This window comes from Leucobacter fengyongliangi, from assembly GCF_052386045.1.
Genome location: NZ_CM126356.1, coordinates 2,405,502 through 2,520,844 on the forward strand (window position 1 = coordinate 2,405,502; position 115,343 = coordinate 2,520,844).

The 115,343-nt window shown below is 62.3% G+C and carries 88 protein-coding genes and 1 pseudogene (1 of these 89 only partly in view); 41 read left to right on the forward strand and 48 right to left on the reverse strand.

Annotated elements, in window-relative coordinates; translation table 11 throughout:
* A protein-coding gene (locus tag ACTNFK_RS11435) for an IS30 family transposase (RefSeq protein WP_435936932.1) crosses the window boundary here: on the forward strand, positions 1-376 show its final stretch. Its footprint begins 851 nt before the window's first position; 376 of the gene's 1,227 nt are visible here — the last part of the coding sequence; its start codon lies beyond the left edge, outside the window; its stop codon occupies positions 374-376.
* A gap of 190 nt (positions 377-566) precedes the next feature.
* On the opposite strand, the gene ACTNFK_RS11440 is transcribed toward ACTNFK_RS11435, so the two are convergent.
* Positions 567-1,151: a putative endonuclease domain-containing protein gene (locus tag ACTNFK_RS11440; protein WP_435937759.1), complete on the reverse strand. Its 585-nt coding sequence runs from the start codon at positions 1,149-1,151 to the stop codon at positions 567-569.
* Positions 1,152-1,743: 592 nt separating this feature from the next.
* On the opposite strand from ACTNFK_RS11440, the gene ACTNFK_RS11445 reads away from it, so the two are divergent.
* From ACTNFK_RS11445 to ACTNFK_RS11455, 3 genes are all read left to right on the forward strand, one after another.
* Positions 1,744-2,970, forward strand: coding sequence for an IS30 family transposase (locus ACTNFK_RS11445; protein ID WP_435936932.1), 1,227 nt, complete (start codon positions 1,744-1,746; stop codon positions 2,968-2,970).
* Positions 2,971-3,143: 173 nt separating this feature from the next.
* A complete protein-coding gene (locus ACTNFK_RS11450; RefSeq protein ID WP_435937693.1) occupies positions 3,144-3,896 on the forward strand; it encodes an IclR family transcriptional regulator in 753 nt (250 codons plus the stop codon).
* Between the two features lie 118 nt (positions 3,897-4,014).
* Positions 4,015-5,199 (forward strand): 4-hydroxybenzoate 3-monooxygenase, encoded by a 1,185-nt coding sequence (locus tag ACTNFK_RS11455; protein WP_435937692.1) that lies wholly within the window; start codon positions 4,015-4,017, stop codon positions 5,197-5,199.
* Between the two features lie 87 nt (positions 5,200-5,286).
* Here the strand turns inward: ACTNFK_RS11455 and ACTNFK_RS11460 are convergent, their stop codons facing one another.
* Genes ACTNFK_RS11460 through ACTNFK_RS11470 form a run of 3 tightly spaced genes read right to left on the reverse strand, consistent with a single transcriptional unit; the run spans position 5,287 to position 7,831 of the window.
* On the reverse strand, positions 5,287-6,462 hold the full coding sequence (locus ACTNFK_RS11460; protein WP_435937691.1) for an acetyl-CoA C-acyltransferase: 1,176 nt from the start codon (positions 6,460-6,462) through the stop codon (positions 5,287-5,289).
* The gene (locus ACTNFK_RS11465) at positions 6,462-7,106 is read right to left on the reverse strand and encodes a CoA transferase subunit B (RefSeq protein WP_435937690.1); all 645 of its coding nucleotides are present in this window, start codon (positions 7,104-7,106) and stop codon (positions 6,462-6,464) included. The genes ACTNFK_RS11460 and ACTNFK_RS11465 overlap by 1 nt, the downstream gene beginning before the upstream one ends.
* Positions 7,107-7,108: 2 nt before the next feature.
* Complete coding sequence (locus tag ACTNFK_RS11470; RefSeq protein WP_435937688.1) at positions 7,109-7,831, reverse strand: CoA transferase subunit A; 723 nt, start codon at positions 7,829-7,831, stop codon at positions 7,109-7,111.
* 143 nt (positions 7,832-7,974) lie between these two features.
* On the opposite strand from ACTNFK_RS11470, the gene ACTNFK_RS11475 reads away from it, so the two are divergent.
* Together ACTNFK_RS11475 and ACTNFK_RS11480 are read left to right on the forward strand one after the other, a co-directional pair.
* Positions 7,975-8,841 (forward strand): IclR family transcriptional regulator, encoded by an 867-nt coding sequence (locus tag ACTNFK_RS11475; RefSeq protein WP_435937686.1) that lies wholly within the window; start codon positions 7,975-7,977, stop codon positions 8,839-8,841.
* A gap of 10 nt (positions 8,842-8,851) precedes the next feature.
* The gene (locus ACTNFK_RS11480; protein ID WP_435937684.1) at positions 8,852-10,204 is read left to right on the forward strand and encodes a D-alanyl-D-alanine carboxypeptidase family protein; all 1,353 of its coding nucleotides are present in this window, start codon (positions 8,852-8,854) and stop codon (positions 10,202-10,204) included.
* Between the two features lie 24 nt (positions 10,205-10,228).
* Here the strand turns inward: ACTNFK_RS11480 and ACTNFK_RS11485 are convergent, their stop codons facing one another.
* A complete protein-coding gene (locus tag ACTNFK_RS11485; protein ID WP_435937683.1) occupies positions 10,229-11,548 on the reverse strand; it encodes a M20/M25/M40 family metallo-hydrolase in 1,320 nt (439 codons plus the stop codon).
* A gap of 159 nt (positions 11,549-11,707) precedes the next feature.
* On the opposite strand from ACTNFK_RS11485, the gene ACTNFK_RS11490 reads away from it, so the two are divergent.
* Positions 11,708-12,337: a TetR/AcrR family transcriptional regulator gene (locus ACTNFK_RS11490; protein ID WP_433646396.1), complete on the forward strand. Its 630-nt coding sequence runs from the start codon at positions 11,708-11,710 to the stop codon at positions 12,335-12,337.
* Between the two features lie 78 nt (positions 12,338-12,415).
* Here ACTNFK_RS11490 and ACTNFK_RS11495 read toward each other — a convergent pair whose 3' ends face one another.
* The 3 genes from ACTNFK_RS11495 to ACTNFK_RS11505 form a co-directional block, all read right to left on the reverse strand.
* On the reverse strand, positions 12,416-14,134 hold the full coding sequence (locus ACTNFK_RS11495; RefSeq protein WP_435937682.1) for a long-chain-fatty-acid--CoA ligase: 1,719 nt from the start codon (positions 14,132-14,134) through the stop codon (positions 12,416-12,418).
* Between the two features lie 79 nt (positions 14,135-14,213).
* The gene (locus ACTNFK_RS11500; protein ID WP_433646398.1) at positions 14,214-14,399 is read right to left on the reverse strand and encodes a CsbD family protein; all 186 of its coding nucleotides are present in this window, start codon (positions 14,397-14,399) and stop codon (positions 14,214-14,216) included.
* Positions 14,400-14,626: 227 nt separating this feature from the next.
* Positions 14,627-15,577 (reverse strand): LysR family transcriptional regulator, encoded by a 951-nt coding sequence (locus ACTNFK_RS11505; protein ID WP_433646399.1) that lies wholly within the window; start codon positions 15,575-15,577, stop codon positions 14,627-14,629.
* A 123-nt stretch (positions 15,578-15,700) separates the two neighbouring features.
* On the opposite strand from ACTNFK_RS11505, the gene ACTNFK_RS11510 reads away from it, so the two are divergent.
* Both ACTNFK_RS11510 and ACTNFK_RS11515 read left to right on the forward strand, forming a co-directional pair.
* Entirely contained in the window at positions 15,701-16,693 is a 993-nt protein-coding gene (locus tag ACTNFK_RS11510; protein ID WP_433646400.1) for a putative oxygenase MesX, read from the forward strand.
* A gap of 20 nt (positions 16,694-16,713) precedes the next feature.
* Positions 16,714-17,751: a methionine synthase gene (locus ACTNFK_RS11515; protein ID WP_435937680.1), complete on the forward strand. Its 1,038-nt coding sequence runs from the start codon at positions 16,714-16,716 to the stop codon at positions 17,749-17,751.
* Positions 17,752-17,827: 76 nt separating this feature from the next.
* Here ACTNFK_RS11515 and ACTNFK_RS11520 read toward each other — a convergent pair whose 3' ends face one another.
* Positions 17,828-19,069 carry a Fic family protein gene (locus ACTNFK_RS11520; RefSeq protein WP_435937678.1) on the reverse strand — a complete coding sequence of 414 codons (1,242 nt, stop codon included), beginning with the start codon at positions 19,067-19,069 and terminating at the stop codon, positions 17,828-17,830.
* 197 nt (positions 19,070-19,266) lie between these two features.
* Here ACTNFK_RS11520 and ACTNFK_RS11525 point away from each other — a divergent pair, with 197 nt between their 5' ends.
* The 4 genes from ACTNFK_RS11525 (at position 19,267) to ACTNFK_RS11540 (ending at position 26,710) form a co-directional block, all read left to right on the forward strand.
* Positions 19,267-20,364, forward strand: coding sequence for an IS1249 family transposase (locus ACTNFK_RS11525; RefSeq protein ID WP_445117164.1), 1,098 nt, complete (start codon positions 19,267-19,269; stop codon positions 20,362-20,364).
* Positions 20,365-20,604: 240 nt separating this feature from the next.
* Complete coding sequence (locus ACTNFK_RS11530) at positions 20,605-21,915, forward strand: ISL3 family transposase (RefSeq protein WP_435936741.1); 1,311 nt, start codon at positions 20,605-20,607, stop codon at positions 21,913-21,915.
* 683 nt (positions 21,916-22,598) lie between these two features.
* On the forward strand, positions 22,599-24,785 hold the full coding sequence (locus tag ACTNFK_RS11535) for an ATP-dependent nuclease (RefSeq protein WP_435936529.1): 2,187 nt from the start codon (positions 22,599-22,601) through the stop codon (positions 24,783-24,785).
* Positions 24,782-26,710: a UvrD-helicase domain-containing protein gene (locus tag ACTNFK_RS11540; RefSeq protein WP_435936530.1), complete on the forward strand. Its 1,929-nt coding sequence runs from the start codon at positions 24,782-24,784 to the stop codon at positions 26,708-26,710. The genes ACTNFK_RS11535 and ACTNFK_RS11540 overlap by 4 nt, the downstream gene beginning before the upstream one ends.
* A gap of 63 nt (positions 26,711-26,773) precedes the next feature.
* Here ACTNFK_RS11540 and mobF read toward each other — a convergent pair whose 3' ends face one another.
* Positions 26,774-30,331 carry a MobF family relaxase gene (gene mobF / locus ACTNFK_RS11545; RefSeq protein WP_435936531.1) on the reverse strand — a complete coding sequence of 1,186 codons (3,558 nt, stop codon included), beginning with the start codon at positions 30,329-30,331 and terminating at the stop codon, positions 26,774-26,776.
* 294 nt (positions 30,332-30,625) lie between these two features.
* On the opposite strand from mobF, the gene ACTNFK_RS11550 reads away from it, so the two are divergent.
* From ACTNFK_RS11550 to ACTNFK_RS11575, 6 genes are read left to right on the forward strand one after another with little or no spacing between them, the layout of a single operon-like run.
* The gene (locus tag ACTNFK_RS11550; protein ID WP_435936532.1) at positions 30,626-34,654 is read left to right on the forward strand and encodes a protein kinase domain-containing protein; all 4,029 of its coding nucleotides are present in this window, start codon (positions 30,626-30,628) and stop codon (positions 34,652-34,654) included.
* Positions 34,651-38,232, forward strand: coding sequence for a BREX-2 system adenine-specific DNA-methyltransferase PglX (pglX, locus tag ACTNFK_RS11555; RefSeq protein WP_435936533.1), 3,582 nt, complete (start codon positions 34,651-34,653; stop codon positions 38,230-38,232). Before ACTNFK_RS11550 ends, pglX begins: the two co-directional genes overlap by 4 nt.
* Positions 38,229-41,861: a DUF6079 family protein gene (locus ACTNFK_RS11560; protein WP_435936534.1), complete on the forward strand. Its 3,633-nt coding sequence runs from the start codon at positions 38,229-38,231 to the stop codon at positions 41,859-41,861. The genes pglX and ACTNFK_RS11560 overlap by 4 nt, the downstream gene beginning before the upstream one ends.
* Positions 41,858-44,545, forward strand: a complete 2,688-nt coding sequence (pglZ, locus tag ACTNFK_RS11565; RefSeq protein ID WP_435936535.1) for a BREX-2 system phosphatase PglZ — start codon at positions 41,858-41,860, stop codon at positions 44,543-44,545. The genes ACTNFK_RS11560 and pglZ overlap by 4 nt, the downstream gene beginning before the upstream one ends.
* A 2-nt stretch (positions 44,546-44,547) precedes the next feature.
* Positions 44,548-45,855 carry a BREX system ATP-binding protein BrxD gene (brxD, locus tag ACTNFK_RS11570; protein WP_435936536.1) on the forward strand — a complete coding sequence of 436 codons (1,308 nt, stop codon included), beginning with the start codon at positions 44,548-44,550 and terminating at the stop codon, positions 45,853-45,855.
* Positions 45,848-47,941 (forward strand): DEAD/DEAH box helicase, encoded by a 2,094-nt coding sequence (locus ACTNFK_RS11575; protein WP_435936537.1) that lies wholly within the window; start codon positions 45,848-45,850, stop codon positions 47,939-47,941. Before brxD ends, ACTNFK_RS11575 begins: the two co-directional genes overlap by 8 nt.
* Positions 47,942-47,959: 18 nt before the next feature.
* On the opposite strand, the gene ACTNFK_RS11580 is transcribed toward ACTNFK_RS11575, so the two are convergent.
* The 4 genes from ACTNFK_RS11580 to ACTNFK_RS11595 form a co-directional block, all read right to left on the reverse strand.
* Positions 47,960-49,018 (reverse strand): alpha/beta hydrolase family protein, encoded by a 1,059-nt coding sequence (locus ACTNFK_RS11580; RefSeq protein ID WP_435936538.1) that lies wholly within the window; start codon positions 49,016-49,018, stop codon positions 47,960-47,962.
* Between the two features lie 77 nt (positions 49,019-49,095).
* Complete coding sequence (locus ACTNFK_RS11585; RefSeq protein ID WP_435936539.1) at positions 49,096-50,103, reverse strand: hypothetical protein; 1,008 nt, start codon at positions 50,101-50,103, stop codon at positions 49,096-49,098.
* A gap of 5 nt (positions 50,104-50,108) precedes the next feature.
* Complete coding sequence (locus ACTNFK_RS11590; RefSeq protein ID WP_435936540.1) at positions 50,109-50,585, reverse strand: hypothetical protein; 477 nt, start codon at positions 50,583-50,585, stop codon at positions 50,109-50,111.
* A gap of 68 nt (positions 50,586-50,653) precedes the next feature.
* Positions 50,654-51,079, reverse strand: a complete 426-nt coding sequence (locus tag ACTNFK_RS11595) for a hypothetical protein (RefSeq protein WP_435936541.1) — start codon at positions 51,077-51,079, stop codon at positions 50,654-50,656.
* A gap of 326 nt (positions 51,080-51,405) precedes the next feature.
* Between ACTNFK_RS11595 and ACTNFK_RS11600 the strand changes: the two genes are divergently transcribed.
* From ACTNFK_RS11600 to ACTNFK_RS11650, 11 genes and pseudogenes are all read left to right on the forward strand, one after another.
* A complete protein-coding gene (locus ACTNFK_RS11600) occupies positions 51,406-52,497 on the forward strand; it encodes an ArdC-like ssDNA-binding domain-containing protein (RefSeq protein WP_435936542.1) in 1,092 nt (363 codons plus the stop codon).
* A complete protein-coding gene (locus ACTNFK_RS11605) occupies positions 52,494-53,417 on the forward strand; it encodes a bifunctional DNA primase/polymerase (protein ID WP_435936543.1) in 924 nt (307 codons plus the stop codon). Before ACTNFK_RS11600 ends, ACTNFK_RS11605 begins: the two co-directional genes overlap by 4 nt.
* Positions 53,414-54,037: a DUF2637 domain-containing protein gene (locus tag ACTNFK_RS11610; RefSeq protein WP_435936544.1), complete on the forward strand. Its 624-nt coding sequence runs from the start codon at positions 53,414-53,416 to the stop codon at positions 54,035-54,037. The genes ACTNFK_RS11605 and ACTNFK_RS11610 overlap by 4 nt, the downstream gene beginning before the upstream one ends.
* A gap of 461 nt (positions 54,038-54,498) precedes the next feature.
* Positions 54,499-55,356 (forward strand): hypothetical protein, encoded by an 858-nt coding sequence (locus tag ACTNFK_RS11615; protein WP_435936545.1) that lies wholly within the window; start codon positions 54,499-54,501, stop codon positions 55,354-55,356.
* The gene (locus tag ACTNFK_RS11620) at positions 55,353-56,369 is read left to right on the forward strand and encodes a ParB N-terminal domain-containing protein (RefSeq protein WP_435936546.1); all 1,017 of its coding nucleotides are present in this window, start codon (positions 55,353-55,355) and stop codon (positions 56,367-56,369) included. The genes ACTNFK_RS11615 and ACTNFK_RS11620 overlap by 4 nt, the downstream gene beginning before the upstream one ends.
* Positions 56,370-56,399: 30 nt before the next feature.
* Positions 56,400-57,083 (forward strand): hypothetical protein, encoded by a 684-nt coding sequence (locus ACTNFK_RS11625; protein WP_435936547.1) that lies wholly within the window; start codon positions 56,400-56,402, stop codon positions 57,081-57,083.
* Between the two features lie 12 nt (positions 57,084-57,095).
* Positions 57,096-58,289: pseudogene (locus tag ACTNFK_RS11630) on the forward strand (M23 family metallopeptidase); the annotation flags it as partial.
* 2 nt (positions 58,290-58,291) lie between these two features.
* On the forward strand, positions 58,292-58,558 hold the full coding sequence (locus ACTNFK_RS11635) for a DUF6112 family protein (protein ID WP_435936548.1): 267 nt from the start codon (positions 58,292-58,294) through the stop codon (positions 58,556-58,558).
* 138 nt (positions 58,559-58,696) lie between these two features.
* Positions 58,697-58,969, forward strand: a complete 273-nt coding sequence (locus ACTNFK_RS11640; protein ID WP_245190222.1) for a DUF6112 family protein — start codon at positions 58,697-58,699, stop codon at positions 58,967-58,969.
* A 33-nt stretch (positions 58,970-59,002) separates the two neighbouring features.
* Positions 59,003-60,355, forward strand: coding sequence for a conjugal transfer protein TrbL (locus ACTNFK_RS11645; protein WP_435936549.1), 1,353 nt, complete (start codon positions 59,003-59,005; stop codon positions 60,353-60,355).
* Positions 60,356-60,361: 6 nt separating this feature from the next.
* Positions 60,362-61,828 carry an SCO6880 family protein gene (locus ACTNFK_RS11650; protein WP_435936550.1) on the forward strand — a complete coding sequence of 489 codons (1,467 nt, stop codon included), beginning with the start codon at positions 60,362-60,364 and terminating at the stop codon, positions 61,826-61,828.
* Between the two features lie 48 nt (positions 61,829-61,876).
* On the opposite strand, the gene ACTNFK_RS11655 is transcribed toward ACTNFK_RS11650, so the two are convergent.
* The 4 genes from ACTNFK_RS11655 to ACTNFK_RS11670 form a co-directional block, all read right to left on the reverse strand.
* Positions 61,877-62,743: a hypothetical protein gene (locus tag ACTNFK_RS11655; RefSeq protein WP_445117165.1), complete on the reverse strand. Its 867-nt coding sequence runs from the start codon at positions 62,741-62,743 to the stop codon at positions 61,877-61,879.
* Between the two features lie 106 nt (positions 62,744-62,849).
* The gene (locus tag ACTNFK_RS11660) at positions 62,850-65,153 is read right to left on the reverse strand and encodes a DUF262 domain-containing protein (RefSeq protein WP_059059386.1); all 2,304 of its coding nucleotides are present in this window, start codon (positions 65,151-65,153) and stop codon (positions 62,850-62,852) included.
* Positions 65,150-66,874 carry a DUF262 domain-containing protein gene (locus ACTNFK_RS11665; protein WP_059059387.1) on the reverse strand — a complete coding sequence of 575 codons (1,725 nt, stop codon included), beginning with the start codon at positions 66,872-66,874 and terminating at the stop codon, positions 65,150-65,152. The genes ACTNFK_RS11660 and ACTNFK_RS11665 overlap by 4 nt, the downstream gene beginning before the upstream one ends.
* 77 nt (positions 66,875-66,951) lie before the next feature.
* Positions 66,952-67,860 (reverse strand): class I SAM-dependent methyltransferase, encoded by a 909-nt coding sequence (locus tag ACTNFK_RS11670; protein WP_435936552.1) that lies wholly within the window; start codon positions 67,858-67,860, stop codon positions 66,952-66,954.
* A 191-nt stretch (positions 67,861-68,051) separates the two neighbouring features.
* Here ACTNFK_RS11670 and ACTNFK_RS11675 point away from each other — a divergent pair, with 191 nt between their 5' ends.
* Together ACTNFK_RS11675 and ACTNFK_RS11680 are read left to right on the forward strand one after the other, a co-directional pair.
* On the forward strand, positions 68,052-68,834 hold the full coding sequence (locus ACTNFK_RS11675; protein ID WP_435936553.1) for a hypothetical protein: 783 nt from the start codon (positions 68,052-68,054) through the stop codon (positions 68,832-68,834).
* Positions 68,831-70,321 (forward strand): putative type IV secretion/conjugal transfer ATPase, encoded by a 1,491-nt coding sequence (locus tag ACTNFK_RS11680; RefSeq protein WP_435936554.1) that lies wholly within the window; start codon positions 68,831-68,833, stop codon positions 70,319-70,321. Before ACTNFK_RS11675 ends, ACTNFK_RS11680 begins: the two co-directional genes overlap by 4 nt.
* 102 nt (positions 70,322-70,423) lie before the next feature.
* Here ACTNFK_RS11680 and ACTNFK_RS11685 read toward each other — a convergent pair whose 3' ends face one another.
* Genes ACTNFK_RS11685 through cmtR form a run of 4 tightly spaced genes read right to left on the reverse strand, consistent with a single transcriptional unit; the run spans position 70,424 to position 74,114 of the window.
* Positions 70,424-71,407, reverse strand: a complete 984-nt coding sequence (locus tag ACTNFK_RS11685) for an arsenic resistance protein (protein ID WP_435936644.1) — start codon at positions 71,405-71,407, stop codon at positions 70,424-70,426.
* A 24-nt stretch (positions 71,408-71,431) separates the two neighbouring features.
* Positions 71,432-71,740 (reverse strand): hypothetical protein, encoded by a 309-nt coding sequence (locus tag ACTNFK_RS11690; protein ID WP_158052240.1) that lies wholly within the window; start codon positions 71,738-71,740, stop codon positions 71,432-71,434.
* The gene (locus ACTNFK_RS11695) at positions 71,737-73,731 is read right to left on the reverse strand and encodes a heavy metal translocating P-type ATPase (protein ID WP_435936555.1); all 1,995 of its coding nucleotides are present in this window, start codon (positions 73,729-73,731) and stop codon (positions 71,737-71,739) included. Before ACTNFK_RS11695 ends, ACTNFK_RS11690 begins: the two co-directional genes overlap by 4 nt.
* Positions 73,728-74,114 (reverse strand): Cd(II)/Pb(II)-sensing metalloregulatory transcriptional regulator CmtR, encoded by a 387-nt coding sequence (gene cmtR / locus ACTNFK_RS11700; protein WP_435936556.1) that lies wholly within the window; start codon positions 74,112-74,114, stop codon positions 73,728-73,730. The genes ACTNFK_RS11695 and cmtR overlap by 4 nt, the downstream gene beginning before the upstream one ends.
* 173 nt (positions 74,115-74,287) lie before the next feature.
* Between cmtR and ACTNFK_RS11705 the strand changes: the two genes are divergently transcribed.
* From ACTNFK_RS11705 to ACTNFK_RS11720, 4 genes are all read left to right on the forward strand, one after another.
* The gene (locus ACTNFK_RS11705) at positions 74,288-74,824 is read left to right on the forward strand and encodes a hypothetical protein (protein WP_435936557.1); all 537 of its coding nucleotides are present in this window, start codon (positions 74,288-74,290) and stop codon (positions 74,822-74,824) included.
* Positions 74,821-76,599 (forward strand): type IV secretory system conjugative DNA transfer family protein, encoded by a 1,779-nt coding sequence (locus ACTNFK_RS11710; RefSeq protein ID WP_435936558.1) that lies wholly within the window; start codon positions 74,821-74,823, stop codon positions 76,597-76,599. The genes ACTNFK_RS11705 and ACTNFK_RS11710 overlap by 4 nt, the downstream gene beginning before the upstream one ends.
* An 81-nt stretch (positions 76,600-76,680) precedes the next feature.
* Positions 76,681-77,139: a single-stranded DNA-binding protein gene (locus tag ACTNFK_RS11715; RefSeq protein WP_435936559.1), complete on the forward strand. Its 459-nt coding sequence runs from the start codon at positions 76,681-76,683 to the stop codon at positions 77,137-77,139.
* Positions 77,140-77,160: 21 nt separating this feature from the next.
* Positions 77,161-77,727 carry a hypothetical protein gene (locus tag ACTNFK_RS11720; RefSeq protein WP_435906760.1) on the forward strand — a complete coding sequence of 189 codons (567 nt, stop codon included), beginning with the start codon at positions 77,161-77,163 and terminating at the stop codon, positions 77,725-77,727.
* 6 nt (positions 77,728-77,733) lie between these two features.
* Here the strand turns inward: ACTNFK_RS11720 and ACTNFK_RS11725 are convergent, their stop codons facing one another.
* Positions 77,734-78,099 carry a sulfate permease gene (locus tag ACTNFK_RS11725; protein ID WP_435906761.1) on the reverse strand — a complete coding sequence of 122 codons (366 nt, stop codon included), beginning with the start codon at positions 78,097-78,099 and terminating at the stop codon, positions 77,734-77,736.
* Positions 78,100-78,290: 191 nt separating this feature from the next.
* Between ACTNFK_RS11725 and dprA the strand changes: the two genes are divergently transcribed.
* Positions 78,291-79,274 carry a DNA-processing protein DprA gene (dprA, locus tag ACTNFK_RS11730; RefSeq protein ID WP_435936560.1) on the forward strand — a complete coding sequence of 328 codons (984 nt, stop codon included), beginning with the start codon at positions 78,291-78,293 and terminating at the stop codon, positions 79,272-79,274.
* Positions 79,275-79,277: 3 nt separating this feature from the next.
* On the opposite strand, the gene ACTNFK_RS11735 is transcribed toward dprA, so the two are convergent.
* From ACTNFK_RS11735 to glpK, 22 genes are all read right to left on the reverse strand, one after another.
* The gene (locus tag ACTNFK_RS11735) at positions 79,278-79,484 is read right to left on the reverse strand and encodes a helix-turn-helix domain-containing protein (protein ID WP_435906763.1); all 207 of its coding nucleotides are present in this window, start codon (positions 79,482-79,484) and stop codon (positions 79,278-79,280) included.
* A 58-nt stretch (positions 79,485-79,542) separates the two neighbouring features.
* Entirely contained in the window at positions 79,543-80,823 is a 1,281-nt protein-coding gene (locus ACTNFK_RS11740; protein WP_435936561.1) for a tyrosine-type recombinase/integrase, read from the reverse strand.
* Between the two features lie 363 nt (positions 80,824-81,186).
* Positions 81,187-82,164: a class 1b ribonucleoside-diphosphate reductase subunit beta gene (nrdF, locus tag ACTNFK_RS11745; RefSeq protein WP_435936562.1), complete on the reverse strand. Its 978-nt coding sequence runs from the start codon at positions 82,162-82,164 to the stop codon at positions 81,187-81,189.
* On the reverse strand, positions 82,161-82,985 hold the full coding sequence (locus tag ACTNFK_RS11750) for an NUMOD3 domain-containing DNA-binding protein (RefSeq protein ID WP_435936563.1): 825 nt from the start codon (positions 82,983-82,985) through the stop codon (positions 82,161-82,163). Before ACTNFK_RS11750 ends, nrdF begins: the two co-directional genes overlap by 4 nt.
* 4 nt (positions 82,986-82,989) lie before the next feature.
* A complete protein-coding gene (gene nrdE, locus ACTNFK_RS11755) occupies positions 82,990-85,095 on the reverse strand; it encodes a class 1b ribonucleoside-diphosphate reductase subunit alpha (protein ID WP_435936645.1) in 2,106 nt (701 codons plus the stop codon).
* Between the two features lie 35 nt (positions 85,096-85,130).
* Positions 85,131-85,532, reverse strand: a complete 402-nt coding sequence (gene nrdI / locus ACTNFK_RS11760) for a class Ib ribonucleoside-diphosphate reductase assembly flavoprotein NrdI (RefSeq protein WP_435936564.1) — start codon at positions 85,530-85,532, stop codon at positions 85,131-85,133.
* A 74-nt stretch (positions 85,533-85,606) separates the two neighbouring features.
* The gene (nrdH, locus tag ACTNFK_RS11765; RefSeq protein ID WP_433647373.1) at positions 85,607-85,843 is read right to left on the reverse strand and encodes a glutaredoxin-like protein NrdH; all 237 of its coding nucleotides are present in this window, start codon (positions 85,841-85,843) and stop codon (positions 85,607-85,609) included.
* Between the two features lie 317 nt (positions 85,844-86,160).
* Entirely contained in the window at positions 86,161-86,949 is a 789-nt protein-coding gene (locus ACTNFK_RS11770; protein WP_435936565.1) for a lytic transglycosylase domain-containing protein, read from the reverse strand.
* Positions 86,950-87,900: a phosphate ABC transporter ATP-binding protein gene (locus ACTNFK_RS11775; RefSeq protein WP_435936566.1), complete on the reverse strand. Its 951-nt coding sequence runs from the start codon at positions 87,898-87,900 to the stop codon at positions 86,950-86,952.
* A gap of 23 nt (positions 87,901-87,923) precedes the next feature.
* The gene (locus tag ACTNFK_RS11780) at positions 87,924-88,886 is read right to left on the reverse strand and encodes a sortase (RefSeq protein ID WP_435936567.1); all 963 of its coding nucleotides are present in this window, start codon (positions 88,884-88,886) and stop codon (positions 87,924-87,926) included.
* Positions 88,883-89,695: a hypothetical protein gene (locus ACTNFK_RS11785; RefSeq protein ID WP_435936568.1), complete on the reverse strand. Its 813-nt coding sequence runs from the start codon at positions 89,693-89,695 to the stop codon at positions 88,883-88,885. Before ACTNFK_RS11785 ends, ACTNFK_RS11780 begins: the two co-directional genes overlap by 4 nt.
* The gene (locus ACTNFK_RS11790; protein ID WP_435936569.1) at positions 89,692-90,858 is read right to left on the reverse strand and encodes a COG1361 family protein; all 1,167 of its coding nucleotides are present in this window, start codon (positions 90,856-90,858) and stop codon (positions 89,692-89,694) included. Before ACTNFK_RS11790 ends, ACTNFK_RS11785 begins: the two co-directional genes overlap by 4 nt.
* 191 nt (positions 90,859-91,049) lie before the next feature.
* On the reverse strand, positions 91,050-92,423 hold the full coding sequence (locus ACTNFK_RS11795; RefSeq protein ID WP_435936570.1) for a hypothetical protein: 1,374 nt from the start codon (positions 92,421-92,423) through the stop codon (positions 91,050-91,052).
* Positions 92,424-92,458: 35 nt separating this feature from the next.
* Positions 92,459-93,574, reverse strand: coding sequence for a substrate-binding domain-containing protein (locus tag ACTNFK_RS11800; RefSeq protein ID WP_435936571.1), 1,116 nt, complete (start codon positions 93,572-93,574; stop codon positions 92,459-92,461).
* A gap of 115 nt (positions 93,575-93,689) precedes the next feature.
* Positions 93,690-96,314, reverse strand: coding sequence for a hypothetical protein (locus ACTNFK_RS11805; RefSeq protein WP_435936572.1), 2,625 nt, complete (start codon positions 96,312-96,314; stop codon positions 93,690-93,692).
* Positions 96,314-97,945, reverse strand: coding sequence for a phosphate ABC transporter substrate-binding protein PstS (gene pstS / locus ACTNFK_RS11810; protein WP_435936573.1), 1,632 nt, complete (start codon positions 97,943-97,945; stop codon positions 96,314-96,316). Before pstS ends, ACTNFK_RS11805 begins: the two co-directional genes overlap by 1 nt.
* On the reverse strand, positions 97,946-99,280 hold the full coding sequence (pstA, locus tag ACTNFK_RS11815; protein ID WP_435936574.1) for a phosphate ABC transporter permease PstA: 1,335 nt from the start codon (positions 99,278-99,280) through the stop codon (positions 97,946-97,948). It abuts the gene before it with no gap.
* Entirely contained in the window at positions 99,280-100,356 is a 1,077-nt protein-coding gene (gene pstC / locus ACTNFK_RS11820; RefSeq protein ID WP_435936646.1) for a phosphate ABC transporter permease subunit PstC, read from the reverse strand. Before pstC ends, pstA begins: the two co-directional genes overlap by 1 nt.
* Positions 100,357-100,531: 175 nt before the next feature.
* A complete protein-coding gene (locus ACTNFK_RS11825) occupies positions 100,532-102,574 on the reverse strand; it encodes a serine/threonine-protein kinase (protein WP_435936575.1) in 2,043 nt (680 codons plus the stop codon).
* 261 nt (positions 102,575-102,835) lie between these two features.
* Positions 102,836-103,294, reverse strand: coding sequence for a 23S rRNA (pseudouridine(1915)-N(3))-methyltransferase RlmH (locus tag ACTNFK_RS11830; RefSeq protein WP_435936576.1), 459 nt, complete (start codon positions 103,292-103,294; stop codon positions 102,836-102,838).
* A gap of 138 nt (positions 103,295-103,432) precedes the next feature.
* Positions 103,433-104,647, reverse strand: a complete 1,215-nt coding sequence (locus ACTNFK_RS11835) for a pyridoxal phosphate-dependent aminotransferase (RefSeq protein WP_435936577.1) — start codon at positions 104,645-104,647, stop codon at positions 103,433-103,435.
* 56 nt (positions 104,648-104,703) lie between these two features.
* Entirely contained in the window at positions 104,704-106,254 is a 1,551-nt protein-coding gene (glpK, locus tag ACTNFK_RS11840; RefSeq protein ID WP_435936578.1) for a glycerol kinase GlpK, read from the reverse strand.
* A 174-nt stretch (positions 106,255-106,428) separates the two neighbouring features.
* On the opposite strand from glpK, the gene ACTNFK_RS11845 reads away from it, so the two are divergent.
* From ACTNFK_RS11845 to ACTNFK_RS11860, 4 genes are all read left to right on the forward strand, one after another.
* A complete protein-coding gene (locus ACTNFK_RS11845; protein ID WP_435936579.1) occupies positions 106,429-107,286 on the forward strand; it encodes an exodeoxyribonuclease III in 858 nt (285 codons plus the stop codon).
* A gap of 76 nt (positions 107,287-107,362) precedes the next feature.
* Entirely contained in the window at positions 107,363-108,373 is a 1,011-nt protein-coding gene (gene trpS, locus ACTNFK_RS11850; RefSeq protein WP_435936580.1) for a tryptophan--tRNA ligase, read from the forward strand.
* A 114-nt stretch (positions 108,374-108,487) separates the two neighbouring features.
* Complete coding sequence (locus ACTNFK_RS11855) at positions 108,488-110,665, forward strand: bifunctional lysylphosphatidylglycerol flippase/synthetase MprF (RefSeq protein WP_435936581.1); 2,178 nt, start codon at positions 108,488-108,490, stop codon at positions 110,663-110,665.
* Positions 110,662-111,396: a DUF1345 domain-containing protein gene (locus ACTNFK_RS11860; protein ID WP_435936582.1), complete on the forward strand. Its 735-nt coding sequence runs from the start codon at positions 110,662-110,664 to the stop codon at positions 111,394-111,396. Before ACTNFK_RS11855 ends, ACTNFK_RS11860 begins: the two co-directional genes overlap by 4 nt.
* A 75-nt stretch (positions 111,397-111,471) precedes the next feature.
* On the opposite strand, the gene ACTNFK_RS11865 is transcribed toward ACTNFK_RS11860, so the two are convergent.
* Genes ACTNFK_RS11865 through ACTNFK_RS11875 form a run of 3 tightly spaced genes read right to left on the reverse strand, consistent with a single transcriptional unit; the run spans position 111,472 to position 115,217 of the window.
* Positions 111,472-112,491, reverse strand: coding sequence for an ABC transporter permease (locus ACTNFK_RS11865; protein ID WP_435936583.1), 1,020 nt, complete (start codon positions 112,489-112,491; stop codon positions 111,472-111,474).
* On the reverse strand, positions 112,488-114,089 hold the full coding sequence (locus ACTNFK_RS11870; protein WP_435936584.1) for a sugar ABC transporter ATP-binding protein: 1,602 nt from the start codon (positions 114,087-114,089) through the stop codon (positions 112,488-112,490). Before ACTNFK_RS11870 ends, ACTNFK_RS11865 begins: the two co-directional genes overlap by 4 nt.
* Positions 114,090-115,217 carry a sugar ABC transporter substrate-binding protein gene (locus ACTNFK_RS11875; RefSeq protein ID WP_435936585.1) on the reverse strand — a complete coding sequence of 376 codons (1,128 nt, stop codon included), beginning with the start codon at positions 115,215-115,217 and terminating at the stop codon, positions 114,090-114,092.
* Positions 115,218-115,343 lie beyond the last annotated feature (126 nt).

Here is a 115,343-nt window from a genome sequence, read left to right on the forward strand (position 1 = left end):
CCCGGGAAAGCGGGATTCAACGACCGTGATTGATGTTCTGCAGGATCTGGTCAAGGGTCTCCCCGCGAGTATGCGCAAGACCCTCACCTGGGACCAGGGCAGTGAAATGGCGCAGCACGCCGAGTTCACGATCGCGACTGATTGCCCAGTGTTTTTCTGTGACCCCCACTCGCCCTGGCAGCGCGGCTCGAACGAAAACCTGAATGGTTTGATACGTGATTTTTATCCCAAGGGCAGCAACTTCAACCACGTCAGTGATGTCGACATTGAGGAGATGCAACAGCTTTTGAATGATCGGCCACGGAAAACACTCGGGTACTACACGCCGCGTGAGAAACTCGAACCACTCATCACCGGTGTTGCGCTAGCAAGCTGAAACCGCCGCTCCGATTCCGACATTTACTGCCCATTGATGTGGCTTTTCGCACCCCTGTGAATCGGCCGCATCGTGGACCGTGTCGATTCGGGCTGCCGCGTGCAGGCTTCGCCCGCACTTGCCATGAGGGCAAAGTGGGCACGAATGCCAGCTGGTCACCACGGTGGCCAAGCTAGAGACCATCTCCCGCTTACCGCGGGGTTGCTTGATGGGTGCTTTTCCGGCGGTCCTCCCACCCTCGTTCACGCAGCGCCGCGGCCACGCGCTCTACAAGTGCGCGAGGCTGGCGGGCGAGGGTTCGGGTGACCTGGAGCACGATCCACCCCTCAGCCCTCAGTCGTTCGATGCGCTCAACATCCTCGGCGTACGACCCCGCGTGTAGCTCGCCCTGGTACTCGACCGCAACCTTGAAGTCAGTGAAGGCGAGGTCCAGGCACGCGAGGAAACGACCCGACTCGTCGAAAACGTCACGATTCAACTCAGGCTCCGGCAGCCCGGCGAGAACCAGGGTGAGCCGGGTAGCCGTTTCACGAGGCGACCAGGAGTCTTCTCGAATGAGGGTGAGAGCCTGCCTGAGTCGCACCATGCCCTCCCACCTGCCGAGCGCGAGGACTTGTTGTATTTCAGCAACAGTCGTGGGCGCAGGAACCCCCGCGTTCGGGCGCCCGTAGCCAGCACGGTTCACGCGGACGAGATAATCCCCAACGGCCACGAGATCAAAGAGCGACAGCTCACCCAACATCGCCCATGTCGCGGCCGCGGAGGAGAGCAACATCCCGTTTCGCTCCTCTACTCGACAGCGACTCGATTCGAACCTGTGGCCATGCACACCCGCGATCCGGGGTGCTCGCCGCGGCGCCAGCACACTCAGGTGCAAATCCAGGCCCCGAGACCACGGCATCGGAGCGCCCCACATGAGTGCGGCACTTCGGTGGCTGACGAAATGAGCCGCGGATTGGCCGTGCGCCAGCGCCTCAATCAGGTCGAGCTCCCGCCGGTGCGCACGCTGATACTGGTTCAGGTGAGCGTCTTCTGTGCGTTGGCGGATCCGCACTCCTCTAAACGGAGAGTAAAGATCGTTGCCACGCAGCCTCCCGGGGCTGACATTGCGTTCGCGCGCTGCAGAAACGGTGAACGCGCTTCCGAGGTCGCTCGGAAGTGGTGAAGGGGTTCGCATGTGGCCATCGTGGCAAGAGCTTGGATCCTGCGCTTTCGTTTTCCACAGTCGGATGCCCGCATCTAGCTCCCCCCTTGGTTATCCACAGGCTCGCCCACGCAAACTCGCGTTCAGTGGGCAGTAGATGCTCGAATGGCGCGGCGGTTTCAGGGGGTTAGCGCAACACTCCAACCATTTGGAGGTTACGCACATGAATATCTTGTCCTGGGATGAACGGGAGCGCGTGTTAGTCGCGCTCACCCGTGGCATGTCCGCTTTGGAAGTGAGCCGCGCGATGGGTGTCGCGCGTACGACGCTGAGTCGTTGGGCCATACTCGCTGGCATGACTTTCACTCTGGGACACCATGGCGGTGTCGCGGCCGTTGACATGGACCGTGTGGTCACTGTGCACTCCGGTCGTGCGTATCGTCGACTCACGCTCGCTGACCGGTCCTACATTCAGGCAGCGAGGTCGTTGCCTGAGCCGCTCTCGATGCGTCGCATCGCGAGCGAACTGGGAGTGTCCGCATCGACGGTGTCGCGTGAACTCTCACAGCATGGTGTGGAGTACGCGACACAGCGAAGATATGTTGCCGAAGTCGCCCACTATCGGGCGCTCACCGCAAGGCCTCGCACACGGCCGGGGAGACTCGCAGACCCCTGGTTGCGTGTGGCGGTCATGGCAGGGTTGAACGCGAAGCATTCACCGCAGCAAGTCGCTGAACGGTTACGGTTGAAATACCCCAACCATCCGGAGAGACACGTGTCCCACGAGACGATCTATCAAGCGCTGTATGTGCAGGGCAAAGGCGCACTCCGGCACGAGCTCACCGTTGAGAAGGCATTGCGTTCGGGTCGGACCGGCCGTATCCCGCAATCGAAACTGCCGCGGCGTAGCAGCCGTCCCTGGCTGGAGGGGGCGAGACTTACCGATCGTCCCGCGGAAGCCGCTGATCGTGCGGTTCCCGGGCATTGGGAGGGCGACCTGGTGGTCGGTCCAGACAACTCGGGGCTCGTGACGCTCGTGGAACGCCGCACCAGGTATGCGCTCATCGGGCGTCTCCCGGGAAAGCGGGATTCAACGACCGTGATTGATGTTCTGCAGGATCTGGTCAAGGGTCTCCCCGCGAGTATGCGCAAGACCCTCACCTGGGACCAGGGCAGTGAAATGGCGCAGCACGCCGAGTTCACGATCGCGACTGATTGCCCAGTGTTTTTCTGTGACCCCCACTCGCCCTGGCAGCGCGGCTCGAACGAAAACCTGAATGGTTTGATACGTGATTTTTATCCCAAGGGCAGCAACTTCAACCACGTCAGTGATGTCGACATTGAGGAGATGCAACAGCTTTTGAATGATCGGCCACGGAAAACACTCGGGTACTACACGCCGCGTGAGAAACTCGAACCACTCATCACCGGTGTTGCGCTAGCAAGCTGAAACCGCCCGCGGCATTCCGACATCTACTGCCCACCTTTTGGTTGAGCGTGGTATGTGGCGGGGTGGGGCGATGCAGCGGGGCTGCCGCGAAGCTGGGGAGAGCAGGGCGGGCGAGGTTGTCTGAGCAGTGGGGGTCGGAACGCGCTCCGCGCGGCGCGTGGCAAGCTAGGCGCATGGCGAATTCTGCGAGCGGGGAGTCGATGATCGAGCGCGTCGTGCGCGTGCTCGACACCTTCGGCGCCGATCGGACCGTCCAGACCGCGAGTGAGATCGGGCGGCGGGCGGGGCTCCCGAGCGCCACCGCGCACCGGCTGGTTGACGAGCTAGTGCGGGCCGGGATGCTCGAGCGGGACGAGGAGCACCGCGTGCGACTCGGCCTGCGCCTGTGGGAGTTGGCGCTGCGCGGATCCACTGCCCTGAGACTCAGGCAAGCCGCGCTGCCCCACATGGAAGCGGTGCAGGCGGAGCTGCGCGAGCACACCCAGCTCGCGGTGCTCGAGCGCGACGAGGCGCTCTTTCTCGAGCGGCTCTCGCACCCCGACGCGGTCTCGAACATCACCCGGGTGGCGGGGCGGCTCCCGCTGCACGCCTCGTCTTCGGGGCTGGTGCTGCTCGCGCACGCCGACCCGACCCTGCGCGAGCGCGTGCTCGCGGGGCCGCTTGTCGCGGTCGGGCCGGGCACCATCACCGACCCGGGCACGCTGCGGCGAGCGCTGACCGAGATCCGGCGCACCGGCGTGGTCGTGGCGCGCGGCTCGATCGAGGCGGTGTCGACAGGTGTCGCGGTGCCGATCCGGGACGCTGGCGAGGTCGTCGCGGCGCTCTCGGTGGTGCTTCCACGCGAGGTGGATCCGCAGCCCGCCTTGACCCAATTGCAGGGGGCGGCGCGCGCGATCGAGGCGGAGCTGCGCCACACCAGGCCCTAGCGGACTCCCATTCAATGGGAATTCAGCGGCAGTGGATCCGGATCCGCCGCACACTGGTGAGCACCACCGCGTGCGAGCCGCACGAACGACTGACTGATCCACTGTCAAAGGAGACCCAATGACCACCACCCGCACCCGCGTTGCCATCGTCGGCGCAGGCCCCGCTGGCCTGTTGCTGTCGCACCTGCTCGAGCAGGCCGGCATCGACTCGGTCGTACTCGACACCCGGACCCGCGACGAGATCGAGCAGACGATTCGTGCGGGAATTCTCGAGCAGGGCACGGTCGACATCCTCGCCGAGGTCGGCACCACCAGCCGCGTGCACACCGCCGGGCATCGGCACGACGGCATCGAGCTTCACTTCGCCGACGAAACGCACCGCATCGATTTCCCGAGCCTGACCGGCCGGAGCGTCTGGCTCTACCCGCAGCACGAGGTGCTCATCGACCTGATCGCCGCGCGTCTCGAGGCAGGGCAGGATCTGCGCTTCAGCACCACGGTCGACAGCGTCGAGGGTGTCGACACCGCGAGCCCCAGCCTCAAGGGCACCGACGCCGAGGGCCAGCCGTTTACGATCGAGGCCGAGTTCATCGTCGGCGCCGATGGTTCGCGCAGCGTCGTGCGCCCGGCGGTCACCGGATCGAGGACGAGTGGCTATTTCCGCGAGTACCCCTTCGCGTGGTTCGGGATCCTGTGCGAGGCGCCGCCGAGCTCGGAGGAACTCATCTACAGCAACTCGGCGAATGGCTTCGCGCTGATTAGCCAGCGCAGCGACACCGTGCAGCGCATGTACTTCCAGTGCGACCCCGAGGCAGATACGGCAGCCCTCAGCGAGGAACAGATCTGGGACGAGCTCCAGTCGCGCGTGCCGGGCACCGAGCTCAAGCGTGGCCCGATCTTCCAGCGCGACGTACTGCGCTTCCGCAGCTTCGTGGTGAAGGAGCTGCGGCACGGGCGCGCGGCGCTCGTCGGCGATGCGGCCCACACGGTGCCGCCGACCGGCGCGAAGGGCATGAACCTCGCCGTCGCCGACGTGATCCTGCTCAACCAGGCGCTGCAGGCGCTCTTGCTGCGGAACGACGAACGCCCCCTCGACAGGTACGCGGAGACCGCGCAGAAGCGCATCTGGAAGGCGCAGCACTTCTCCTGGTGGATGACGAGCATGCTGCACCTCTCGCCCGAGTCGACCGAGTTTGACCAGATGCGTCAGCTCGGTGAGCTGCGCTCGGTGGTCGAGAGCGAGGCGGGTCGCACGTACCTCGCCGAGGCGTACACCGGCTGGCCGTTCCAGACTGAGCTGTAGCGTCGGTCACGCGACCTCATCCACACCGAGTGGACGTCGGTGCAGGGTTCACGATCGTCGAAACCTGCACCGTCGTCCACCTTGTGTTTAGAGCGCCCTGAGGACCACCGCGCTGCCCTGGCCGCCGCCGCCGCAGATGCCGACTGCACCGAGCGACCCTGAGCCGAGCGACGCGAGCTGACGCGCGAGCGTGCCCACGATGCGCGCGCCCGATGCGCCGATCGGGTGGCCGAGCGCAATCGCCCCACCGTGCGGGTTCACAATCGCGGGATCGAGCCCCAGCTCAGATGCCGACTGCACGCCGACCGCAGCGAAGGCCTCGTTAATCTCAACCGCGGCAAGGTCGGAGACCGAGGCCCCACCGGGCACGCGAGCGAGAGCAGCCGTGATTGCGCGCGCCGGCTGCGAGTGCAGGTGGCAGTCAGGCCCCGCGACGAACGCGGTGGCCTCGACCCGGGCGATCGGCGAAAGGCCAAGCCGTTCTGCCGCGGCCTCGCTCACGATCACGAGCGCAGCCGCACCGTCAGTGATCTGAGACGCGTTGCCCGCGGTAATCGTGCCGTCTTTCGAGAACGCCGGGCGAAGGCCAGCGAGCGACTCGGCGGTCGTCTCGGGGCGGATCCCGTCGTCGGCCGACACCACCGTGTCGCCGCGGCGCGAGACCACCGTGAACGGCTCGATCTCACCCGCAAAGAATTCGGCTGACGCCGCGGCACGCTGGTGCGACTCGGCAGAGAACGCGTCCTGCTGCTCGCGCGTCAGGCCGAGCGGTGCGTTACCGGCCTCGGTGAGTGAACCCATCGCGGTGCGTTCGAACGCGTCGGTCAGGCCGTCGTGATCCACTGTGTCGATCAACTGGGCGGTGCCGTACTTGGTACCCGCGCGCATCGGGATCACGTGGGGCGCCAGCGACATCGACTCCTGCCCCACCGCGACCACCACGTCGGCTTCGCCCGCGTTGATGAGGCGCACCGCCTGCGCGACCGCCTCGGTGCCCGACAGGCACACCGCGTTGAGGGTGATCGCGGGCACGTTCATTGGAATTCCTGCGCCGACCGCCGTCTGCCGCGCCGGGTTCTGCCCCGCGCCGCCCTGCAGCACCTGGCCTGCGACCACCTGGTCAACCTGCTCGGGGGCGACCCCCGCACGAGAGAGCGCCGCGCGAACGGCGTGGGCACCCAGCACGGTGGCGGGCTGCGCCGCGAACTGTCCGGTAAATTTCACGAACGGGGTGCGTGCGTATCCGGCAATCAGTGCGGTCATCAGTGGATCTCCTCAAGTTCAACGGTGAAATCAGCTCCGGTGAGAGAGCGTATCTCACCTTCATCATGCCCGGGTGCGAGCCTACGCAACACCAACGCCCCATTGACCACGTCGAAGACGGCCCGGTCGGAGATGATTCGATCCACCACGCCCGCCCCCGTCAACGGCAGCGTGCACTCGGCAACGATCTTCGGGCTGCCATCCTTCGACACGTGGTCGGTAATCACGATCACGCGCGGGGTGCCGGCGACGAGATCCATGGCCCCGCCCATGCCCTTGACGAGCTTGCCCGGGATCGTCCAGTTCGCGAGGTCACCGTTCGCCGCGACCTCCATCGCACCGAGAATCGCGGTTTGCACGTGACCGCCACGGATCATGCCGAACGATGTGGCCGAGTCGAAGATCGAGGCGCCGGGCAGGAGCGTCACCGTTTGCTTGCCCGCGTTGATCAGGTCGGCATCCTCCTCGCCCTCGAAGGGGAAAGGTCCCATGCCAAGGATGCCGTTTTCGCTCTGCAGCTTCACGCTGATACCCGCCGGCAGGTGGTTCGCGACCAGGGTCGGAATGCCGATGCCGAGGTTCACGTACTGACCGTCGGTCAACTCGGATGCCGCAATCGCGGCCATTTCGTCTCGCGTCCACATGGTTACGCCACCTCTCCGGCTGCGGCGGCGCGCGGCCGCACGGTGACCTGTTCAATGTCTTTGGTCGGATCCTCGACGCGCACGACGCGCTGCACGAAGACACCGGGGGTGTCGATCCGCTCGGGGTCGAGGTACTCTTCGCTGAGATGCTCGACCTCAGCGATCGTCACGCGACCCGACATCGCGGCGAGCGGGTTAAAGTTTCGCGCCGTGAGCCGGTACCGCAAGTTGCCCTCGGAGTCGCCAGTGTGGGCCCGCACGAGCGCGAGATCCGCCACGATGCCGCGCTCGAGAATCGCGCGCTTCCCGTCGAACTCGGCCTCGGACTTCCCCTCAGCAATCGGGGTGCCGACGCCCGTCGGCGTGTAGAACGCGGGAATGCCGGCGCCCCCTGCGCGCATGCGCTCGGCGAGTGTGCCCTGCGGCACGAACTCAACCTCAAGCGTGCCGTCGAGATATTGCTCGGCAAAAAGCTTGTTCTCGCCCACGTACGAGGAGAGCACCTTCCGCACCTGCCGGTTCTCGAGCAGCAGCCCAAGCCCCTTGCCGTCGACGCCCATGTTGTTCGAGACGATCGTCAGGTCGCGCTTCCCGGTGTCGCGCAGTGCGCGAATGAGGTTCACCGGGATCCCACTGAGGCCGAAGCCACCGACCGCGATAGTCATCCCGTCTTCGACGAGGCCGTCGAGCGCCTCCGCCGCGCTCTGTGCGATTTTTGACACCATTGTCGCTCAGCTCCGTTCATCATGTGATCAAGTGGATCAACTACCTCGAGAGTAAGAAACCTAATGAGATAGGTCAATCTCGCACAACATGTCACGGATCAAGTGCTCGCATGGTGACCCCACCGTGATGTATCGTTCACAATATGGACGAATTACTTGCGAGCGACTATCGACGCAACGCTGTCGGACAGGACGCAGGTCGACGGAACACAGGTGGACGGAAAAGCGGCGAACGAAACACTGAAGGCTCGGTGGCCGGCGCGCAGGTCGTGGGCCGCATCGCCGAGGTACTGCGCGCCGTGAGCCAGGGCATGCCGCAGGGCAGAGGAACGAGTGAGATCGCGCGATCCACTGCCCTCACCAGGCCGACGGCGCACCGTCTATTGAGCTCGCTCGCCGAGCAGGGATTCATTGACCGTGACCAGCGCACCGGACGCTGGTTGCTCGGGCCCGAAATCTACCTCTTGGGGGCGGTCGCGGCCGAACGCTACGACATCTCAGAGATCGCGCGCGAGCACGTCGCGGCGCTCGCCGAGGCCACCGGGGAGAGCGCGTTTCTTTCGGCTCGGCGCGGCAACGAGACTGTGTGTCTGCTGCGCGAAGACGGTGCCTTCCCCATCCGCTCATTCGTGCTCTACGAGGGCAAGCGCTTTCCACTCGGGGTGGCCTCCGCCGGCCTCGCGATCCTTGCGTTCCTCCCCGAAGAGACCGTCGAAAGCTACCTCGAGCGCGCCCATCTCGAAAAGGAGTTTGGCCCGCAGCACAGGGCGGAACGGCTTCGGGCTGCCATCGCCGAGACCCGCCACACCGGGTACGCGGTGAACCCCGGCCTCGTGGTCGAGGGTAGTTGGGGTATGGGTGCCGCGGTGTTTGGGCCGACGGGGCAGCCGACGTACGCGCTCAGTCTCACGGGCATCGAACCCCGATTCTCAGCGGATCGGCGCCCCGCACTTGGGCGCCTCCTCCTCGAGCACGCGCACCGGCTGACGCAGCGGCTCGCCCGCGGGTAGGCTCGACAGGGTGACAGACACCCCCCTGCCTCATTTGCTCCATCAGCGGGCGCAACAGGATCTGCAGGCTCTGAAGGCCGCCGCACGGGCGCGCATGCTGCGTAGACGCCGCCGCACGGTCGTCTCGGGCCTTCTCATCTTGGTGCTCGGCGCCGCAAGCTACACCGTCGCCGTCACCACCATCGAACTCCCGGCGCTCAAGGGCACCCTCAGCGTCGCGGAAGAGGCAGAGTACAAGGCCGACGCGTCCGCGCTCGAGGCCGGCATCAACGCCCAGGCACTTCCCTCAGCGGCCGGCTGGGCCCACGACGATGACGTGTGGGCGAACACCGCCGAGCCACAGCCGATCGCGAGCATCACCAAGTTGGTCACCGCGCTGGTGGGTCAAGTGGTGAGCCCGCTCGAGCCCGGGTCTGACGGCTTCACCCACGCGTGGACCCCCGCCGATCGGCAGCGACAGTCCGAACTTATTGCGCTCGACGGCATTGCCTTCCCGGTGCCCGAGGGCAGCGAATACACCCAGCGGCAAATGCTCGAGCTCATGCTCCTGCCCTCGGCAAACGACTTCGCCCAGGCCTATGCCTATGCCATTTTCGGAGACAACGAGGGGTTTGTCGCCGCGGTGAACGGCTGGAAGGCCACCCACGGTCTCGATTCACTCACCATCGTGGAGCCGAGTGGCATGGACGCGGGCAACCAGGCCTCCCCCGCAGATCTCGTGCGCATCGCCCGGCTGGCACTCGCCGACCCTACGCTGTCCGAGATCGTGCGGATGCAGAGCACCGAGATCCCCGGCATCGGCATCGTGGAGAGCACGAATCCCCTGCTCGGCACTGACCCGGGCGTGATCGGGCTGAAGACCGGCCGCCTCTTCGCCAGCGGGTTCAATCTGCTCGCCGCCCAGGCGAGCGAAACGAGCGGCCGCGCACTGGTGAAGATTTCGGTATCGCTCGGGCGTTCCACCGCATCCGACCGCGTCGCCTCAAGCAGAGAGATACTCGCGCTGCTCGAGGGTCAACCGCAGCCCGTCGAGATCCTTGCCGAGGGCGAGGAGGCGGGTTCGCTCGTCACCTGGACCGGCGACACCGTGTCGCTCGTGTCGAACGAGGCCTCCGCCGCCGTGCTCGTGCCCGGCGAGAGCGCAAGCCGCGCGATCACGCTCGCCACGCTCTCGGCACCCTCGGAAGGCATCGCGCCGGCTGGCACGGTCGCTGGCGAGTGGATCACCACCACCCCCACAGGCGAGCAGCGCGTATCCGTGGTCACCGCAGCTGCCATCGCGGAGCCGGATCTGTGGTGGCGCCTCACCCACCCGGCGATCGTGTTCGGCTGGGCCGATCCACAAGCAAACTCGGAAGCCTGAGAGCCAGGCCTACGCACCAGACGGTCAGGTGCCGAAAGCGGAACCGACGCGCGCGGCGACGACCCGACGCAGCGCTTCAAGCGTGAGCCGCACCGACTCGACATCGATGCGCTCATCATGCGAGTGGATCATCTCGCGGTACCGCTCGTAGCTCCAGTCGGCAGAGAGCAACCCGAAGCCATACGCGGGCACGCCGATGCCCCGAAACAGCCGCGCATCCGACCCGCCCGCGGCCATGATCGGCACGACGGGAGTGCCAGAAGTCTCCTCCACAGCACGCGAGACCGCGGCAAACAGCGGGTTGTCGATCGGTGATTCTGAGGCGGGCCACCCGCGCAGGTGCTGGATCTCAACGCCCTCGGCATCGCCCCCGAGCATGTCGAGCAGTAGCTCGTCGACCGCCTCGTCGGTGGTGCCGGGCAGCGTGCGGATGTCGAGATCGATCGTCGCCTCGCCCGGGATCACGTTGTGCGCCTGCCCCGCGCGCAGCACCGTCGGCGAGATAGTGACACGGGAGATCGCGTGCGCGTAGCCCGCGATGCCCCCGAGCTCGCCCAGTGCCGTGTCGAGCCGCACCGGGTCGCGCATTCGCTCGGCGAGCAGTGGATCCGCGATGCGTGCCGCTACGAACGCGTCCCACAGCGGACCCAGCTCGACCGCGGGCTCCACCAGGGCAAGTCGCTGCAACACGATGCCAGCATTGACCGCCGCGCTCTCCGCGCCGAACGGGATCGAGGCGTGACCGGGGCGCCCGCGCACCACCAGTCGACGACCGGCCGAACCCTTCTCTGCGACATCGATGGCGACGTGGCCACCCATGCGCATGCCGCCGGTTTCCGAGAGCGCCTCCGTGACCCGGATCGCCTCGGGGTGTTCCCGGAGCAACCACTTGAGGCCGTACTCGCCGCCAGCTTCTTCGTCGGCAACCGCGAGCAGCACCAGGTCGCCACGAGGCGGGTTGGGCGCGAGCGCCACCTCCCGCACCGCGCACGCGAAGACCGCGGTGAGGTACAGCATGTCGACCGCGCCGCGGCCCCACACCTCGCCGTCAACCAGGTCTCCCCCGAACGGATCGCGGGTCCACCTTTCCGCATCGACCGGCACCACATCGAGGTGCCCGAGCAGGCCGAGCGAGGGTGCCGCAGGGTCGGTGCCGGGCACTCGCGCGATCAGCGAGGCGCGACCTGGGGCCGCCTCGAACACCTGTATCTCGACCGGTGCGTCGGCAAAGAATCTCTGCAGCACCCGCACCGCGCGAATCTCCCCGCCCGAGGCTGGATCGCCGGTGTTCACGCAGGCCTCGCGGATCAGCGCGCGGAGCAGTCCGACCGCGTCTTCAGACACCCGCACCCACCTCCGGAAGCTTCGCGAGTAGGCGGCCTGACGGGCCGCCCATTGATACCTCAAGACTACCCGTTCACTATCAGGACACCTTCTGACTCCTCGTCTAAACTTGGATCAGGTTCTCGAGGGGCGGAGCCAGACGCACTACAGGGAGCAATCATGCCGAACACAGATTCACAGCCCCAGTTGGGGCTCCGGATACGCAAGAAGCGTGCCACGGAAAACGCGATCGAAGTCTCCGCGGTGTCGCTCGCGCTCGAACACGGTATCGAACACGTCACCGTCGAGATGATTTGCGAGCAGGCCGACATTTCGCGCAGCACGTTCTTCAACTACTTCGCCGGTCGCGACTACGCGATCGTCGGCCGGGCCGTCGAGCCACTACAGGGCGAGGAGGCTGCCGCTGTGCTCGCCTCCGCAGCCGGCGACCTGGTGCGCGGAGCGATCCGCCTGATCTTCGCGTCGATCGGGCACCAGCACGTGAACTCCGAGGTCGCACGCAAACGCGCGCAGTTGAGCGCCGAACAGCCAGCCGCGCTGCAGCTCGCATCGGGCATCCTCGTCGAGGGGTCGGTGAAGCTGATTCCGGTGATCGCCGGGTGGCTCGCTGAACATCCCGAGCACGCGAAGCTGGCCGACCCGGTACAGGAGGCGACGTTTGCCGTGGGGCTCGCGCACGCCGCGTTGGGGGCACTCATTTCGGCGATGGCTCAGCAAGACGGTGACATTGCTGCTGGCGACGCGCACGTCGACGATGTACTCGATCAGATGCGGTCAGTGCTCGGCTAACTGGTGGATCTCTTGAACCCCCGCGCACGCGAGGGTTCAAGAGGCGAGCCGCGGCAGTGTCCCGACCGGCCCAGCGCTCTATTCCTCGTCGGCGAGCGCGCGCACCGCGCGCCGATCCGCAACCAGCGCATCGCGCACGCGCCGGCGCAGTACCTTGCCGATGAGTGACTTGGGGAGTTCCTCCCACACCAGGTACGTCGAGGGGCGCTTGTACTCGGCGAGGTGCTCGCGCGCGAACTCGCGGGCGGCCTCCTCGTCGAACGTGGCGCCTGGCTCGAGAATCACCGCGGCCGTCACCACCTCAGCCCCGCCGCCGCGCGGCACACCCACCACCGCGCACTCGGCGACGCCGGGCAGTCGGTTGATGACGCCCTCGACCTCGCTCGGCGCGACGTTGAAGCCTCCGGTGATGATGAGCTCCTTCTTGCGGTCGACGACCGTCACGAAGCCCTCGTCGTCCTGCATGACGAGGTCGCCGGTGCGCAACCAGCCGCCCTCCAGCAGGGTCGCGGCGGTCTCCTCCGGACGGTTCCAGTACCCCTGAAACACCTGCGGGCCTCGAATGAGCAGTTCGCCGACCTCGCCCAGGGCGACCTCGCGCGTGGGTTCGTTCTGATCCACCACCCGAATGTCGGTGGAGGGGAACGGGAGCCCGATCGCGCCGATCTTCCGATGGTCGGTGAACGGGTTTGCCAGGGCCACCGGGCTCGTCTCGGTCAGGCCGTAGCCCTCGTTGAGCATGCTGCCGGCGAGATCTTCCCAACGCTTCACGATGGCGGGGGTCAGCGTCATCGCGCCCGAGATCGCGTAGACCACGCCGCTCAGATCGAGCTTGCCGTCGCGCGCCACGCGTGCGAGGCGGTCGAACATCGGCGGCACGGCTGGCACGAAGGTGGGTGGGAACCGTTTGGCGGCTTGCGCGACGAGCTCCGGGTCAAAGGTCGGGAACAGCACGGCGCGCGATCCCGTCTCGACCGAGTAGATCACCGAGAGCAGCAGCCCGAAGGAATGGAACATCGGCAGCAGGCCGTAGATGCTGCCCTCGCCGCGAGTGAAATCGGGCATCCACGCGGCACCCTGGCGCGCGTTTGACCACAGGTTTGCGTGGGTGATCATGGCACCCTTGGGGGTGCCCGTGGTACCCGAGGTGTACTGCAGGCAGGCGAGATCGTCTTTCGCGGGGCGGGGGTGGCTGCCCGCTAGTGCGGCGCTGCGCTCGAGCTTCGCAAAGGAGACCGTGCCGGTCGTCTTTCCCGTGAGCTTTTCGCGTGACTCGCGAGCCTTCTGCACCGGCAGTCTCAGTGCGAGACGGGTCGTGAACGGCATCGCTCGCGTCACGTCGACGGCGATCACAGAGTGGATCCCGAGATCTTTCGGCAGCGCCTGGATCGTGGGGGCCATCTTGTCCCAGGCGATCACCACCTGGGCTCCGTGGTCGCGGAACTGCACCTCGAGCTCGTCGCGGGTGTAGAGCGGGTTGTGCTCGACCACGGCCGCGCCGAGGCGCAGCACCGCGTAGAAGGCGATGACGTGCTGAGGCGCGTTGGGCATGACGAGGGCGACGCGGTCGCCGGCCTTGACGCCGAGGCTCTTGAGTCCGTTCGCGACGCGGGCGACGCGCTCCCCGAGCTCGCGGTAGGTGAGCGTCGCGCCGAAGAAGCTGATGGCGTCGCGACCCGACCACCGGGTGACACTCTCATCGAGCAGGTCAACGAGCGACCCGGTCACCGGTTCAATATCGATGGGTGTCCCGAGTGCGTAGAACCTGTTCCAGGCGCGGGTTTCGTTCGGATGCATGCCTCAAGGATAGTTCTCCCACACGCACGAACCCTCGCCCCACACATGGGTGGGGCGAGGGTTCGTGCGCCACAAAGACCTACTTGTTAAACATGTCCTTCGCTGCGTCCTTCACGTTTTCTCCGGCGTTCCTGAGATCGCCCTTGGCCTGATCCATCTTGCCCTCGGCGACCAACTTGTCGTTGTCGGTGGCCTTGCCGAAGGCCTCCTTGGCCTGACCCTTGGCCTTGTCCATACCTGCGGAAATCTTGTCGTCTGCACCCATTGGGAGCCTCCTTCGTTCTCGGTAATGTGTGGACGCTCTCCACTCTGCCAGCCACCCCGAGCCACGCACAGGGGGTTGCATTCTCAGCCTCTTTGATGGACCCTCCCGGGCAGCGCCGCCTTACGGGCATGGCGACTCGGCGGGTGTTGCTGTTGGTGGCAGGCTAGAACCTGGAGGCTTTCTCACGACCGTGCCGTGCTGAGGTCACGCGCGAGGCGTCGCTTCACTCACGCACCCTCATCGATCAGTTCGACGCCGAAGTCCGCAACGACGGCTCGCACGAGACCGAGATATCGCTGCGCCTGATCGCTGAGCGGGTTCGCGGCATGGCGGATCCACCCGATCTCAATGCGCTCGTCAACTTCGAGCGGGATGGCGACGATCTCGGGGTCGAGGTCATCGCTCACTATGCCCGTCGAAATCGTGTACCCATCGAGCCCGATCATCAGGTTGAAGATGGTCGCGCGATCGGAGACCCGGATCTCGCGCTTGCTCGACAGGGTTGAGAGGATTTCCTCGGCGAAGTAGAAGGAGTTGTTCGCGCCCTGGTCGAAGGTGAGCCGCGGCATGTCATCGAGATCGGCGAGGGTCACACGGTCGCGGGATGCGAGCGGGTTTCTTCGGGAGATGAAGATGTGCGGCTCGGCACGGAAGAGCGGATGGAAGACCAGCCCGGAGTCACGGAAGAGTTTGTCGAGAACCTTGCGGTTGAAGTCGTTGCGGTACAGGATGCCGAGCTCACTGCGAAGCGTGCGGACGTCTTCGATGATGTCTGCGGTGCGCGTCTCGCGGAGCGAGAACTCGTACTCATCCACGTCACTGCGCTTCACCATGCGCACGAAAGCATCGACCGCGAACGAATAGTGCTGTGTCGACACCCCGAGCAGTCGACGCGACGGCGCCCGCCCCAAGTAGCGCTGCTCGAGGAGCGCCGATTGCTCGACCACTTGCCGCGCATAGCCGAGGAACTCGACTCCGTCGTTCGTGAGCGATACCCCGCGGGCGGATCGCAGCAGCAGAACGCGCCCCACCCGCGCCTCGAGCTCTTTCATCGCCGCGGAGATCGTGGGCTGCGCCACGTAGAGCAGGTCCGCGGCCGCAGAGATCGAGCCTTCCGCCGCAACCTCGATGAAGTAGTGCAGTTGTTGCAGCGTGATGCCGGTCGACTCTCGGGCCATAGGCCCAGCCTATCTTCTTTCATAGTTTTCGCGAGTTAACCGATGGCTCACGATTGCCTTCACGATGGAGTTACCACTTCACGAAGACCGATCCCGGTCTCCCAGCTACAGGATCGACGAACCATGGCGAACGAGTTCACGTTCAGCATCACCACTACCCGCTTCGACGAGAACTACTCGCCCTCCGAGGCTTCCCGGGTCACGACGAACTTCGCGAACCTGGCTCGCGGCGAGCGCCGCCAGCAGAACCTCCGCAGCGCACTGACGATGATCGACCGACGATTCAACGACCTCGCGCGCTGGGACAACCCCGGTGGAGACCGGTACACCCTCGAGCTCGACATCGTCTCGGCCGCGCTGAATTTCAAAACGGCGGGTCAGGAGCACACGTTCCCGCTCCTCGAGGTGCTGGAGATCCACATCGTCGACCAGAAGTCAGGAAAGCGCCACCAGGGGATTGTGGGGAACAACTTCTCCTCCTACGTGCGCGACCACGACTTCAGCGTGCGCCTGCCCGGGGCGAACGGTGCCGGAACCGACGTCACCATCCCCGATGACTTCGGCGATCTCCACGGCAAGCTCTTCCAGCACTTCCTCGATTCCGACGCGTACCAAGCACGCTTCTCCCTGCCCCCGGTCATCTGCATCAGCGTCTCCACGAGTAAGTCGTACCGGCGCACCGCCAACGTCCACCCGGTCCTCGGCATCGAGTACGAGCAGCCTGAGCCCTCACTCACCGACGCGTATTTTGGAAGGATGGGTCTGCAGGTGCGGTACTTCATGCCGCGGGATAGCGTCGCACCTCTCGCGTTCTATTTCCGCGGTGATCTCCTGAACGACTACTCCAACCTGCAGTTGATCGGCACGATCAGCACGATGGAGACCTTCCAGAAGATCTACCGACCGGAGATCTACAACGCCAACTCCGCCGCAGAAGCCGTGTACAGCCCGACGCTGGACCAACAGAACTTCTCGCGCACGCAGGTCGACTACGACCGAGTGGAGCGCAGCGAGTTCGCCCGCAAACAGGGCGCATTCACCGACGAGCACTTCATCACGCCGCACGGCGATCTCCTCGAAGCCTGGGCGGCAGAGCGCCCCACCCCTGTCGCATGACCAACGGAGAACGATCAATCATGAACACCCTGCTCCCCACCTCGACTGTCGGTAGCCTCCCGAAACCAACGTGGCTCGCGCAGCCGGAAGTCTTGTGGTCACCGTGGTCACTCGAGGGTGATGCCCTCGTCGAGGGCAAACAGGATGCGCTGCGGATCGCGGCCCACGTGCAGCACCGCGGCGGCATTGACATCGTCAGTGATGGCGAGCAAAGCCGCCAGCACTTCGTCACGACTTTCATCGAGCACCTCAGCGGTGTCGATTTTGAGCGCCGCGAGACCGTGCGGATCCGCAATCGGTACGACGCGAGCGTGCCGACGGTGGTCGGCGACGTGAGTCGGGAGCGGCCGGTGTTCGTCGAGGACGCGAGGTTCCTGCGCCAGCAGACCGATCGACCGATCAAGTGGGCCCTCCCCGGCCCCATGACGATGATCGACACCCTCTACGACGCCCACTACAAGAGCCGCGAGAAGCTCGCTTGGGAGTTCGCCACGATTCTGAACCAGGAGGCGCGAGAGCTTGAGGCGGCCGGTGTCGACATCATCCAGTTCGACGAGCCCGCATTCAACGTCTTCTTCGACGAGGTGAAGGATTGGGGCGTCGCAGCGCTCGAACGTGCGACGGAAGGCCTGCGCGCCGAGACCGCGGTGCACATCTGCTACGGCTACGGCATCAAGGCGAACACCGACTGGAAGGAGAGCCTCGGCGCCGAGTGGCGGCAGTACGAGGAGACGTTCCCGCTGCTGCAGCGATCCACTATCGACATCATCTCGCTGGAACGCCACAATTCCCGGGTTCCGGTCGACCTCATCGAGCTCCTTCGCGGGAAGAAGGTCATGCTGGGCGCCATCGATGTGGCCAGCCACGAGGTCGAGACGGCAGAAGCCGTTGCTGACACCCTCCGCGACGCGCTCCGGTTCGTCGACGCCGACAAGCTCATCCCGAGCACGAACTGCGGCATGGCACCGCTGCCGCGGCGGGTCGCCCTCGACAAGCTTGGCGCCCTAAGCGCGGGAGCGAACCTCGTGCGCAACGAGCTCGCTGGAGCGACGGCCTAGCGTCTGGCGACGAGCTCGTCGAGTAGGGCCCCGTAGAGTGAAGCAACGATAAGAGATGGCCGCACCCGAAGGACGCCTACTTCGCCGACATGCGACGAATGCGGGCGGCGTAGTCATCCAGCACACCCAGGATGCCGCGGTGCTGCCACACTCGGGCACGAGACTTCCCGGTCATCTCGACAAGCACACCACGCTCCGCCAGCACGTCGAGGGCACGAAGCGCTGCCATCTCCCCCAGTCCAAGCTCCCGCACGACGTACTTCGTGTTTACCGCGGGCTGGCTTACCAGTGCTGGAAGAATCCGCCATGCAGCTGCATCGGAGCGGATGCCCGTCAGCTTTGCGCGAGACTCCTCGAGCTGTGATGCAAGGTCATCCACAAGACCACTCCCAGTCACGGCTGCCACGCGGCTTGCGCGGGCAAACTCATGAATGATCTGCGCGGCGTCTCCCTCGCGGAAGCTCGCAAGTGCGGCAAAGTAGCGGTCGACATCGACAAGCAGCCCGGCCGAGATCGGCACAGCAGTTGATCTCACCAGACCCTTGTTTCGGAGGATTGATTGAGCGAGCGCCCGGCCCGTGCGACCGTTGCCGTCGGGGAACGGGTGGATCGTCTCGAACTGCGCGTGTGCCACCGCCACCTGCACGAGCACCGGAAGGTCTTCCCTTCGCACGAACCGCACCAGGTCCAACATCGCAGTCGGAATACGGTCATGGTGCGGCGCAACAAAGTCCGCGGTTCGTGGGCCCGCCTCCCCGTGCCCGATCCACACTTGTTCATCTCGAAAGCGACCGGCAAACACGGGATCGAAGCCACGTTGATGTAGCATCAGCGCTTTGTGCATCGCGAGGATTGATTCCTCAGTAACTTCCCCCGCCAGGCTCAGTGCTGCTTCCATCGCGTGCACGTTGCCCACCACTGCGCGCGCGTTCGCCTCATCACCCTCGTCGATCTCGGCAAGGGCGAGTTGCTTCGCCGACGTCGTCAGTTGTTCGATCTGAGAACTCGAGGCCGCTTCCGTGCGGAGCAGAATCGCAGCCATTGGGCCAAGTGCGGGGTTGTCGCTTGCGAGCGTGCGCTGCGCGTGAAGATCAAACTCGACCAGCCGGCGGGTCGCATCTTCAACATCAGCCAACGCTTCGGCTGGAAGCCTGGGTGCCCACCCTACAATCGACGCGGTGACAGCAGCCTCGTACGTTCCGGTCTGACGTGTCACTTCCGCGCGAGAATACATTCCGGGCGCACGCGGGATCCAGTCGAATGTCTCAAACGAGATCGGCTCGATCGGGATCAGATTGTCAGCGGAATCTGTTGACACAACTCCACATTACCAACACTTATACAACTAAGTGTTGGTAATGTGCTGAGTTCGGGCTTATAGGACAATACGTGTGGATGGAAACTCGATCTAGCCGCGTGATCATGCGGTAAATCAGGAGTCGTTAGGCTCCGGCACCCTTAACCGTGCCGAAAACATCCAACGCGACCCACTGTCTGATATGCGCGACCCCGCTCGTGAAGAACGGGAAATCAGCGGCCGGTACTCAACGCTGGCGCTGCCCCAACTGCGGGGCCTCGAGCACCCGCAAACGCGCAGACGTTACCCGCAAACACCAGCTCGACACCTTCCTGTCTTGGTTGCTCAGTAAACGTGCGCAGACAGATCTCGGCGGCCCGTCGGCGGCACGCGCGTTCCGCCGGAATACGGCCTGGTGCTGGGACATCACCCCGTCCCTGCCAGCAGTGACCGAACCACCACGGGTGGTGCTCCTCGACGGCACCTACCTGGGGTCCTGGTGCCTGCTCGTCGCGATCTCAGAAGACCTCACACCGCTCGCTTGGCAATGGTGCGCCCGCGAATCCGAAGCGGCCTGGGCGGCGCTACTTAGGCAGATCCCCGCGCCCTTCGTGGTGGTGTGTGATGGCGGGTCCGGCCTCCACGCAGCACTCCGTAACGAGTGGCCAGACACCCTCGTCCAGCGCTGCATCTTCCACGTCTGGATGAACCTCAGAACCCACCTCACGTTGCAGCCACGTACCACGGCAGGCCAGTCCCTGCTTGAAATCGGGAAGCAGTTGCGCCGAATCACGACCACAGATGAGGCGACCGCATGGTTGCAACAGTTGAATGACTGGTTCCTCGTGTACGAAGCCATCATCAAGGAACGCACATATGCGAAACGCCGTGCCGACGGGTCGTGGGAATCATCCACCGGGAAACGGTGGTGGTACACCCACGAGCGGCTTCGCCGCGGCTACCACAGCATGCAACGCTTCGCCCGCGCAGGGCACCTCTTCACCTACCTCGAGGTCGGCTGCCAGAAGACGACCTCACGGCTCGAGGGCGGTATCAACTCGATCATTAAGGAGGCATTGCGGTTGCACCGTGGGATGAGCGAAACACATCAGCAGCGGGCCGCGGAATGGATCCTCATCGACCGGGCCGGGCTCCTCCACACCGCGCATACCTTCCCCGCTCACAACCCAGCCAACACATCAGCGAAACGACGCCCCCTGTTCAGCGAACCAGACCCTGGACCTGCGCTTTACGACACCGGCCTCGCAGCAGAGGAAGGATTATGGCTACGCGAAGGGTGGGCCGGAAGGGGGTGACACGCCCAACGCCATCCACACGTTTTGTCCTATAACCCTGAGTTCGCCACATCTACCCGAGCCCCCGCGCCTTCAGCGCTGAGCGCCTTTCACCTTCGAATCGAAGTTGTAAAGAAAACTGGGATTTGCGGCTCTTCGCATTTAAGAGTGTAGAAGTGCTCCGCGGTGTGGTGCCGTGGAGATGGGTCGAGGTCTCCCGATGATGGAAGTTCTGACGCTCCCCATCCGAAAGACCTCGACATGCACCACGCTACCTTCCAACCTGCCGATCTCACGACTTTCTGCCGACTTGATGAGCTCGGCCTGACCGCGGTCGGGCAAAGATTCGAGCCCGGCAGGGTCGTGCTGGACTGCCGCGTCATCGAGCCCGACCCGTGGTGTCGGCGGTGTGGCGCTGAGGGCGTGCTGCGCGATACCGTGACGCGGACCTTGGCGCATACCCCGTTCGGGCATCGTGCCACGACGCTCCAGATCCGGGTGCGCCGATACCGGTGTGATTGGTGCCGGAAGGTATGGCGTGAAGACACCAGCATGGTCGCGCCGGAACGGGCGAAAATCACCCGGGCAGGGCTGCGCTTCGCGCTCGAAGCGGTCGTGATCGATCACCTCACCGTGTCGCGCACGGCCGCGAATCTCGGGGTGTCTTGGCACACCGCGAACACCGCGATCCTGGCCGAGGGTCACCGGGCGCTGATCAGCGACCCGGCCCGGTTTGACAGGGTCACGGTGATCGGTGTTGATGAGCATGTGTGGCGGCACACCCGCTACGGAGACAAATACGTCACCGTGCTCATCGATCTCACCCCGGTACGTGAGAAACGCGGCCCGGCCAGGCTCCTCGACATGGTGCCGGGTCGCTCGAAGCAGGTGTTCAGTCGCTGGCTGAGTGAGCGCACACAAGCTTGGCGTGACGGGATCGAGGTCGTCGCGATGGACGGGTTCACCGGGTTCAAGACCGCATCGAAAGAGCACCTCCCTGATGCCGTCGAGGTGATGGACCCGTTCCATGTTGTCCAGCTCGCCGGTGACATGCTCGACCGCACCAGGCAGCGGGTGCAACAGGAAACCCTTGGGCATCGGGGCCGCGCGAAAGACCCGCTCTACGGGGTGCGGCGGGTCCTCAGAACCGGGGAGGCGTTCCTCACCGTAAAGCAGCAAGCGAGGCTTGATGCGGTGTTCGCTGACCCCCGTCATGGGGATGTGTGGCGGGCATGGCGCGTGTACCAGCAAGTCGTCGCCGCGTACCGGGAGAAGCTCGCAGGTCTCGGCCGGAAGCGGTTACGGGAAATCATCGACACGGTGAAACAGACCACGCCGGCCAGGTTCACCGAGCTCCGGAAACTCGCGTACACGCTCGACCGGCGAAGGGTGGACATCCTCGCGTATTTCGATCACCCGAGGACATCGAACGGACCAACCGAAGCGATCAACGGCAGGCTCGAGCACCTCCGCGGGTCCGCGCTGGGGTTTAGGAACCTCACGAACTACATCGCCCGGTCGCTCCTTGAGGCTGGCGGGTTCAGACCGTATCTACACTCACAAATGCGATGAGCCGGATTTGCTTTCTTCTTCGGGTGGGTTTGTCAAGTTTGAGGCCAGGCTCAGCGACTGTCACCCTTATATAGGCCGGAAAAAGAAGGCCCGAACCAGCGAGATTTCGCGGATCCGGGCCTCTGGCCTGGCTTGTCAGCCGGGGCACTCAATAAGCGTCTAGAAGTCCCAATACTCGTCACCACCCGCGTAATTCCGCGGATTCTCGGCAATTGTGGAGTTGTCGTGCCCCCAGCGTGCCACTACGAAAAGGGCCTCGTGTCCAGCGCCGTACTGCGGCGGGTGGGACTCTTTCAATGGTAGTCGCGCAGGACTCGAACCTCAACGAATGCTCCTGAGCAGCCAATATCGAATTCGTGTGGCACCCAACACGGCAGTTATAAGATCAACTTATTTATCTCCAGATAGCCAGAAGAACCCAATTTATTGACGCTCTGGAGCGCATCAGTGCACACAGCAATTCAAACCGCCGTTTGTGTTGCATGGTTTGCGTAATTCTGGTGACCTGTGAAATTGCGAAAGCTGGAATACTACGACTCGTCCGAGATATGCGCGTCACACGTCGCCCGCTCGGATTGATCATAATTCGCACCTGGTCTGAGACAATCGAACCAAGCCAACGACGGCACACCATCGGGCACTCTGCACGAAACGGGAGCGTTGCAGAACAATAAGGGGCCTCCGTGCATCTGAAGACCGTGCGAATCAGCAACTTCCGCCGCCTGAAAAGCGTGTCGATCGACTTGGAGACCAACACGACCATCTTCGTTGGCGCGAACAACAGCGGCAAGACTTCCGCCGCCAGCATACTTCGCCTCCTGGTGAAGGGCCGCGCCAAGGACCTCACCATCTTTGATTTTAGTGCGAGTTGTTTGGAAGATCTGCGGAAGATCGAAGAATCCGATCCTGGCCAGGAATCAGCACTTCCCGAAATCACCCTCGATCTATGGTTCGACGTGACGGGGAACGAACTCCACCGAGTTGTAGATCTCTTACCCAGTCTCGACTGGAATGAGCAGCCCGTCGGGATTCGCTTGAAGTATCGACCTCGCAACGAAGCGGAGCTTCTCTCCCGATATCGGGATGCGAAATCAGCGGCAGGGCTGAAAGCGGACAAAATATATCATCCATGGCCCAGCGGCCTCCAGGAGTACCTCGAGAAGAAACTCCGCTCTGAATACGAACTGGCCTACTTCGTTCTTGAACACGAAGCCATTGAAAGCGAGCAGCCCGAGTATTCACCGGTCGCTCATCCCTTGCCGAACTCGAAGGGTGAGGCGGCCGCATCTCTTGACAGGTTGCTGACGCTTGACTATCTCGATGCCCAACGGTTCCTCTCCGACTCTGAGACCAATTCACGGACGAAGGACCTCTCTAGGAGTCTCAGCCAGTTCTACCAACGCAACCTCGACAAGTTCGAGACGGAAACCAGCGTTCTTCAGGCTCTGCATATTTCAGAGACAAGCTTCAACCACCACCTCGCGCAGGTGTTCGAATCCACCCTCAGCAGCCTGAACGCGCTGGGCTATCCAGGCATCGAAGATCCCGAGCTCGTCATCAGATCAAGCTTCACGGCCGACCAGATCATGGCTCAAGACACGTCCATCCAATATTCGCTCCCCCGCGCGGAAGGAGATCTAATTGGGATCCACCTCCCGGAGAAATACAACGGACTTGGTTTCAAGAATTTGATCTACATGGTCATCACGATGCTGGACTTCCACCAGCAATGGGTCGCGCAGGACGAGAGAACACCAGTTCACTTGGTGATCGTTGAGGAACCTGAAGCACACCTTCACGCACAACTCCAACAAGTCTTCATTAGCAAGATGCAAGAGATCATCGCCGATGACAGCGGCCTCACCACCCAACTTATAGTGACCACGCACTCGGCTCACGTCATCAACGAAAGCCGCTTCACCCCAATCAGGTACTTCCGACGGGTCCAATCTTCCACTGGTAGACACGAGTCTCAGGTTCGTGACGTTGCAAAGCTAAACACTATAGAGAAGGACACGAAGAACTTCCTCGAGCGGTATATGAAGCTCACACATTGTGATCTATTCTTCGCGGACGCGGTGATTCTCGTGGAAGGCAATGTGGAGCGCCTGCTGCTGCCTTCGATCATCGAAAAGAGCCAACGTTCATTGACGTCTAACTACCTCACAATTCTCGAGGTCGGCGGCGCGTTTGCCCACAAGTTCGATCCGCTGCTCGCTCTGCTCGGCATTCCTACTCTGGTGATCACCGACTTGGACAGTGTTATCCCCTCAGCTGCGCCAGAAGGGTCTGACTCCGACCTTGCGCAGGAGGGTATCGGGGACGATGGGCAGTCTGGGTCAACATCCGGTGTGTCGTGCCCTGCGGACACTCCCTTGGCAGTGACTTCCAATGCGACGCTTCGCAATTGGCATCCCCAAAAAACCAAGGTCAAAGATCTCTTGGCGCTTAGCGACACTGCGAAGGAATTTTCGCTCGGCGCCGACAACCCGACGCTCCTGCGTGTGGCTTACCAAACCTCCAGCGACGTCACCAAAGACGGGAGTACCTCCACGGTGACCGGGCGCACGTTCGAGGAGACGTTCGCGTACGAGAACCTGGAATGGGTGCTGAGCGACAAACAACGTTCGCGGTCGCTCCTGTCTGCACGGTTCGATCACACGACAGCCACGTTGGACGATATCGTTGCGAGGATCCACAACCGGGTGAAGAGTTCCAGCTTCAGGAAGACCGAATTTGCCTTGGCCCTCATGCTTTCCTCAGAGGAATGGCAGTCCCCCAGCTACATCGTCGAAGGACTCGTATGGCTTGACGCCAAGATTAACCCTTCGTTCACGACGCCCGCGGCAGGACCGGTCGTCGTGTCATGACTCGCCGAATCGACAGCCCAGATACGGACGCAGATATCAAGCTCCGCGACGTTCTCGCGCGCCCCACCGCAACTTGCTTCGTTATGAACGCCGGGGCCGGGTCGGGGAAAACCACCTCACTCGTCAAAGCGCTCGCCCACCTTCGTGACACGAACGGTGAGAACCTCAGGAAGAACGGACAACAAGTCGCCTGCATCACCTACACCGAGGTGGCTGCAGGCGAGATCCACGGCGAGATCGAAGAGGATCCACTCTTCCACGTGTCAACGATCCACAGCTTCCTTTGGACGGTGATCAAACCGTTCAAGCGAGATGTATCGACTTGGGTAACTCAGCGCATCGAAGAAAAGATCGCTGGCTTGCAGGAGCACAATGCCAAACCCCGTACCCAAGCAAAAACGATCGCGAAGAACACTCTCGAAATCGAACGGCTAGAAACGAACAAGGCTGCCATGACTACGGTAACTGCCTTCACTTATGGGGTTGGCAGTCGGTATGACAAGGGAATCCTCGGTCACGACGATGTCATCAAGATGGTTCCGCAACTCATTCTCGAAAAACCCCTCCTCCGGAAGCTGATCGCGAAGCGGTACCCGTTCATCTTCGTGGACGAAAGCCAAGACACTTTCCCACAGGTAGTTGCAGCGCTGAAGGAGCTATCGAACGATCTGTCATGCGAACTCTGCATTGGTTTCTTCGGCGACCCGATGCAGCAGATCTATGCGACGGGTGCTGGCGATATTACTCTGGAGCCCGGATGGGAACAGATCGACAAACCCGAAAACTTCCGCTGTCCCGCTGCTGTGCTCTCTGTCATCAACAACATCCGACGCGAAGTCCCCGGGGCACTGCTCCAAGAGGGCGGTCGACGGCTGCGAAAAGGCGACTCAGACGAGTACGTTCAAGGTGAAGCGCATCTGTTCGTACTCCCGATCGATGAGGAGCGTGACAGCCATCTGGCTCGAGTCCGCGAGTGGCTCGCAACGAACACCCATGATCCGGAGTGGAGTGAGGATCACAGTTCTTCCGATGTGCGAATCCTTGTCATTGAGCACCGCCTGGCCGCCCGACGACTCGGCTTCGAGAACCTCTTCTCCTCGCATCACGACAAGAGCACGGACATTCTCAAGACAGGCATCGCCGAAGGCACTGCCTGGACAACTCATCCCTTCGTTACCTACCTCACTCCGCTCGCCCAATCAGTGTGGACGAGACAGAAGTTCCCGCAGATTCAACTCGTCCGTGCCAACAGCCCTCTCATCCTCGGTATGAGTACAAGCCAGAACCCCAGTTCCGCACTCAAGTCGCTCTCAGCGGCCGCTGAGTCGGTTGCGGAGATGCTGCAACCAGACAGCAGCGCAACCGTGCGCACCGTCCTCCAGCATGCAACCGCAACCGGCCTACTCTTGCTCGACGAGAGGTTTAAGGAGTATGAGTCGCTCATCACTAATGCCTCTGGCATCAGTGATCTGCCCGACCAGACCAACAGCAACAGACAGGAAAGCGGTGCCATCGCCCGGTACTTGGATGTTCCGGCAAGGGAGCTTGTCCCCTACCAGAGCTATTTGAACGAACATTCGGTCTACGCGACTCATCAAGGCGTAAAGGGTGCCGAGTTCGGCCGTGTGATTGTGCTTTTGGAAGATGACGCCGCCGCCGGGAACATGTTCTCATACAATAAACTTCTCGGCCTCCAGGACCTTTCCGACAAGGATCGTGAGAACATCGCCGCCGGACTCGAGAGCACCATCGACCGCACTCGCCGCCTGCTCTATGTTGGCTGCTCACGCGCAGAGCGCGCTCTTGCCGTCGTGATCTTCGCCCGAGATGTCTCAACAAGCGCAAGACAGCTCAGGGAGCTGAACATCTTCGATTCCGACTGTGTCCACGACGCGACGGACCTCCATCGGACACATACAGCCTGAGTCGGTGCGACACTCAAGGAAAGACCGTCAAAGGTTGGATTGATTCGATGACGCAACCTACGTTCAGAGTGTCCGATCCACCGAGCTGTGCTGTCTCTGCTCGCGGGAATGCTGCGCGCCGTTCTGAGTCTGGCGGGCAAAGAGAATCGTATTGAGTGCTGTTTCGGCCCTCGCGTGATCGATTCGCTGCGCCGTGCCGTCAGGCAAGAGCCCAAGCGGGGTCGATGTTGTGACGGAGTATCGGTCGCGGTATGCGGCAATTATTTGTGCTGAAAGACGCCAACGCTCGCGCTCCGGCACTGCGGCTGGGATCCCACCGAGTGACGCGCTCCAAGGTGAACCGTCGGCAATAGCTTTATCGAGCACTGCACTGGCTCGCTGCGTGATGAGGTCACGGCGTTCATCAAGCGCCTGACGCATGTCGTCGTCTACCGGCCCCATCACTTCGGGTACAAGCCCAACGATGAGCCTCGGCGCCCTGCGTTTTCGTCCAGCTCCGGCAGGACGGGCGATAGCGGCAACGAGCCGATGCCGCATCACCGCAGCAATGTCGTCGACGTCGCCGAAGTCGCGTGCTCGTACCAGACGTGGGAGCAGAACCGCGAGGTCATGGTGGTTGGCTTCAGCTCGTCGCAGTTCGGCAGTCAGCGGTCCGAACGCATCCGACTCGATCACTTCAACAGCTTGTTCACCGCTAAGACCAGCTGCGCGCACCAGCGCGGCCCACCGGTCGCGCTGCGCTGCAGCAGCGATCGTCTCGTATTCAGCAGCGAGCTGCGCGATCGTTCCCCAAGATTCTTGTTCGATGGCGATGGTTTCGTGCGCGGAGAGTTCCGCGCCGACATGCTGGAGCACCTCGGCGAGAACGCTGCGGCCAGAGACTTCGTCGTTCTCACCAGGATGTGGACCTTCGTGGGAAGCATCGGGCTTATCGACGGCGACATAGGCGACGTTGACATCACGTCCCCGAGTCATCGCCACGTATAGGTTCTCCCGGGTCATGGTCGGGTCGACGAGCACGTGCGCGGTGTCGGTGGTGAGACCTTGCGCACGGAAGGACGTCACGGCGTAGCCGAGTTCGACGTGCTCTGCGACGTAGTCGGCTGGCAAAAGAACATTTGTCCCCCGGGAGCTTCCAACTCGTCGAACGAGCATCGATCCATCGCGTCGAACATCGACGACGTTCCAGCGATCTCCGTTGCGCACCCAACCGCGCCCTGCCAGTAGGCGACGGTCGTTGCGGCGCGTGATGACGATATCTCCGGATGCCGCATGGGTTCCGTCGTGCAGCTCAGATTCACGCGACCCTCGAACGGTGCCGTCGAGGATCAGATCGGTGCGCGCTCGGTTGTTGAGCGCGGTCACTGATTCATTGGAGTCTGAGACGAGAACCGTGGCCCGCCCTGCCACAAGTTCGCTGCGCCAGGCGGCGTATGCTGCATCGATCATTTCCTCGGTGTCACCGTCAACGATGCGTTGGTGTTCGTCGTAGGTGTCGATAACTTCGGTGTGACCGTGGCGAAGATCGAGAGACGCACGCTTTTCCCAGTCGTGTGTGAAGCGGTGAACGTCGACGAGTTCCGGTACGTCATCGCGGTCGTGGGTGAGTAGCCCAAATGCACCGCCCGCGTCGACAGCCTGGAGCTGTGCGTAGTCGCCGACAAGTAGCACTTTTGCCCGAGCCTCAGCGGCAAGCTGGGTGATTCGGTCCAGCGAGAGCGTTCCCGCGAGTGAGGCTTCATCAACGATGACGAGCTGGCCCGGTTGAAAAGTCTCACCTTCGCGCAGGTGAGATTGCCACCACTTCGCCGTATTCTCGGTGGCGATCCCGAGATCCTCGGCAAGTACTTGTGCCGCACTCGAAGACGGTGCCAGTCCAACAACGGATCCTTGACCGTGTTCTTTTTCCCATGCCCAGCGTAGTGCGTTCATCGCGGTCGTTTTCCCGGCACCAGCGGGACCGACAAGCAGATCAACGACACGACCGGAGACCGCGATCTCCGTCAGCGCAGACACTTGATCCTCCCCCAACACCAACCCCTCACGGTCAGGCTTCCGCGTGACCCGTTCGACCGTCGCCAGCGAGACCGTCGGTCCCGTCGTTGCGTGCGCGAGTTGAAGCAGTCGCTCCTCGGCGTCGAGCAGCTGACCTGACGAGAACACCGTGGAGTTCTTCGGCCTGAACACCGACGACTCATCACTCCTTCGAAAGACAGCTGGACTGGACGCCAGTTCGGGCGGCGTGAGCCGAGTCGACACTGCCTCGGCAGCGTCGACAACCAAGCCAATAATCGCTTCGCGATCACGTGTACTTGCGAAGCGGTACCTCATCGTTTGCCGGGCAGCTTCTGCGGTGAGGTTCCAGCGGCGCCAAGTCGACCGCTTCTCCCCGACCACCTCCACGACGCTTTGCGCCAGACCACGAACCACGTCAAGCGGTAAGTCATCAGCGCACAAGAGCAACGGCGCCTCATTCGCGGTGACCTCGCGTGCCCAGCGAGTTGCATCCGCCCCAAGGATCTTGCCCGCCCGCTGCCTCCACTGCACAGTGAGTTCGGCCAGAGAATGGATCTCTTTCTTGGGTCGTGTGGCGAGTGTCGCCTGAGCACGCAACTTGATGATCGTCGTACTGGAAGGCTGCCTACCATGCTTCTCCACGTACGCAGTAATGAGGCGGTCTTTCTCCTCATCGATATGACGCGAACGAGACGAGAACTCAGACACGAGTTCTTCTGGGACCTTCGCGATGACCCAAGCTGCATTACGATCTCGCCCGCGATCACGCGTCTCCCAGTCGACACCGAAGAGCCGCGTAAGGTGATCAGCGAACACCGCTTCGTGGAACTCGGAGAGTGCCACCGTTGCGGCATGGAGTGGACGCCCATCCAAGCTTCGCCACTTGTTGTCGAGCACGGTTTGAACTTTGTTGCTGATCACGACGTGCGTGTGGAGATGCGGGTCGCCCGCTCGTGAGTCGTAGTGGTCATAGGCTGTCGCGGTCAGTCCGCGCACGTCGACCTGCGCAACAGCACCGTCCCCAGGGGTTGCACCCGCGCGAGTCGCTGCAACCTCGCGCTCCATGAACGCAACCACCTCTGCAATCGCGGCATGATGTGCGTTGACGATGAGCGATTGCGTTCCCGCGTCGGCAACCGCCCACAGCACAGAGGCGGATTTCGGGATCGAGAAGGTGAAGTCGTATCCGGCCACCGCCCGCCGAGTACCGCGCTCAGATTCTTCGACCTCTATCGCCGCGATCGCACGGCCTCGAGCGGTCGGTCCCACCTCCGGATCGAGCGCGTCGACTCGCTCCTCAATGCGCTCAGCAACTGACTTGTACGCCGGGTAGGCACGTCCGAGCGGCGCGCCGGTGAGAGGATCACGTCCCATTCCAACCAGCAATTGGAGCTGCGCCTCGGTGACTTCATCGCCTTCGTGAAGTTGCCCACTTCCAAGCGCAGGGAGGCCGCTGCCCATCCAGCGCCCCGGCGGTGTACCGTCCGCGTCGTAGTACCGTGTCAGCGGGGTCGAGAGGTCACGGTCGCCGTCCCCCGCAGCCACTGTGCGCAGCAGGTACTTGTAGCCGTCACCCGCCGACATCACCCGCATCGACACCGTCATTGCGGCCCACCTTCCCTCCATCAAGGAGGAGGTGAACACGCAGGATCGGTGGCCTCAGAATTCACACGGAAGTGGTCGCGACCTCGATCTGCAAGACGCGTGGTAGCTGATTTGCTTGCGGTCGCGAGTCACGTAGCGGGCCGTTCATCGCTCATTGCGACAAGCTGAGGCGAAGCGACGACTCGCTGTTTGTACCAGCTGAACCAACAGAATGTCGGACCCATCTGAGAGAATCATTAGGAACGTCTTAGCGCCTCCGTTGGCGCAGCAGATCCATCACGACCAAGGAGCAGTTTGAAGCGCAGTTCACCGCTCTGGCGCGTAATGGGGGATCCCGCCCAGGCTCAGGAGGCCGCCGCCCTCGAACGAGTGTGTGTTCTACTGCCTGAGGACGGGATTGCGCGAGCTTGGGCCAACGTTACCTTCACTGACACGAGTGGCCGACTCAACGAAGTAGACGTGTTGCTCATTACGAGTGGCGGCATGTACGTCGTCGAGCTTAAAGGTTGGCATGGTGAGATCCGCGGCGACCAGCGGAACTGGACGCATGCGGGTCGGACCGAAAGAAATCCCAGACTGCTCGCAAACGATAAGGCCAAACGGCTTGCGTCGGTGTTGAAGGACGTTGCAAGCAAAGCCCGACTAAACCCACGTATTGTTCCGTTCGTCGGTGAAGCAATCGTGTTGCACGGCCAAGACTCCAAGGTGCAACTCGACGAGTACGGCGCTGAACAGGTGTGGGCTCTAGATGGTTTCCGTGTGAACGGCCTTGGAGACGACCAGAATTTCTCCAGCCTTGTTTCGCTCACTTCACACCGAGATCCGATCGACGCCGTTCGAGCGAACGAGATCGACCGCCTCATGAAGGCAGCAGGATTGATGCCGCGCGCAAAGCAGCGCACGATCGGGCAGTATGCACTCGACTCCAGCGAATCGCTTGACGAGGGCAACGGCTGGCAAGACTTCCTAGTAACTCACCCACAGGCGAAGACGAAGCGCCGCATCCGACTGTTCGCGTACCCGAAGGGTGCTTCAAAAGAGTCGCGGTCCGAGGTTGATCGACGTGCAGCCCGCGAATTCCGACTGACCGACGGGATCAGGCACCCAGGCATCATCGGCCCAGCCGACATGCTCAGCACCGAAGAAGGCTCAGCGCTCGTCTTCGACTTCGACCCGAATGAGTCAAGTCTCGCGGACTACTTGACCCAGCACGGAGACACTCTCACCTTTGCCGATCGTGAGGCAATTGTTCAAGATCTCGCGGAGCTTGTGCGGTTTGCTCACGGTCAACGGCTCACACACCGTGCGCTCTCTCCGAGGAGTGTGCGCATCCATTCAGGCAAAGATGGCACGCGAGAGGTGCGTATCAGGGACTGGGACCTTGGCAAGCGACCTGACGAGGGAACGACTACCGCCACTTTGATCTCACGTGGCGTGACCGACGTGGTTGCCTCCGTTGATCAGGACGCCCTGTTTTATCTCGCACCTGAAACACTCAAGAGTATTACCTCGACCTCGCCGCAGCCGCTTGACGTGTACGGTGTGGGCGCATTGGCATTCCTGGTACTCACAAACAAGTCACCGGCGGTGAACTTTGCCGCGCTCGAAGCTCTGCTGAACTCCGACGCAAAGGGTCTCGACCCGCGAGCAGTGCTACCTGAAATCTCTGACGCTTACGCCGATGTCATCGTCAACGCGACTGCGTTTGCCGAGTTGCATCGCACCATCGACATTGGTGTGCTTCTTGACGATCTATCCATGGCTCGCAGCGCAGAGCGCGGCCCTGAACCGATTCACGTCGATGTGGATCCGCTTGAATCAGCACCCGGTGACATCGTCGATGACCGCTTTGAGATCATTAAGCGCAGAGGATCCGGCTCCACCGGCGTAGCGCTTGAGGTGAACGACTACTCCCTTGAGCGTGAAGGCCTGATCCTCAAGCTTGCGAAGGATGACTCGGCTGCATCGCGCCTTGATAATGAAGCAGCAGTGCTCGATCGGCTCAACCACCCTCGAATCGTGAAACGAGTCGAGGGGCCGCTGAGCGTCGGGAACCGCCGGGCAATCGTCATGACTGATGCCGGAAATGAAACACTTGCAGATCGCATTCGGCTCGAAGGTCGAGCAACGATCGAGCAGCTTGAACGATACGGTGACGACCTTTTTTCCGCCATTGCGCATCTTGAAGAGCAGGGCGTGTTCCACCGCGATATCAAGCCTTCGAACCTTGCCGTCAAGCCAGACCCGGGCACGCGCAAACCTCACTTGACGCTGTTCGATTTCTCGCTCTCGGATGAGCCCGTCGCAAACGTAAAATCGGGGTCAAAGCCTTATCTCGACCCATATTTAGGTTCGCGTGCACGCCCACAGTACGACAGTGCTGCCGAGCGGTTCTCGATTGCGGCAACCTTGTTCGAGCTTGCCACTGCAGATGCCGTGTGGTGGGAAACGGGCGATCAGCCCGCAAAGCCTACTGACCCTCCCGTTGTCAGCGCAGCACAGTTTGAGCCAAGCATCTCCGACGCGCTTGTGCAGTTCTTTCGCACAGCTTTCGAACCCGCAGCAGCAAAGCGTCACCCTTCACTCAGCGCAATGCGGCAAGCCTGGGCAGATGCACTCAATACAGCCGACGCTGAAGACGCTGACTTTACAGCGAACGATGAGAAGGCAGGCCTGGCAGACCTTTCGACCCCACTGACTGACGCCGGGCTCAGCGCGCGAGCACTTTCTGCGCTCGCGCGGGTCGACGCCACAACCGTCGCAGAGCTGCTGGGCGTACCACCGGTGCGCATCAACCAGATTCGTGGCCTTGGCGAGCAAGTACGTCGTGAGATCAGCTCTCGCATTAGGGAATGGCGAAAGCGACTTTCTAGTGCGACTTCAACAGTTGAATCAGAACTCATCCCTGGCCGTCGACCAGTGGAACGAATCTTTGGTGTCGCGAGCCAGAAGCTCAACGAAACCGACGACGAATGGCGAGAGCGACTGCGTAAACAGGGCGCCTTAAAACAGCCCCTCAGCGATATCTCGTTATGGCTACGAGAACTTGGCAACGTAGCTTCTTCAACCGAGCTTGCCGCGAAACTCTTGCGCGAATATGGCTCTACTCTCAATGACGGGCCCCGGCAGGACGCAGCGAAATCAGTTATCGATGCGATCATCAGGTTCGATATGCGCGCGAAATCTCCCCGGCTTCTCGCTCAGAAAATTCGGAACACGGGCGAAACGGTCGTTGCGTACACATCTGACGATGAAGAAGGTCTGAGCTTCGATGAAGCAGAGACCCAGCTTGAAGCGCTCGTTCGCTTGTCGCACACCGTCGACACTTTGCTTACTCAATCAGACATTGTTTCTGGGTCAGCTCTGCGCGAGGCACTTGCTCGCTCGAATAGCGAGCGGCTTGTGCTTCCAGGGATTCGAGTCTCGCAGCTGGCGATCGGGCTTTCCCAGACCGGACGTATCTCGTCCATGGGCGAAGCGTACCGAAAGGATCTCACTCCAGAGCGTGCTGTGGAGACAGCGCTCCGCGGTGCAGCAACTCGTGAACTCGCGTTAGTCACCATCGAGCAGCGTGTTAAAGCGCGGTTCCCGGAAGCTGCCGAAATTCCTACGCGTCCGCAGCTCGATGAAGCAGTCAGATCCGCGTTACCTCACTTGGAATGGCTGGCCGACTCTGGCAAGTACGTCCTGCGTGAAGCAAACGATGCTTCGTCTACATATACGGCTTCGACGACGAGCATCGCTGAAACAGGCTCAGACCCAGCGCTAGCGGCGAAGCTCGCTTCGTCAATTCGAGACCATGGAGCACTAGTGCTCGCAAGCTCAGTGAGGCATCGCACGCTGGACGAGTCGGCAGGTCTCATCGCAACGGGCTACGGGGTGCGAATTATCGACCTCGCTGATCTGATTCTCGATGCATTGAAGCGCACCGCAGAGAGTAATCGCGTGCCTTGGGAGACCGTGCTCCGTGCTGATGCTGAACCAGATGGCACACAGGATCGTCGCAACTTGCTGCAACTCGCAAGAATGGCAGTGGTTCCACTCTGGCGAGAGCTTATGGAGTCGGAAGACCCGCTGCTTCTAGTGAATTCCGCCGTGCTCGCCCGACTTGGCCTGACCGATCTCATCGCCCAAGTGTGCGACCTAGCAACCTCACGTGTCGCTGCACGATGGTTCCTGCTCGCACGCCCACCATCTGGGCGCACGCCTGACCTCGATGGCGTTCCAATGCCGGTTGGGGCTGACGGCTGGACAAATCTTCCCCTCGAATTGCCCATGTTTTCTACCGGTATCGGTTTTGTTGGAAAGGCTGCTGCAAAGTGATCGAATCAAAGGCACTACTTTCCGATCTCAAAAGAGAGCTTTCCGCGCTGGAAGCCGACCTCACTGAGCGCGCAGAGGATCCGTCGACCGACTGGGGTTCACAGCTCCGCGAAGATTACGATCGGGCAAAGAAACGCGACCGCACGGGTCTTTCGTGGATTGACTGGCGCGGAGGCGAGGTCTCGCAGGCGGCGGTGGCATGGATCATCGCTGCGGTATTTATCCGATTCTGTGAAGATAACAGGCTGCTCTCTGGCGCGAAGCGAGATGGCAAGCTCATCGCACAGCCGTGGATCGCGGCCCCTGGTGACGGACTCGAACGCGCGGTGGAAAATGAGTCCGCGTTCTATACGGCCGCTCCAACAATGACGGGGCGCGATTGGCTACAACACGCCTTCACCACGCTCGCCGACCTGCCTGCTGGCCGCACGCTCGTCGACCCCGAATATTCGCCGGTGTGGCGTGCCCCAATCTCTGCCTCCGCTGCCGATCGTCTGCTTGCGTTCTTTCGGCGGGTGGATGCGGAACGTGAGTTGGTGCATGACTTCGCTGACCCTGATCTCGACACCCGGTTTCTCGGTGACCTTTATCAAGATCTGTCGGACTATGCGAAGAAGACGTTCGCTTTGCTGCAAACCCCCGACTTCGTCGAGGAGTTCATTCTTGATCAAACTCTGACCCCTGCAATCAAAGAGTTCGGGCTCACCGGCCTGAAGATCATCGACCCGGCGTGCGGCTCAGGCCACTTTCTGCTTGGCGCTTTTCAGCAACTGCTTGAGGCCTGGGGTACGGCCGCGCCCGGCACCGATCGCGGCGATCGGGTGCAACGCGCACTCGACTCCATCCATGGGGTCGACCTTAACCCTTTCGCTATCGCAATCGCCAGGTTCAGGCTTACCGTCGCGGCATTGCGAGCATCCGGAGTTGCTTCACTAGTTAACGCGCCAGCGTTCAAGTTTCATCTTGCTATCGGAGACTCGTTGCTCGGAGGCTCGGCGAGCAGTGTGCATCTCGACCTCGGTGACGGCGAATATGTGCCGTACGATACCGAAGATCTCACCGAATACGCGGGCATCCTTGAAAACGGAAAATACCACGTCGTCGTGGCGAACCCTCCGTATATCAGGGTAAATGACAAGGCGCTAAACCAGCGGTATCGCGCAATGTATCCCATGTGTCATAAGAAGTACACTCTCTCGGTTCCTTTCATGGAGCTACTTTTTCGGCTCGCTAAAGCCCCAATTGCGGGCAGCGGAGCAGGATATGTAGGGCAAATTACGTCTAATTCATTTATGACACGTGAGTTCGGTCAAAGACTCATCGAGGAATTCCTCAGCGGTAATTATTTGGGGGAACATCATCCCAAATACGTAGACCTTGAGAAAGTGATCGATTCTTCTAGAGCTTGGATCCCAGGGCACAATAGCGACGGCACACCTACCGTCATTCTCTTGGGTCGACCGCAGCAGCCAGCAAGCCGGGTTGTAAGGACTGTCTTGGGTCAACGGGGCGAACCTGGCCAACCAGCAATTCCTTCGAAAGGAAAAGTTTGGCAAGACATAATCACACACCTTAATAGTCCGGATCATGACGGCGAGTATGTCACTGTTACAGACCTCCCCCGGACCTCTTTCTCAAAGTTCCCTTGGTCGCTCTCAGGCGGTGGAGCAGAAACACTCTTGACCAAAATTTCAGGAGCCGACCGAGTCCTACTAAAGTCTGAAATATATCGGGCAGGCTTCTTTGGTATTCACGGCTCTGATGATGCGTTCATTGTGACTGCAGATGAGGTTAGACGCCGACAAGGGCAACGCTCCTTCAGACCTCTTGCGATAGGCGACAGCATTCGTGATTGGTCAATTGCCAAAACCGTTCCAGTATTTTTTCCGTATGACCGGAATCACAAGCTTGAACCTATCGAGAACCATCCCACCCAGGCGAGAACCATGTGGCCGCTCAGGACATTGCTAGGGCATCGGGCGACTTTTGGCGGAGGTACCTACACGTCTGCTGGTCGACCCTGGTACGAGTGGCACCAGCTTCCGCGTGATGGGGAAGCATCAAATTTTACAATCGCGTACGCGGAAGTAGCGACTCACAACCATTTCATACTTGATTCAGGTAGAACGGCATTCAAACAGACTGCGCCTGTACTTAAGCTTCGAAGCGACGCTACGGAAGATGACCATCTCAATCTCCTAGGCCCGCTCAACTCTTCGGTCGCCAGCTTCTGGATTAGACAAGTGAGCTATGAAAAAGGTGGGGGAGATGAGCCGTGGGAGTGGCGATATCAACTCAACTCGACCAAGCTCCACAGTTTCCCACTCCCAACTGATCGGGCTCTGGGCATAGTCCGCGAAATTTGTGAAATTGCTAAACGCCGATCATCGTTAGCGCCAGCAGAGGTGCTTGTAGGTGGTCACGTTGATGATTTGCAAGCGAAACGTCTCGAATGGGAACAACTTGGCCACCTGCTCGTCACTCTTCAAGAAGAGCTTGATTGGCGAATGTATGTCGCATATGGATTAGCGGATTCAACTCTGGTTGCCGATTCACCCGACGTACCGGGCACAACCCCAAATCAACGTGCATTCGAGATTCAGCTTGCCCGCGATATCTTGGCAGGCACCGGAGAGACATCATGGTTTGCTCGTCATAAGCGCAAGGCAATCTCTAATCCACCGGCAACCTGGCCGGGTTGGTATAGAGAGCTAATCGAGCGTCGCATTCGATTTACAGCTGAGAGTCACGACCTTCGGCTACTTGAACAGCCTGAGCACAAACGTCGCTGGGCTGGTGCGAGTTGGGACGAACTTCTCGCCTCCGCTGTACGCACTGCGATCCACGATCGTCTCGAAGCGCCCGAGCTGTGGGCAGATTCTGCTGGCCGACCTTTGGTACGGTCAGTCGCGCAGATCACCGATGAGCTACGCCACGACGAGGAGCTGCGCGAACTCTTGACTATCTACGCGGGCTCACGCGACTACAATATGTCGGTCGAACTAGGCAAGTTGATGCACACCGAGGCGACCCCAGCTTATGCGCCGCTGCGGTACAAGCTCAGCGGTTTAGAAAAGTTTCGTGCTTGGGAACAGACGTGGAAACTTCAACGAGCGGAAGATCGCCGTGAGAATGTCATCGTTCCGATCCCACCAGAATTTAAGTCCACTGACTTTCTCAAGGCTACTTACTGGAACGCTCGCGGCAAGCTCGATGTTCCTAAGGAACGCTTCATCTCGTTTCCTGGCAGTTCATATCCTGATGATTCGACGGCTGTGTACGGTTGGGCAGGTTGGGATCAAAGCGAGCGTGGCCAGGCAATCGCACGCTTTGCTTCACAAATCGCTCCTGTCGTAGCTGAATCTGAACCAGACCAAGTGTTGCCCCTCGTCGGTGCGCTCATAGAGCTACAACCGTGGCTTGACCAGTGGTACGACGATATGGACACCCGTGGAATTAAACCGTCTACGGCTATCAGCCAAGTAACCAATTCACTACTTTCACGACTCGGTACCGGCCGTGACGAAGTTCTCGCTTGGCTCCCGCCGACGCCGAAGCGTGGAAGGAAGCGCGCATGACCAACTATACGCAACACTCGCCTCTGCGCGACCTCATTGAAATCCCCGAACGGGTTGAGGCCGCCGACTTCGTTATCAAGCTCGACGAGAGCGTCGCACGCCACGCACAGACGATAAAAGACTACGTCGTTACCGACGCCATCGCCGAGGCTGTAGGTGAAGGCCTCGATCTCGTGCACGGTTCCCTGAAACGACAATCTTCTCGAGGCGCGTTTCTCGACGGCTCGTTCGGTTCCGGTAAGTCCCACTACATGGCGGTATTGCACTTGCTGCTCACCGGAAACCTCCAGGCGCGCCAGATTTCCGGTTTGGAGACGACGATTGCAGCGCGTCAGGACGTGCTCGGACAGAACCTGCTGGTGCTCGACTACAACTTGCTTGGTGCGAACTCGTTCGAAGAAGCGATCTTCAAGGGGTATCTTAAGACGATCAAAGAAAAGCACCCAGACTCACGTGCTCCGATTCTGCACACTAGTGACGCGCTGCTGCTCGATGCGCGGAAGATGCGCACACAGATGGGTGATGACTCGTTCTTCAAGGGACTTGGCGGCGGAGATTCTGCGTGGGGTGCGCTCTCAACCTCATGGGACTCAATTAGTTTTGAGGCGGCAGCCGCGCAAGCACCAGGTAACGCTGATCGCGACCGGCTCGTCGGCGACCTCATCGAAGGATATTTCTCCAGTTATGCTCGTGCAGGTCAGTGGCTCTCGATGGAGGACGGGCTGCTCGCCCTCACGACACACGCAAAATCACTCGGATATCAGGGGCTAGTTTTCCTCATCGACGAGATCGTGCTGTGGCTCGGCCAACACCTCTCAAACGAAGACTGGGTGCGTACTGAGATCGAGAAGGTGGTGCAGCTCGCAGAGAATGCCGCAGCAAACCTGCCCATTCCGATCGTTTCGTTTCTGGCCAGACAACGTGACCTGCGCGACTTTCTCGGCACCCACTCTTCTGGTGCCGAGCGTGCGGCACAAGGGCAACTCTTCCAGTTCTGGGAAGAACGATTCACCAAAATCAAATTGCAAGCCGCTGACCTCCCGAAGATCGTGAAGCAGCGTCTGCTTCAACCAAAGAACGCGGCAGCGGCTTCAACCTTGCAATCCGCGCTCACCGAAGTAAAGCGTGACTACGCTGCCTGGGGGTATTTGCTCTCGGACGATGCCAACTCCGATGAGCACGCGTTTGGTGACGTCTACCCGTTTTCTCCCGCACTTGTGGACACGATGGTCGCTCTTTCAAGCCTTATGCAGCGCGAGCGAACCGCACTCAAACTCATGGCAGAACTGCTTCGAGATGGAAGAGAATCGCTGCGCGTTTCTGATGTCATCCCGGTTGGTGATTTGTACGACCCCGTGGTACTTGGCGGCTCGCAACCGCTCACAGATGAGATGCAGCAGCACTTTCGTATCTCGGCGGATTTCTATCGGAAGAAGATGCGGCCGTATTTGCTGCGCAAGCATTCACTCTCCGAGACCGAAGCAGCAGAACTCCCACGAAGCCATGCATTTGTTACCGAGGATCGTCTCGCGAAGACAGTTCTGATTGCCGCGCTCGCACCCGAAGCACGCTCGCTCTCAAACCTCACAGCACCAAAGCTGGCTGCGCTCAACTACGGCACCATCGACGCATTCATCCCTGGTCAAGAAGCACCGCAGGCGCTCTCATACGTGCGCGAATGGGCAAGTGAGTTCGGTGAAATCAGCGTCGGAGACGGGGCTGACCCGATCATCGCGGCGACACTGAGTGGTGTCGACTACGACTCGATCCTGCAACGGGTGATCACAGAGGACAACCCTCAAGCACGACGCGAACTCGTGCGAAAGATGATTGCTAGCGAGCTGAATCTCGGTTCAGAGAGTTTGGTCGGCCGTGTGCTTTCACACGTCTGGCGGGGCCAGAAGCGCAACGTCACAGTCAAGTTTGGCAACGTACGCGACACAAGCGATGTACTTGAAAGCGACCTCATCCACAGCGATGATGACTGGCACGTGATCATCGACTTCCCATACGACGGTAACGACCGTCGGCCAGCCGATGACCTGGCTCGGCTGGACTTGTTGCGAGAGGATAAACGCGAAGCTCGGACTCTCGCGTGGGTGCCGAACTTTCTTTCTGATGCACGTAAAAACGATCTCGGCAAGCTCGTGCAGCTGGAGTTTCTGCTCAACGGGAATCATTTCGATGAGAATGCGATTCACCTTCCAGTTTCAGACCGTGGGCCTGCACGCCAAAACCTGGAGGCACAAAGGCGCACGCTACGTGATGTGATCATCACGTCCATTCGGCAGGCTTACCACGTCAACGCTCCCGATGACATCAACGTTGGCCATGAGCTTGGCGGCAGCGAGATCTTCCAGGTGCTCCTGCCTGGTGTATCTATAGCACCACCACCCACCGGATCTTTGCTGGATGGCCTGCACCACGCTTTAGACACTGCATGGGCTGTGGAGTTTGCCGACCACCCAGATCTCGGTACTGACGAAGTGACGCTGCGTAGGCTGAACGAAGCGGCTGAACTTATTACGAGCACAATCGAGGGTGGCGGACGCAAACAGGGTCTTAGTCACGCCGAACAGCGCACGGCAAGAGAAATCATTGCACCGCTGCGTCTCGGAACAGTCAATGAGAACGTGCTGGTAATCGACCCTGCACACTTCGGTTGGAGTTCTGATTTCGCTCGTTGGGAAGGCGATCTCGGCGATTCGATGAACATCGAAAAGCTTCGTGTGAAACTGCGTCACTGGGGCATGACCGCATACATGGAAGACCTGGTATTGATTACCTGGGCTTTGCTCGGAAACTACGATTTTGGTAGCGCAGGTTCGCTCACCGTGGGTGGGTTCAGAGATGGCGCGGTGGCACGTAAAGCGAACTTGCCAAGTGAAGAAGACTGGACGCTTGCAAAGGTGCGTGCAGGTAGCATCCTCGGAGTTACGCCTGAATCTCATCTCACCCCACGATCAGTGTCGCGTTTCGCGACGGCAATCCGTAGTCAAGCGGCGAGTAGCAAATCCTCGGAGCTGCTGGCACAGTTGGAAACTCACGCTGATCTCTTCGGCCTCGACAAGACTGCTTCCGTCGGTCGACTCGCAACTACACGACGTCTCAGCGAGCTCCTCGCCTCATTGACCCAAACCGCATCAGACACGGGGCTCATCGAAACGTTTGCCAGCTTCGACCTACCCAACGAGCTGGCCTCGTTCGGTAGTACGCATGCTTCCTCCGAACACTCGGTACGGTTGTTGACGAGCCTGGACTGGGGCGTGATCAAGGCGGCAGCAGAGCGGAACGACCCCAAGTTTGACGCAACTCTCACCTCGCTGCGAGAAACAGCTCGTTTGGACGAGTCGATCGCACCGCTCGATCCGCAGCTGCGCGCGGTTGCAGACTCGGCTCGCTCGCTGCTCATGCAGGCCGCACTTGTCACCCCATCTCACCATGAGCCGCAACCAGAGCCATCTACGCCGCCGTCACCATCACCGACCACTGTCACTGGACACGTCACGCACACGACGGTCGCAGAGCTTGATGCGGCCCTCGCAAATCTGAAGAAAGCGATTCGCTCGGAAACTCACGCGCGTGACACAGATCGAGTGACAATCACCTGGCAGGTAGATGATTCATGAACTTACCGGTAGTGGGAGAACGCGCCCTGCGCGACCATGTCTCTGAGTGGCTTGGCGATCCTCGCCGTAAATCGAGAGTCAAGCTGGTGCGCGCGCAACCTGTATGGACCGGGCGACCTGTGCTCGATGTCGCAGGCACCAAAGTACATATCGCTGAAGGAATCTCTGGGCTTGCAGCCCTCGATGCAATTCGCGCGACCCCCAAAAATGAGTTTGTGGTGGTGCTTACTCAGCTGAGCCGGGATGAGCTTGGCTCAGCAGTGTGGCTCGACGCCGAAAAACACAGAGTCGCCTCTCTCGACGACTGGGATGCAGTGCCAGGTTACTTTGGTGTGCGCGATCACCAGGTGTCAATGCATGTTCGAGCACTTGGGGAATGGGTGCCAGGGTTGCTCATAGCCTGGAAACCCGAGCGCGGGTACTTGCCAGCGCCCGGCGGAGTGCTGGCCGTGCGGCACATTGCGCGTGCGCTTCTCACTGCACTACTCGGACTCGACCGCACCGACGATCTCGACGCTTTTTCAACCGCTCTGACACCATTTGACGACGCCGGTGTTCGAGCGCGGCTACGCGACCTAGACCGCAAGTCGCTTGATGGCCTCGTGCGTGCGGCGAGCGAAGAAATTGACCCACACTTCGGATTGGCGCTGCGAGCGTCCGCAGCGCCGGGCACCGTCTCACCTCTCGCAGTGGGGCTCGTCTTGGCAGAACTCTGGCAGGAAGACTCCTCCAGTGCGACTGCGGCAGCTCGCGTGCGTGTCGAACGATATGTGGGTACCGGGCCAAGCGCGGCAGCTGCATCCAGGTACGGGGATGCTGCACGAACCATCATTACCCGCTGGCTGGAACTCAACCCTGCTGACGCAAAGAACGTACTTGATCAAGCTGAGGCAATTTGTGCAGATCTTGATTGGGCAGATGGTGCCGCTGCATCCTCGTTCCTACTGTCAGGATTGCGTGCGCGTGTTTCAGGCTTTGCTCATCAGGTATCGATTGCTGCGGCTGAGTCAACGATCAAGTCTTCGATTGCGGTCGACGAAGCCTTCACTGCGCTGAAGTCGCACGAGGCAAGTGCTTCGATTGCTGATTCTCTAGGAACCGCCGAGATGGCAGTTCGTGCTGCCAGGTGGCTTGCAACGACAGCTGACTCTCCCCGTTCATTTGGTAAGGCAGTCTCGTCCTTCGCTTCTGACGGAGCATGGGCTGAATGGGCTCTGGGTGATCTCTGGTCAGGCGATACGGACGTTGCACTCGCCGGTGCGTATCGTGACTTGGCACACGCGATTCAGATGAAACGTCGCGTTGAAGACCTTCATGCAGCCTCGATGCTTACCGGCGACGCGATTCTCGAAGAGGGCGTCATCCCGATCGAACGCCTACTCTCCCAAGAAGTTGTCCCGCTCTCGACGCTGAACAATGTGCTCGTGCTGGTGCTCGATGGGATGAGCGTTTCGACCGCTGCCGAGCTGGTTTCAGAACTTACGCTCTCAGGGTGGAACGAGATCGTGCGTTCAGCCACGAAACTGCGCGACACTGCAGTAGCAATGCTGCCCACAGTGACTGATTTTTCTCGTTCCTCGCTGTTCGCTGGTGAGCCACTTGCAGGCAACCAGCAGACTGAGAAGTCGCGGTTCGCAGCTGCTTGCAATGGTGTTGTCTTTCATAAGGACGATCTGCGCTCCGATGCAGGGCACGCGTTGCCGCCTGCTGTAACCCATACAATCGGTAATTCGAAACAGAAGATCGTGGCGGCAGTGCTGAACACAATCGATGATGCATTGGCAAACGCTGATGTCGATGCGCTGCGGTGGAATGTCGGCTCGGTTGCCCATTTGCGGGCCCTACTCGGAGAAGCAGCAAAATCTGGCCGAACAGTGATTCTGACCTCAGATCACGGGCACGTCGTTGAGCGAGGTGGGGAGCTGCAAAACATTCCCGGTTCCCCGGCACGCTGGCGCACACCCCAGAGTGGCCCTGTCTCGCAGAACGAGGTGATGGCGAGCGGCCCACGGGTGCTTGCCCCCGGAGGGAATGCGGTGCTCGCGGTCTCTGACGGCATTCGGTATGCCTCGAAGAAAGCCGGGTACCACGGTGGCGCCTCTCTGTCAGAGCTGGCGATCCCTGTTGCCGTGCTGCATCCAAGAAGTCTCTCCTCGCCATTGGGCTGGATCGAGGCGCCACCGCAGGAGCCGATCTGGTGGAATGAACGTTTGCGAGATGCTGACCTAGGTGTAGCAGCAACCCCGGCGAGTATCGCATCACGGACGAGAAAGGCGAAGAAGTCGAAGCAGGAGTCTCCAGACGTCATCGCACTATTTGACGCAGTTGATGAAACAACCCTGTCGCATGATGCTTCCGGCGTCAGCGAAAAACTCTCATTAGGTGAGCAGCTCGTCCAGGTCTCTGGCTATCAGGATCGTCGCGAGGCTGGTGGCCGTCACCCCATCGACGACGCCGATGCAACCGAGATTGTCAACGCGCTGATTGCTGGCGGTGGTCGTGCACATCAAGACACTTTGGCAGCGCGCCTAGGCGTGGCGGCATATTCTTTCCGTGGAACGCTTGCGGCGCTACGTCGTGCGCTAAACGTCGATGGGTATGAGGTCGTTCGCATGGATCTTGATCGTGTCACCGTAGTTCTCGATGAAAAACTATTGCTCGAGCAATTCGAGTTGGGAAGCTAGCGATGGTTACGGTGAGCCCCCGTCGACGTCGAGAGATCATCGACGCGCTGCGACGCGGCACTGTGCCACAACGCGGCCTTGACGTGATGGCAGTTGGACTCGACCGCTTTCAAGCAACCATCGACGAGGAACTCACCACCGTCACGGAAAGTGGTGGCGTCTTTAAAGCAGTACGAGGTGAGTACGGATCGGGAAAGACGTTCTTCGCTCGCTGGCTGACCGAGACTGCCAAACAGCGAGGGTTTGCGACGGCCGAAGTTCAGATATCTGAGACAGAGACTCCTCTACACAAACTCGAAACGATTTACCGGCGCATCACAGAAAACCTTTCCACCGAGGCCATCCCAGCGAGCGCATTTCGAGAGGTGATCGACGGCTGGTTTCGTGTGCTCGAAGAAGACGCCGTGGACTCGGGTGCTGATCCTTCAACTCCAGGTGAACTGGAGCAACGAACAGACGAGCTTCTGGAACAGCGACTGGCAGCGGTCAGTCGCACGGCTCCGGCATTCGCAGCCGCGCTCCGTGGTTACCACTCAGCATTGCGTGAAGGAGAGACTGCGACTGCTGACGGGTTAGTAGCCTGGCTCGGCGGGCAACCTTCAGTTGCGGCGAGTGTACGGCGGGCCGCAGGCGTGCGCGGCGATATTGACCATTTTGCAGCGTTTGGGTTTCTTCAGGGGCTACTTGCTGTGCTTCGAGACTCCGACTATGCGGGGCTCGTGCTCGTACTTGACGAGGTCGAGACCTTACAGCGCGTGCGCAGCGATGTGCGTGAAAAGTCCCTCAATGCGCTTCGACAGTTGCTCGATGAAGTTGACGCTGGGAGATTCCCTGGTCTCTATGTGCTGGTGACTGGCACGCCCGCTTTCTTCGAAGGTACCCAGGGCGTCCAGCGACTTCCGCCCCTGGCCTCACGGATTTCGGTCGACTTCTCTGGTGATCCGCGATGGGATAATCCACGTGCACCCCAAATTCGCCTGCTTGGTTTTCAGCAGGATGGTTTGATCGAGCTTGGTCGACGTGTGCGAGAAATTTATGCATCGGACAGTTCGGCGGCCGATCGAATTGAGTCCCTCATAGATGATGGATACCTTTCAAGGCTTTCGCAATCAATTGCTGGGCAGCTCGGTGGTCGTGTGGGCATTGCGCCAAGAGTGTTTCTGCGTAAGCTCGTCGACATTCTCGACCGAATCGAGCAGTTTCCTGATTTCACACCAGAAGATGCGGAAACGGTCCAGGTTGCACCCACTGAGCTGAACGAGGATGAACGCGCGGCAAGCGGACTCGACGCAATAGAGATAGATGTCTGAGTATCAGGCCTCTCAGCAGTTGAGTCCTGGTATCGAATACCACGTCGTCAACACGCTTGGCTGGCGAGACCTACGACCTCTGCAGCAAGCAGCTATTGCGCCGGTGCTCGCCGGTGCCGACTGCTTACTCATCGCTCCGACTGCTGGTGGCAAAACCGAAGCTGCGATATTCCCGATGCTTTCTCGGATAGTCGAAGAGGATTGGTCGGGGCTCAGCGTTATCTACGTCGCACCGCTCAAAGCGTTGCTCAACAACCTACTCCCACGCTTGGAACAGTATGCGTCCTGGCTCGGTAGACGCGTTGCGCTGTGGCACGGCGACGTTGGCGATTCGGCTCGCCGCAGGATTTTGAGCGAACCACCAGAGATCTTGCTCACCACTCCGGAGTCGTTGGAAGCGATGCTCGTCTCGCGACGCGTGGACCACCGGCTGTTTTTTCAGGGAGTTCGTGCGGTTATCGCAGATGAGATCCATGCCTTCGCTGGTGGTGACCGTGGTTGGCATCTTGTTGCAGTGCTTGAGCGGCTTCAGCACATTGCATCAGTGCCGATTCAGCGTGTTGGGCTTTCGGCGACACTCGGAAACCCTGAATCTATTCTGCAGTGGTTCCAGGGCTCAAATGTGCGTTCCAGACGGGGCAAAGTGGTGTCTGCAGGTGATTCGCCCATAGAACCTGCGATCGCACTCGACTATGTGGGATCAGTAGAGAACGCAGCTACGATCATTGCGTCGCTGCATGCTGGTGAGAAACGACTCGTGTTTTGCGAGTCGAGATCCTCGGCCGAGGAGCTTGCGTTCGCGTTGCGTCAACGCGGGACGACCACGTTCGTGTCCCACTCAAGCTTGTCGCTGGATCAAAGACGGCAAAGTGAGCAAGCGTTTGCGGAAGCACAAAACTGTGTAATTGTTTCGACGTCTACCCTCGAACTCGGTATCGACATCGGTGATCTCGACCGCATGATTCAGCTTGATTCGCCACGCACAGTGGCGTCGTTTCTGCAGCGACTCGGTCGTACCGGGCGACGCCCAGGTAGCACGAGGAATGCACTGTTTCTTGCTACAGACCCCGCAACCCTGGTGCGCGCTGCAGGGCTCTTGAGCCTTTGGGGGCGCGGCTTTGTCGAGGAGATCGAGCCGCCGCCACATCCACGACACATTACAGCGCAGCAACTTCTTGCTCTGGCACTGCAGGAGAAACGAATTACACGCGCCAGCATCAACACTTGGTTCTCTGGCAGCGCTGTCATGGAAGATGCAGAGGCCATTCTTGACTACCTTGTTGAACAACAGTTTCTTGTAGCTGATGGGGATTGGTTATTCATCGGGCCCCGGGCGGAGCAGGTGTTTGGTGGACGCCATTTCATGGATCTGCTCAGCACATTCGTAACAGAACTCGACTTTGCGGTGAAAGAAGGTAGCAAAGAAATCGGTTCTGTCTCAGCGCTCTCGTTATCGACTGAAGTCAAGCAGGGCTCACGACCGTTGCTACTTGCAGGTCGGTCCTGGCTGGTTAGCGATATTTCTTGGGATAGGCGGGTGATTCACGTCGCGGAAGACAAGTCGAAGGGAAAGACGCGCTGGGCGTCTGAGTCAATGCCGGAATCGTTCGAGATGGTTCGCGCGCGTCGCGACGTTTTACTCGGAACCGATCCGCCGGTCGAGATGTCGCAGCGTGCAATGAAGGCTCTCAGTGAAGCACGGGAACACTGGGCAATGCTCGTTGCACGGGAGCGGCTCGTAGTGGAACGACGTGAGAACGATATGGCACTGTGGAGCTTCGCCGGGCTGCGTGCGCACGAAACGTTGGCGGCGGCACTGCCCAAGGACGCCGTACACAGCACGACAAATGAGGCCATGTATTTTGACAGCGAGTTCGATCTCAGCTCGCTGCGAGAAACTGATGTCACGGACGCCGTACCAAGAATCTCACCTGAAGCAGTCGAAGGCCTCAAATTTTCCGAGGCGCTCCCGCTCGAGCTGGCAGTTGAAACCTTAGGCGAGCGGTTCGCCGACCGGCCTGGTGCAATCGCCATACAGAATGAAAGATTGATCGTGAGTTCAACGACTGGTGCAGCTCAGTCATAGCTGACGTGTACTGCCGACCTATAACAAGAAACGATTGGCTGCTTCACGCCATCGGTTGGGACCCGAGTTCCAGTTGAGCGTATGGCCTGCATCGAAAGCTTCGAGTGTTACGACGTCGGGGCGTCGATCGCGTAGTGCCTCCGAGTTACTGATGGGAGCCGAGTCATCGATTACGCCGTGCAGAATCAGCGTGGGCACGGTGAGTTCTTCTGCCCGCCGCGCCCAATCGAGTTCCCGAAGCTGGATAGCGTTCGGCAGACCCATCATGCGTGCGAGCGGGCCAAGCGTCAACCACGGAATCGCAAGATGGCCTGCTGCTGGGGGCAAACCGCTTCGCGCACAATTCGCTTTGATCACCTCGACCCAGTCGAGCACCGGCGAGTCAAGCACGAGACCGGCGACTAGCTGCGCGTAGTCCGACCTGTGCGCGAGCTGTAGTGCGATCTCGGCGCCCATCGACCAGCCAAACAGTACGATCCGTTCAGCTCCACGACGAACCGCATAACTGATCGCTGCTTCGACATCGTCTACTTCGGTTGCTCCAAGTGTTGAGCGACCGCTCCCGATTTTCGGGCCTTCTCCGTCGTTACGGTAGCTCACAACGAGTGACGTGTACCCCAGATCTGTGGCAACTTGCACACCGCGGAGCGTGCCTGCGCGGGGGCTACCAAGACCATGAATATGGATTGCCCATGTTGAAGAACTGCCGTCGATTCGCCATGCGGGCGCGTCACCGGACGGCGTGCTGATCCTAATTTCGCGAGCGTCTAACCCAGCATCTGCTGGAGAAGCGAAGTAGATGCCACTCCACGAGATACGGTCACCTACTTGCACCTTGAGGTTGTCGGAAGTTTCGGTGGCTACGCGGGCGATTCGGTTTGGACCGCGATCCTCTACGTCGCTACCGAGCTGAACCCAACCACCTCGTTCAAACCAGAGACTGTAGAGACCTTTGGCGGCGGTGTCTGGCGTGCGGTCGAGCACGATCCTGAGCGCACCGTCGTCGTCTTCAACGCCGCGAACAACGAGGTTAAACGTTCGCGGGCCGATTGGAGCGGTGAGCTTGCGAGCGATCACCCATCCGAAAGCTACTGTGCCCGCACAGAGCAGCGCAGTGCCACCCCAGAGACACGCACCAATTACTCGCCTGGCCCTCACGACGACTCCGCTTTGGTCTCAACGTCGTCGGGCTTGCGCCGGTCTATTTTCGGAGCCTTCACTCCCAGCAAATGGGACTCAGCTCGTTCGAGCAATGTGCGGTCGGCATCGTCGATGGCGAAGGTCACCCGTGGGTCGATCATGGCGTCACGTATCTCGACAATGTTGCGATGCAGTCGCGCTTCGGATTCTTCGAGAATTCCCGGAGTGGGGTGGCTCCCGCTGAGACCAGGCCTGAGGCTGGTTGCATCACGCCAGATCGGGCCGAGCTGGGCGACGAGCACGTCGGTCTGCACATCACGCAGGCGCTGCCGGAGCGAGCGCATCGCAGGCTGCGCAATGAAGCCCGCACAAAGAAACAGGAACGTCGCGATCATGAGCGGCCCGTATGCGGGATCAACCGCATACATGACACTCAGTGCGCCGGTGACGTGTGCGACGTCCATGATAATCACGTTGACACACAGTGCAATACCGCAACCAGCTCCGACCGCCAGCAGCATCGCGGGCACTCGAAGCACGCCTGAAGCGAGTCGAAACTGCCGCACGGCCAGCACGAGCATGGCGGCGACAACAATGCCGCAGTACGCGAAGACGGTAATCGAGTAGATCGCAGCAGCAGGATGAGCGCCAAGATCACGCATGAACTCTGTGGTCGTCTCGCCGCGGTCGATGAAGAAGAACAGTACGGCGACGCAGGTAAGTGCAACGACGAGCGCCGGGAGCCCGACGGCGATCTTGACCGGTTGGGGCCGGTAGTCTCCTGCCTTCATCACGCCCCGGCCCAGAAAGAAGAGCCCCGTCATGAGCAAAGCATCACTCGCAACGGTGACGAGGTTCGTTCCACTCAGTGCGGGATCGATCGCGAGGTAGATGTCGTCGATATTGAGCGTCATCGCAAGCGCGATGGCAACCGCAGCGTAAGTAATACTGCGGTCGGCACGCCCTCGCCGCAGAATGAGCAGGCTTGCGACCAGCGTCCACATGACGCCTGCGACAAGCATTTGGATCAACCGAATATCTCCGTGTAGCTCGTCTCCGCAAACGCCGACCCGCGGATGCCCGCGGCCAGGCGATCAGCCAAGCTTTCAGCGGCGATCTCGTCTTCTGATTCCACGTCCTTCCGCGCCAGTACACGGGAGCGTAGAGAAGCAGGAATGTCGGGGAACAGTCTGTTGTGTACGACATCGTTGAGCGAGCAGCCTTCGCCATCACAGTGACCAAGAATGATGTGCGCGAATTCGTGCAGCACGAACTGCTGGCTATGAAGGGCCGAGTCTGTACGGGCGTGGAGGATCAAGTCTTGTTCCTCGCCGTAGAACAGCAACGCGCAAAGCCCGTCGTTTTCGCCTAGCTCCGCGAGTTCAGTGACCCGGATCTCTCGCCCTCGTTGCCGCTGCACAGCATCGGTGAGTGCGGCGAACGTGAAGTTTTCGCCCAGCTGCAAGCTCGCGACTGCGGTCGTTACGGTCTGTTCGATATTCACGGTGTGCTCACTATCTGCTTGAGAGCATCCTCGGCGTCAACCTTGTGAGCGACACCAGTGTTGCTCGCTTACTGTGTCATCTCTTGATCCAAGAATTGGGTGATCGCCCGAAGCGTTTCCGGCGAAAGGTCACCAAGCGTACGCGTCGCAAACGATTTCACTTTTGCTGCCCGCATCGAGCGCACGAGATCAATCTGGGCCTTCACCTTCTCCGGCGTTGAGGCATCACTATCGCCGGTGATGAAGCCAACGTCGACGTCGAAGAACTCGGCGAGCCCTGCAAACACCTCAGCGTCATCGACTTTTCGGTGCCCGTTAATCATGTAAGTCCAGCGGGATCGCGACAGGTTCGTACCGCGCTCTCTCAAGAATGCGGCGATCTCCGAGAACGACGGTTCAGCACCGGTCTCGGCAGCTTTGACGTCGAGCAGCAGACGCAGACGTTTCTCAAGAAGCTCGGCCGCGGCCTTGTTCTGATCTTCGGTCTGTTGCATAGTGCCCTTCCCTTCGGGATGGGTTTGGCGATGGTCAAACGTCACCTCTTGAGGTGATTACGCATGATCAATGTACCCCTTGGGCATGCTCAAATCAAGGGTTGCGCATGCTCAAATGTGATGTTAGACAGTAGATCACATGATTTTGGGCATGCTCAACGACGGGTGTTGAGCGTGCACCCGTCCTTGCGCCGAGGAGGTGCACCATGCGCTCCACCCATGCCCAAAGCCGGTTACTCTGTCGCCGATCCGGACACCCACGCGCACCTCTCAGATGTACTGCCGCACGAGTTCGCCGCGCGGCACGTCAGAGAGGAGATCCAGTGATGACCACGATCGAGGATCGCCAAGCCGCCAGAGACGCAAAGCTCGATGAGCTGCACGGAAAGCTCGCGGGGGCCGTCGAAGAAATCGTATCTGGTGACGATTGGAAGCGGGCCTTGACGTTCGTGGCCAACTTTCGAAGCCGTTCTTTCAACAACACACTACTGATCTGGGTGCAGCATCAGGCGGCCCACGAGCAGGGCCTTGTGCCTGATCCGATGCCAACCTACGTCGCCGGATACAAGCAATGGCAAGATCTCGGCCGCCAAGTGCAGAAGGGGCAACCCGGGTATCAGATCCTCGCGCCCGTCACCGGCCGCTTCGCTTCTGCCACGCCAGCAAATGCAGATTCATGGAGGCGACTAAAGAAGTTCGAGAAACCTCGGCCAGGTGAGGCGGTGCGATCAAAGATGATCGGCGTTCGCCCGGCCTACGTGTGGGATGCCTCTCAGACCGCAGGCGATCCACTTCCTGAGCTACCCGCCCCGACTTTGCTTGAGGGCGAAGCACCCGCCGGGCTGTGGGAAGGGCTTGCGAAACAGGTTGAGACCGCAGGGTTCGCGTTGGGCGATGCACCAGATACATCATCAATTCACGGGGCAAATGGCGTCACGAACTACACCGATAAGACCGTGCTCGTGCGCGCCGACATGGATGCGGCGGCACGGGTGAAGACCCTCGCACATGAGTTGGGACACGTGCTTATGCACGATCCCGAGAATGCCGACGTCCGACTGCACCGTGGCATCGGAGAAGTCGAAGCAGAATCGGTCGCGCTAATGATCGGCGCAGCGCACGGCATGGACACCTCGGGGTACACAATCCCCTACGTCGCCTCTTGGTCGGCACACGTCGATGGGAAGGAACCCGTCGACGTGATCAAATCCACCGGCGAGAGAGTACGTGCCACCGCCATCAGGATTCTCGATCAGCTCGACACCCCCATGACCGGCAACGGTACCCCTCCGGGTATCGAGCGGGAATCGACGCATCGCAACGTCGCGGCAGCTCAGCGTGCGAGCGCTTCACACACGCCTTCGGCTACAGCTTCCCCAAAACAGGTGGCGCTGGCAGACGTGCGGGGAATGCGATGAGTTCATCGAAAGCGTTCACTACGGCGCTCGATCACGTTGGTCGCGGGATGCCGCTCGAACAGGGCGCACTCGCATTTGCCGACTCCGGCTTCCCCGTGTTCCCCTGTGCCGCGGGTGGGAAGCGCCCCGTCGTTGCGGGCGGATTTCATTCGGCCCGCAACGATCCTGAGCTGATTCGTCGCTGGTGGACTGCGATTCCGTCCGCAAATATCGGGATGCCGACCGGTACAACCTCTGGGCTCGTTGTCGTCGATGTAGACGTGCACGGTTCTGTCAACGGCTACGACGCCCTCGATGGCGCCTGGCGCGCGGGACTGCTGAGCGGCTGGGAGGCTGCGGTCAGAACTCCATCCGGTGGGCTACATATCTATTTCCCCGCAGACCCGAATATCGAACAACGCTCGTGGCAATCTGCGCGGGCGGGAATCGATTTTCGCGGTGATGGCGGATACGTCATCGTCCCTCCCTCGCTACGCGTGCTTGACGGGCAATCATGGCAATACGAGACACTCCGGTTGGCTCGTGAACCAGGTCGTGCGCTCGCTTCGCAGCAACTCCGTGACTATCTCGATCCCCCGCAACGTAACGAGGCGCATCAAAGTGGGCGATCAGCACAACAGCCTGTCGATGTGCAGCGCCTCGCAGATTGGGTTGCGCGGCGCCAAGAAGGCGAACGCAACCATGGACTCTTCTGGGCCGCGTGCAAAATGGCTGAACAGCGAGTGCCGACAGTCGAAGCGCTCGAAGCACTGAGTCCCGCCGCTGAGCGGGCAGGCCTCAGCCACCGCGAAACGACGACGACCGTGCGGTCAGCTTACCGAGCGGTGCTGGGCACCCCTCCGCAGCAATCGACACGAGTCAGCGCATCAACTTCACACGACCGACCGCCGCCTTCATCAACCTTTCGGGCGCTGTCATGAGTGACTTCAACGGCCGACGGTGGGCAGTATCGACGGCTGTGGCAGGCACCATATTCATTGCTGTGGGAGCCTTCTGGCTGTCGTTCACCTCGCTCGCAGACCTTGCCGCACGGTCTGGAATTGGTGATGGCCAAGCATGGGCATGGCCACTGATTGTCGACGGAGTCATCGTCGTCTCGACCGTCGCCGCCGTCGCGCTGGCAGGAGCCCGCGCCGCCTGGTACCCCTGGACATTACTCGCTGGTACGGCAGCCGTATCGGTCACGGCGAATTCAATCCATGCTGTAGTCGCCGCGGATGCCGATGTGCCGCGCCTCCTTGCCGCTGCGGTCGCCGCAGTTCCGCCCGTGGTCTTGCTGGCGATCACGCATCTCACCGTGCTCCTGATCCGGACTCCCGCGACCACTGAAAAAGCCGAAAGCACTGAGACGCCAGCCATTCAGACCTCACCCCAAGACTCTGCGATAACGTTGCGCGATGCCGGTTGGTCGAACAAGGCCATCGCACGCGAACTGAATGTGCACCCTTCCACTGTGGGGCGCTGGTTCGCCAACATCCCGCTCAATGTTGAGGGCCTTAAGCCGTCCCCCGCAACAACTTCCGAGGAGGAGCCAAAATGAACGAGATAGAAAGGGATGCTCTGACTGCCAGCACCGATCGCCATCTGGCCGACGATCCTCTCTTGCCAGAAGCTGTCGAGGCCACGAGCGTTCAGCGTCGACGCCCCCGTGCTGGAATCGACCCTTCAGCGTACCGAGGCCGAGGAGTCGAATGGGTGCGTCCGACTGACCTGATTGCACGCGGGAGTTCGCGCCTCGCCGGGGCGGGGATCAGCTTCCAAACCGAACTCCGGCGCCGCACGTTTGAAGTGACTGCGGCGAGCGCCCGCGGCATCTCAGACCGAGCCCGGCACCTCCCACCGTTATCCGCGTTCGGCCATGGCAATTCCCGACATGGTGCTGAACGAGGCGCGATCGGGACGCGCTGATCGTTGGTCATGACCTCCCATGGGCACTTCACGGATACCTAGGAACCCGCTGGGGAGCGGGCGCGCACCTGCTTACCAGGAGGTTCCCACACCATGACCAAGACAAACCGCCCGGCGCCGCAACCACGCGAGGACTACACGACAAGCGAAGGGCTTCGCGCCCTACTGCATCGACTGCACAGCGCGGGCCCACATGCATGGAAGCACGACCGCGTCGCCGCTGAACTCGCCGCGTTTGCCGCAGAAAAGTACGCGGCATTGGCTCGCAAGCATGGCCTCGATCCGTGGGAGGCAGCGTCAGCAGCTTTCGACGTCATGAGGACGCGATCCGCTCGTGAGGCGATTGATCCTTGGGCCGTAGTCACCCGCGGTGTTCAAGTCACCTGCATCGCCGAAGAGCGAGGACAGGGATTGCTCTGCGCGACTCATCAAGCACGTCGACCCCATATTTCTGCGTTCCATGACCCAGAGCGCTTTGCTGACCGTGAGAACCCACTGGCCGATTATCACCCGGCATTCCACGTGGTGGATCGGCATTCCCTGACTGAAGACGATGACCCCGGCGTTACGCGCGATGTTGACACTGCTCGCCGTGCGATCGACGGTTCGATCACGCTGTTTACAACGTTGGGCTGGCCCGAAAGTATCGCCCGTACGGCGATCGAACATGTGTGTAGTGCGGTGGCACGTGCCGGATCTCGACAGAGTGCGTACGAACTGCTGCGTCGTGACAAGCACGCCCGGGCACTGCTCGATTTGCCCGCCGACTCTTGGTCGGCGCTATTGCAGGTGTTGCTCGGGCACCCCCATCCCGCGTATCGCGCGACGAGCACCGGACGAGGCATCCTTCTCCGTATCCTCGTCGGTGAAGCGCTCGCAACGCTCCTCAGCGACGATGACCTTGTCACGGCTATCGCGATGTCGGTCCCCACCCACGGGAGCAACCAGTGAGTCGGGACGGCGGACACATCGAGCTGGACCGCGCTGTCGACTCGATCCGCGTTGGGCGACGTCACCGCACTGGACTCGGCGACCTCGACTCGCTCGCAGCCTCGATTGAGCGTGATGGTTTACTCCAACCGATCACGGTCACACCCGACGGGATCTTGGTATGCGGTGCGCGACGATTGGCTGCGATCAAGCAGCTCAGCTGGCAGCACGTCAAGGTTTGGGTGCGTTCAGGTATCTCAGGAGATCTCGCGCACCTGCTTGCTGAACAAGATGACAACATGCTGCACAAGCCGCTCACCCAGCTGGAAGGTGCAGCGCTCTATCGGGAGATCAAGGCGCTGATGGCTGAGGATGCTGCTCGTCGGCAAGAAGCGTCGCGTTTCAGCAGCGAAAATCAGCCGGGAACTGACGGTGCAGCAAATTTTGCGCCACCGTCAGAATCACCGGGACAATCTCGCGCCCAGGCCGCTGCGATGATCCCCGACGGTGCTTCACACACCACGCTCGAGAAGATCAACTACCTGCAGCAGATCGCTGAGGACCAGGATCAACCAGAGACAGTTCGTGTGGGAGTTGCCGCCGAGCTCGAACTCATCGGTTCAGGCGGACCGGTACACCCGAGTTATCTGCGGGCCCGCCAGCTTGTCGCGGAGGCAGACTCCGATGCATCTGAGGAAGATGTCGCGAAGCTGGCGGAAGAAGCTCTGGCGCGTCTCAAGAGCACGCCGCGCACTAAGCGCCGCTCTTCGCCGAGTCCGCAGACGAATCGTGCGGACGACGACGAGCCGTGGCCAGTTCGCGCGTTCGTTGTTACCTGGACTGAGCTCGATGGGTGGTGGCGTCACTTTGATGTCGACGACCTCGCTCTCAAACTGAGTGCTGCTGAAGTCGAGTTGTTCTTGCGGGCAGTGGATGCAACCTCAGACTTCGCGGAGCGACTCCGAACAGCGTTCGATACCAACGTTGATGCCGCTGAGCAGCCAATGGAGATAAGGAACCTCCGAGCGATCTAATGCGTGGCCGAGGCTGCGCACCTTCCAGGCATGAAGCTTCTGACCGCTCCTCGTTCCCGCCGCACCGTTGTCACCCTCATCGCCACCGCAGTTGCCGTGCTCCTCATCACCGGCGTTGGCGTCTACGGACTCATCGCCGGATCCCGTGGGCACGGTGAGTCAACCGGCCCGGTCTCACCAACTACTGAACATGCTCCTGGCCCCTCGAACGCCCCTGATGGACCGACACCTCGGATTCCGGCAATCCCCCACAGCACCGATGCCGAGACCTTCGCACGCAGCCTCGCTACGGCGCTGTTTACTTGGGACACCGGTAGTGGATTCCTTCCGCTGGACTACACCGAAATCATCCTCGACGTTGCTGACCCGAGCGGTGCCGAGCAGCCCGGCCTCGCAGCCGATCTTGCAAGCTACTTACCCACGCACGATGCCTGGATGCAACTGCGTCAGTACGCAACAAAGCAACACTTGAAGATCACTTCCGTGTACGTGCCGGATGCCTGGGCTGACGCCCTCGCGCAAGCTCAACGAGACCAGCTCCCCGACGGTGCCACCGCGTTCACGATCGAGGGGATCCGCCATCGCTCTGGTGACTGGAACGGTGACCCGGTCAGTGCCGACAAACAGGTCGCTTTCACGGTTTTCATCGCTTGCCCGCCCAAAAGAACCTGCCATGTCTTGCGGCTTTCACAGCTGAATAATCCGCTGCGGTAGGAGGCCCGGCTCATGATGAAGAAACTCGCGATCGCAGTCGTCGCTCTCATGTTCCTCGCACCGACGCTGGGGCTCGTCACCGTCGGCCTCGTAATGAATCCGGCGGTGATTGCGTGTCTTTCTTCGTCAAGTCTCACGCTCGGCAAGGTGCCGGACTCTCTCGTGGCGACAACTGCTAATGGGGAGACGTTCACGCTCAACAAGCAGCAACTGACGCATGCGGCGACGATCATCACCGTAGGTTCACGGATCGAGGGCGTCACCCGCGATGGCGTACAGATCGCGATCATGGCTGCTCTCACCGAGTCGACGCTGCGACAGCTCGCGAACACCGGAACCTACCCAGAATCCGGGAGCTACCCGAACGACGGAAATGGATCCGACCACGACTCGCTCGGCCTCTTTCAGATGCGGCCGCAATCGGGTTGGGGATCTGTGGCTGAGCTGATGGATCCTGAGTACCAAGTTGCCGCGTTCTTCGGCGGGCCATCGGGCCCCAACTATCCATCTCCCCGCGGCCTGCTCGACATTCCAGGCTGGCAGAGCATGGGGAAGGGCGAGGCTGCGCAGGCGGTTGAGGTGTCGGCGTACCCGGATCGATACAACGATTACGAGCCCGTCGCCGAGAAGATCCTTGCCACGCTCACGAGTGGCACTTCGACTTCGTCAACGACGGCTTCGCCAACGACATCGCCGTCACCACCTGACGCAGTAACGAAATCCTCCCGTGTCGTATTTCCACTGCCGGAAGGGTCCTGGGTTCACACCGGCGACTTCGGACCGCGCATCGATCCCATAACCGGCGAGAGCGCCTTCCATACCGGCACCGATCTTGCCGCGGCCGACGGGACACCCATTCTCGCCGCAGCGGATGGAGTGGTGACCGTCGCAGAGTTCTCCGGCGGTTGGGGAGGGCTGATCGTCATCGAGCACCACATCGACGGCACTACCGTCGCCACCGCGTACGCGCACATGTGGCGAAACGGCATCCACGTAACCGTCGGAGACCGTGCCATCGCTGGTCAGCACATCGGTGATGTCGGCTCATCGGGGCATTCAACCGGTCCGCATCTGCACTTCGAAGTCCGCCCGGGTGGCACGTATGCGGAGGCGATCGATGCCGCGAAGTGGCTCAACGACCACGACGCCGCTGATCTTCCAGAGGCCACGGCTGGTGCTGGATGTTCTGCGATGACAGGAGGCACGTCATGAATGTATTTCCAGACTTCGGCAGCATGAGCGGCATCGGTGATCTCAAGGTCGTCATCGGAGCGATGCTCACGATCATCCTTGTTGTCGCCGTCCTCATGATCATCGTCAGCGCAATCATCTGGGCAATCTCGACCTCCAGCGGCAACCCCGCGGTCGCGGCAAAGGCACGCGCGGGGGTCTTCGTAGCTCTGGGCGCCGCGATCCTCGCAGGCGGCGGTGTGACCTGGCTGAACTGGCTCATTCATCTGGGCAAGCAGTTGTAGCTCTCTGCCGCATCGTGACGAACGGGAACGGGCTGCACACCTGGCTCTCGACCATGTTTCGTCTGCCGCCGTCGGCGGTGTTCACGCTAAGGAGCCACCGTGTTTGAACTCATCACGACCATCGCCGCAGTCTTGCCGATGGACATCGACATCACACCGAATGACTCCGGCCTGCCGGGGATCGCGCAATTGCGCACCATTGTCGGTGCCGTCATGACTGTCGGGCTCATCCTTTCCGTGCTCGCGCTGATCATCTCCGCGATCGTGTGGGGGTTCGGATCAAACTCGTCGAATCCCCACCTCGCAGGTCGCGGCAAGCTCGGAGTACTCATCTCCTGTGGTGCGGCAGTCATCTGCGGCGCATCCGTGACCCTGATCAATTTCTTCTGGAACGTCGGACAGCAGGTCTGAGGCTCACCACCCACCAGTTCAGAGAGGCCTGCGATGAGTGTCTGCGATATCCCCGTCATATCCAACGTCTGCGATGCCGTCGGTGAAGGCGCCGCCACCTTGGTGTCGGCCCCTTTTGACTGGCTCGCCTCCACGATGGGTCAAGCCGCGGGCTGGCTCATCGAAGCCATGTGGACTGTCTTTGACAGCACGACCCTCGTGGACGTCCAGTCCGAGGGATACCTCGACGTCTACAACCTGCTCTTTGGCATCGGTGTATTCATCGTCTTGCTGTTCTTCTGTTTCCAACTCGTCCTCGGCCTCATCAGACGCGAGCCCGCCGCGCTCTCACGCGCAGCACTCGGCGCAGCCAAAGCCGTTCTCGGCTCCTTCGTCGTCATCACGTTGACGGCAACTGCTCTGGAGATTGTGGATCAGTTGTGCATCGGTGTCATCCAGGCGGCAGGAGAAACCACCGAAACTATGGGCGACAAGATCGCGCTCCTCACCGCTGGGCTCACCACAATCAACATCGCGGCTCCAGGCGTCGGCGCGATCGTTACGATCTTCCTCGCCGGGCTGATGATCTGTGCGGTCGCGATAGTCTGGTTCTCACTCCTGATCCGTAAAGCATTGTTGCTCGTTGCGATCGTGCTCGCACCCATCGCATTCGCTGGAGCGGCCTGGGATGTCACCCGCGGATGGATCGGTAAATGGGCCGCGTTCGTTGTCGCGCTCATCATCTCCAAACTCGTCCTTGTCGTCGTGTTCCTCATTGCAATCACTCAGATTTCATCCCCGATTGAGGCTGATCTGTCGGCTGTGACTGAGCCGATCTCGGGCATCGTGCTGTTGTTCATCGCTGCATTCGCTCCGTACATGGTCTACCGGTTCATCTCGTTCCTCGGCTTCGATCTTTACCACGCGATGGGAAGCGAACAAGAAGCAAAGAGCGCCGTGAACCGGCCCGTGCCCGTGCCGTCGAAACCGCAGAGCGACGGAGTCAAGAAGGTGCTCGATGGTGGCCCCGGGGGCAGTGCGACGCCGAACGCCACTCCCGCAGCAACAAGTGCGCCCAGCACCTCTGCTTCAGCTGGAGCGTCATCCAGCGGATCAACTGCCGGTGCGGGTGCAGGATCCGGCGCGGGTGCCAGTGGTGCTGCCGCGGCGGCCGGCCCCGCGGCGGCGGTCATTATTGGCGCGGAGGTCATCAAAGGTGCCGCGGCTGCCGGACCTCAGCTCGGCGGCGCTGTTGCTGGGACGGCCGAATCAGCCACCGCTGGTGCGGATGGCTCGGGCGCGGCTTCCGCCGCACCTCGTTCAACGCCTCAGCCTCCCACTCCTCGAGCCGATCCCGCACCGCCCAGCACCCAGCCTCCGCAGCCGCGCCCGATAGGAAAGGTATAGCCCACCATGTCGAAGGACTATGACGATCAACGATCCGGTGATCTCGTTCCGGTGAAATTCTCCCGGCTGACGCGACGGGGCATCCTGCTTGGTCTGTCGCTCTCGCAGCTTGTCGCTCTCGGGCTTGGCGTCGGATCACTGGTGTGGGCGTTCTATGCCGGAGGCGGCATACTCATCGCATTCTCGGCACCCGCGTGGCTCTCCGCAGCGGCCGCGGTGTGGATCCGGATCTCTGGACGCGCGATCGTCGAATGGATTCCCATCATCTTCTGGAGGATCTGGAAGACCACCGGCGGCCAGCTGCTCTACCGTCGGCGCGTTGTGAAGCCACGGCCTGCGGGTTCGCTCGCGCTGCCTGGTGACATGGCGCGGTTGCGTGAGTACGAGGACCCGATCACCGGCGCCGGGATGGTTCATGATCCAACTGCCAGCACCCTTACCGCTGTCGTTTCCGTCACACACCCTGCGTTCGTGCTCCTTGATCCCGGCGAACAGGAACGGCGCGTCAGCTCGTGGGGTCGAGTGCTCGCGACCGTGTGCCGGTCCGGTCGACTCTCAATGCTGCAAATACTTGAGCGCACATTGCCGGACTCCGGTACCGGGCTCGCCGAATGGTGGGCATCACACGGGAACGCAGATGGTTCTTGGGCATCAACAACGTACGCCGAACTGATTGAGCGCGCCGGGCCTGCTGGAGAGCGTCACGCGACGACGCTCTCTCTGTCGCTTGATATGCACGCCGCAGCACGGCAGATCCGCACTGCCGGTGGCGGCATTCGCGGAGCTGCGGCTGTTCTTCGCCAAGAGATGTCCACGCTGATCGCTGCACTGCGATCAGCTGACCTCGCACCATCGTCGTGGTTGACATGTGGCGAGATCGCCGTGATCCTCCGTTCCGCATATGACCCCGCGATCGCAGCAACACTCGAACGCCACGGTGAACTCGGCCAGTCGCTTGCCACCGCGGGGCCCGTCGCTGTGAACGAGTCGTGGTCAAGGCTGCGCACAGACTCGGCCTTCCACGCAGTGTTGTGGATCTCGGAATGGCCCCGCTCGATGGTCTACCCCGGGTTCTTAGCACCGGTGCTCTTGTCGAGCGGGATCCAGCGGTCCTTCTCGCTGCTTTGCACCCCGATGCGCTCTGACAAGGCGGCGCGCGACATCCGCAAGAAGAAGACGGAGTACATCTCAGACGCGGCCCAGCGCCAGCGCATCGGTCAAATCGAGGATGCCTCGCAGACCGCCGAGTTTCAGGACGTTCTCCAGCAGGAGGCGGACCTCACAGCCGGGCACGGCATCTTGCGCTACACCGGGCTCATCTCAGTCTCAGCACGCACTGCCGACGAACTCGACGCCGCCGTCGCTGCGATCGAGCAGGCTGCCATTCAGGCGTCGTGTGAGACTCGCCTCCTCGTCGGCCAGCAGGCTCAGGCATTCACCGCCGCTGCGCTACCGCTATGCCGCGTGGTGTGATGGCACCGCACGCGAAGGAATTTTCACCGGCGTTCGCTGGCTGTGCAGTCAGGCGTTTTCGGTCTGTTCACCATTGTGCTCAGTGGACTCGTCTTGAGCTACAACAAGCTCGTCCTGGGGTGAATCGGCAACAACTTCTAAATCGGTCACCGTAGTGTCTTCGTTACGGTGGCCGGGCTTCGTCAATTCCAAACTTGCCAGATGCTTCTGAAGTCGCTTCGACATTGGAAGGAACGTGGCGAGGGTGAGGCCGCCCGAGAGAACGGCACCCACGATCGGGATGGCCTTAGCAACGCCACTCGCAAACAGCTTCTTTGTCATGCTGACGCCGATGTATCCCGCGACTTTCTTGACCACGGGATAGATGAGGCCCTTGGTGAGCGCCTGTTGAGGCAGCTTTTTAGCTACATTCGCGGCAATCATTCCGGCGACTTTTGCCACTCCTCCCTGAGCAATCTGGACACCGAACATGACACCAACGAAAAGGGTCAGAACACTCTCTGTCGCCTCATCGATTTCCTCACCCTCGGCAAAGAGATCAGGCCAGCTGTACAGGTACGCAAGCTTTTGTGCAATACGCAGCATATGGCCCATGTACTGAACAAGATCGGCTGGCACAGTGCCAATCATTGCGAGACCACCAGGTATCCCTGCAACTGTGGATAGCCCGGTCACCTTTGAAGTCTCGTACTTGATTGACGTGTTCGCGGCCTGTGTGACAATCGAAAGCGGTATCCCTGCGGCAGCTGGACTCTCGTTAACGGCAAGCTCGATTTGTTCGGCAGTGCAGTACCGCTTCAGTGAGGCACGCAGATACGCCGCTCGATTGATCCGAACACCGGGCAACTTTGCAGCCGCGTCCAGCACCTGGGTGAATTTGGTCCCCGGATTCTCAATTACTTTGGTGTCCGTCATGGGACCAATCGTACTGATGAGCACCGACATCGAGAGGAATAAGGCGTGCACTTCACCTGGCAACTGCATGCCCAGGTTGTGCAGCACCGCTTACGGCGGCAATCGGTTAGAGTCCGGCCGCAACCAGGTCCTGAAGCAGGGCGGAACATTTACGTACACGATCCTCGCTGTCGATAGCCTCTCCGGTGTGGCTATTCTGCTCAACACGCAAGAATGATTCGACTGCGCCGTGTCGCTCACACACCTGTTGCCAGAGTGCAGCAGCACGTTCGTCAAGAGGAGCGCTCAGCTCGAATCCTTCATTGATGCATCGAATCCCACCCTCGCTTTTGGTAAGTCGGAGCCACCTTGGTTCTGTTTCGTAGCCTCGGAACCACGGGTCGCGGACAGCGTCGCCGACGCCACTCTGGTTCCAGACTGCCAGTAGGAAGGGGTCGCGGTAGTACGCCGACCCGGTGAGACTGTCGGTCCTGAGCATGCACATCGAGTAGTTCCAAGTGCCGTTCGCCCGGAGGTGTTCACCGAAGTAGATGCCCGTCCTTCCCTCGCGCATCTCGTCATATGCGGCAAGGTAGTAGCGCCAGTCGAACCGTTGCGCTTCGCGGCATTGTGTCAAGAACTCGGTGATGATCGATAAGAGAGTTTCAGACGTACTCGCGGCGCCGCCCGCCACCGCATCAAGCACCCGGTTCAGCGCTAAACGGAGCGCGGCGCTTTTCTCACGTCCTCTTCGTGTGAACACGTCACGCCAACGGCTCTCTTGCTCGCTGGAACCGAATTGGTAGCCACGCTGTCCGAGCGGGAGCCCGTAGTTCGTTTCATTGGCGAGGAGCACAGCGGTCAGTTGCGGCCAAAGCTCCTTCGGAGTGATCCTCTCGAACGCCTCGACGCGTGACGCGAGTCTGTCGGGTTCCAGGTCGAAAGCAAAAACTCTGCCTCGTAATAGCGGATGATCTTCAAGTCGATGAAGCACGGCGACTTGGTCCGGATGTGCGACAAGATACTTTCGCTTTTCAATCTCGTCCATTACGCGGTCTTGATTGAAACCACGAAGGTCCTCGAGTTCACCAGTGCGGATAAGACGTTCAGTGCTCTGGAGCAGATCGGGCATGCGCTCCTCTCGGACCTCATCGTCTGCCCGGTCGGTCAGATTGCGCAGGACTCTGAGCCGCGCCTGGATTTCTGTGGTGTCGAATTGCCGATGGATCAGGGTCGCGAATAAGAAAAGGGTCTCGGATAGCGTGAACAGACGCGCGCGACCACGTTTCTGCCCGTAGCGGCGGCAGCAATCCTGGAAGAGGTTCGGATTCGCTGAATCGAAAAGCAGAACCTGGTCCCCAACCGATGCTCCAGTATCCGACGCGCTCGCCAGATGAACTCCGAAAACTTCACCAATATCGACCGGACGCCTCGACGTGGGTTCGACCCATGTGTCGAAGGCATGGAAAAGAAATGCCACGTTGGTCTCGTCGCCTGCGGCGAAGGCGCGTTCCGCGCGGTCAAGCAGTCGACCCTGTGACGGCACTCCTTGCCGCCACTCGCAGACCTCGATAATGAACTCGAGGTATCTGAGGAACTCATCGTCAACGATGTAGTCACCGTCGTGGTAAGGCCAAAGCACATCAGCCCAAGCGCCATCGATCTTATGGACAAGCTCCCTGAACCGATCCGGCGCCAGAGCATTCGCGAGGATCTTCTCGAACCGGGCCTTGAAGTTCTCGAACTCGGTCAGGGGCTTCCCGCGTGAGTTCATCTTGATGTAGAGCTCTTCACCAGACGGCATGTCATCAATCGGAAGAAAATGGAAGGAAATCGGCGGGCTAACGGTGTCGACAAGTCGATCCCAAACGAAGGAGAGGACGACATGCTCTCCACTCAGTCGTTCGTGAATGGCATCAAGCATCACAAGCATTGACTGAACCGTTGGATCGTGGCGCCAACTAAACAGGTACCACGGCTGGTCGGTGATCCAGCTTGACGGCCTGACGAAGCTATCGGTGAGCGGGTGCTTAGGGCTGACCAGCTGTCGGCAGAAATGCTCCGCTGTTTGACGGGTCGCGTAGGAGAATCTCAGCCAGGTACTCGCCTCTTCAAGTCGCCCAAGCCGCGCAGCGACATACCAGTGGATCAGGAAGAGCGTTGTGAGTCGTTGTTGCCCGTCGAGGGGACGGAGAACGTGCGTTTCGCGGCTGATTTCACCGTAGACGAAGTCGAGGTCGACCGGGTCTCCTCCAGTGACTGCTCCGACCAGCACGTCAAGGAAGTCCCGCCGAATCACTTCGACATCGGCGCCCTGGCGTCCTTGCGCATAGTCGCGCTGGATGAGCGGGATCTCGACAAGGTTCACCGTGGGCATGCCGTCATGTCGAGGTTGAAACATTCCGACAAAAGAAGTCTTGTAGCCCTTCATACGAGCTCCTCATCGGGTAGGAGATAGGGCGTGAGCGCCGTTTGGATCGCGGCCAAGTAGGACACTCGGTCCGCAACACTCCAGTAGTGAACCTGTTGCGCGTCGGCAACTGTGTAGTACTTCAAAAACACGTTCCGCGTGCAAGCTGGGATGTATGAACCGGCGCGATCCCGTCGCAGAATTTCTTGACGCTTGACTTCGAAAACCGAGTTGCTCAAAGCGCTGTTGTCTCCGCTGGCAAGCAACGCAAGATTTGAGATCGAGTGGATACTCTCATCGGCATCCGATGACGTGAGTGCCGACTCCACTTTCGCCTTCACAGAGTCGAAACGGGGACCAATCCCGTGCGAACGTTCGTCCTCGATTGCTTCTAACACTTCATCGATCTCAGCAATCAGTCTGGACTGCGTATTCGTGCCGAGATCAGGAACGCTGAGGAGTGCATGACGATGCAGCCGCAACCATTCAGCCCAGATCTTCTCGTCCCGTTTGAGCGGTTGAGTGTTCTGGGCGTGAATATGCTCCAGAGACCATGCTCCCCGCGCATGTGCTCGGAACGAGTACCGTTCGGATGATTCCGCACGGGTCCGCACGGTCTCGACATTCATGAGTAGAAGCGCTTCCTCGCACTTCCTACCTTTCGATTCATAGTCGAGCTCGGTCAGTTGCTCTGCCGTGAGGCTGAGCCGATCCCGAATCCTGCTGTCGAGTGCATAGTGGAGTGCGCTCTGTGTCAGCCCAGCTGTGGAGTCGAGGAGTGCCGCAAATGATTCACCGACCGCGACGAGGTAGCCAATCTTGTGGAAGATGTCGCGATCTTCATACCAACCCACGATAAGCGAGTGGAGCCTGACAACGTCATCCCAGAATGCTTGCGGGTCGCTCTCTATCTTCGGCCGAAGAGTCTCGAAGGTGTGGTACCTGGGCCGATGCCGCCCCTCGGTGTTACCTCCGATCCGGTCAGCGAGGGTGTCAAGAATGAGCCCGATGTGCGTGGCTTCGTCTTCATGCCTAGCTGTAATGAAGGACCAGACCTCAGGCGTACGCAATTCTCGTTCGAAGCCATCCCACTGGGCGGCAATCTGCTCACTCTTATCGGCGACACCAGGCATGCGCCGACTGCTGGAAAGGACGAGCGCCTTCACTAGCTCTGAATCTGTGAGTGGGATGCGTCCGACGTTGAGTCGAGTAAATAGCGAGACCGAATCGAATTCAGGCTCATCAGGAGCCTCATACCAAATGACTTTTACGCTCTCGAAGAGGTAGCCGTAGAGCTTGTTCGCAGCCCACTGTTGTCTGTGATCGTGTGCTTCAAACCACGCACGGATGTGTTCATAGGCGACATAGATGTGATGAAAGTCGATGTTGTGCTCACGCTCATCAGCATTTGGAGCCTGAAGGAACGCCTGACTCCCCTCACGCGTCTCGTACTCCATCGTGTATCCAGCACCCGCACTTTGCAGTCCGTGTGTCTGCATGAAATTGAAAATTAGATACAAGGTCGTAAGTCGTTGCTGGCCGTCGATGAGCTCTAAGCGGCCATCCGGCATCGCCTTCACGACAATGGGCTGAAGATAGTATGGTTTCCCTTCGCTGGCCCAAATATCTGAGAGAAGTCGATCTACTTCATCCGCACCCCAGCGATAGCCACGCTGGTATGCAGGGACGTAGAACGCACCAGTGATGTCACCCACGGTCTTGGGTTCCAGGAGCGCATCCATCGATCCCCTTTCGCTGTCCAGTTCGTCGTAACTGGTTGTTCTCTCGATCGGCCCCAGTCTACTGAGCCGGTGCGCTCTCACGCCGAGACTGTAGCCGTGCCGGGCAGGATAGAGGCGATGTATCGCCCGATACGAATCTGCGATGTCGCCGATGCTGTGGCTGCGTGTAGCGAGTCTCCAGCGAGATGCGAATCGAGGTCCACGTCCTTCTGTGAAGTATCGGGCGCGTAGTGCATGAGCAGTACGTCACGCTTCGCTCTAGAGCGAAGCTGCTCGATCTCTTCAGGCGCGAGATGCGAGGCAGAGCCGCCGAGAACGAGAACAGTGTCGTACCTGCTTCCACACAGAACGCGTCGCCGCTCAGCCTCCGCGTAGGTCATAGGATGAACGCCCGCGAGGACGGGATGCTTCATAACGAGGGCGTTAAGCATCGCGTTGGACGGGTCGATGCCGACGTAGCGCACCGGCTCCACGAGCCCCAGGTCGAGCGGGAGTCCGGTTCCGCACCCTACATCGAGCGTGCGCCACAACTTCTCGCCGAACGTTGCGTGGACGAGACTCGCGGTTGCCTGTTTTTCACTCTCGGTCATCCCGTGAGCTCGATCCCATCTGGTGGCCAAGCCATCGTAACCGGACGTTATTTCAGAGGTAGTTCGAGGCATGTTCTGGATGCCGTAGACGTGCTCCACGCGGCCACGGTTGATGAGTGTCACGGTGTCGTCGTCGATGGTGCTGCCCTGCATGTCCCAGTGCTTCCACCCCATGGGTGTCACCAAGTAGATGCGAGTGTCCTTGTAGAACTTCATCGGCTCGCCATATGTCCGGATGACATGGGCTGCCCGAGCAACGTCATCATCGCTCAGCCCAGGGGTCTTGCCTGCTACGACGTACTCATGCGGCGCCCCAGCCGCATACGTCGTGGCAAACTGCCAATCGAGTTCGGCTTCAAGGTTTAGCCACCAGCTCAGGTCGGTTTTCGTGATCACGGTCATCTCCTCGTCTCACACGGCCCTCGAAGTCCGTGCTCACCAAGTATCGACGCGACCACTGACATTTCGTATCGGACTGCGGTCAGAGTGATTGGGGTTCAGCCGAGATCCGTCCGACCTCCACTTGAGAATCTCCGAGCGCACCTTTCCAATGTTCAAGTTCTTACTTCGATTGTTGGGAGGTCACCATGCCCACGTTCTATGATCCCGGCGCTGATGCCGGTGAAGCATCCGAGGCATTGCGCGGGCTCGCGCACGCCACACGCTCGTTCGAGAATCCGCAGGATCTGTACGGGGTGCTCGGCGACCTGCTGTCAGGCGTGCGATCACTCAAACAGGTACTCGATCAGCTCGCTACCGCGCATGCCGAGAATCGTCCTCGCGCGCTTGATGACCACGGCGACCAAGCCATCGGTTCGAAGGACGCTCTTGTGGCCGCCGACGAACTCCACCAGGCCGCAACTCTGATCGACCAGGCAGAAGAGCGACTCGACGCAGCGGCAGCGGCTACGAGCCGCGTTGCTTGGCGCGACGATCCAGCCGCAAACGTACCCCAGGCTGCTCGATGGATCAGTGTCGTCTTCCTGCAAGGCCCAGAGGCAGATGAAGTTCTCGACATGATCGACAGAGACGGCGCTGTTGCCGGGCTCGACCATCTGAAATCCTGGGACTTCGGTGACGAAACCACAAGCGCAGCAATGGAGAACGGATACGTTTACGACGTTCCACCGAGCGGCCCACTTGAGCGTGAGGTACGAGATGGCGACTACCATCTCGCTTACAGCCACAGCTTCGAGCACGTCGCCCTGTACCGACTCCATGGTGTTGCACCTGCTGACCGGCTACCCGATGACAAACGGACCCTTGGTGCCCCGTCGGCATCGAGACCGACGCGTGAGCAACAGCAAACGTCATGGTTCGAGCCCGCCAGCATCACGGCGATCAAGCAGCAAAGGGGCCTCGGACTATGAGCCACGATGATGCCGAACGCCTGCACACGTCGGTCCTCGTCGCTCCAGCATCTGAAAAGCGACGCGTGCGTAAGCAGCGCAGTCAGGCTGCCGCGATTTTGCGCGCTGAGCAGAAGAAGACGGAGCATCAGGCGGCTCGCACAAAGTACGCCGCCGAATTGGCAGAGCGCCGGGCGACCACGTACCTCCCGGCAGCTGGAGAGCCAGGACCTGCCCAGCTGCGTTCGCCCGGAAAACTTCGCCTGCCGCGGCATCAAGACACTTCGGCGACCCTCGCTGGTGCCTATCCATTCCTGGCCGAAGGCGGCCTCGGGCCTGACGGTGTTTTCGTTGGTCAGGATCTGTACTCCGGCGGATCCTTCGTCTACGACCCGTGGGTGCTCTACGCGCGCGGCCTGATCACTGCCCCGAACCTCGTGCTCGCAGGAATCGTCGGCTCCGGCAAGTCCAGCTTGGCAAAGAGCCTCTATACCCGGTCACTCCCGTTCGGCCGTCGCGTCTACGTTCCTGGCGACCCGAAGGGTGAGCACACCGCGGTAGCCGAAGCCGTAGGCGGCAAAGCAATCGTGCTCGGACATGGACTCGCTGCCCGGTTGAATCCTCTCGACGAGGGCTATCGGCCTGCAGGAATGAGTGAGGAGAGCTGGGCATCCACCGTCTCAGCACGACGGCGCGATCTCATCGGCGCACTCGCGGAGACAGTTCTGACGCGACCGCTCACTCCGCTGGAACACACGTCGATCGATACCGCGCTGACTGAGGTCGTGCGCAGCAACGATGTTCCGATCCTTCCCATGATCGTCGATCACATCCTTGCCCCGACATCTGAGGCGGATCTCGATGGGCGTCTCGCCGAGGACGGACGTCTCGTGGGGCATGCGCTGCGGCGGTTGGTCTCTGGCGACCTCGCTGGGCTCTTCGACGGCCCGTCGACAGTAACGTTCGATCCGACACTGCCGATGATTTCGCTTGACCTGTCACGGGTGACGGAGAACTCGACGCTGATGTCGGTGCTCATGACGTGCTCGTCGGCCTGGATGGAGTCGGCGCTGCTCGACCCGAACGGCGGCCAGCGCTGGTGTATCTATGACGAAGCATGGCGTCTCATGTCTCATCCGGCGTTGCTGCGACGCATGGATGCTCACTGGCGGCTGGCGAGGCACTACGGAATCGCGAACATGCTCATTTTCCATAAGCTGACCGATCTGGAGAACGTCGGAGATCAAGGATCCGCAATGCGAGCTCTAGCCAATAGCCTGCTCGCGAACGCCGAAACGCGGATCATCTACCGCCAGGAGTCCGACCAGCTCGGAGCCACGGCGAAAGCACTTGGACTCACCGGCACCGAGCAGAAGCTCCTGCCCGGGCTCGGTGTGGGCCAAGGACTTTGGCGCATCAAGGACCGTTCCTTCGTATGCCAGCACCAACTGCATCCCGGGGAACTGGAACTCTTCGATACCACCACCAGGATGACTGGCAAAAGCTAGAAGTCCACGTGAGTTAACGGTACTGGCAGGAGATTTAACCCTCACCATCTTCTCGGGCGGTTGTGGGTTGACGTTCGTGGAACTCCTACCGCCACCCTATTGCTACAGAGCTTCTTGCCGTCCGACTCGGAGCGTCAGGAAGCGTGGGATGAGGCGGACGAAGATCACCATAACGATCAGTTCGACCAGTGTCTGGGTGACCACGACAAGCGGGGCGAGTGCGAACGCTGCGGGCAGCGCGAGCACGAGCGGGAGCACGACGAGCGAGTTGCGCGTCGCGCCACTGAATACGACCGCGCGCTGACCAGGAATGTCGAGTCTCGCAACTTTTCCAGCGACTGCGCCGATCGGCACCATGATCGCGGCGAAGAGGACGTAGACGGGGATCGCGAGCAGCAGCGAGTCGAGTTGGGCACTCACGCCGCCGATCTGGGAGGCGACGACGATCGCGAGCGTGAGCATCATCAGCGGCACCATCGCCCCCAGCACCACTGTTTCTAGCGCCCTGCCCCACCGGGTGCGCGCAGCCGCGAGCTGGGTGAGCACAGCCGCGGCCAGGGGCAGGACGATGAGCAGCAGGAACGCTTCGAGAAAAGGGGCGAGATCGACGGCAGCGACGAACTCAGCTCCGACGAAGACCCAGAGATAGAGCGGGAGTAGCAGCATCTGGGCGAGCATGAGCAGCGGAGCTGCGGCGAGGAGACGATCTTTTGCGCCGCCCGCGATCCCGGTGAATACAATCACATAGTCCACGCACGGCGTCAGCAACACGAACAACACCCCGACTAGCAGCACCTGGTCGTGTGCGACGATACGCGACAGGCTCCACACCACCACTGGCGCGAAGATGAAGTTCACGACAAGCACGGTGGTGAGAAATCGCCAGTCTCGGAACGCCTGCCCGATCTGTCGGAACGGCACCCCGAGGAACGTCGCATACAGCAGGAGTCCAAGCACGGGGTTGATCGCGGCCTCGGCCGGATACGCGACCACAGGGAGCAGGAGCCCGACGAGAAGTCCAACAAGGAGGGCCACCAAGTAGAGCCGCACCTGGAATCGCTCCATCCACTCGACCCCGGCTCTCATGGCTCTCATTCTCCTCTATGTCAGTTACAGGTGATTCTGGAGTGCTCGCTCGATTTGTGTTCGGGTGGGCGTTCCGGCAAGGCCGTGTTCAGTGAAATAAACCCGGCAGGCGAGCGAAGTGGTCTGTCCGTCGGATGGGAACAGGTCTTCACCGTCGACGACGATAGTTGGTGAGCCAGCGAACGCAGTAATCGCTGCTTCGGTTGGCGTGCGGATAAGGACGAACTCAACAGCCACATCCGCCAGGCCTGCACCGTCGAGTGCTTGTCTGGCCCGTGCCCCGGCCTCCTCCCAGCTGGGGCATTCTTCGATATGTAATACCTGAACCTTCATGCGTCCACTCTTTCGTTCTTCATTTTGGGTGTGGTATTTACATCGTGATTCTGCTCTGACGTGATCGGGTATAGGCGCGGTTGTCGGGTGCGGGCAGCGCGTAACCCGTTGGCAATGACAAACACTTCGGCGACCTCGTGCACCAGGACGACAGCGGCAAGACCGAGTACACCGGTGATCGCCAATGGCAACAGCACGACGATGATCGCCAAAGATAGAACGATGTTCTGGTTAATGATGTTTCGCCCGCGACGCGCATGAAGCAGCGCTTGTGGGATGAGACGAAGATCATGACCAGTGAACGCAATGTCGGCAGACTCTATGGCTGCATCCGACCCGGTTGCGCCCATTGCGATGCCGACGGTGGCCGAGGCCAGCGCGGGGGCATCATTGATGCCGTCACCAATCATGCCTGTCGGCTGCTGCCTCACCAAGTCGGTGATTTCACGGGCTTTATCTTCGGGGCGTAGTTCCGCGCGCACGTCAGTGATCCCAGCGAGCTTCGCGAGAACGTTCGCAGTGCGGGAGTTGTCGCCCGTGAGCATCATCACCTCCACCCCCTGCTCACGGAGTGCTGTGATAGCTTCGGCGGCTTCAGGTCGGAGTTCGTCGCGGACACCAATTGCGCCGACAATCTGACCATCACGGGTGACCATGACGCAGGTCTGTCCATCTGATTCCATCGTCGCGACCTGGTCTGCGAAGTCTCCCGTCGGAGTGATCCAGCGCGGACTACCCACGGTGATTTCGTGGCCATCGATACGGCCTGTGACGCCGTGACCAGGCTGCTCGATCACCTCAGTTGCAGCGAGCGTATGTGGGGCTGCTGCGGTGATGGCTGCTGCGAGTGGGTGTGTGCTGTGCAGTTCGATGGCTGCCGCCCAGGCGAGCACCTGTTCGCGGGAAACACCGGCGGTGGCCTCGACCGAGGTAACGGCAGGCTGATTACGCGTGAGGGTGCCGGTCTTATCAACGGCGAGACCGCGTAACGTGCCGAGACGTTCGAACGCAGCCCCGCTCTTGATGATCACCCCAAAGCGGCTGGCGGCCCCAATAGCGGAAACCACGGTTACCGGCACGGCGATTGCAAGCGCACACGGGGAGGCCGCGACAAGCACGACCAAAGCGCGAATAATCCAGGTTTCCGGGTCTCCGAGCAGCGAACCAATCGTCCCGACGAGCACCGCGAGGATGATCACCCCGGGCACCAGTGGGCGCGCGATACGGTCGGCAAGGCGGGCACGTTGGCCTCGATCCTGTTGCGCCTGTTCGACAAGATCAACGAGGGTGGTCAGCGAGTTGTCGGTGCCATCCGCGGTGGCGGTGACTTCCAATGACCCGGATGTGTTGATAGACCCCGCCGCGACCCGATCACCGAGGGCAACCTCGACGGGGATGGACTCCCCGGTGATCGCCGAGGTATCCAGCCTGCTCGCTCCTTGTGCGACAGTGCCGTCGGTGGCGATGCGTTCACCGGGCCGCACCCGAAGCACGTCACCGGTCCGGATTTCGCGTGCGGGCACCTCAACCGGGGTGCCATCGCGAAGGATGGTCGCAGTTTCGGGAACGAGCTTGAGCAAGGAACGGAGGCCGGTGCGCGCCCGATCCATCGCTTTGTCTTCGAGAGCTTCGGCAATGGAGTACAGGAATGCCAGCGCCGCGGCCTCCCCGACATAACCGAGAATCACCGCCCCAACGGCACTGATCGTCATCAGTAACGCGATCCCGATCTTGCCTTTTGTGAATAGTCCTCGCACCGCACCGGGCACGAACGTGTACGCCCCCAGCAACAGTCCGACCCAGAGCAACACCAACGCCACCATTTCAGCGACTGGGTTCTCCCCCGCCGTCCACTCGAGGACGAGGCCCCCGAGGAAGAACACCCCGGAAGCCAGTGGAATCAGAATCGCTGGATCACGCCACCATGGGCGATCTGCATCCTCATGCTCCGCTCCTGAAGTGTTGGGCACCTCGCAACACGACGCGCTCACTTGGCTGCTCGCACGCCAGTAGCGTCGGAGTTGTCGGCGGTGGCGCAGCAACCGGACACAGTGCAAGTCGGATCGATGCACGGCACGTTTTCATCGACGGCGAGAGTCACATCCACCAGCGCCGTCAGCGCCGCCGCCAGGTGGGGGTCGGCAAGCTCGTAGCGGGTTTTGCGTCCCTCGGGCTCAGCGGCCACGATTCCGCACCCGCGGAGGCAGGCGAGATGGTTCGACACGTTCGTGCGTGTCAGTTCCAACTCCCGAGCCAGCTCTGCTGGGTACCCAGGCCCCGAAAGCAACGTCAACAGAATCCTCGACCTCGTCGAATCAGCCATCGCCCGACCCAATCGGTTCATCACATCAACACGAGAAGAAATAGTCAGCATGCACTGACTATACAGTTCTTGATGACCAGTCAGCAAATAGTTACCAGTTGAATGCAGATTATTCAGGCTGAAGCGGGTCGGACCAAGCGTGGGTGGGTCGTTACCACCGCTGAGCATTCGGTCAACGTCTTTGGCAACCTATTCGGACAGGCACGCGCGCGCACCTCAGTGGCATGAGCAATCGCAACAACCCTGCCGAAACACCACCCGAATCACACGTCAACCTTCCGCTCGCCGTCGTCACAGTCAATGAGCGCGGCACCATGGACGTCAGCTACGACGGGCGGGACTTCCCACCTCCGACGCCAGACTCCCCTTGGAGCAGAGCGCGGTTTGGTGCTCTGCTCGACGCAGTTTCTACCCACCGAACGTGCACCGTCCGAGTTGAAGTGCACGAGTTCGACGGCTCGGTCTTCACCGACATCATCCATGCGGCACGAAGCGAGCGCGTCACGACAGTGACAGCTCCACCCAGTACGATCCGGCGAGCGCGACACCGTCCGACGCATCAGCTGTTCGAGATCACCGGGTCTGGGTTCATTCCTGGCGAAGACATCACCGTCGCGCTGGCTGTATCCAGCGCCGAAGGGTCTGCTGACGGGACCGCTCGTGGCCTCGTCGACCTAGGCCAGTTGGTCAATCACTGTTCAGAAGTCATGCTCATCGGACGCGTTTCGGGCGTGATCGTTTCAGAGCAGTTGCCGTCATGAGTGCTCCACACACGCAGGGTCGTGGGCTCGGTGATGAGCTGACCAACGCCTTGATGATTGCCCTTGTCACTGTCTTTGGTGTTGCCGTGGTCCTGCGAGCAGCAGGTTCGATTGCTGCCTTCCTCACTGGGGCAACGCAACCAGATGTCGGAATTGCCGGTGGTGTCAACGTTCTCTTTGATCCGTTGGACCCGGCGGCAGCGCTCCAAGCACCTGCGCTCAATGCGATCATCTACTGGGCCGTGGCTCTGACGTTGCTTTTCGGACTTGGTGGCGCGATCGGCTGGACCTGGATGAGGTGGCGTCGCTATTCTCGAGCCTCGGATGCCGATCCGCACAAGCTCGCGGGCACTGCCACGAGCCACGAAGTCGTAACCAATGCGTCCGCGAAGTCGCTCTTGCACCGGGCCGCAACGCTTCGTCCTTCGCTGGAGAAGCCAATGCCTGAGGACGTGGGTTACTTGCTGGGCCGGTCACGTGGCAAGCAGATTTGGGCCAGCGTCGAAGACTCGATCCTGCTGATCGGTCCACCGCGCTCAGGTAAAGGTCTCCACATCGTCATTCCGGCAATCCTTGACGCACCCGGTGCAGTCGTAACGACGTCGACGAGGCCCGACAATCTCACCGCAACGCTCAGGGCACGTGAGCGGTTCGGGCCGGTTGCCGTCTTCGATCCACAACGCCTTGCCGAAGGCATCCCTGCTGGGCTGCGCTGGTCGCCTATACGCGGGTGCGAGGATCCGCTCACCGCGATGATCCGCGCAACCGGCCTTGCCGCGGCCACCGAGTTGTCTTCAGGTGGCGTCGAAGGCGGAGGTTTTTGGGAAGGAAAGACGCGCATTGCGTTGCATGCGCTTCTGCACGCTGCAGCCCTCGACCACCGAAGCCCGACAGAACTCTTCCGCTGGACGCTCGACCCCGCGGCGGCGGCAGAAGCGGTCGCCATCTTGATCGGGTCGTCACGCGCGGCAACAGGTTGGGCAGAGTCGTTGGAGGCAATGCTCGATGCCGATCCGCGCACACGCGACAGCATCTGGCAAGGCGTGTCGCTTGCGCTATCTGCACTCGCCGACCCGAGGGTTCTCGATGCCGTCAGCCCGTCCGACGGCGAACACTTCGACCCCGAAACATTCATCCGCAGTCGCGGAACACTCTATTTGCTGGCGACCGGGGCGGGTGCAGGAAACAGCTCAGCTCTCGTTGCGGCATTCGTTGAAGACCTCGTCGAGACGGCGCGCCGCATGGCAGCACGATCACCGGGTGCCCGGCTTGATCCGCCGCTATTACTCGCCCTCGATGAGATTGGAAATCTTGCGCCGCTCCCCTCGCTCCCGACGCTCATGGCAGAGGGCGGCGGCACAGGGATCACCACGATGCCCGTGCTCCAGTCACTCGCCCAAGCGCGAGACAAGTGGTCCGAGAATCAAGCGGCGGCCATCTGGGATGCCAGCATCGCAAAGATCATCCTCGGCGGCGCATCCAACTCACGCGACCTCCAAGACCTCTCCACGCTGATCGGAGAACGAGACGAGTTCACTGACTCGATCACGTTGGGTGACTACGGTTCGCGCTCGAACCAGCGCTCCATTCGCCGCGTCCCGATCTTGCCACCCGACCGCATCCGTACCCTGCCATTTGGCACTGGGGTCATCCTGCTGCGATCGGCACCGCCGATCATCACCGACCTGCATCCATGGCCGAAGCGTCCCGACAGCCCGCAGCTCAAAGCCGATCGCACGGCGGTTGAGGCATTGCTGGAACGCCCCGCAACGTAGCGATACGCGCGGGAATCCACGCGCACCTTCCTGTTGCAGTGACCGAACAAAGCCGGTCACCCGAGCAGACAGGAAGAGAACATGTCGATCCACACGCAAGAATCCGTCTCAGGCTTTGTCGCCACGGACCCCAAGCTGACGACCTCGGCAAACGGAAACCAGCGTCTCTATTTCCGCTTTGGGCAGGAGCACTTTCGTCGCGAAGAGGACGGCAGCTTCACACAGCTCGAGACGAGCTTCCATCGTCTCGTCATGTTTGGGCGCTCAGCGGAACTGGCAAATGAACGGTTCACAAAAGGCGACAACTTCATCGCCGAGGGTTACCAACAGCCGGTGAGCTTCGAACGAGATGGACAGCCCGTTGAGGGGGAAGAGTTCGTGGCGAAGCGCATCGGTCATGATGTCGTTCGCACCCGGTACGACGTGGATCGCTCACCTCGCAAAGTTGCAGGCCAAGAGGCTCCCGCGCGGGAGCAGAGTCGAGCGTTTGAATCCCCCGCACAGCGAACAGTATTCAGCTCACCGGCGCTCGGCCTCTAACGCACGAATGGGGATCGACTCATGAACGCTCAGGAGAACCTTGATGAAAGCGATGACCTTCCTCACACACCGTGGGGCGATGGCAATCTGGTGGCTGAACCGCCACACCCAGTCAATTGGAACCTGCTCACCTCGCACGACCTCGAACAAGAGCTGCTTGAACTCAATCGCTGGGTGGACTGGCTCCGACTGGAGTACGGGCTCCCAGCGTCAGTGATCCCACCGCTCTGGCACCGACACCCCGAGCTGCTCTGGGAGCTGTCTGCGCTCCATCTGCACTGGCTCTGCGCCTATGACGCGAACCAAGACGGCTCTGCCCCATTGGGCTGGCATCGAGACTTCGCTGACGCGCGACAGCGGCTGCGCGACTGGGTGTCCGCAAGCGGCACCCGTCTCGACCGAGACCGGCCCACACGGCTGACAATCTGGCCCGGTGAGGATCACACGGTCGAAACCGTCGAGCAGGTCATCACTGACCGCGATGCCGACTTCGTGCAATTCGTCGTCGACCAGGTTCAAGTACGCGAAGCCGCCGAAGATGCCTTTTACGCGAGCATCGACGATCACACGGGAGAAGTGCCCAACTAATCGCCGTCACCGGCTGAGCAAAGTGTTGGGCTCAGCCGGTGACTCGTGTATGGCTACCTCTCTGCGGACGACTGCCTCAAAATGCTTCCAACGCAACAACAGCACCACGCTGACCGGGCCCATGACGATGAACTTTATCGCGTTCCAGATACAGATCAAGATCACGAGGTGTAACCACCCCGGCCCGCCGTGATCGATCAGATCTAAACACCACACGGCAGCCAGCGCGTAGGGCACGGCAAGCAACATCGCTGGCACACCCCACTTCAGCCCACGACGCTGCCGAATGAAAGCGATGAGGATGTTGGTCGGCATGCTGTGCTGCATGAACGAGCGAACGTAGATACTCAAGATCCAGATTGAGCGAATCATGACGGGGACTCCCGATGTACATATTTCTCCGAAGAGGAGGCAACATATGATCGAGTTCCCGTGAGGGCCGCCCCGAAGGGCCTGCTATTTGTGGACGTGCCTCACCTTCCAATGTACGCCCGCTTTTGCAGATGCGAAAGGGTCAGATGAGGCGCACCTTCTAGAAGAAGTCACTCTCGAAGGAGGCCACCATGCCCGCGCTCACCGCTCTTGCTAGGGATGATCGATCCGCCCGCGTATTGCTATCGATTATCGGCACCCCCGCTGACGTCGCCACGGGAAAACTACTCACCGAGGTAGGCGCAGCAGAGCTGATCTCAATCGCCGAGGGGGACGGCACGGTCCCGGGCATGGATCCCGTTGAGGCTGCGGTGTGGCGCGATCGGCTCCTTTCAGTTGCCGCCCCGGATCGCCTTGCCGAGCGCATGGTTGAATCCAGCAAGGTCCGTGTGATCGTTCCCAGCGACCCCGACTGGCCAACGTCCCTCAACGATCTCGGCCCTCGTGCCCCGTACACGCTCTGGGCAAAGGGACGCACGGAATTGCTCACTGAGTCGCTCCCGCAGCGCATCACCGTCACGGGCGCCCGCGCCGCCACCTCATACGGCGCGCATGTCACCGACGAATTGTGCGGAGACATCGCTCAGGGCGGCAGAACACTGGTCGCAGGCGCGGCGTACGGGATCGAGGCCTCCGCGCACCGTGCCGCCCTCATCCGAGATGCGAACACGATCGCGGTGCTCGCTTCTGGCGTCGATCGCCCATACCCCGCGGGCCACGCTGACCTCATCGATCGCATTGCCCGAGAGGGCCTGGTGCTGTCCGAGGTGCCACCGTCGGTCGCGCCGACTCGCCAGCGGTTTATCGACCGATCGCGCATCCTCGCCGCTCTGTCGAACGCGATAATCATCGTTGAAGCAGGATCCCGGTCAGGTTCGTTGCACACGGCCACCGAGGCTGCGCAGCTTGGACGCCTCGTCGGCGCAGTCCCCGGGCCGGTAACGAGTGCCGCCAGCACGGGCACCAACCTGCTGCTGCAAAGCGGTCACGCCCGTGTCATTACCGATGGAGCCGACATCGCACGAATGCTAGAGGGCGAAGCAAACGCCCCCGCGCGGAGTGTGATCCGAGCGGGGGCGTCGCATGCTGTGTCACCCACAAGCCGAGCGCTGTAGCTGCTACCTTGCCGTTGGCATCTCTACGACCAGACTCTGTCGAAGCTCGTTGAGGTCAACGCGAATGAGGCGCCCGACCCGATACCCGTGGACGGTACCGTCAGCGATTCGACGTCTGATGGTCTTGACCGAAACTCCCAGATTCTCGGCCGCGACCGCCAACGGAACCAACGCGGATTCGGGTGCACCGTATGGAGTGCGAGCAGTCATGGTATTACCTCCCTGTAAGCGAATGAGTGTCACTCCACAGGTGTCCGCGGCTGTCCGGTTAGGTCTCCTCTCCCCCATCACCTTCTTTCTTCGCTCGGGCGATACTCGAGCTGACACGGTCACTCATACGGTCGGCCAACTCCCGATCTCGGTTCATCGTGGCGTGCTGGTAGCGCAGCACGATGTGGATGTCAGCGTGCCCGCCCCGGCGCATCAGCTCCGCGAGCGTCGCCCCCTCTTGCGCGAAGATCGTCAGCCCCGTGTGCCTCAGGTCATGAAACCTGAAGCGATGAGGCAGCCCCGCGACTCCATCTCGCACGTCAGCCCAGATGTATCCCCACCGGGTGTTCGACAGCGGGATACTCCCCCGGCGGTCGGCCGGGAGCACCGGCGCCTTCGCGTCGGACGAAACGTAGTCCTCCAAGTGCTGCTGCAGCCGACCGATCATGAGCTTCGGAATACTGAGGGATCGCCTGCCAGCCTCACTCTTCAGATCGGTGTAGCCACCGGTGTTGGCGTTGAGCTGGCGCCGCACATGCAGTGTGGCACTTCCGTCGTCATGCCACTCGATATCACGACGCTGCAGGCCGAGGCACTCACCTCGGCGCAGCTGACACCATGCCGCGAGCAGCACCGCGATAGCCCACTGATCTGGAACCGCCTCGTACAGTGCTTCAACCTGTATGGGATTTGCAACGTCTTCACCCGCGTCGTGGTCTGCGTCGTGTCTCACCGACTCTTGCCGCGGTACCGACACGTTTGGCGCCGCGGGGATGATGCCGTCTCGTGCTGCCTGCCGAAGGATCATCATGAGCACGATGAGCACCGGCCTCGTGATGCCGTTGAACTTCGAGTTCGGATTCAGCGGTGCGGGGATCTGGTCAAGCCGATCCGTCATCACCTTGATGCGGGCGGCGTCGATCTCACGCACCGGAGTGTTTCGGAACTCTGGAATGAGATAGCCGGTGACCTTCCCCTGGTACGAGCGCACCGTCCCAACCGCCCGCTTCTTACCGCTGCGATTAGGCTCGGTACGGATTATTTCAAGCCAACGCTTGGAATACTCCTCGAAGCCCAACGACTGCGCCTGTTCGATCTCCAGCTCGGCTTGCAGCCGCGCTGCGATCTCCTCCGGTGGCTCCCACAGGCCCCGTGCCATCTTCGACTGCACCCCTGCCAGCCAGGTTCGTGCATCCGTTTTGGTGAGAAAGGTGAGCGGCCGGTCTTGATCGGTTCTGGCCGTGTAGGTCGTTCCGTCGAGTCCTGGGTATCGAGCTTGCCAGCGGCCCGATGGGAGCTTGCGCAGGCTCCCCCAATTCTCGCGTTTGCTGTTGCTCATGATGCCCTCCCATGGACTCGAACGGACGCTGGCGGACCGTCGTGCCACTTCGTGCCACTCGACCTCACACCCCTCCTAGATCCGCATGATTCCGCGGATCTCCGGGGGTTGATTCGATCGTTCGTGGCACGAAGTGGCACGGCTTGGGCGGTGCAGCAACCGCAAATTCCGGTCGCTACCTCGCCCTCCTTCCGCATGGAAGGTGCGCGCGTGCCATCCCCGTGCCACGTCGGGTGGGTATTCCTGTTCATTTCTGTTCTCCTCTGTCTTTCGACTGGGAGACACGAAAACGCCCCTGATCTGCGAAAACTCGCGGATCAGGGGCGTGAACAGGTATTTAGGCGGGGCCTCTAGGAAGAAATCTTAGAAGTCCCAATCCTCGTCTTCGGTGGCGACAGCCTTGCCGATCACGTACGAAGAACCCGATCCACTGAAGAAGTCGTGATTCTCGTCTGAGTTCGGCGACAGCGACGAGAGGATCGCCGGGTTAACGTCGGTCATCTCCTTCGGGAACATCGGCTCGTAGCCGAGATTCATCAGCGCCTTGTTCGCGTTGTAGTGCAGGAACTTCTTCACGTCTTCGGTGAGGCCGACGGAATCGTAGAGATCCTGCGTGTAGTGCACCTCGTTCTCGTACAGCTCGTACATGAGCGAGAAGGTGTAGTCCTTGAGCTCCTCGCGGCGTTCCTCGGTCTCCTTTTCGAGACCCTTTTGGAACTTGTAGCCGATATAGTACCCGTGCACGGCCTCGTCACGAATGATGAGGCGGATCAGGTCAGCCGTGTTCGTGAGCTTCGCCTTCGACGACCAGTAGATCGGCAGGTAGAAGCCCGAGTAGAAGAGGAACGACTCGAGCAGCGCCGAGGCGACCTTGCGCTTCAGCGGATCATCACCACGGTAATAATCGGTGATGATCTGTGCTTTCTTCTGCAGGTACGGGTTCTCGACCGACCAGCGGAATGCGTCGTCAATTTCCTGCGTCGAGCACAGCGTCGAGAAGATCGACGAGTAGCTCTTCGCGTGCACCGACTCCATGAACGCGATGTTCGTGTAGACGGCCTCCTCGTGAGGGGTGATCGCGTCAGGAATCAGCGACACGGCACCGACCGTGCCCTGGATCGTGTCGAGCAGGGTGAGTCCCGTGAACACGCGCATCGTGAGCAACTGCTCCTCGGGCGTCAGCGTCGCCCACGACTGCACGTCATTCGAGAGCGGCACCTTCTCGGGCAGCCAGAAGTTGTTCACCAGACGGTTCCAGACCTCGAGGTCCTTCTCGTCCTCAATCCGGTTCCAGTTGATGGCCTGGACGTGATCCACCAGCTTCAGCGCCTGCGCGTTCATTGATTCCCTTTCTTTCCCGCGTCCTGTGCCCTGACTTGGGCGTCTTCGGCACAGTGCCGACAAGTATCGCTCACCACTCCCTTATTGGTGTGGTGTCTCGTATGTGCGTTTCTCACACTAGAAGGCATCGGACGACCCCTGCGGGTCGCCGACATTCGTGCGCGCGTTTCCAGACTCGCGCGTTTGCCGAAGTTCGGGTTCCGCTCGCCCTGCTTCTGTTCAGACAGTTGCGCGCGCGTTGCTTCCGAAACAGAGTGACCGAATGACGGATGCGCAGGTCCGAACTTTCCATAGTTCGGATTTTCAGTCCCAGAGTTCTGCCCTTTGCGGAGCGCAGACCAGCGGGCCTTCTGCGCCTCTGAATGGCGCCTCCCCCACATCGGATTCGCTTCGCCTTGCATAAGCGGTACCTGACGCAATCGATTTCGCTCTGCGAGCGCCAGCCGCCGTTCATCCGTCCAGGCCACTCCGGTCGGTCCAAGCCCACCGGCAGATAGGTTCAGCAGTCGATCCCCTGTGGCACGGAGATATGTGATCCATGCTATTTCTGCATCACCGAGCGCCTCACGACTCCAGGTCACCGGTTCGAGCACAACTACCTCGTACTCGTCTGAAGCGGTCACGCGCAGCCAGTCGTAAAAGGGAGTCTTCCGCCCAGATCGCGCAACCTGTAAATGCTCTCGGTGACGCCGCTTGACACTCTTCATCGTCTGGCCAACATAGCGGAATTCCCCAGAAGCCTTGGAGCGAAATCCGTACACTCTGCCGACGACGGGTGCACCGAGATCCACCCGCTGAGGCTCCGCACCGTGCTCGATCATGAAGTCACAGCATGCAGGAGACGCACTGCTCTTGCTCCGTACCCTCGAGGGCGAGCTGACGCAGGCGAATGTAGTAGATCGTCTTGATGCCCTTGCGCCACGCGTAGATCTGCGCCTTGTTGATATCGCGCGTCGTGGCGGTGTCTTTGAAGAACAGCGTCAACGAAAGGCCCTGATCCACATGCTGTGTCGCCGCAGCGTACGTGTCGATGATCTTCTCGGGGCCGATTTCGTAGGCATCCTCGTAGTACTCGAGGTTGTCGTTCGTGAGGAACGGAGCCGGGTAGTACACGCGCCCCAACTTGCCTTCCTTGCGAATCTCGATCTTCGACGCGATCGGGTGGATCGAGCTCGTCGAGTTGTTGATGTACGAGATCGAACCGGTCGGGGGCACCGCCTGCAGGTTCTGGTTGTAGATGCCGTGCGCCTGCACGCTCGCTTTCAGCTCGCGCCAGTCATCCTGGGTCGGGATCGCGACACCGGATGCGGCGAACAGTTCGCGCACGCGCTCGGTCTCGGGTTCCCACGCCTGATCGGTGTACTTGTCGAAGAACTCGCCCGAGGCGTACTTCGAATCCTCGAACCCGTCAAACGCGACCCCGCGATCGATCGCGAGCCGATTCGAGCCCTTCAGCGCGTGGAAGAGGATCGTGTAGAAGTAGATGTTCGTGAAATCGATGCCCTCGGCGCTGCCGTAGTGGATCCGCTCGCGAGCGAGGTACCCGTGCAGGTTCATCTGGCCGAGGCCAATGGCGTGCGACTTATCGTTGCCGTCTTCGATCGAGCGCACCGAGGAGATGTGGCTCATGTCGCTCACCGCGGTGAGGGCGCGGATCGCGAGATCGACGCTGGCCCCGAAGTCATCGCCGTCCATCATCATGGCGATGTTCATCGAGCCCAGGTTGCAGGAGATGTCCTTGCCGATCTGGTCGTAGCTGAGGTCTTCGTGGTAGGTGGTGGGGGTGTTGACCTGCAGAATCTCGGAGCACAGGTTCGACATGTTGATGCGACCCTTGATCGGGTTCGCCTTGTTCACCGTATCTTCGAACACGATGTACGGGTAGCCCGATTCAAACTGCAGCTCGGCCACGGTCTGGAAGAAGTGGCGGGCGCTGATCTTCGTCTTCTTGATGCGCGCGTCGTCGACCATCTCGTGGTACTTCTCGCTAATCGAGATGTCGCCGAAGGGCACGCCATACACGCGCTCAACGTCGTACGGCGAGAAGAGATACATGTCTTCGTTCTTCTTCGCGAGTTCGAACGTGATGTCGGGCACCACGACACCCAGCGACAGCGTCTTGATGCGGATCTTCTCGTCGGCGTTCTCGCGCTTCGTGTCGAGAAACCGCATGATGTCGGGGTGGTGCGCCGAGAGGTATACGGCACCCGCACCCTGACGCGCGCCGAGCTGATTCGCGTAGCTGAAGCTGTCTTCGAGCAGCTTCATGACGGGGATGATACCGGAAGACTGGTTCTCGATCTTCTTGATCGGAGCACCCGCCTCGCGGATGTTCGAGAGCGAGAGCGCCACGCCGCCGCCGCGCTTGGAGAGCTGCAGCGACGAGTTGATCGCGCGAGAGATCGACTCCATATTGTCTTCGATGCGCAGCAGGAAGCACGAGACGAGCTCGCCGCGCTGCGCCTTGCCCAGGTTCAGGAACGTCGGGGTGGCCGGCTGGAATCGGCCCGAGATGATCTCGCGCATGATGCCGCGGGCGAGCTGCTGGTCGCCCTGCGCGAGGCCGAGCGAGACCATAACGACGCGATCCTCGAAGCGCTCGAGGTAGCGTTTGCCGTCGAACGTCTTCAGCGCGTAGGAGGTGAAGAACTTGAAGGCACCGAGGAAGGTCGGGAAGCGGAACTTCAGACCGTACGCCTCGTTCGTGAGCTGCTCGATGAAGTCGAGCGGGTACTTCTCGATGAGTGCGCGCTCGTAATAGTCGTTGTCGAGGAGGAAGCGCACGCGCTCCTCGAAGTTGTGGAAGAACACGGTGTTCTGATTGACGTGCTGCAGGAAGTACTGCCGCGCGGCCTCACGATCCTTCTCGAACTGAATCTTGCCGTCTGCGTCATACAGGTTGAGCATCGCGTTCAGCGAGTGGTAGTCCATGTCGCTCACGCGCGAGGAGGCGAGCGGAGCGTCGATCACTGCTGTTTCCAAAACTGTTCCAATCCATGTTGGACGGCGGTCACGTCGTCCGGGGTGCCAAAGAGTTCAAATCGATAGAGGTGGGGCACGTGGCATTTCTTGGCGATGATGTCGCCCGCAATGCCGTACGCGTCGCCGAAGTTCGTGTTGCCCGCTGCGATGACCCCGCGAAGGTTCATTCGGTTGCGCTCGTCGTTGAGAAACCGAATAACTTGCTTGGGTACTGCCCGTGTTTCCGGGCCACCGCCGTAGGTCGGGAGGATGAGCACGAACGGCTCGTCCACCACGAGGGGCTCATCGGTGGAGTGCAGGGGGATGCGCTGGGCGGGCCGCCCGAGCTTCTTCACAAAGCGGTCGGTATTGCCCGACACACTAGAGAAGTAGACCAGATCAGTCATCTTCCGCTCCCCTTGCGTTCTTCCCGAGTGCGTGGATCGCCCACGGCCGAAGTCGTGGGCGATCATCAGGGCAGCTAGTCGCCGAGGCGCGACGCGAGCTGCGAGATCTTGTCGGGGCGGAAGCCCGACCAGTGCTCGTCGTCAGTCACCACGACGGGTGCCTGGAGATAGCCCAGTTCTTTCACGGTCTCAAGCGCCGTGGGGTCTTCCGACAGGTCAATGACGTCGTATTCGATGCCCTGGCTGTCGAGCGCACGATAGGTCGCGGTGCACTGCACACACGACGGCTTGGTGTACACGGTGGTTGCCATGTCACGCCCTTTCTTAAAACTGCTTCAACCTCGACCGAGGCACTACATATAGTGAATCATATCGCGTTTGACCACAAGATGATGTAGTTACACTAATGTCATTTTCCACCCGTTCTCCACCGATCGGACGGCTCATCTGGGGAGAACCTTCCGCACTTTTCCGCCACCTGGGGTGAGTTATCCACAGCCCCGCGGGCGGAAGATTATTTCTCCCCACAGGCCCGCGCGGCGTGTCGGCCCTGACCCCTGATTTCGGGCTTGACAGCAGGGTAGGCGCCACCTCTGACACTGGCGGATTCCGAGATGACGGGGGTGGATCAGCCCGCCGCGCGGGCGGCAACCTCGTTGGCCGCCTGGGCGACCGAATCCACGTAGCTGTCGAGGTGGTTGTAGCTGAAGATCGCAGCGCGCCATCCCGCGGCATCGAGCATCGATCCGCTCGCACACAGGTAGCGACCGGCGGCGAGCGCCGCGTCGTCGATGTTGTTGGGATCCACCACGCCATCGCCGTTGCCGTCGGCGCCCCACCGCTGCCAGGTGTCAGGGATGAACTGCATGGGCCCAACCGCGCGATCCCAGACCGCGTCGGAGTCCCAGGCCCCCGCATCGGTGTCGTGGATCGCAGCAAAGCCGTTGCCGTCAAGCGCCGGGCCGAGGATGCGCGGCAGGGCGTCCCCGTTGGGTTGCACCACCGCGCCGCCGTAGCTGCCGTGCTGGGTCTCGATCTGCCCGATGCCGGCGAGCGTGTTCCAGCCGACTCCGCACGCGGGCTGCTCGCTGGCGAGCACTAGCTCGGCGGCGGCGTAGGCCGTGAGGGCGCGCTCCGGGACACCGGTGCGCGCGGATGTCTGAGCCGCCCAGGCCCGATCCACCATGTGCAGCGCACGCGATGACTCTGAAGGCGCGACCGGCAGCGCATCGATCGGCGGAACCGGCACCGCGGGGCCGGCGTCTGCGGGCGCCCACGCGGAGGCGGCAGAGGCGGAGGTCGCAGCCTCCTCGCCCGCCGCAGCGAACATGCTGCCAAACGTGAACCAGCCGCCGACCAGGGCGGCGGCCCCGAACAGAGCGGCGCTGACGTGCAGCCCGCTGGGCCTAGCCGCCACCTACCCGAACCGACCGTTGACGTAATCGAACGTGCGGCTGTCGATGGGGCTACTGAACATCATGTCGGTGTCGCCGTGCTCGACGATCGCACCCGGGGTGCCCTGTGCCGCGAGGAAGAACGCGCACTGCTGCGAGACGCGCTGCGCCTGCTGCATGTTGTGTGTCACGATGACGATGGTCACCTCGTGCTGCAGCTCGAGCATGGTCTCTTCGATCACGCGGGTCGATGTCGGGTCGAGTGCCGAGCAGGGCTCGTCCATGAGCAGCACGCGCGGCATCACGGCGAGGGATCGGGCGATGCAGAGGCGCTGCTGCTGGCCGCCCGAGAGGCCGGCTCCGGGGGCGCGGAGGCGATCCTTCACCTCTTTCCACAGTCCGGCCTTAGTGAGCGAGGATTCGACGAGGAAATCCTTCTCGTCGCGATCGGCCTTCTGGCCGGTCAGCTTCAGGCCTGCGATCACGTTGTCGTAGATCGACATCGCCGGGAACGGGTTGGGCTTCTGGAACACCATCCCGATCTGCTTACGCGCGTCGACGAGCCTGCGCTCGGCATCGTAGATGTCTTCACCGTCGAGCACCACCTCACCGGCGAGCGAGGCGGAGGGCACGAGTTCGTGCATACGGTTCAGGATCCGCAAGAATGTCGATTTGCCACAGCCCGAGGGGCCGATCAGCGACGTAATGACCCCGGCCTCCATGGTCAGCGAGACGCGATCGAGCACCTTGTGATCGCCAAACCACGCGGAGATATTGCGCGCCTCAAGCTTCGCGAGGTCAGACTTCGGTGTGATGGGGCGGATCACTTCCTCAACGCTGCTCGCCCGCGAAGGGAGCACCGGAGGCATCACGGTGGTGCGGAAGTCGCCCGCGGGTTCGCCCGGCTCGGCGCGAGCCGCGCGGCGGGGAGAGGTGGTGGGGAGGATCTGCGTGCGATCGATCTCTGAATTCATCAGCGGCATTCTTTTCTCTGTGGTTACAGCAAGTTGGGAAGCAGGCGCATCACCTGGTCGGTGATGATGAGCCCGGTGAGCAGCACGACGGGCAGGAAGACGGTCCACGCCTGGCGGGTGCCGACGCGTCGCACCGACCAGATCAGCGCGATCTCGGCGACGATGAGCACCTGCAGGGCAAAAACAAGCGCCCACACGGTGGTGGTGTCGGTCGCAAGGGATGTATCTTCGGGCGGCAGTGTCATGAAGTTCGTCTGCCGCGCCCCGTTCGGCAGGGCCTCCCCGACGAGTCTGGCGTCGATGCGGGCCACGCCGGTGGGAGCGTAGGGCAGGCCGCGCGCCGTCTCGAGCACGATGCGGCTTTCACCGGCGGTGATCGGCGCAGGCGAGGGATCGCCCGCGTAGCGCAGGCCCATCACCTCGAAGGTGTGTTCGCCCTGGCCGGTGGTCGCGGTGAAGGTGTCCCCCGGCTGCAGATCCTGAATGCGGCTGAAAGGCGCGCCATAGGCGGAAGCCCGGCCCATGATGACGCTCACGCCGGCCTGCCCGGGCAGGGCGGTGTCGCGGCGGTGACCGGGGCCCATCATGAGGTCGCCGCTCGAGGTGCCCTCGACCACGACGGTTCGGAGCCCGATGCTCGGGATCGTGAGCACCGCCACCGGAGCGCCGTCGGGAAGCAGCACATCGTCGACATCGCCCTCGCTCACCGGTGCCACGCCCTCGGCGAGTTGCGCGCGGAAGTGGTCGGTGAGCTGTTGCTGGTGCGAGAGGTACTGCACGTGGCTGAAGAGCAACAGGTTGATGCCAAAGCTCAAGAGCATGATCGCGATAATCGCGATGACGCTGCGCAGGATGGTTTCACGTCTCGAGAGCTCGATCGGCGGCTTGGGGGGCTCGGGCGGGCGCCGCGGCGGTTTCGGCGGACGCGGGGGCTGCGATCCACCCGCTGCTCTCGGAAGGATCTGCTCGGCCTGGTCGATCGTCATTCGGGGAGCACTCCTTGACGAGAGCGGGCCCACCAGAAGTACGCGCCGATCCCGAGTCCAGCGATCGTGGCGATACTCACGGTGAAGAGCGGAAAGATGAGGGTGTTCTCGGTGCGGATGATGGGCTTCAGATCCACCCCATCAACGGAAGTCGGTGGGATGAACTCCGCGTGCGCCTGGTAGAAGGCCCACTGACCGGGGCCGGGAATGGTTGCAGTGAGCTCCCGCGTTTCGCCCGGGGCGAGCGCGAGCACTTCCTCCTCGACGACTTCGGACATCTGCCAGCCCCATGCGGTCGAGATCCAAAATCTCGCGTCACCGTCGATCGTTTCACCGGCGACGTTGCGAATCGACAGCACGACACTCACCGGGCCGCCGCTCGGGTGAAATGTGAGACTCGACCGTGTCTGGGCCGCGCTGACATACAGGAGGCCGGCCATCGACTCGCTCTGGGTGCCGAGCGCGGCGTCGGCCACGGAGGGGTCGCTCAGCGTTTGTTGCGCTATCGACGGCGCGGCCGGGGTGGTGTTTGTGCCCGTGGCGGCCCGTTGTGCTGGGGTCTGCGGAGCGGGAGCGGCGGGAGTGGGTGTCGGGGTAGGTGTCGGTGTGGGCGTTGGGTCGACGATTTCGACCACCAGGCCATCCTCGGAGTCATTCGCGTGGGCTGGCCCGGCACCGAGCACACTCATGCCGGCACCCAGGCTGCCGAGCAGCATCAGGCCCAGCGCGGCGAACGTTGCGACTCGGGCGGTGAGCGAGCCGCGCGAGAGGGCTCGCGATCCCCGTGACAATGTCTGGTGGTTCGTCATGCCTGCCTCTCATCGGTGCCGCCCCGAGAGGCGAGTGAGCCGGTGCTACTGGTAACCAGTGGATCCGCGCCAGAGGCACGCTCGGCGGTGGCCTTGCGGAGCGCCTCAGCCTCGGTGTATTCGATCCACGCCGCGGCACGCTGTGCGTCAACCTTGCGTCGCCAGAAGCGGAAGCCGATAAAGAGCGCGACCAGTGCGAGAAGGATCAGCACGGTCCAGGGCATCGCTACGACGACGGCATCACGCGTGGTTGCCTGAACCTGCAGGCGCTTGGTGGCATCGTCGCCCTCGACGAACGGGTTGAGCTTCACCCACGGGTTCAGGTACCCCCAGGCCGCGATGCCGGGCACAGTCGTCTCATACGTGCGAGTGCCGCCGGGGAGGAGCTCGGGAATTGCGTCGCCCACCTGTGTGGACAGCGGGATCCCGAACCAGGTGTTTGCACCGATCGACACGTTTGAGGCGAGAGCGATATTTCCAATATTTTCGACGGTGTAGGAAAGCTTCAGGGTGCCGGTGAGAGGGTTCCACCACTCACCCGAGTAGTCGCCGGTAAGTTTGCCCACCGCAAGGCCAGTCTGGATCTCGCCTGACACGCGAACATACATGCGAGTGCCGAGGCGGCGGTCAATCTTGACCTGAGCCTCGGGGGTGACGACGGAAGCGACGACGCCCCCAGAGTGGTCACCCGGAGCGGCGTTGTCGGGCACCGCGACGGTAAAAGGTACTAGGCGACTTTCCCCAGGCTGCAATTCGAGCTGAATTCGACTATCGCCGTTTTCGAAGCGCACCCACGAACCGAGATCGGTGGGAGCCTCCTCGGTGGGCTTGAGTGCGAAGTCGCCGGCATCGTCGTTGAAGGCGTCGGTCGCGAGAATGGTGAATGTCTGCGGCAAGCTGCCGGCGTTGCTGACCAAGTACTGGTCGCTGAGCTGTTGACCGGGATCGGCGGCATAGCTGAAACGCGTGCGGCCGTCCGGCGCACCGTCTGCACCGGCGGGCTGACCCGAGATTCCGATGGTGTCTTCGGCGAGAGCCGCGGTGGGTGCGGCCAGAACGACCCCCGAGATCGTCACCGCCGCGAGCAGGGCCGCAAGCAGGAGGCGCCTGATGCCTGAGGCCGCGCGAGAGGCGAGGAGTGCCGGGGAGAATGCGGAATTCACGTGAGTAGCTCTTCGTTCTGGCGCCGGAGACGCGCGTTCGAGATGAAACGGGGCAAGTATCGAAGATGTGGATCGCTGGCACACATCGTGTGCCAGCACACACCGGGCTCACACACTGTGTGGGAGAAGCTCTCTGGGAGCCTCTCCCACACAGGTGCTAACTATCTATGGCTAGATAGGTCTGCAGCTGCTTACTTCGAGACCAGGTCGAGCGACACGGTCGAGGTGTACGTACCGACGGGAGCATCGATCGGCGATTTGAAGGTCAGGTCAAGATTGAACGCCTGACCAATTTCACCGGTCGACGAGCCCGCTGCACCCGAGAACGCCGTACCGAAGACACCAGCACCGGCAACCTTGGCGTTGCCCACAGAGATTCCGCCGGGCAACGCGCCAACCGCGACCGGGTTGTAGCCCAGGGCGATTTGACCAATCGTGTTCGCGCCGCTGACGAAGTCGTTTGCCGACACGTTCAGGTTCCAGCCAAGCTTGGTCTCGCGGTCATCGATCACGGTGAACTGGCCCAGTGCCACCGGGGAGGTGGTCTGGTTGCGACGCACGTCGCCCAGGTCGATCGTGCCGGCGGCCGGGGCGATGAGCTCGAACTTCTTCGAGGTGGTGACATCGACGGTGACCGGGTTGCTACCAGTGAGCACCGAGACGTAGTTCATCTGGAACGTGCCAAAGCCCACGAGGGTGCCGTCGGCCTCCCACAGCACGAGGGTGTGCGCCGAGTTGTCGGCGAAAACGCTCGCGTCAACCGTGCCCTGACCATTGGCATCGAGGGTGACGGTGCCGAGATCGGTGTAGGTGGAGTACGCGCCGACGTTGAGGGTCTTGTTGGCGTTCGCCACACCCGCATCGATGGTGAGGGTCGTTGCATCTGCCACGACCGGAGCAACGAGGTTCGCGACCTGCTTGCCGGGGTTGGCCGCAAGATCCGCCTCGATCGGAGCGACCGGGGTAGGCGGGGTCACCGACTCCTCGAGCGCGACGGGGGCGAGGGTGAACTTGTTGTTCGCGAGGATCGTCATCGTGCGGTAGATCGCCGAGTCGACGGTTACGCCATCGTTCTTCGTGTAGGCCACACCCATGTAGTAGGTGCCGCCGACGTTGTTGAAGATGCCGTCGACGCCGGTTCCGTTGCCGAACATGGAGTCGCCTGGGGTGAGGTTCGCGCCCTTTGCCTGGCCGCCGACGAGGCCTGCCAGGGTGTACGTGTTCCACAGGATGACGCCGTTCGCGCGCACATTCTCCTCGGAGGCGATGAAGGTGTACGCGTTCGTCGATGCGGTGGTGTTCGCCGGCGTGCCCAGGATGGGCCCCAAGAGTTCCGTTGGGCTGCCGGAGCCGATGATTGGATCGAAGCGGTCAAACACGTGGGCGGGATCACTGATCGGATCGCCGGTCATGCCGTCGAAGATGAAGAGGCCGCCTTCGGAGGCGTTGGGCTGTGGGTTCAGCACATCACCGGGCGCTGCGTATGCGGAGGCCGTGGAGCCCCCGAGCAGTGCGAGCGTGAGGAGGCCAGCTGCAGCGGCCTTCCACTTGGTGGCAAGAGTCATGGTGGTGTCAGAGTCCTTTGTCTTGAGTATCGCGCTTAGGAGAGGTTGACGCGGAACGCCGTGGTGGTGCTCGGAGCGAGGAAGCCGTACTTCTGCTTCACGGCGCCGGCCGAGGTGGGGAGTGCGGTGTGGTTCGCGAGCTTGCCGCTGCTCACGAGGTTCGCGAGCTTCGGATCGTACTTCGCGTCGCCCGGGGTGACGCGGGCGTTCTCGACGATGACGAAGGTGTTGCGGCCCCAGGTCGAATCGGCGTAGAACGCCGCGTTCGGCACCATCGCGGCGCCTTCACCGGTAACGGCGGGCACGCCGGCGATCGGTGAGCCGATCTTGAAGCCCGCCCCGCGACGATCCTGGCCTGCGCCAGTGTTCTGCGCGACCCACTGCGCGGCCGACATCGCGGTGACCGAGTTCGCCGGCATCGGGCTACCGTCCTGCAGAGCGCGGGTGTCGTGCTCCTGCCCGACCTTCACCACACCGGCGTTGACCTGACCCTGCACAGCGGCCTCGGTCGAGCCGATCTTCGAGATGAAGTCCTTGCGGGTGCCCGAGCCTGCCTGCGGGATCACCGGCACAACGGGGCTGCCGTTGATGGTGGTGATGGTGCCCTCGAAGATGCCCTTCAGCGTGGCCTGGTCGATGTTGTCGAAGGCCACATTTGTGCTGTTGTGCGCGTAGGAAAGTCCATCACGACCGAAGGGCACGTAGAGCAGCCCGCCGTTCGCGTTCTGGGTGCCGCCGGAGGAGGAGCGAGCCATGTCGACCTGGCCGGTGATTACGACGGCGCCGATGTCGCCGGGGGTCGCCGAGTCGAAGCTGGCGCCATCGATTGAACGGCTGAGCGCCTTCACGCCGTCGCCTGAGCCGTTCGGGCGGCCGAAGACCGGGCCGTAGGGCTTGGTCTGAATGTTCGCCGCGCCGCCGATGGCGTCGAAGCTGGAGAGCGCAACGCTGGAGCCGTTGATGCGCACATTGGTACCGGTGATGTTGGTGCCATTGACCAGGCCGTTGAGCACGTCCTGGAGGGTGTCGGATCCGACGACCACGTAGCCGTCGGCCACGGGCTCGGCGTGTGCTGCGGGAGCGATCGCGACGAGCGTCGCGGCCACGCCGAACGCGGCAGCCGCCGCGATATACTTTTTGCTGTTCTTCACGGTGTTCCTTGTCTTTGGGGAGTGCTGGGAGAACAACGCTGGCCCGAGCGGGCTGGCGTCTTGTGCGGCTCGCCTACCGCGGGTCGCACAAGTCTTGTGCGGAGGGTGACGCGCATCACGCCCGCCTCCGAATCCGCCCGATCAGTGGAACCGCCGCGGCTGCCGCAAGGCCAGCGGTCAATCCCGCGGGCACGGCAGCGGCCACGGGGCCGATCTTCGGGTCTTCTGGCGTGGGCTTCCCCACTAGCGCGCCGGTGCCGGCACCGGTGGCTGCGGGATCCGCCGCAACCGTTGGCGCCGCGGTTGCCGCGGCAACCGCGGCAGGAGCCGATGCGCGGGGCGCCGGATTCGACGCACCGGCCGTCGATGTGCTCGCCGATTTCACCTGCGTGACACCCTGCTCGATGTCACCGGCGGCCGCCACGGCCTGGGCGATCCAGGAGCCCGGCAACGCCGTGTAGCCCGGTGGCAGCTGCCCAAGATCGGTGCCCGGGGTCTGCCCCTCCTGCACCGCGTAACGGATCAGGTTCGCGTAGGTCGCACGCAGCTGCGCATCGCTCTGCAGGGGGTTGAGCGCCGCGTAAACCGGCATGGTCAAGGGGTAGGCGGTAGTCGCTCCCTTGGCCTGCGAGGCGGTGAAGTCGATGCCGAGCACCTTCGGTTGCGTTGCATTCGGAACCATCGCCGCCGCGCCGGCCGCCAAGCTCGCGGGCGTGGGTGCCACGAACTGGCCGGCGGGGTTGCGCAGCGAGGCGGTGACAGTCTGGTAGAGCGCAGCCGCCGGTGTCGTGGTGAGGGCGATCACCTTCTGGCTGCCGAAGAGCTCGCGGGCCTGCTTGCGATATTTCTGCGGGGTGCTGAAGCGATCCCACTCGCCCAGAATTAAGCCGTCGCCGCGCAGGGTGTCGTAGGCGCCGTTCTCGAAATCGTGCGTGTAAGGGCGGAAGGTGACGAGGTTGACCGCACCGGTGCCGTTGGCCGGGTCGGTCACCGTGGTGTCGGCCTTCTCCACCGGATCCGCCTTCGGGAAGTTGTCGCGCGGCAGGTTGAAGGGCACCCCGTTTGGGTTCACTTCGGTATTGGTGGAGTACCAGGGGTTCACCACCATGCCCCACTCATCGGGGGTGCCGTTCAGCCAGGCGGCTGCTTCGGGGTCGGACTTGACGTAGTTCCAGAGCTGCGTCGCGAGATCGGACCGCCCCGAGGGCAGCAGCGCGTCGGCTACTGAGGCGCCCACCACGATCTGATGCGCCCACTCGCCGTCGGGTCCGCCATTGTGCTGCAGGAAATCCGGATCCTGGATGATCGTGCGGGCATTCTTGCCCGGATTCGCACCGCTCTCGTAGCCGATGTGGGTGAGATCGGTGCCCGAGGGCAGCGCGTCGCGGTACGAGGCGGTGAGCAGCTTGGCGACGAGGCGCGGCGTTAGCTTCATCTCCGACATCGGCAGGCGGGCGAGCAGCTTCTCGTCTGCGGTGGCGTTCTGCGGGTGCGGTTCGCGATCGATGGAGAAGGAGATCGCGACACCGGCGATCGCGATGGGTGCGTAGGCGAGTGGATCCTGGTCCACCCCTGCGACCTCGGTATTCAGCGGGAAGGAGCTCAGCGCGAGGGGGCTCGCAGCGGTCTTGCTCGCCTTCACGAGCGCATCCGCCTCGTTGCCCATGCCCAGCACGAATGCCGCACCGCTCTCCCCGGCGCACAGCTTCGGCTGCCACGAGGAGACGGCGGCCGAGATGAGCTCACTGCCGGCCAGCTGGCGCTCAGGAGCACCGATCGTGCAGCGCACACCCAGCGGCTTGAAATCGAGCTTCACCGCGAGGTGATGCTCCCAGGCGTCCCACCACAGGCCCGAGCGCTCGATGTTCGGCGCGCCCGAATCACCAGTGCCACGCGGAATGACGACCAGCCAGCACGACTGCCCGGCGACCGCGCCGGTCGCGGCATCGGACTCGGGGGTACCGCACCCGAGCCCCGGCGACTGCATCGCGGTCTGCACTTCGAACGGCACCGAGCCCGAGCCGTCAAGCCCGGAGGGGGCCCAGCGCACCTCATTGGTGGTGTACTCAGTGAAGAAGGGGTTGGTATTGAGGTCGACGAAGTCGGCACCCAGCCGCTGTACCAGGGTCTGCGTGGTCTCGTTCCACTTCAGCGCGCTCACGACGCGGTCCGCGGGAGCGAGCGTCTCATCGACGATCTTCTCGGCGTTCACCGCCACGAAGGGGATGCCGGTGTAGGTGGGCTGGAGTTCGCTGAGCGCCGGGGCGGTGAAGCGCAAATCCTGTTCGGCCACGCTCTCGAACTCGGTATTGCCATCGCGGGTGGATCCCCACCCGAGGGTGCCGCCGTACTGGCAGGTGCGCCGGTCGGGATGGCCGGGATTCTCTGGATCTTCGCCCCAGCACTGCGCGATCTGCAGGAAGTTCGCCCCGCCGACGGTGCTCGCGGGCGGCGAGGAGCGCTTCCCACCAGTCCACGTGACGCGGATGCCCTGCGAGACGAGATCCTTCGTCTGCGAGATCGTGACCTGGAGATCGGGGAAGGGAGCCCCCTCGGGGTTGAGCGCATCGTTTGCGTTCGACAGTGTCACTGCGCTCGCCGTCTCGTTCGCGCTCGCCGGATCGACCTGCAGGATCGTGCCAGCGGCGCCAACGGCCGTACCAACGAGCACCGCGGTCACGATGCCGACGGTGGCCGCGCGCGCCGCGACCGAGCGAATGGGGAAGAGCCTGCTGCGCATCACGACGGCACCACCGTGCCCTTGCGCTTCATGCGCGGCCAGACGAGCGGCGGCACGACCATCGCCGCGAGCAGCAGTGCAGATGCCACGAGCATGAGCGTGTTGCGACCGCCCCAGCCGCCCACCGCGAGGGTGAAGGGAGACGCGACCGCGCCGCCCATCGCTCCACCGGCGCCCGAGATCAGGTTGCCGTACTCGTCGTACACGGCGGCCGCACCAGCCGCGCCACCCGCAGTGGCCGCCGCTGTCGCCGCCTGGCCGCCGGTCGCCGCACCGCCCGCACCAGTACCGGTGACCGCGGTCTCGATGCCCGTGGCACCGCCGGTGCCCGTGGTGCACTGGTTGGGGCCGGCCTTGTCGCAGTCAGCTGGCATCGGCGCCACCAGCGCGAGCTGGTTATTTGACGGGGAGTCGCCAGGCTTGAACGTCGGGTTGTTGCAGACGTTGACATCAACGCTGGTGCCCTCGGCACCAGGGATCCGCTTGATTTGATCGAAGCCCGCGAGCACCAGGTTCATGGGCAGCGGCGAGTAGCCGAGCGCCTCGGCCTGCTGCTGACCCTCGCACAGCATGTAGTTGCCGAAAGTGCCGAGCGCACTGCCCTTCGCCGCGGTGAAGACTCCGCCGACCTGCGTGGGCACGATCATGTACGAGTAGCTCGACAGCGGGTACGAGCGCGCGTCGGCGTTGTTGTAGACGCCGTCGAGAATCTGCGTCAGATACTCGGCTGACCCAGGATCCTGATTGATCTGCGCCTGCATCAGGGCCACCGCCACCGCCTGCGCGGTCGGCTCGATGTAGTACCCGGCACTGTTGAGCACCTTCGCGATCGGGTAGCCAGCCTCGAGCGCGTAGGAGTACTCGACGTAGGTGATCGCGCCCTCGCCGTAATCCTGGCTGACGTAGCCCGCAACGCCCGAGGAGCCGTTCTGCAGCTTCGCTCCGCCAAAGCCGGGGTACTGCGAAGTCAAGCCGCACGGGGTCGCCCGGCCCACCGAAGCGCAGAAGTTGTTCCACAGGGCGGGGTGCTGCTTCGACATCCACATGGTGAACTGGGCGCTCGAGCCCGATCCGTCCGACCGCAGTACCGGCACGATGCCCTTGTCGGGCATGGCGAGGCCCGGGTTATCGGCCTGAATCTGTGGATCGCTCCAGTTGGTGATGACCCCCGTGAAGATCTTGGTGATCGTCTCGCCACTCAGGCGCAGGTTCGTGACCCGCTTGCCGCCGATTTTCAGGTTGTACATGAACGACGTGCCACCGGCCACGATCGGCATGTAGGCGAATCCGCGCGGCGGCACCTCGGGTGCCGAGCCATCCTCCGGGCTCAACTGGAACGGGATCTCGCTCACCGCGAAGTCGACCGAGCCGTTGATGAAGTCGCGGCGACCCGCCGACGAGCCCACGCCCGAGTAGTTCACCGTCATGCCGTAGTTGCTCGCCACGTTGCGGCGCCACTGGTCGAGCGCGTTCTGCGACCAGGTCGAGCCGGTGCCCGTGATGGGCTCGTAGGCGGCCTGCGCGGGTGTGGTCTCGCCGACCGTCGCCGGCACTGCGAGGGTGCCCACGGTGAGGGCGGCGGCGAAGGCCGCGAGGAGGCGGAGCCGCGAACGCTTGCGGGGGGTGATCACTTACTGCTCCTCAGTGTCGGGAATGAGTCGAATCTGCTCGGGATTGGCCGCAGCAGCGGCCTGCTGCTCGCGGCGATGGCCCGCCGTCGCCATGCGCAGGGCGTCGCGCTTGGAGCGCTCGGTCGCGGCCCGTTGCTGGCGAGGCGAAAGCTGCCCCGCACCGTTTCCGCCGATCACGCGAGCGATCGCGAACAGGGCGAGCACCAGCAGCAGCAGCACCGCGGCGGCACCAAACCCGCGGGCGATCATGTTGGGTTCGGGCGAGCGCACGAAGTCGAACACCTGCAGCGGCAACGAGATCATCGGGCCCTCGAAGGGGTTGAAGTTCGCCACGGCCGTCACGCCCGATGTGAGGAGCACCGGCGAGGTCTCGCCGATGCCACGCGCGGTGCCGAGAATCACGGCGGTCACGAGGCCCGACCGGGCCGTCGGCAGCACCACGTGCCAGACCGTGCGCCAGCGGCTCGCGCCCAGCGCATACGCGGCCTCGCGCAGGTTGCCCGCCACGAGTCGCAGCACCACATCAGAGGTGCGGATCACGATCGGAAGCATCATCACCGTGATGGCGATCGCCGCCGCGAAGCCCGAGCGCTGCTGCGTGATCAGCACGATCACGGCGGCGTACACGAAGAGGCCAGCGACGATCGAGGGCAGCGCGGTCATCGCGTCGGCAATGGTGCGCACGAACCGCGCAAACTTGCCGCCCACCTCGTTCAGGAAGAGCGCGGTCACGATGCCGAGTGGGATAGTGATGGCGAGCGCGATGCTGATCTGGATCAGCGTGCCCACGATCGCGTGCAGGATGCCGCCCTCGGTGAGCGGATCGAGCGGACCCGAGAATTCCATGGTCTGCGTGAAGAAGTTGAGGTGGGGAAGCGCCTCCTGGCCGCGGCCGAGCGTGTAGATCACGACGAAGACGAGGGCACCCACGAGGATCACCCCGGCGCTCGCGAGCAGCACGGTCGCGACGCGATCCATCACCGCCTGCCGGTCGGAGGTGAGGCTCACCAGGTAGGCGTAGATGCCGATGAAGCCCACGAAGGTGACGAGAAACCAGCCGACCGGCCCCGTGAGCGGCGCGATCCACCCGAAAAGCAGGGTGGCGGTCGCCATCGCGGCAGCCAGCGCGCCCAAGATGTTGAAGGCTTCTTCGAGGCGGATCCCGCGTAGCGTGCGCTTCGGCCCTTCCTCGATGCCCGACGGATCCGGGATGTGCGTCGACAGCACCCGCGCGGGCGTGGGTGCGTCAGCCACCTCGGCGGCGGCGTCGGGCACGGGTGCTGCCGCGGCGGACGGCAGCGGCTCGAGCAGGTCGGTGGTGTTGGGGATCGACATCACGCCTCACTCTCAGCGCCGGAGCGCGACCGGGCTACGACCGACGACGCCGTGAAGTTGATGACCAGGGTGATGAGGAAGAGGGCGAGGCCGGCTGCCATCAGCGCCGAGAGGCCGAACTCGCTCGCCTCGCCGTAGCGCAGCGCGATGAGCGCCGACACCGAGTTGCTGCCGGTCTTCAGCACCTGCCAGTTGATGACGAAGATCGGGGAGATGATCATGTAGACGGCGATGGTCTCGCCAAGCGCGCGCCCGAGACCGAGCATGGTGCCGCCGATGATGCCGCCGCGGCCAAAAGGCAGCACGACGTTGCTGATCATGACCCAGCGGGTCGAACCGAGCGCGAACGCCGCCTCGCGCTCACCCGCGGGCGCCTGCGAGAAGGCCTCGCGCATGACCGAGGTCTGCGTCGGCACCACCATCAGCCCGACCACGATGCCCGCAATGAATGCCGACGAGGTGAAGGCGCTGGCCTCGGTGAGCACCTCCCCGTTATCGCCGGTCACCGCGAAGATCGGGATCCACCCGAAGTATGTGGAGATCCACTGGGCCACCGGGATCACGTTGGCCTGCAGAAAGAACACACCCCAGAGGCCGAATACCACGCTGGGCACCGCTGCCATGAGGTCGACGAGCGTGATGAGCCACTGCTGCACGCGTCCGCGGGTGACCTCTGAGATGAGGAGTGCAGTGCCGAGCGCGAGCGGCACCGACACCACCATCGCGATCAGGGCGATCGTGATGGTGCCCGAGAGGATCGCCAGGATGCCGAAGGTCTGCGTCTCGGGCGACCACTGCTGCTCGGTGAGGAAGGAGAAGCCGGCGACCCCGATCGCGTCGGCTGCGCGAATCGAGAGGAACACGCCGACGGCCAGCATGGTGGACACCGTGATGATGCCCGCGGTGAACGCGCTCGAGCGAAACACGAGATCGGAGATCGACGGTCGCGACTTCAGATTGCGGGGGGAATCGCCGTCTTCGGCTGCGGATCCTGCGACTACGTCAGGGGCGCCCAAAGCCGTCCGCCCCTCGGAGGATGCGAACAGCTCATCGAGCTCGTCTCGCTCTCGCTTCATGGGCACCCGGTTCTCGTTTTCTGTTTCGAAGTCATGGGGCTGCGCTGTTGCAGGTCTGTATCACCGCACCCTGGAAGCCGCCCTTCCTGAGACTAGGAGTGCCCCGTGAACGGGAGTCGCGGTTATGGGAAACACCCGCTAACGAAGGGTGAACACTTGGGGGTACGCCGCGTGTTTACGGGCCGGTCGGATCAGTGGGATCGGGCGGGCCTGCGGGGTCGACCGGGTCTGCGGGGTCGACGGGGTCAGTGGGGTCGGACGGGCTGATGGGGTCGCCAGGGTCAGCCGGAGTTGGGGGCGGCGCTGTCACCTGAGTACCGAGCGTGAACGTCACTTGCGAGCCCAGGCGAACCACGGTGCCCGCCGCCGGGAGCGAGGCCGTAACGAGCGGGGTAGCGGAGGAGGTGGGAGAAACCTGGCTTCCCGAGCCGCCCTGATTGCCCTGATTGCCTATGCCTCCCTGAGCGGCACGCACTGCGGCCCCGGAGAACCCCGCGGCAGCGAGCGCCGACTGCGCCTCCGCCTCGGTCAGGCCGGCGAGGGTCGGCACCGCGTTCCACCCCGAAGCGATGGTGAGCTGGATCGGGGTACCCGGTGCCACGCGAGCTCCCGCAGGATTCGCCATGGACACCACGGTTTCAGCAGCCGCGGAGCTATTGCTGGTCGCGATCTCCCCCACCGTGAGCCCGGCGGCCTCGAGCAGGGCGCGCGCTTCGGCGAGAGTGCGCCCGATGAGGTCCGGCACCGCGACCAGCCGCGGGGCAATGACGGTGGGCTCGGGCTCGACAACCACCGCAGCCTGCCTCGGCGGCTCGGAGCTCGTGGCCTCGACCCGGGGGGCATCGCGGCCTCCGATCATGGCGACGATCCCACCCACGACGAGCGCCATCACCACGAGCGCCGCGCCACCTAGGAGGAGGAGGCGGGACCCCGGGCGCGACGCGCGCAATGCCTGTCGCCCACCCGTGCTGCCGCCCCACGCTCCCGCCGATGCGGGTGCGCCCGGCCCCGGCCTCAGTGCTCGACCCTGCCCCTTGCCAAGCCCCTGCTCCAGCCCCTGCGCGGGCAGCGGCACGGGCACGAGCTGCGCCGTCACCACCTCGTTTTCCAGCAGGGCGATCCTGGTGTCGCGCACCGCCCACCGCATCTCTTGCGCCGTGGCGAATCGCTCGTGCGGCGACTTGCGCAGGGCCCGCAGCACGAGGCGGTCGACTCGCTCAGGAAGGTCCGGCTGGTGCAGCGATGGCGGATCCACCGGGTCGTTCACATGAGCCAGCATGAGAGCTTCGGCGTTCTCGCGCTCGAAGGGGGCCCGCCCGGTGAGCGCGAAGTAAAGCACCCCGCCCGCCTGGTAGAGATCGGCACCCGGGTAGATGGGCGATCCGGAAGCATGTTCGGGCGAGAGATACGGCGCGCTCCCCCATATGAAGGCGGGCACGGGGCTCGCTGCGGGCACGGTAGTCGGGGGGGTCGCGGGGGTCGCGGCAGGCACTGCGGCAGGCACTGCGGGCACGTCAGGTATGGCAGGTACTGCAGGTGCGGCGAAGCTGGCCGAGGCGGTGGCACCCGGCGGGCCCGCGAGACCGAAGTCAAACAGCCGCACGTTCGCCGGGTCAAGCGGCTGGCCGGGCGCGACGCTCACCATCACATTGGCAGGGGTCACGTCACGGTGCACGATGCCAGAGCGATGCACGGCGTCGAGCGCATCGAGCAGCGACTCGGCCAGCACGAGCGCGTCGGCCACGCTGAGCGGCCCCGAATCGCGCACGTGCCGGGCCAGAGTGCGCCCCTCGATGACCTCCATCGCGACCCAGGCCTGCGGCGGCAGCCCGGGAAGCTCCGCCTCGCCGCAGTCGATGATGCGCACGACGCCGGGGTGTTGCACGCGCGCCACGAACCGCGCCTCGGCGAGAAAGGCCTGGCGATCCACAGTGGATCGCGAGAGCTCTGCGCGCAGAACCTTCAGCGCCACGCGAGCGTCCGTCACCCGCTCGCGGGCCTCCCACACGGTGGCGGTGCCGCCGGCCCCCAGCTCACGCACGAGCTCGAACCTGCCGAACGCGAGATCCACCTTCGCCTCGCTCGCCGTCATTCGGGTACCGCTCTCGCGCCAGTTGATATCAACGCGTCGAGGGTACGTGAGCGAGGTAGACGGGAGGTTGCCGCGTGGTAACAGGTCGGGCGTGAGTGGTTGCTTCACCACGAGTGAACGAGCCACTTGCGCCCTGCCTGGGGAAGCGCAACCGTGATCCGCGCCCGCCGCCCTGGGAAGAGCCGGGAGAAGAGACCGCTGGAGAGGCCACAGAAGAGGCAGAAGAACAGGCAGAAGAAGAGGCGACAGAAAGTTCGATTCTGGAACGCTCAGAACCGCAGTTTCTGTCGCATCCTCCCCTATTCCGAGAAGGCTTGGCGGATCAGGCTGCGTGGATCAGGCACTCGCACCCTGCCGCGGGGAAGCGCGAGCGCGATCCGCACGTCCCTACACGTGGTGGTAGGGCCGACCCCCGGCAATCTCTTGCGCGCGATACAGCTGCTCGGCGACAATCAGCCGCACCAGCTGATGGGGAAACACGAGCTGCGACAGGCTCCACACGAAGTCGGCCCGCTGTCGCACTCGATCGTCGACGCCGTAGGCCCCGCCTATCACCAGCGACACCTGCCGCCCCGCATCGAACGCCGCCTGCAGCGTGCGGGCGAGCCTCGGCGAATCGACATTCTTGCCGCGCTCATCGAGCAGCACAAGAAACTCTCCCGCGCCGATCTTGCCAAGCACCCGCTCGGATTCTTCGCTCCGCGCCGCATCACCCTCGCGCGACGAGTGCGGCAGCAGCAGCCACGACGCGTCGAATGGCTTGCGCAGGCGCTTCTCGTAGCGCGCGATACCGCCGTCGACCCAGGGTTCGTGCTTCTTACCGATCGCGAGCACTCGTACCGTCATGAAGCCACATCCCTTCCGAGCGCCAGAGGCACTCGGCACTGGCGTCGCGGCGAGAGCCAGAAATGGGTCTCGCTCTGAGCTCCAGCGTGCAGCCTCTTGCCGATCGCGATGACGCGAACACTCACGGTGCACCCATCGCTAGTCGACGCGCACGGTGTCGAGATACTCGGCCACCCGCCCGATCGCCTCGGTCAGCACATCCACCCGGGGCAGCGTCACGAACCGCAGGTGGTCGGGGGTTGGCAAGTTGAAGCCGCGGCCGTTCGTCACCAGCACACTCGTCGCGCGCAACAGGTGGATCACAAACTCCTGGTCGTCTTCGATCGGGTAGCGCGTCGGGTCGAGGCGGGGAAAAAGGTACATCGCCCCACCCGGAAGCTCACAGGTGACACCCGGAATCGCGGTCAGCAACCGGTGCGCCGCGTCGCGCTGCTCGCGCAACCGCCCGCCCGGCCCACACAGCGCCCCGATCGACGACTCGTGCGACAGCGCAATCGGGATCGCGTACTGCGCCGGCACGTTGGCGCACATGCGCATGTTGGCGAGCAGCGTGAGCCCCTCGAGGAAGTCGATCGCGAGCTCGAGGTCGCCCGAGGCGACGACCCACCCCGAGCGGTACCCCGCGACGCGCTGCGCCTTCGACAGCCCACTGAATGTCAGGCACAGCGTCTCGTTGACGTGCCGGGCCGCATGCTCGTGCACCCCCTCGTACAGCACCTTCTCGTAAATCTCGTCGGCGAGCAGCACCAGCCCGTGCCGTTCGGCAAGCGCCGCGAACCCCCGCACGAGCTCGGCCGAATACACGGCCCCGGTGGGGTTATTCGGGTTGATGAGCACGATGCCCTTGGTGCGCGGGGTCACGAGCGCCTCGATCGCCGCGAGGTCAGGCATCCACCCGTTCTGCTCGTCGCACGGGTAGTGCACGGCGCGCCCGCCCGAGAGGGTGACCTGCGCGGTCCAGAGCGGGTAATCGGGCGCGGGCACCAGCACCTCGTCGCCGTTGCTCACGAGCGCTTGCAGCACCAGGGAGATGAGTTCGCTGACCCCGTTGCCCAGGTACACGTGCTCGGGTTCGACGCCCGTGATCCCGATGCCGGTGTAGTAGTCGGCCACGGCCTCGCGGGCCACCAGCACGCCACGCGAGTCGCTATACCCCTGCGCCTCGGGCAGCACCCGTCGCAGTTCCTCCACGATCTCGGGCGGTGCCTCGAACCCGAACGGGGCCGGGTTGCCGATGTTGAGCTTGAGGATCCGATGCCCCTCGCGCTCGAGTCGCTCGGCCTCTTCGAGAATCGGGCCGCGCACGTCGTAGCGCACCCCGCTGAGCTTGCTGGATTGAGTGATGGCGCGCACGTAAAGATTATTTCACTCGCGCGAGTGGATCGCGTACACGCCCGGTTCCAGACCGACTACGCGCCGGCGAGCGCCCGGGTGTCGTCGTCGACCCAGTCAAGCGATCGCTCGACCGCCTTGTTCCAGAGGCGCAGGAGGCGCTCGCGATCCACCGTGTCCATCCTTGGCAACCAGCGACGCCCCTCGCGCACCAGCGCACTGAGCTCGTGTTTACCCGCCCACACGCCCGTGGCGAGGCCGGCGGCGAAGGCGGCACCCAGCGCGGTGGTCTCGAGCACCTGGGGGCGCACCACGTCAATACCGAGCATGTCGGCCTGAAACTGCATCATCATGTCGCTGGCGGATCCGCCGCCGTCGACCTTCAACTCGGTCAGGGCGACACCCGTGTCTGCCGCCGCCGCGTCGATCACCTCGACGGTCTGGTACGCGCAGGCCTCGCTCGCCGCGCGCACCAGGTGCGCCCGCGTCACGAAGCGGGTAAGCCCAACGATCACGCCGCGGGCATCGGGTTGCCAGCGTGGAGCGAACAACCCCGAGAACGCGGGCACGATGAACGCCCCACCCGCGTTGGGCACGCTCGCCGCCAGCCCCTCGATCTCGGTGCTGTCGCGCAGCACGCCGAGGTTGTCGCGCAGCCAGTGGTGCAGCGAACCCGCCACCGCGACCGAGCCCTCGAGCGCGTAGGTGGGGGCCTCGTCGCCGAGGCGATACGCCACGGTGGTGAGGAGCCCGTTGCGCGAGCGCACCGGCTGCTCCCCCGTATTCACGATCAAGAACCCGCCGGTACCGAAGGTGTGCTTGGCATCGCCCGTGGCGAACGCCGCTTGCCCGAAGGTCGCCGCCTGCTGGTCGCCCAGGATTCCCGCGATCGGCACACCTTCAAGCCCGGGCACGCCGCGGACCTCGCCAAGCACCTGCGACGACGAGACGATCTTCGGCAGCATCTCCCGCGGAATGCCGAAGGTATCGAGGGCTTCCTGGCTCCAGTCGAGGGTCTCAAGATCGCACAGCAGGGTGCGGCTGGCGTTGGTCACATCGGTGATGTGGATCCCGCCGCCCGTCGCACCACCCGTGAGGTTGTAGACGAGCCACGAGTCGATCGTGCCGAAGCGCAGCTCGCCGCGCGCCGCGCGCTCGGCGACACCCGGCACCTCGTCGAGCAGCCAGCGCACTTTGCTCGCCGAGAAGTAGCTCGCGAGCGGCAGCCCGGTGATCTGCCGCAGGCGCTCGGTGCCGAGCGGATGGTCGGCGGCGAGCGCATCGATGATCGGCTGCGTGCGAGTGTCTTGCCACACGATCGCGTCGGCGACGGGTGTTCCGGTTGCGGCATCCCACACGACCGTCGTCTCGCGCTGGTTGGTGATGCCCAGGCCGGCGATGCGATCCGCCCCGATGCGGGCCGCCGAAAGCGCCTCGCGCAGCAGCGCCTGTGTGGTGTGCCAAATCTCGGTTGCGTCGTGGCCGACCCAGCCGGCCCGCTCGAATATCTGGCGGTGTTCGCGCTGCGCGGTCGCGACCTCGCGCGCCTCGCGGTCGAACACGATTACCCGGGTGGAAGTGGTGCCCTGATCGATCGCCACGATGTGGTCTCGCGTCGCTGCTGCCATGCATCGAAGCCTAGCGGCCGCCTCCGCGGTTCGAGGTTCCCGCGACCTCATCGCGGGTAGGGCGCAAGTGGCTGCTTCCGGACAACGGAAGCAGCCACTTGCGCCCAACCTGATTGGAGACGGGGTCGGCGAGGCCGGGGGCGGGGGTCTCGCGAGCGCAGTAAACTGGCGCCCATGGCCGAAACCCTGCGCGTCGCCTCCGTCAATGTGAATGGCATCCGTGCCGCCTTCCGCAAGGGCATGGGGGACTGGCTCGATGCCCGCGACGTCGACGTGCTCGCGATGCAAGAGGTGCGCGCCGACGACACCCACCTCGAGCAGCTCCTCGGCGAGGGCTGGCACCTCCTGCACGACCCGTGCGACATCAAGGGCCGCGCGGGTGTCGCGATCGCGAGCCGCGTGCCCGCGACCGGGTATCGCAAGCGCCTCGGCGCGGAGGACGCGCAGGAGACCATCCAGTCGTCTGGCCGCTGGCTCGAGGCCGACTTCGACCTCGGGGGCACGCCTGTCACCGTCGTCAGCACCTACGTGCACTCGGGCGAGGTCGACACTCCCCGCCAGGAAGCGAAGTGGGCGTTCCTCGATGCCATGGGCGAGCGCATGCGCCAGCTCCAGGCAGCCTGCGAGTACGTCGCGATCCTCGGCGACCTGAACGTCGGCCACCGCGAGCTCGACATTAAGAACTGGAAGGGCAACGTGAAGCGGGCGGGCTTCCTGCCGCGCGAGCGGGCCTACTTCGACCGCTTCTTCGGCGTCGCGGGCGAGAGCGTCGTGGGCGTTGACGGGAGCGCGGGCGAGGGTCTGGGCTGGGTCGACATCGGTCGCCGATGGCATGGTGAGGTGCCCGGCCCCTACACCTGGTGGTCGAACCGCGGGCAGGCCTTCGACAACGATTCGGGCTGGCGCATCGACTACCACGTGGTCACACCGCCCCTCGCCGAGCGCGTCGCACACTATGCGATCGACCGCGCCCCCTCCTACGACACCCGCTGGAGCGACCACGCCCCCGTCGTGGTCGATTACCGCGCCTAAATCTTTCACCCGGTGGATCGCCTGGCGATCCACCCCCACACCGTGAGCGGCAGTGCCGCCAGAAAGCCTGAACACCATGAGCGAGAACACCAAGCCCGTTATTTTCTCAGGGATGCAGCCCTCGAGTGATTCACTGCACCTCGGCAACTACATCGGCGCGCTCACGCAGTGGGTCGACATGCAGGAGAGCTTCGATGCGTTCTTCTGCGTCGTGAACCTGCACGCCATTACGGTGCCGCAGGATCCGGCAGACCTCGTTGAGCGCACCCGCTCGACCGCGGCACAGTACATCGCGGCCGGCATCGACCCCGCGAAGTCGACCCTGTTCGTGCAGTCACACGTGCCCGCGCACGCCGAGCTGGCGTGGGTGCTGAACACGCTCACTGGGTTTGGTGAGGCGAGCCGCATGACGCAGTTCAAAGACAAGTCGCAGCGCTACGGCGCAGACACCGCCTCGGTGGGGCTGTTCACCTACCCGATTCTGATGGCCGCCGACATCCTGCTGTATCAGGCCGATGCCGTGCCCGTGGGCGAGGATCAGCGCCAGCACGTCGAGCTGACCCGCGACCTTGCGACCCGCTTCAACAGCCGGTTTGGGGCAACGTTCACCGTGCCCGAGGCGCAGATCCAGAAGGACACCGCAAAGATCTACGACCTGCAGGAGCCGACCTCGAAGATGTCGAAGTCCGCCGAGAGCGAGGCGGGCCTCATCAAGGTGCTGGATCCCGCCAATGTCACGAAGAAGAAGATCATGCGGGCGGTGACCGACGACGACGGCGAGATCCGCTACGACCGCGCGGCGAAGCCCGGGGTGTCGAACCTGCTGACGATCTTCGCGGTGTTGACCGGGCGTTCGATTGAGTCACTCGAGCGCGAGTTCGACGGGCGCGGGTATGGAGACCTGAAGAAGTCGCTGGTCGAGGTGGTCGAGGAGACCTTCGCCCCCGTGCGCGCCCGCACCGCGGAGCTGCTCGACGACCGCGCCGAGCTCGACCGCCTGCTCGCGGGAGCCGCGGATCGCGCGAACGAGGTCGCGAGCCGCACCCTCGCCACGGTCTACGAGCGGATCGGGTTGCTGCACCGGTAGCCCCCCGCCGAGGGGTCGCAATCCCACCACCCGCACGCGAATGGTGGTGGAATTGCGCCTCCTCGATGCGCCCAGGTCGGGCGCGAAGGTGGACTCCCTCCATAGAATGACCACATGACTGAGAGCGCAGCCGCCCGCACCAACACACCCGCTCCTGCAGCACCCTCCAGGGTCGGCCGCCTCGCGCGGGTCGCGCTGCGCGTGCCATTCGCCGCGCTCCTCGTTCTCGCGATCCTCGCGATCGCGATCGCGACTGGATCGCTCCTCTCGCCCGCCGCGGCCATGCCCTGGTTCGAGCGGATCGCAACCGGCCTCCCCGCCTTCGCGGAGGGGCGCTGGTTCACGGTCGCGACCTCTCCCTTCGTGCTCAGCCCGCCGATCGCGCTGCTGCTCATCGCACCCGTGCTCATCGGCGGCGTGGGTTGGGCCGAATGGCGTTTTGGCACCCTCCGCACCGTGGGCCTCTTCGCCGCGGGCCACCTGGTGGGCGTGTTCGGCGCGGCCGGCGTACTGCTGCTCGTCGCCCCGAGCGGCTGGCCATGGGCGGTGCGCCTGTCTGAGGCGCTCGACGTGGGGCCCTCGGCTGGCGCCTTCGCCTGCCTCGCGTTCGTGCTCGCCACGCTGCCCTCGCCCTGGCGCCTGCGCACCCGCTTCGCGCTCGGCGTGTGGGCGGCGATTGAGGTGCTCTACATGGGTCAACTCGCGAATCTCGAGCACGCCATCGCCATCACGGCGGGCCTCGTCGCGAGCGGGTGGCTGCCCGCATTCCGCCACCCGGCCGGCCGCCCCAGCACTCGAGAGTGGCGCGTGATGTCATTCGCGTTCTTGCTGGCCATCGGGGTGGTGCAGGTGATCGACCTCGCGATCCCCTACGACGGGCCGCTCGGCGAGCACTTCCCCGTCGCAAACGCGCTCGACGTCGCGCTCGACGTGATCTTCATCGCGCTCATCGCGAACGGCATTCGGCTCGGGCTTCGCTGGGCGTGGATCATCACCATCGCCGTCGCCGCCTTCAACGCGCTCTCTGTCGTCGTCGGCCTCGCGCTCGTTCCCTCACTGATCGACTCGGGCACGATCGAGAGCCCCATCGAGGCGCTGAGTCTCGTGCTCCCCGAGGGCCTCCTCTGGCTCGCCCTCCTGGTGGTGCTGGTGTTCGCGCGTGGGGCATTCCGCGTACCGCTGCGCGCGAGTCGGCGTGCCCTCACCGCCGACGGGCTGAGCCGGACCGCAGCACTTGACCGGCTCCGAACCTTGGGCGGCGGCACCATCTCGTGGATGATCGGGTGGGCGCCCAACCGCTACCTGCCCGTGGGCGACGGCCCCACGAACGGCGCGGGATCCACTGGGGTCGTCGCGTACCAGGCCTACGCGGGTGTCGCGATCGGGCTCGGCGATCCGGTCGTTTCGCACGGCGGCCACGCCGAGGCGCTCGCCGCGTTCGCACAGGCCTCCGAGCGGGCCGGCCTGATCCCGTGCGTGTTCTCGGCGGGTCGCGAGGCCGCCGAGGCGAGGCCCGCGGGCTGGCGCGCGGTGATCGTTGCCGAAGACACGATTGTGGATCTGCCCGGCCTCGAACTGACCGGCAAACGCTGGCAGCCGGTGCGCACCTCGGTGAACCGGGCCGCGCGCGAGGGGATCAAGTTTCGCATGTGCCAGCTCGCCGACGAGCCCTTCGGGGTACGCGCGCAGGTGCGGGCAATTTCCGAGCAGTGGACGGGCGACAAGGGGCTGCCCGAGATGCGCTTCACGCTCGGCACGGTGGATGAGGCGATGGATCCGGAGACCCGCGTCGGGCTCGCCGTCGATGCCGACGGCAACCTCCACGGAATCACCTCGTGGCTGCCGGTCTACGGGGGCGGCGGGGAGATCCACGGTTGGACACTCGATCTCATGCGTCGACGCGACGGGGGCTTCGGCCCGGTGATGGAGTTTCTCATCGCCTCCTCTGCCCTGCATTTCGCGGAGGCGGGCTACCAGTTCGTGTCGCTCTCGGGGGCACCACTCGTGCGGCCCGAGGATGCCGAGGCGGGGCCGGTGGATCGCGTGCTGGACGGCCTAGGTGCGCTCATCGAGCCGCTGTATGGTTTCAGGTCGTTGCACCGTTTCAAGCAGAAATTCAACCCACGCGCCGAGCCGCTGCACCTGCTCTTCCGTGACGAGGGCGATCTGCCGCGCATCGCGGTCGCGTTGACGCGCGCATACCTGCCCGACGCATCCCTCCGCGACCTCGTGGCCTCGGCCGCTGCGAGCGTGCCCGCAGCCGAGGCCGCACCCTCGGGCGGGTCACAGTGACTGAGGGGCCGGCTGCGCGCCGCGCCAGCGCGGCATCTCGAGTCAATGCGTTTTGGTTCCTCAGCGGCGAGATCGTGGGGTGGATCGCGCAGATCGCCCTGCTGTGGGTCGGAGCCCGCTACGTACTCATCGACGACGGGGACGAGATCGACGAGACGCTGCGGCTCTTCGGTTGGTGTCTGATCGGCACGGGCTACCTCGCCTTCACTGCGGCCTGGATGCACCTCAGCGTCAGGTTCAGTGACCACGACCATCCGCTGTTTCGTCGCCTGGCAGGGTTTCCGCTGCTGCGCTGGTTCTCGCTCATCGTGACGTTCGCGTCGAGCGCGGTCGGGCTGACTGCCGCACTCACCCTCATTCTCGTGCGCGACGACCCCGACCACCTCGCGATCTACGAACTCGCGGCGGTGTGGACGATGCTCGTTTCGTGGGCGCTGTTTCACTGGGGATATGCGCGGGTGTACCACGGCAAGTACCTGCGCGCCGCCGGCCAGCCACCGCTCGTCTTTCCTGGAACCGATGAGCCCCGCCTTGCCGACTTCGTCTACTTTTCCTTCTCCAACGGCACTTCCTTCTCGGTCAGCGACGTGATGGTCACCACCACCAAGATGCGGTGGACCGTGGTCTGGCACAGCGCATTCAGCTTCTTCTTCAACGCGCTCATCATCGTGCTCAGCATGAACACGATCGCCGGCGGGTTGCAGGGGTCTGGGATCGAGCTCCTGGGGTAGACCGAACCCTCTGAATGGATCGCGCGGAACACTGCAGTTGGCAGCCGTTTACGCGATCCATTCCATTGGGTGAGTCTACGTACCAGCCTTGTGACGCTTACCCAAGTACGTTGACAAGCCCACCGCTGCGAGTAACGCGAGACCGTTGAATACATTTGATGCCCAGCCGCTTGCTCCCGAGAGCGTGAGGCCGCTGACCGATATGGACACGAACACCGCGCCAATGATGGTGCCCACGACGTTGAAAAAACCCGGGCGGATCGCGGTCGCTCCCAAAAATACCGCTGCGAGCGCCGGAAATAGCAAGGAGTTGCCGTCAGAGGCTGTGCCACTGCCCGTCCGCGCAAGTGCTATCACTCCGGCTAGACCTGCAATCGTGCCTGCAACGATGAAGCTCCACCAGACATTCTTCGTTACGGGAAGACCGACGAGCTTCGCCGCGGTTGCGTTCGAGCCGATGGCATACAGCGAACGACCAAAGGGTGTGTGGGTAAAGAAGTACCAGGCAACTGCCGCGACTGCGAGTGTAATGAAGAACACCGCAGGGATACCGAAGAGGCGAGACGAACCGAATCGAATAAGGGCCGGATCAACACCACTAATGATCGATTGGCCTCCCGTATACCAAATCATCAACCCCGAGATAAACATCGCCATGCCAAGTGTCGTGACAAACGGACTCATGCCGAGCCTAGTCACGAAGAACCCGTTGATCACACCGACGGCCATTCCAGCCACGATGCAAATAATGATCACCAGCCACAATGGAAGTCCTGCTCTGGCCATGAGCCCAGCGCACAGCACTTGACTCATTGCCGCGGTCGCGCCCAAGGAGAAGTCAAAGTAGCCGCAAATGAGCGGAAACAAAGCCGCAACGGCCACCAGAGCGATTACCGCCTGGCTGCCGAGGATGACGTTCACGTTGTTAATGGTGGGGAAAGCATTCGAGGACTGCGGGAAAAATGCGAAGAACGCGAAGACAAGTACCGTGAGGACGGGAAGCGCGTAGGCCTCGAGCAGTTTCAGCCAGGGCGACTGTCGCGGCAAAGCGATAGAGACCGTATTGGTCGTCGGTGGCGTGGATGTTTGGGTCATTGCGGCGTCTCCGTTGTCGCGTCGTGAATGGTCTTTTCTCGCAGTACGAGGCTGGTGAGCTCGTCAACGCCAAGATCACCGGCGATGACTTCATCTGAAATCTTTCCGCGACTGAGCACCAGAGCTCGGTCGCAGAGTGCGTGTATTTCGCTGAGATCGCTTGAAGCGACGATCACCGTGCAACCGTCTGCTGCCGCGCGTCGAATGATGTCGTAGATGTCGGCGCGACTCATCACGTCCACGCCCTGTGTGGGTTCATCGAGAAGGAGAAGCTTCGGATTCCGATGCATCCATCGCGAGATCACGACCTTCTGTTGGTTTCCTCCGGACATCGACGAGAATAGTGCGTCAGGGCCAGCTACCTTTACGCCAAAGGACTCGATCAACTCGCCCGCGATGCGACGTTCTCTCCCCCTCGGCATTGCACCTGCGACCCAATTCTCTGAGTAGGTCGCGACCGCCACGTTCTCGGATACAGACATGTCAGGGAACGCTGCTTCAGCTCCCCGATCTTCAGGTACCAGCGCGACACCAGCTGCCATCGCCTCACCGATGTTACGCGGCGCAAACGTAGCCCCAGAGAACATCATGCTGCCGCTCTCCGGCCGGTGTTCCCCAAAGATCATTTTAAGCACGCTGGATCGGCCCGACCCAACCAAACCCGTGATCCCGAGGATTTCACCCCGATGAGCCGTGAAGTCAATGCCACGTATGGGCCCGCCGCGCAATCCCGCAACAGAGAAGACAGGCTCCCCTTGCACGTTCGCGGCGTGCCCCGTCGGTCGGAGGGCTTTCACAAGACCACCCGCCATAATTTCTACGAGTTCGTCCTCCGTCGGCACGCGATCCACAATCGTCCCTGCGACTCGTCCGTCTCGGTACACCGTGAAGTCGTCAGCAACTGCGAGCACTTCACGCAGACGGTGACTCACGATGATGACGGTCTGGCCCATCTCTGAGCGTCGACGCACCCGCTCGAGCAACAGCTCTGACTCGTGCGCCGCGAGCCGCGCAGTTGGTTCGTCAAGCACCAGCACTCGATCAGTTGCCTCGTTCTGATCCTGCAGTGCTCGAGCAATCGCAACCATGGTCTGGTCTGAAGGTCGTAGGTCGCGGATCGGAGTTTGTGGATGATGGGCAATCTCATACTGTTCCAGCAATCTGGCGACCTGCGAGCGAAGTCCGCGCCAATCGATGCCTCCCGCACGACGCGGGTATCCGTTGTCGAGGGCGAAGTTCTCTTCTATCGACAGGTTTTCGAAGAGCCCAAGATCCTGATGCACGAATCGCAGACCTGCATCTTGAGCAGTCGCAGGAGAGTAATCGTTCAGATTAAATTGCTTGCCAAAGACTTCAAGTTCACCCTGGTCGGCCTTGTACACGCCAGCGAGAATCTTGATTGTGGTGCTTTTGCCGGAGCCATTCCCGCCGAGTAAAGCGTGAACCGTGCCGGGGCGCACATCTAGCGAGACATTGTTGAGTGCGCGAGTACCGGCGAAGCTCTTATTCAGGTGAGCGATTCTGAGGGCCCGAGCCCCCACTTGGGGCGATGGACCGTGGCCTGTCGCCCCAAGTGGAGTGTGTGAATCGTTGGTCACTTACTTGCCCCAGGATTCGAGGAACTTTGAACGGAAATCGATGGATCCTTCGTATCCGCCGGTTTCAGGCATGTTGTTATCGGCATCGATCACCTGGATCGACTGCCCAATGTAGGCGGCCTCCTGACCGTTGCGGATGCGGATAGCGGTGTCGATCGAGCCCCAGGCCTCCCACGAGGTTCCCAGAGCAACAGTTGCCGTGATGCCCGGTTGTCCGTTTCGTATCATGTCGAGAGCTCCCTCACTACCGAAGGCACCAATGACCGTCAGCTGATCCGCCATGCCCGACTGCTCGATCGCCGTCGCGAGGCCGGTGACCAGGTACCCGTCGGTCGGCACGATGAGCGTGTTTGCATCTGGGTTCGCGAGCAGCGCGCTCGTGACCTTCTGCAGGTAGGAATTGTCGGCGGTCTCAGGATCAGAGATATCAACCACTTCGAGAACATCGCCACCTCCGAGTTCGCCGAGCTGGGTTTCGAAGCTCTCAGTGATCCACGGACCCCACACGTTGGTCGTGCTGTTGATCACGACCGCCTTCACGTCACCGTCATTCTTGCCATACGCATAATCGGCCATCAGCTCACCGAAGGTGTAGAAGAACGGCGGCATGTCGGGCAGCCACAGTCGCTCGGAATCCCACACCTTTGGATCGCAGTCATCGACGCCACCGCCACCGATGATGGTGACTCCAGCGGCCGCCGCTTCCTGGAAGGCGGCAGCCGCGGCACCGCAGCCGATACCCACAGGCACGAGAACATCTGCGCCGCCGGCAATGGCCTGGCGGATCGCAGTTGCAAAGCCTTCGGGGTTAAGCTTTCCATCGACGAGGTTGGCATTCCAGCCCGCGGCTTCAGCAGCCTCGATCATGGCCGCAGCCGGAGCCGCACACGTCGGGTTCTGCTCACCGCATGACATCACGTAGAACGTCAGGTCTTCTTCGACCTCTGTCGCTTCGAGATCACTCAAGTCGGATCCGACACCCTCGAACGCGCGATCGAGCGCCTCCTGCGCCGAGGCACTAATCGAGTTGTTACTGCCGGAATCCTCCGCGCCAGTCGAATCGTCGGTACCGCTGCTGCAGCTGGTGAGAGCGAGAGCGGCGAGCAGCATCGCTGAAATCGATGCCACGGCCTTAGTCTTCATCACAACTTGCCTCCTGTTATCGACGACAGCGCTGCGATCGGTTCGGCCGCGCTGCCGTATGGCTCCGGTGCGGGAGCCGTGCCATTAGTCAAGACGCTCACGCCCCACCTT

What these genes read in the sequence shown, in the direction of transcription:
- ACTNFK_RS11655 (WP_445117165.1), bottom strand. Translation starts at nt 62,743, where the DNA reads ATGACGGACACCAAAGTAATTGAGAATCCGGGGACCAAATTCACCCAG.
- ACTNFK_RS11705 (WP_435936557.1), top strand. Translation starts at nt 74,288, where the DNA reads ATGAGCAATCGCAACAACCCTGCCGAAACACCACCCGAATCACACGTC.
- ACTNFK_RS11540 (WP_435936530.1), top strand. Translation starts at nt 24,782, where the DNA reads ATGACTCGCCGAATCGACAGCCCAGATACGGACGCAGATATCAAGCTC.
- ACTNFK_RS11490 (WP_433646396.1), top strand. Translation starts at nt 11,708, where the DNA reads ATGCCGAACACAGATTCACAGCCCCAGTTGGGGCTCCGGATACGCAAG.
- nrdE (WP_435936645.1), bottom strand. Translation starts at nt 85,095, where the DNA reads ATGGACTACCACTCGCTGAACGCGATGCTCAACCTGTATGACGCAGAC.
- ACTNFK_RS11750 (WP_435936563.1), bottom strand. Translation starts at nt 82,985, where the DNA reads ATGATCGAGCACGGTGCGGAGCCTCAGCGGGTGGATCTCGGTGCACCC.
- ACTNFK_RS11610 (WP_435936544.1), top strand. Translation starts at nt 53,414, where the DNA reads ATGAGTGACTTCAACGGCCGACGGTGGGCAGTATCGACGGCTGTGGCA.
- ACTNFK_RS11735 (WP_435906763.1), bottom strand. Translation starts at nt 79,484, where the DNA reads ATGACTGCTCGCACTCCATACGGTGCACCCGAATCCGCGTTGGTTCCG.
- ACTNFK_RS11460 (WP_435937691.1), bottom strand. Translation starts at nt 6,462, where the DNA reads ATGACCGCACTGATTGCCGGATACGCACGCACCCCGTTCGTGAAATTT.
- ACTNFK_RS11450 (WP_435937693.1), top strand. Translation starts at nt 3,144, where the DNA reads ATGGCGAATTCTGCGAGCGGGGAGTCGATGATCGAGCGCGTCGTGCGC.
- mobF (WP_435936531.1), bottom strand. Translation starts at nt 30,331, where the DNA reads ATGACGGTGTCGATGCGGGTGATGTCGGCGGGTGACGGCTACAAGTAC.
- ACTNFK_RS11725 (WP_435906761.1), bottom strand. Translation starts at nt 78,099, where the DNA reads ATGATTCGCTCAATCTGGATCTTGAGTATCTACGTTCGCTCGTTCATG.
- pstC (WP_435936646.1), bottom strand. Translation starts at nt 100,356, where the DNA reads ATGAAGCGAGAGCGAGACGAGCTCGATGAGCTGTTCGCATCCTCCGAG.
- ACTNFK_RS11785 (WP_435936568.1), bottom strand. Translation starts at nt 89,695, where the DNA reads ATGACGAACCACCAGACATTGTCACGGGGATCGCGAGCCCTCTCGCGC.
- ACTNFK_RS11495 (WP_435937682.1), bottom strand. Translation starts at nt 14,134, where the DNA reads ATGCATCCGAACGAAACCCGCGCCTGGAACAGGTTCTACGCACTCGGG.
- ACTNFK_RS11635 (WP_435936548.1), top strand. Translation starts at nt 58,292, where the DNA reads ATGAATGTATTTCCAGACTTCGGCAGCATGAGCGGCATCGGTGATCTC.
- ACTNFK_RS11510 (WP_433646400.1), top strand. Translation starts at nt 15,701, where the DNA reads ATGGCGAACGAGTTCACGTTCAGCATCACCACTACCCGCTTCGACGAG.
- ACTNFK_RS11585 (WP_435936539.1), bottom strand. Translation starts at nt 50,103, where the DNA reads ATGCTTGTCGCAGGCGTCATGTGGACGCTGGTCGCAAGCCTGCTCATT.
- ACTNFK_RS11675 (WP_435936553.1), top strand. Translation starts at nt 68,052, where the DNA reads ATGCCCACGTTCTATGATCCCGGCGCTGATGCCGGTGAAGCATCCGAG.
- ACTNFK_RS11500 (WP_433646398.1), bottom strand. Translation starts at nt 14,399, where the DNA reads ATGGGTGCAGACGACAAGATTTCCGCAGGTATGGACAAGGCCAAGGGT.
- glpK (WP_435936578.1), bottom strand. Translation starts at nt 106,254, where the DNA reads ATGGCAGCAGCGACGCGAGACCACATCGTGGCGATCGATCAGGGCACC.
- ACTNFK_RS11560 (WP_435936534.1), top strand. Translation starts at nt 38,229, where the DNA reads ATGACCAACTATACGCAACACTCGCCTCTGCGCGACCTCATTGAAATC.
- ACTNFK_RS11690 (WP_158052240.1), bottom strand. Translation starts at nt 71,740, where the DNA reads ATGAAGGTTCAGGTATTACATATCGAAGAATGCCCCAGCTGGGAGGAG.
- ACTNFK_RS11720 (WP_435906760.1), top strand. Translation starts at nt 77,161, where the DNA reads ATGAACGCTCAGGAGAACCTTGATGAAAGCGATGACCTTCCTCACACA.
- ACTNFK_RS11445 (WP_435936932.1), top strand. Translation starts at nt 1,744, where the DNA reads ATGAATATCTTGTCCTGGGATGAACGGGAGCGCGTGTTAGTCGCGCTC.
- ACTNFK_RS11440 (WP_435937759.1), bottom strand. Translation starts at nt 1,151, where the DNA reads ATGTTGCTCTCCTCCGCGGCCGCGACATGGGCGATGTTGGGTGAGCTG.
- ACTNFK_RS11740 (WP_435936561.1), bottom strand. Translation starts at nt 80,823, where the DNA reads ATGAGCAACAGCAAACGCGAGAATTGGGGGAGCCTGCGCAAGCTCCCA.
- ACTNFK_RS11575 (WP_435936537.1), top strand. Translation starts at nt 45,848, where the DNA reads ATGTCTGAGTATCAGGCCTCTCAGCAGTTGAGTCCTGGTATCGAATAC.
- brxD (WP_435936536.1), top strand. Translation starts at nt 44,548, where the DNA reads ATGGTTACGGTGAGCCCCCGTCGACGTCGAGAGATCATCGACGCGCTG.
- dprA (WP_435936560.1), top strand. Translation starts at nt 78,291, where the DNA reads ATGCCCGCGCTCACCGCTCTTGCTAGGGATGATCGATCCGCCCGCGTA.
- ACTNFK_RS11475 (WP_435937686.1), top strand. Translation starts at nt 7,975, where the DNA reads ATGGACGAATTACTTGCGAGCGACTATCGACGCAACGCTGTCGGACAG.
- ACTNFK_RS11605 (WP_435936543.1), top strand. Translation starts at nt 52,494, where the DNA reads ATGAGTTCATCGAAAGCGTTCACTACGGCGCTCGATCACGTTGGTCGC.
- ACTNFK_RS11470 (WP_435937688.1), bottom strand. Translation starts at nt 7,831, where the DNA reads ATGGTGTCAAAAATCGCACAGAGCGCGGCGGAGGCGCTCGACGGCCTC.
- ACTNFK_RS11615 (WP_435936545.1), top strand. Translation starts at nt 54,499, where the DNA reads ATGACCAAGACAAACCGCCCGGCGCCGCAACCACGCGAGGACTACACG.
- ACTNFK_RS11660 (WP_059059386.1), bottom strand. Translation starts at nt 65,153, where the DNA reads ATGAAGGGCTACAAGACTTCTTTTGTCGGAATGTTTCAACCTCGACAT.
- ACTNFK_RS11465 (WP_435937690.1), bottom strand. Translation starts at nt 7,106, where the DNA reads ATGTGGACGCGAGACGAAATGGCCGCGATTGCGGCATCCGAGTTGACC.
- ACTNFK_RS11595 (WP_435936541.1), bottom strand. Translation starts at nt 51,079, where the DNA reads ATGCAACAGACCGAAGATCAGAACAAGGCCGCGGCCGAGCTTCTTGAG.
- ACTNFK_RS11625 (WP_435936547.1), top strand. Translation starts at nt 56,400, where the DNA reads ATGAAGCTTCTGACCGCTCCTCGTTCCCGCCGCACCGTTGTCACCCTC.
- ACTNFK_RS11680 (WP_435936554.1), top strand. Translation starts at nt 68,831, where the DNA reads ATGAGCCACGATGATGCCGAACGCCTGCACACGTCGGTCCTCGTCGCT.
- ACTNFK_RS11865 (WP_435936583.1), bottom strand. Translation starts at nt 112,491, where the DNA reads ATGACCCAAACATCCACGCCACCGACGACCAATACGGTCTCTATCGCT.
- ACTNFK_RS11715 (WP_435936559.1), top strand. Translation starts at nt 76,681, where the DNA reads ATGTCGATCCACACGCAAGAATCCGTCTCAGGCTTTGTCGCCACGGAC.
- pstA (WP_435936574.1), bottom strand. Translation starts at nt 99,280, where the DNA reads ATGTCGATCCCCAACACCACCGACCTGCTCGAGCCGCTGCCGTCCGCC.
- ACTNFK_RS11855 (WP_435936581.1), top strand. Translation starts at nt 108,488, where the DNA reads ATGACTGAGAGCGCAGCCGCCCGCACCAACACACCCGCTCCTGCAGCA.
- ACTNFK_RS11645 (WP_435936549.1), top strand. Translation starts at nt 59,003, where the DNA reads ATGAGTGTCTGCGATATCCCCGTCATATCCAACGTCTGCGATGCCGTC.
- ACTNFK_RS11780 (WP_435936567.1), bottom strand. Translation starts at nt 88,886, where the DNA reads ATGACGATCGACCAGGCCGAGCAGATCCTTCCGAGAGCAGCGGGTGGA.
- ACTNFK_RS11805 (WP_435936572.1), bottom strand. Translation starts at nt 96,314, where the DNA reads ATGCGCAGCAGGCTCTTCCCCATTCGCTCGGTCGCGGCGCGCGCGGCC.
- ACTNFK_RS11665 (WP_059059387.1), bottom strand. Translation starts at nt 66,874, where the DNA reads ATGGATGCGCTCCTGGAACCCAAGACCGTGGGTGACATCACTGGTGCG.
- ACTNFK_RS11455 (WP_435937692.1), top strand. Translation starts at nt 4,015, where the DNA reads ATGACCACCACCCGCACCCGCGTTGCCATCGTCGGCGCAGGCCCCGCT.
- ACTNFK_RS11600 (WP_435936542.1), top strand. Translation starts at nt 51,406, where the DNA reads ATGACCACGATCGAGGATCGCCAAGCCGCCAGAGACGCAAAGCTCGAT.
- trpS (WP_435936580.1), top strand. Translation starts at nt 107,363, where the DNA reads ATGAGCGAGAACACCAAGCCCGTTATTTTCTCAGGGATGCAGCCCTCG.
- nrdI (WP_435936564.1), bottom strand. Translation starts at nt 85,532, where the DNA reads ATGACTGATCTGGTCTACTTCTCTAGTGTGTCGGGCAATACCGACCGC.
- ACTNFK_RS11530 (WP_435936741.1), top strand. Translation starts at nt 20,605, where the DNA reads ATGCACCACGCTACCTTCCAACCTGCCGATCTCACGACTTTCTGCCGA.
- ACTNFK_RS11845 (WP_435936579.1), top strand. Translation starts at nt 106,429, where the DNA reads ATGGCCGAAACCCTGCGCGTCGCCTCCGTCAATGTGAATGGCATCCGT.
- nrdF (WP_435936562.1), bottom strand. Translation starts at nt 82,164, where the DNA reads ATGAACGCGCAGGCGCTGAAGCTGGTGGATCACGTCCAGGCCATCAAC.
- ACTNFK_RS11710 (WP_435936558.1), top strand. Translation starts at nt 74,821, where the DNA reads ATGAGTGCTCCACACACGCAGGGTCGTGGGCTCGGTGATGAGCTGACC.
- cmtR (WP_435936556.1), bottom strand. Translation starts at nt 74,114, where the DNA reads ATGCTGACTATTTCTTCTCGTGTTGATGTGATGAACCGATTGGGTCGG.
- nrdH (WP_433647373.1), bottom strand. Translation starts at nt 85,843, where the DNA reads ATGGCAACCACCGTGTACACCAAGCCGTCGTGTGTGCAGTGCACCGCG.
- ACTNFK_RS11685 (WP_435936644.1), bottom strand. Translation starts at nt 71,407, where the DNA reads ATGAGAGCCGGGGTCGAGTGGATGGAGCGATTCCAGGTGCGGCTCTAC.
- ACTNFK_RS11650 (WP_435936550.1), top strand. Translation starts at nt 60,362, where the DNA reads ATGTCGAAGGACTATGACGATCAACGATCCGGTGATCTCGTTCCGGTG.
- pglZ (WP_435936535.1), top strand. Translation starts at nt 41,858, where the DNA reads ATGAACTTACCGGTAGTGGGAGAACGCGCCCTGCGCGACCATGTCTCT.
- ACTNFK_RS11505 (WP_433646399.1), bottom strand. Translation starts at nt 15,577, where the DNA reads ATGGCCCGAGAGTCGACCGGCATCACGCTGCAACAACTGCACTACTTC.
- ACTNFK_RS11640 (WP_245190222.1), top strand. Translation starts at nt 58,697, where the DNA reads ATGGACATCGACATCACACCGAATGACTCCGGCCTGCCGGGGATCGCG.
- ACTNFK_RS11515 (WP_435937680.1), top strand. Translation starts at nt 16,714, where the DNA reads ATGAACACCCTGCTCCCCACCTCGACTGTCGGTAGCCTCCCGAAACCA.
- ACTNFK_RS11795 (WP_435936570.1), bottom strand. Translation starts at nt 92,423, where the DNA reads ATGACTCTTGCCACCAAGTGGAAGGCCGCTGCAGCTGGCCTCCTCACG.
- ACTNFK_RS11830 (WP_435936576.1), bottom strand. Translation starts at nt 103,294, where the DNA reads ATGACGGTACGAGTGCTCGCGATCGGTAAGAAGCACGAACCCTGGGTC.
- ACTNFK_RS11775 (WP_435936566.1), bottom strand. Translation starts at nt 87,900, where the DNA reads ATGAATTCAGAGATCGATCGCACGCAGATCCTCCCCACCACCTCTCCC.